Below are 115,343 nucleotides of genomic sequence, written 5' to 3'. Positions count from 1 at the left end.
ACTCCAGAAGAAATTCTGATGAATCCTGCGAATGATTACGTTGAGAAATTCGTAGAGGATGTGGACCGCTCGAAGATACTTACAGCAAGCCATATTATGAAGCGGCCGGAAACAATCAATATAGCGAAGCACGGTCCGCGCGCAGCATTAGAAAGAATGCGCAGGGAAGGTATTTCCAGCATTCTCGTAGTGGATGAAAACCGCCGTTTACAGGGCTATGTGACAGCAGATGACGCTTCTGAGGCACGTAAAAAAGAAATAACAGATATTAAAGAAATTTTACAAACAGATATTTTAAGAGTAACCCCAGACACACCAATGCAAGATATTTTCTCCATGATCTATGATACGCCGGTTCCCATTGCAGTTGTAGAAGATAACGGGCGGTTAAATGGAATTATTGTTCGCGGTGCTGTATTAGCCGCGCTTGCAAATGATGGTGAGGTGAACTTAAATGCTTGATTTTATTGATCAAATACCTTTATCCGAATGGACAGAGACTGCGACAGATTGGATTCAAGATACCTTTGCCTTTCTTTTTGAACCAATCAAAGATCATCTTGGTAATTTTATGGATTTTGTATCTTCAGATGTTCTAGCAGGTATTCCGCCAATTATATTTATCTTGATTGTTGCTGTAATTGCGTTCTTTGTTTCTGGTAAAAAACTTGGATTAGCTGTATTTTCTATCGTGGGTCTATGGTTTGTTTATAACCAGGGGTTATGGGATGCGCTGATGTCTACAGTAACATTGGTTATTTTAGCAAGTTTACTATCTGTCATTGTTGGTGTTCCTGTAGGAATATTAATGGCAAAAAGCAAAATTGCTAATACGATTTTTACACCAATTCTGGACTTTATGCAAACCATGCCGGCATTCGTATATTTGATCCCGGCAGTAGCTTTCTTCGGAATCGGGATGGTTCCTGGTGTATTCGCATCCCTAATTTTCGCGACACCGCCGACGGTCCGTTTTACAAACTTAGGGATTCGTCAGGTTTCTAAGGATTTAATTGAAGCATCTGATGCATTCGGTACGACCGGATCACAGAAACTATTTAAGGTAGAACTGCCTATGGCAAAAGGAACCATCATGGCTGGTATTAACCAAACAGTTATGCTTGCGCTGTCTATGGTTGTTATCGCGTCAATGATTGGTGCGCCGGGGCTTGGAAGTCAAGTGCTTTCTTCTCTTCAACGTGCGTCTGTCGGTACCGGATTTGTGGCTGGTATCGGAATCGTTATTTTAGCGATTATTATTGACCGTATTACACAAAATATGAATAAAGGAAAAGAATAAATTTGTGTGGCAATCTTTTTATGAGGGAGGCTATCCCCTCTCATGAAAAGTGTCTATATAGAAAACAAAATTTAAGAAAAGGGGAGTTTTAATTATGTCTAAATGGAGTCTTAAGCGTGCTGGACTTATCGGTTCATTAGCACTTGGACTAGTTGTTGCCGGCTGCGGAAGTGATGACAGCAATGGCGGAGATGATGATTCTGCAGAAGGCGGAGTAGAGGGAGACATTGATTTAGCCTATGTAGAATGGGATACGGAAGTAGCTTCCACACATGTTGTAGCTAAAGTATTAGAAGATGTAGGCTATGATGTTACAACGACACCGCTTGATAATGCGGTTATGTGGGAAGCTGTTGCAACTGGTGAAGCAGATGGGATGGTAGCTGCATGGTTACCTGGAACACATGCGGAACAATTCGAAGCTTATGGCGATCAAGTAGAACAGCTTGGACCTAACTTAGAAGGAGCAGCAATTGGTCTTGTTGTACCTGAATACATGGATGTAGATTCGATTGAAGATCTTACAGATGAAGCTGGTCAAACGATTACAGGTATTGAACCGGGTGCAGGTGTTGTAAACGCCGCAGAAAATGCTGTAGAAGAATATGATAATCTGGAAGACTGGACTGTACAGACTTCTTCCAGCGGTGCAATGGCAACAGAATTAGGTAATGCAATTGATAATGAAGATGATATTGTTGTAACTGGCTGGTCTCCGCATTGGAAATTCCAAGCCTATGATTTAAAATATCTTGATGATCCAGACGGCGTATTTGGTGAGGCAGAAACCATTGAAACAATGGTTCGTGAAGGACTGGAAGAGGACGCTCCAGAAGCATATCAAGTATTAGATAACTTCTATTGGGAAACAGATGACATGGAAGAAGTCATGCTGGCTATTAATGAAGGTGCTTCTCCAGAAGATGCAGCAGCTGACTGGGTAGAGGCTAATCAAGATAAGGTAGATGAATGGACAGAAGGTATTGAATAATTCATTTTGTCTGCTCAGAGAGGCAGCTCCAAATTGTATCGGGGCTGTCTTTTTCTGTGTTTATAGGTAAAATCCGAACTTTTCTTTGTTTTTCACTTTATCAAGTTTGTTTTTATTTAAAAAATACGATGAAAAAGGCAAATGAAGCGTATGATAACGTCAAAATGAAAAAGTAATGTTCGTGTTTTACATTGACGTGTTTTTTTTAAACTGATAAAATACTAAAAGGTAAGTAAAAAGCAAATGATGATAAGTAATTGTGCTGTTATGATGAATAAAAAATTCATGCAGGGCAAGAATCTTCATATATAAAATCAACCTTGGAGGTGCACGATGTCCTCAGTAGTAGTTGTAGGTACGCAATGGGGAGATGAAGGGAAAGGTAAAATTACTGATTTCTTATCTCAAAATGCAGAAGTAGTTGCTCGTTATCAAGGCGGAAATAACGCTGGTCATACGATAAAATTTGATGATGTAACATACAAGTTACATTTGATTCCATCTGGGATTTTCTTTAGCGAGAAGACATGTGTTCTTGGAAACGGAATGGTTATCGATCCTAAAGCATTTGTAGAAGAAGTTGCTTATTTACATGAGCGCAATGTTTCTACAGAAAATCTTCGTATCAGTAATCGTGCGCATGTGATTCTTCCCTATCACTTGAAGCTGGATATTCTTCAAGAGGAGGAAAAAGGCGAAAATAAAATCGGTACGACGAAAAAAGGAATCGGCCCTGCTTATATGGATAAAGCAGCACGTGTCGGTATCCGCATTGCTGATTTAATGGACAAAGAAGTATTCCACGGGAAATTAGTGCAGAACTTAAAAGAAAAGAATCGTTTATTCGAAAAAGTATATGAGTCTGACCCCATGCTGGTAGAAGATATTCTCGATGAATATTTTGAATATGGACAGCAAATGGCTCCTTATGTTGTAGATACATCGGTTGTGTTAAACGATGCAATTGATGAAGGAAAACGTGTCCTGTTCGAAGGCGCACAAGGGGTTATGCTTGATATTGACCAAGGTACGTATCCATTTGTAACATCTTCTAACCCGATTGCCGGCGGTGTAACTATCGGTTCTGGTGTAGGGCCTTCCAAAATCAATCATGTCGTAGGTGTGTCAAAAGCATATACAACACGCGTTGGTGATGGTCCTTTCCCAACAGAATTACATGATGAAATAGGAAACCAAATTCGTGAAATTGGCCGTGAGTATGGTACAACAACAGGCCGTCCGCGCCGTGTAGGCTGGTTTGATAGCGTTGTTGTCCGTCATGCCCGCCGTGTGAGCGGAATTACAGATTTATCTCTCAACTCAATTGATGTATTAACAGGTATTGAAACATTGAAAATCTGTGTTGCCTATCGCTACAAAGGGGAAGTCATCAAAGAATTCCCGGCAAGCTTAAAAGCATTAGCAGAATGTGAACCGGTATATGAAGAAATGCCAGGCTGGACAGAGGATATTACCGGAGTGAAGACATTGGATGAACTTCCAGCCAATGCGCGCCACTACCTAGAGCGGATTTCTCAGCTGACAGAAATTCCATTATCCATCTTCTCTGTAGGCCCAGATCGTTCGCAGACAAATGTCGTAAGAAGCGTGTACCGTCCATAATAAACTAAGAAATGTATTAAAAAAGAGCTGATGATGAAAATCAGCTCTTTTTTGCATGTGAAGAAACTGTAAAGAATTTAAGGAAAAATCATATCCAAATTCCCCCAATCTCTATCTTTCTGTTCTGCCTACAAGACATAAACGCGAATTTACGTTAAAATAGAAGGAAGCAATTTGTCTAGAAAATCAGGTTGTATAAAGAATTGCAATTATAGGTTAACTGATTTCATGTTATACTTTCGTTATTTACAATAAAGAGAAAATGAGATTTTAAAATATAAACTGGCGGGAGAAAAAGCCGGGGACATCTAAGAAAAAATATTTTTAGGGGCAGTAAGCCTACCCCTATGAAATTATGGAAGCGCCTCTCACTTATCTGTCTCCCTGTATGGATAATAAAGAATTATAACTAAAAAAAGGATGTGCAAGCAATGAGTCAAAAAATATTAGTTGTCGATGATGAACAGCCAATTGCTGATATATTACAATTTAATTTAGAAAAAGAAGGATACCAGGTAGTGGTAGCGAATGATGGCGATACTGCAATTGAACTTGCAGAAACAGAGCGTCCTAATCTTATTCTATTGGATATTATGCTTCCTGGAAAAGACGGAAATGAAGTATTGCGTGAGGTACGTAAAACACAAAGTGTCCCTGTGATTATGCTGACTGCAAAAGATGCTGAAATCGATAAGGTGCTCGGATTAGAGCTTGGTGCAGACGATTATGTGACCAAACCATTCAGTAATCGTGAATTAATTGCGCGCGTGAAAGCAAATCTGCGTCGTGAAAATGTACCTGCAGAGGAGCCGTCAAAAACAACCAAGGATATTGTGATTGGCGATTTAGTCGTCCATCCCGATGCATATGTTGTTTCCCGCAAAGGCGTAGAGATTGAATTAACTCACCGTGAATTTGAATTATTACATTATTTAGCACGCCATATTGGACAAGTTATGACACGTGAACACTTATTGGAAACCGTATGGGGCTATGATTATTTTGGTGATGTGCGTACGGTTGATGTAACGGTTCGCCGTCTGCGTGAAAAAATTGAAGAAAATCCTAGCAACCCATTATGGATTGTCACAAGAAGAGGTGTCGGCTATTATTTGCGCAGTCCTGAACAGGAGTAAGGCAATATGAATAAAGTTGGTTTTTTTAGATCAATCCAGTTAAAGTTTATTATTATTTATATCCTTCTGTTGATTTTAGCTGTACAGGTTATCGGCTCTTTTTTTACACAACGGCTAGAACAAGAATTAACGGATACGTTTAAGGCATCGATCACGGAGCGTGTGGAGATGTTGAGCTATAATCTGGAACAAGCTTTTGCGAGAGAGCGTTCGGAAGACGAGCCGAGTTTAGAGCAGGAAATTCAATCCATCATTGATGATGTGAATACCGAGAATGTAGCGACAACCATTTATGTTTATGATCGTCAGGGCAGGATTCTCGGGACAAACCAGATTGATGAGCAGGGAGAGGTCGGCAAGAAATCTACAGATATCGATGTACAGAATACGATCTTTTTTGAACAATCCCAGCGGAGTACGTATTTTGACCGGCAAACCGACAGCAGAGTGCATGTCCATGTGGAGCCGCTGATTGGAAATGGAGAGGCAGTTGGAGCGGTGCAGTTCACTGCTTCTTTGGAAGAGGTCTATGACCAAATCGAAGGAATCAATAATATCTTCCTGCAGGGTTCTGTTTTGGCGATAAGTATCTCTGCCATCCTCGGGGTACTCGTGGCGCGTACAATTACCAAGCCAATCAAGGAAATGCGTGAGCAAGCACTGATTATGTCGAATGGAGACTTCACACAAAAACTGGACGTCTATGGACGGGATGAAATTGGACAGCTTGCCGAAACCTTTAATGATTTAAATAGCAGGCTGAAGCATTCTTACGCTACGATTGAAGAAGAGCGAAGGAAGCTGAGCTCTGTTCTTTCGTATATGAGTGACGGGGTAATCGCAACCGATCAGACGGGAGCAGTCACATTGATGAATGATGCTGCGGCCAGAATGATTGGCTCCAATCCGGATGATATGATTGGAGATGATCTCATCGATGTGCTTAACCTGGAAGAGAAAATCGTCGATATTAGCAAGCTGTCCGACAGCGGTTCGATGATTATCGATTTCAGTGATGAAGAAACACCGTTTATCATACGTGCAAACTTTTCGACAGTTGTGGATGAGGAAGAAGAAGTGACAGGGTTTATTACTGTTATCAGCGATGTTACGGAGCAGGAGAAAATGGAACAAGAGCGAAGAGACTTTGTATCGAATGTATCTCATGAACTCCGCACGCCGCTGACGACCATGAAAAGCTACTTAGAAGCATTGTCTGACGGTGCTTGGGAAAATAAAGAAATTGCGCCGCGCTTTTTAGAGGTTACACAGAAGGAAACGGACCGGATGATCCGGATGGTAAATGATCTGCTGCAGCTGTCTAAAATGGATTCAGATGAATTGCCGATGCATAAGGAAAGAACAGAATTCATGGGTTATGTACATCAGGTCCTCGATCGTTATGAAATGAATTTGCCGGAAACGATTACGCTGGAGCGCCAGATACCAAAAGGAAAATCGTTTGTATGGATGGACCGGGATAAGGTAACACAGGTATTTGATAATATTATTACCAATGCTTTTAAATACTCGCCAGAAGGTGGAAAAGTGCGTGTGAATCTGGATGTAAGACGTCATATGGTCATTATCAGTATTCAGGATGAAGGAATGGGGATTCCATATGACAAGCTCGATAAAATATTTGATCGTTTCTACCGCGCCGACCGCGCTAGAACAAGAAAATTTGGCGGAACCGGTCTTGGTTTAGCAATTACAAAAGAACTTGTAGAGGCTCATCATGGAAAGATTTGGGCCCAAAGTAAAGAAGGACGCGGTACGACAATCCTATTTACCTTGCCACTCATGGGCTCGAAGCGGGGGAGAGGCAGATGAAATTAGAGACTGCAAAATCATTATTGCTGATTATTTTAATAGGAACGAGTCTGGTTCTCACGTTCGGGATGTGGAATTATCAGGCGGAATACAGGCCATTAAACGATGTCGAATCGATTGATGAAGTGGATCTGGGCGGTGAAGAACAGGAGATAAGTGATCTTGTAAAGCCGAATGATGTGGTTTTTAAAATGAACGGCGAATTCTCCAGCTATAAGGAACCAGAGGATAGTATGCAGTTTTTTGAAGATATCCGGCAATGGGAATTGACGGATATACAAAGGAATGATTTAGAAGAAGACACTGAATCTGGTGCAGAAGTAGAAATTATTTTCCCGACGGAGGTCCCGTTATCTTTGTTCGATACGATCTTAAATGTCGACAGTACATTGACGAATAACACCAATTTCTATGTGGATCGATTTTCTATCGAGCTGCAGGAAGAGGAAGAGGTTTTACACGTTCAATTTGTTTCAGCAGACAGGGAAGAAGTTGTGGAAGGTACGATCTACTCCAGAACGAGCTATGACGAGCTGCTGTCGATATTTGGGGAGCTGACGGAAGATGAGTATGAGGAAAAACAGTTATTGACCGATGCAGCCAGAGATATTTATATTCCAAAGGAAAAGAAAGCATTAACGTCTTATACGTATACCTTCGACTCCATTGAAGCGGTCGATATCAGAAATATTATGTTCAGCAACCCGAATGTAGTCAGTGTATCAGAGACAGCTCCTGGATCGATTATGTATCGGACAGATAATAGACAATTAAATATTGCCGGCTACGGGATGCGGTTTATTGATGTTGCGGAAAGAAATACGGAGCAGGTGGATAACAGCGTTTTACAACAAAGCTTAAATAATATTAACGCACATCGAGGCTTTACAGGAGATTATCGCTTAGAAGGCTTTACAGAAGATAGTATTGCTTACCGGATGTATCAATTTGAATATCCTGTTGTGAATAATTCATATATGGATTTATCTACCATCTATCAGGAATGGCAAAATGATCAATTAAGCAAATATAATCGTTCTCTGGTATCGCTCAATACCGTGGTCAATACCTCGGAAAAAGAGTTGAGGAGCGGCGAAGAGATTATGAACAGCATTCAGCAAAATGAAAATACAGCAGATATCCAAGATGTTCAGATTGCCTACCGTTTAACGATTGAAACCGATGATAATGGAGATTATGTGCTTTTAGAGCCTAATTGGTATCAGAAAGTAAATAACAGCTGGTCAGTGGTACCAGAGCCAAATACAAACACACAGCAAAACTTAGAAGGAGGAAGTTGAGAATGCAATGGTCACATATTAAAACGCTGTTTATTCTCAGTTTCCTTGTCTTAAATATTTATTTGCTATTTCAATTTATTGATAAGCAGCAGGATATGGATATTCCAGAGCTGGAGGTTAATGATTTGAATCTGGACGAGCAGCTGGATCAAGAAAATATTACTGTTTCTGCAGACACTGATTTTGAAGTTCCTGAGCTGAGCTATATTTCATCCACTCAAAAGGAATTTACCCAAACGGAAATCAGGGAATTAAATGATATAGATGATATCGATGCGGCGAAGAGTGTGGATAATAAGTTATTAACCGTGGAATTTTCTTCACCATTGGAGATTCCAGAAAATTTGGAGCGGAACGAGCTGTCTGATTTGGTCAGCCCGTATGTTTTAGATGCTTCTGAATTCAGTTTTGGCACATGGAATCATGATTTAAATATTATCGTCTTCTATCAAAATAAAGAAGGATACCCGCTTTATTTAAATCAGCATGCAATGCTCACCTTCTATTTGAATGATGACAGAGAGATTACGCATTATACGCAAACGATGGTCGGTGACGCAAGTACACAGGGGAGCACCAGCTTAAATACACCTAAGATTGCCATTGGTACGCTTCTTCATAATCGCTTTTTAAATGCCGAAGAAGAAGTGACAAATGTCACGTACGGGTATTATTCCAGAATTGATGAAGAAGGAGAAGGGACGCAGGTGTTTGCACCCACATACAAAATCACGGTAGCTGAAGAAGATGAGGAAAATGATTATTTTGTCAATGCTGCAGAGTCCTTTACGTATCCGGGAAATTATACGGAATATTTTACAACAAAGATGTTTGAGGAAAATTATTTACAAAAGCTTTATTCCATGTCGGAGGATGATGAGGAAATAGCGGATGACCTAATTTCCATTATAGAGGATAAGATTGAGCCTTATAGGAGTGAGCCAGAATGAGTTTACGTTTTAGTGTGCTTGCCTCAGGCAGCACAGGCAACGCCTTTTATATCGAAACAGAACAACAGCGTTTACTAGTAGACGCCGGATTAAGCGGAAAAAAGATGGACGGGCTGTTTAAGGGAATTGATGTCGATCCGTCACGTCTTGACGGGATTCTGGTAACACATGAGCATAGCGACCACATTAAAGGTCTGGGCATTTTTGCGCGAAAGTATCAGCTGCCCATCTATGCAAATGAAAAAACATGGCAGGCAATGGAGTCTTCTCTCGGAAAGCTGACCATCGACCAAAAATTTCAGTTTGATATGGGATCCGTTCGAAGCTTTGGAGATATCGAGGTCGAATCATTCGGTGTGTCTCATGATGCGGCAGAGCCAATGTTTTACACCTTCCGCAATAACGGACAGAAAGTAGCGCTTGTGACGGATTTAGGATACGTATCCGAACGTATTAAAAAAACGGTCGAGGACGCAGACGCTTATATTTTTGAAGCAAATCATGATGTGGAGATGCTTAGGATGGGACGCTATCCATGGAATGTAAAACGACGCATCTTAGGAGACTCCGGACATATTTCCAATGAGGATTCCGGGCTTGCTTTAACCGATGTTATTTCTAACCGTACGAAGCGGATTTACCTGGCTCACCTGAGTCTGGATAATAATATGAAAGACCTGGCGCGTATGTCTGTCAATCAAGTTCTGACCGAGCGCGGAATCGATGTAGAGCTGCATGACACTGATCCGGAAGCGCCAACGCCATTATATGATGTCGGCGCTGTAACTGAGCGTGTATAAAGAAAATAAAGTAATGATCAAAGATACAGAGGTCTGTAATGGGATAAAAATTTCATTTGTGCATAAACTGAAATTAATTCCCTCTTGCAGACCTCTGTTTTGAATTCTGGAGGCTGAGCTCGGAGCCCATGGAAAGCGTAGTGTATTTCTGTAGCGGTCGCTTACAGCAAATTTATATCTAGTATGTTACCGATAGACTTTGGTGAAGAGCAGAATTAATAAAGAGCAATTTTGTGTTAGTAATAAATGTATTTAGGGAATATGTAGGTAGATGAATCGATAAGGAGAAGGATATATGGAATATAATGACCAACCGAATCAGCCGCAGCCAGGACCGGATAAAAAGAATAAAGGAAAATGGCTTATCCCCTTACTGCTAGGTATTATTATTGGCGGAATCCTCGTGTTGCTTATAAATCCTGATTTTCTTCGTAATGAGAATACAGCGCAAATCAGCCCTGCTGGTGAAGAAGAAAACAATGAGAACGCTGACAGTAACGGGATTTTGGAAGACCAGCCGATGCAGGTAGATGTTTCTACTCAGCTGACAGAGATTATTGAACAAGTAACCCCCGCAGTAGTTGGTATAACCAATATTCAGCAGAATGTTTCTTGGGGAGCCGAAGCGGATGGGATTGAGGCCGGAACAGGATCAGGCGTCATTTATAAGGTAGAAGACGGAGAAACCTATATTGTGACGAACCACCATGTTATTGAAGATGCGGACAGCGTAGAAGTGATTTTGCATGATGAGACACATATGGAAGCAGAAATCATCGGCAGTGATTTATTTACAGATTTAGCAGTACTTAAAATGGATAATGAGAATGAAGATACGCCAATGGAAATCGGAACCTCCGAGAGTTTGAAGGTAGGCGAACCGGCCATTGCTATCGGAAACCCGCTGGGAGCATACTTATCAAGCACTGTTACGCAGGGCGTCATCAGCGGGATGGAGCGCACCATTCCAATGGATTTTAACTTTGACGGGCAGCCCGATTGGCAGGCTGAAGTTATCCAGACAGACGCAGCGATTAACCCGGGAAATAGCGGTGGAGCATTGATAAATTTATACGGGCAATTGATTGGTATTAATTCCATGAAAATTAACGAGGAAGCAGTAGAAGGAATTGGTTTTGCCATTCCAATCGACAGTGCCATTCCTGTGATTCAGGAATTAGAGGAGAATGGAGAAGTCGTCCGTCCATTCTTAGGTGTAGAAATCTATTCGATTGAGGAGCTGCCTCAATATGAATGGAGAAACACATTGCAGTTGCCGGTGGAAGTTGAGGGCGGTGTGTATGTATGGAGCGTAGAAAACTTATCCCCAGCTGATGAAGCAGGTATTCAACAATATGATGTCATCGTCGCATTGGATGGTGTGCCTGTGCATAACACGATTGACCTGCGGAAAATCCTTTACGAAGAGAAAGAGGTTGGAGAAGTCGTAACCATTGATTATTACAGGGACGGCGAGTTAATGCAGACAGAGTTGGAATTAGAAATTCAATAAAAGCTAGAAAAGAATGGATGAAAGGGTATCCATTCCTTTTTTAGTTTTTATCCACAGAAATATAGAATTATGCACAAACAGTGGATAATAAAAGAATAAGATTCTATATTTGGTGTGGAAAATATGTTCCTATACTATATAACTGCGAACATTTGTGCATATGTGGATATAATTGTGGATAAATGCAGTTTGTCCATAAGCTATAAACAGGATTTTTGAATTACACAGATGTTGTCCACAATTTGGGTGTGGGAAAGTTACGTGAAGGCTTCTTTTTCATTTCGCTGAGACCAGAGAAAGATGAGCAGTATAAGTAACGTCAGATCTAATCGCGAAGCAAAAAGAAATGCGAATATCCCGTCCCCTGTCAGAATAGGAAGCTTGGTGAAAAAGAGTGCGCCAAGCATAATAAAAATCAATGGAATAAGACTTATGTGGATAAATATTCTGCCGATTAATAACATCCCCGCCATCACTTCAAACAGAGCTACAAAGAAATAAACAAAATTGGATAAAGGCACGCCCATTTGTTCAAAACTGCTGACCATCGAAAGGTCCACAAATTTCATCAGCCCGGAAACTAGAAATACAAATCCCACTACATAGCAAATAAGCTTCATTGGTTTCATGTGAAACATCCTCCTTTTTTAAATGGTATGCAGGGGAAAGGACAAACTTTCCCAAGAATCTGGAGAAAAGCATATTGTTTTCATAAGCGATTAACTATATAATTCATTCATATGCGCTTTAGCTTTTTATAAAAAAGAAGAGGAGGAGGATAAGTATGCTGCGTCAATTTTTTTCATACTATAAACCGCATAAGCGGTTATTTATTATAGATTTTTCAGCTGCAGTGATTGTAGCGCTGATGGAATTAGCCTTTCCGGTAGCGGTTCAGTGGTTTATCGATCAATTATTACCTGGCCAAGACTGGAATGCCATTGTTGTTATATCGATTTTACTGCTGATTGTGTATATTATCAGTACGTATTTGCAATATGTGGTTTCCTATTTAGGGCATAAATTGGGAATCAATATCGAAACAGATATGCGCCGTGATTTATTTTATCAGGTTCAGAGACAATCCTTTCATTTCTTTGATAATACGAAAACAGGCCATATCATGAGCCGTATTACGAATGATTTATTTGATCTGGGAGAGCTTGCCCATCACGGCCCGGAGGATTTCTTTATTTCCATCATGACATTTTTAGGTGCTTTCTTTATTATGTTCACCATTAATCCAGTTTTAGCACTGATTGTTCTTATTACCGTACCTATCCTGATATTCCTTATTACATTTGGAAATATTCGTATGAATAAGGCGTGGAGAAAAATGTATGCAAATATTGCAGGAGTCAATGCAAGAATAGAGGATGCTGTTTCTGGTGTACGTGTCGTACAATCCTTTACAAATGAAGAATTCGAAAAGCAGCGTTTTCAGGAGAATAATGAAAAGTTTCGCCTTGTAAAGGTTGGAGCATATAAAGTAATGGGTATCGTCCATTCGAATATTTTTCTGCTGATGCGTTTAATGACACTGCTTGTACTTGTTGTAGGGGCCTGGTTCACTTATACAGATCGCCTCAGCTATGGAGAATTAGTCAGCTTTATCTTGTTCGTGAATGTATTAACGACACCAATCAATAAAATTACAGCACTCTTAGAGCTATATCCCAAAGGAATGGCCGGCTTTAAACGTTTCTCAGATATGATGGCAATCAACCCGGATGTCGAGGACAAGCCGGATGCCGAAGCAGTCAGTGAATTAAAAGGGGATATCGGTTTTGATCAAGTCAGCTTCAGCTACGATAAAACGAAAAAACCGGTATTGAACGATATCAGCTTTGATATTCATCATGGAGAGACGGTTGCTTTTGTCGGACCGTCTGGAGCTGGAAAAACAACGATTTCCGCATTGATTCCAAGATTTTATGATGTGACAGATGGAGCGATTACGATTGATGGAATGGATATTCGTGATATGACGAAGGAATCTCTCCGCAGTAAAATCGGTGTCGTACAGCAGGATGTATTTCTGTTTACAGGAACCCTGCGGGAGAATATTGCGTATGGAAACCTGGAAGCAACTGATGAAGAAATCGAACTTGCAGCTAAACGTGCACATATGGAGGATTTTATTAAGGAGCTTCCAGATGGCTATGAGACACAGGTTGGAGAAAGAGGCTTAAAGCTGTCAGGAGGACAAAAGCAGCGGATTGCAATAGCGCGGATGTTCTTAAAAAATCCGCCAATTCTTATTTTGGACGAAGCAACCTCGGCGCTGGATACAGAGACAGAAATGATTATTCAAAAAGCATTGAACGAGCTGGCCGCCAACCGGACGACAATTGTGATTGCCCATCGTCTTGCTACGATTAAAGAAGCAGACCGTATTATGGTGGTAACGAAAAATGGGATTGAAGAAGAAGGAACGCACGAAGAACTCCTGCAGAAAAAAGGTATCTTTGCTCATCTGCACGGTGTTCAAATGAAATAGCAGAACAGGCTGTGCCAACCGCAGCCTGTTTTTTTAGCGTATTGTCTTCATTTCCCGGGAAATAAATACATCTGTCTTCTGATTAGCATAAAAACATAAAAATAACACAAGCTAAGGCTAATTAGGAGGTGGCATGATGAATCGAATATATCGCGCCCTTATCTTCGCCGGCATTATTATCATTCCATTGTTGATTGGAACATGGGTGAATGCAGAAGAGCCGGAATATGCCGAATGGGGTCAGATTGCCATGAAAGAAGTGAAAGCCAAGTACCCTCAAGAAAAAATTGTAGATTATTTGCATGTAGGCAGACAAACAGAATCTGAAAATACAGTCGAAACCTTTAAGCTATGGTTAGTGGGAAAAGAAAAGGAATTTGGTGTTATTATTGATATTTATTTTAAAACCGATACAAAAGAAATTGTCGAAATAAAAATGAGGGAAACAAAGAACTAGTACAATGAGCTGTGATTCTCCGTTAATGCGTCCATTCTCGTGCTAGCAGTCCGTAAACAACTAAATCTTCATAATGATCGTATAGCCATTCTCCCTGCCTGATCATACCTTCTTTTTGAAAACGGAGCCGTTCTGGAATGGCTCTGCTTTTTTTATTGTGGGTTGCAGCACGAATTTCAACCCGGTTTAATCGCAGTGTATAAAAGGCATAATCAATCATCACCTGAACTGCTATGATCATGACGCCCTTCCCTTGATAAGCCGGATCTAACCAGTAGCCAATCGATGTGCTGCCGTTTTGCCAGTCAATAAAATTATAATTGACACAGCCAATCAGCCTATCCCGATCAAAGATACCGATATTCAGCGACTGTCTGTGCCGGGCTCCTTGCAGGCATAAATCAATAAAGGCTAAACAATCGGCCGGTTTTTGTGTCGTTTCAATCCAGGGAAGCCACTCACGCAGCTCTTCTCTGGAGCTTTCTACCGTCCTGAACAGCGCATTTGCATCATTCATCTGCAGCTGGCGCAAGGTTAGACGGTCATCTATTTGATAGTGAAACATAGGTTAACCCCCATATTCATACTTCCTTTATTATCATCTTCCTATATCATACGTTATTTGTGCGTAGATGTTTAATTAATTGGTGAAAATGTATTACAATAGGATATACAAGTTTAAAAAAAGGAATTCCGTGTTGAATAACATAATGGAAGGAAGAAGGATGGTACATGAGTGCGGAGAACATCACAAGGCTCCATTTGAATGGAAAAGAATATATACTAATCGGAACAGCCCATGTTTCTAAAAATAGTGCGGAACAGGTCAAGGAAGTCATTGAAAGGGAACAGCCTGATGCGGTATGTATTGAGCTGGATGCCCAGCGTTTTCAATCGGTGAAGGATAATAATAAATGGAAAAACACCGATATCTTTCAAGTCATCCGCGATAAAAAAGCAGTCATGCTATTAATGAACCTGGCAGTTTCTTCCTTTCAGAAGCGGATGGCTAAGCAGTTTGGTATTCGTCCGGGAGAAGAGATGATACAAGGAATTGAATCTGCGGAAGAAACAGGAGCCGAGCTTGTTTTAGCCGATCGGGATATTCAAATTACTTTTGCCCGAATTTGGGGGAATATGGGCTTTAAAGGAAAATCAATGCTGCTCATGCAAGTGTTTGGAAGTATCTTCAGCAGAGAGGAAATTTCCGAAGAAGAATTAGAAAAGATGAAGCAGCAGGATACGATTAATGCGATGCTTCAAGAGTTTACCGCTTATTTTCCAGACCTGAAGAAACCATTGATTGATGAACGGGATCAATATTTATCTCAAAAGATTAAAGATGCTCCCGGCGATAAGGTTGTCGCGATACTTGGGGCAGCACATGTGCCAGGCATAACCAAAGAAATTGAAAAAGAACAGGATTTGGAACAACTAAACACACGTCCGCCGAAATCAAAGTGGCCGAAAGTGGTTGGATGGGCGATACCTATTTTCATTATTGGCATCATTGCCTACACATTCATGACAAATCCAGCGGCAGGCTGGCAGCAAACGATAAGCTGGGCGCTCTGGAACGGCTCTCTCTCAGCTATTGGCGCCCTTGTTGCCTTCGCACATCCATTAGCTGCCCTGACTGCATTCGTCGCAGCGCCATTTACTTCGCTGAATCCATTACTTGCGGCAGGCTGGTTTGCAGGGTTTGCTCAGGCTTATATTAAGCGGCCGAATGTAGGCGATTTTGATTCACTTGCAGATGATGTGCATTCTGTAAAAGGTTTTTGGAATAATAAAGTAACACGTATCTTGTTAGTAATCGTATTTGCCAATATAGGAAGTTCTTTAGGAACATTGATTGGCGGCGCGGATGTGGTTCGTGTGTTTATCCAGAATTTATTAAATTAAAGGTTTTAAAATTATTTCAGCGTGTATATGTTCAACAAAGATAGTTTTCAAATGAAAGAGAGCTATCTTTTCTGTTCTACATAGTGATGCAGCATATCTAACGAAAATGTCATTTAGGAGGAATTTACTCGTGATCATTGCGATCATTTTTTTATTATTTGTTTCTCTATTCTTCTCAGGAAGTGAAACAGCTTTAACAGCAACAAATAAGGTGAGACTGCAGGCAAAAGCAAATGATGGTGATATAAAATCAGAAAAACTGCTTCAGCTTGTCTCTACCCCAAGTGAATTTATTACAGCAATTTTAATCGGAAATAACGTGGCGAATATTCTGTTGCCTACACTGGTTACCATGATGGCGATAGATTATGGTTTAAATGTAGGAATTGCGTCAGCTGTACTGACCATTACGATTATTGTATTTTCGGAAGTGATACCAAAATCCGTAGCAGCCAGCTTCCCGGACCGGATTGCTGCTTTGATCTTCCCGGTTATTCGGGCTGTGGTATGGATTTTAAAACCAATCACCTTTTTATTAAATGGATTAACAGGCACGATTACCCGGGCACTTTCTAAAGGAGAAGCGCAGATGGAGTCTGTTTCCAAAGAAGAGCTGCGGGCAATAGTGGATATTGCTGATTCAGAAGGAGCTTTTCAAAAGGAAGAGTCTTCACGAATACGTGGTGTATTTGATTTTTATCATTTGAATGTAAAGGATGTTCTAAAAACACCGCGCGTTGAAATTGTCGGGTTAGATCATGAAGCAAGTTACCAAGAGGTGAAAGAATTGGCGCTGTCCAGTCCATTTACAAGGTATCCTATTTATGGAGAAGATGTGGATGATATTATCGGCATTTTTCACTCTAAGTATTTAATTGCGTGGAGCGATGAAAAAGAAAAAACACTTGCAGATTATAGTGATATGGATCCGCTGCGTGTGTATGAATTTAATAATATCGAATGGGTATTCCATAAAATGCTGGAGGAAAAGAAGCATATGGCTATCGTATTGGATGAGTATGGCGGCACAGAAGGAATTGTCACACAGGAAGATATTATTGAAGTGATGATTGGACAAGAGATAGAAGATGAGATGGATGTGGAAGAGGATGCGCTGATAGAAAAGCAGACAGAAACCGAAATTATCTGTGATGGAAAAATCACGCTTCACCAGCTGAATAATACCTTTGATACAGATATTCCAGAGGAAGATGATGTGCTTGCAGCTTATATTCTCAGAAACTTTACTACCTTTCCTGTAGAAGGAGATACGCTGGAAAAGGAAAATTTAACATTTCACATATTAGAAATAGACGGCCGATATATTAAGCGGGTTCAAATTATTAAATAGAAATAATGAAAAGGCGCTATATTTTGCACATTTCTCCAGTTCCTTTTTCAAATAGTTACAGGTTAATGTGACAAATTAGTGAAATAGCGATTTCTCATACATGATTCTGTCTCTTTGCGACATAATTCGTTATAATGTAGGGAAAAGGACAGGACGGAGAGGAGCGTGGTGCTTTGAAATCTATCAGTGTAAAGCAATTAGTGCAAGAATTTAAATTGGAAGTACTGGCTGGAGGCGATGAGTTAGATCGCACCATCAAGAAAGCCAGGACCCATCGCCCTGGCTTAGAATTCATTGGTTACTTTGACTTTTTCCCAATGGAACGTGTGCAGATTTTAGGGAAAAAAGAAATTAACTTTTTGAAGCAGCAGAATATTGAAGAACGTAAGGAACGGATAGACCATGTGGTAAGCTATCATCCGCCATGCTTTATTGTTACGTCGAACCAAGAGGGACTTACGTACTTAACAAAATTCTGTCAGGAAGAAAATATTCCGCTTCTGCGTACAGCAGATACAGCCGTTGATTTTATCGCTAAGGTAGATAATTATTTAACCCGCAAGCTCGCAACAGAAATTGCAGTTCATGGGGTCTGCCTGAATGTCTCCGGAATTGGCGTCTTAATTCGCGGAGAGTCTGGCGTAGGGAAAAGTGAGCTGGCACATACCTTGATTGGGCGCGGACATCGGCTTGTTTCGGATGACATTGTTATTTTGAAAAAGGTGAGCCATAAGACGATTCTTGGTACACATAACGATATCAATCGTGAATTCCTCGCTCTCCGCAGTGTCGGACTTTTAAATGTTGTACGGATGTATGGCAGAAAGGCGTTCCAGGATGAATCACGTATTTCCTTGGATATTGAACTGACAAAGTGGGAGAAGGATGCACTCAATAATGATCTGGAGCCGAAAACCGATTATGAAGAGTATATGGGCGTCCAGGTTCCAAGAATTGAGATTCAGCTCCAGCCAGGACGGGATGTAGCTGGATTAGTAGAAGCGGCTGCGAATAATTGGTACCTGCAGCAGCAGGGATATAAGGCTTCTACGGAATTTATGGAGCGTGTCCATTGGGAAGAAGGAGACGATTGATGGTTTCCTTTTACATATAAAGAGGGGAGAATCTTGGGTTCTTCCTTCTTTTTTTGTTAAAATCAACAGTGTTTAGAATTTCTTTTTATAAAGAATGGAAGTTATGTCATGGCTGGAAATAGTGCATGGATGCTAAATAGAAGCTAAGCCATATGAAATAAAATTTTTTAATGAAGGGGTGTTATCATTGTCGAAAATATATATTTTACATGAAAACGATGATTGGACAGTACACTTAACCAATCGTCTGGAAGAATTAAATTTGCCTTATGAAACCTGGCATTTAGATAAGGGGATGGTTGATTTAACCGCAGAACCGCCTGAAGGGGTATTTTATAATCGGATGAGTGCCTCCTCACACACACGAGATCACCGCTTTGCACCCGAATTAGCTGGAGGCATTCTATCCTGGTTAGAGATGCATAATCGAACGGTCTTTAATGGTTCACAGGCGCTTCAGCTGGAAATTAGCAAGATTAACCAATATACCGCACTTGAAAAAAACGGCATAAAAACACCAAAGACAATTGGAGCAGTTGGACGTGACCAAATAATAGAAGCTGCAAAAAAAATGGGTGAATCTTCTTTCATTACAAAGCATAACAGAGCAGGGAACCCGTTGACGGTATTACATTGATTCAGCAATACATCCAGTCGCCTGAGCCTTTTATAACACGAGCAGAATTTGTCGGCGGGAAATTGATTTACGCAGTGAAGGTAGATACTTCAGAAGGCTTTGAGTTGTGCCCTGCAGATGCGTGCCGGATTGGCGATGCATTTTGTCCGGTCGGGGAGGAAGAAGAAAGTCCGCCGATGTTTGAGATTATGGAAGAAGGAATGGACACGGAGCAAATTGCACGTTATGAGAATTTCTTGAAAAATAGCGGGATTGATGTAGCTGGTATTGAATTTATTCGTGATATCAATGGAGAGATTTACACGTATGATGTAAATACGAATACAAACTACAATTCGGAAGCGGAAGAAAAAGTTAATAAATATGGGATGTTGGAATTAGCTCGATTTTTAGGGAATGCTTTAGAAAAAGAACGTTTTTCATAGGATAGTAGATGGATAAAATGAAGAACTCCTCGAAAGTTTAAGAGAAATCCATAAAAAAAGAAGGAGTGCTTCGAAAAGAAACACTCCTTCTAAACGTCAGCTTACATCCGCTTTAACCCCTTGCGAATCGGCGGAAGCTCCAGCTTTCCTTTTTCAAATAATTTTTTAATGGTCTGCTTGGTGTAGCTGGTCACCTGATCATAAGAAAGCTTGCCTGGAATTGGCGGCTCATCCTCAATACAGACATCGATAATCGCGGGCTGATTAAACGACGCTGCAGCCTGCAGAGAAGGTCCAAGGTCTTCAAACTTTTCTACACGATACCCTTTACCGCCGCAGTTATCCGCAAATTGAGCAAAGTTAAAGCTTTCTAAGCCAGTTTTATAATCCAGGTGTCCGCCAGCCTCCTGCTCGTACTTAATCATGCCGATACGTTCATTATTAAAGATAACAACAATCATTGGCAGGTTATATTTCACAGCAGTTAAAAAATCCTGCATGTTCATGGAAAAACCGCCATCGCCGGCAAGGCTGATTACCTGCCGCTCAGGGAAAGCTATTTTACTTGCAATCGCTCCAGGAAGACTGCAACCCATCGTGCCTAGCCAGCTGGAAATCAAGAAATCCTGCGTTGTTTTCATCCGGAAATGCCGCGTCGCCCATACAGTCACATTGCCGACATCAACTGACAGGATAGCATCATCCGCTGCGATTTTCTGCACTTCATGAATGACCTGCTGCGGCTTAATTGGTGTAGAGGTTTGCTCTTCATCGTTCTTCATTTCCTCCCACCAGCCGGTCATTTTCTCCTGATATTTTTCTAAGAAATCACGTTTCTCGGAGCGAAGCAGCTGTTCATTGAACCACCCGAGCACCTTTTTCGCATCCCCGGCAACGCCAATATCCACGGGATACCTTTTGCCGATTTGTAAAGGATTCCTATCAATTTGGATGCAGGTAACATCCTCTGGCAGAAACTCGGTATAAGGGTAAGAGGTTCCAAGCAGGATTAAGAGGTCTGTCTCCTCCATTGCTTCATAAGCCGGCTTGGTGCCAATCATTCCAAGGTTACCAAGGAAATTTGGATGCTCATCCTCCATCACTCCTTTAGCAGGTAAGGAAATAACAACGGGTGCAGCAATCGTATCTGAAAATGCCGCCAGCTCTTCCTTCGCTTTCTTCACACCTGTTCCTGCTAAAATAATCGGTTTTTTCGCTTTTTCAATTGCAGCTGCAGCCTCCTGCATCGCAGTTACATCTGGAGTAAGTGCTGGTGACTCATACATCACTGCATTTTTTTGTACCTTATTTTTAATTTTTTCAGTTGGAATATCATCCGGCAAGGTTAACACAGCAACCCCTTTTTCCGCATACGCTGTACGAATAGCCTGATTGACCATGGATGGAAGCTGTTCCTCTGAGGTAACCTCTTTATTATAAACCGCAACATCATCAAAAATGCGTTCCATATTGACCTCTTGAAAGCTGTCTGTCCCAATCTGATCTGTGGGAACCTGCCCGGCAAGCACAAGGACAGGAGCGCTGTCTTCCTTCGCATCATACAATCCATTTAATAAGTGAATCGCACCCGGCCCTGCAATCGATAAACAAACGCCAAGCTTTCCGGTTAATTTTGCGTAAGAAGCGGCAGCTAATGCGCCGGCCTCTTCATGACGCACTTGCACAAATTTTATTTTATCCTCTGCTTTTCGCAGTTCTTCCATTAAATTGTTGATGGAGTCCCCAGGCATTCCATAGATATGGTTTACACCCCAGTTCTCCAGTAAATCCACAAGTACTTTTCCTGCACGATCATCAAACATGTGGCATGTCTCCTTTTCGTGAGTATTTTTAACATTAGTATATAATCTATCCATCAAACAGCTGATAAACAGCTTCATGTTCCTTTTTTTTGCCTACTTTGTCTATTCCACAATGCGGAGAACATGAAACCAGGAGGCGTAGGAAAAAATGGAAATGAAAATAATTCGGAAAAAGGCATAAAGCCTAGCTTTTCATCTCATTATCTTTTAGAATAGGGATACATTAACTCCAACTGGATATGTGAGGGGGATAAAAAATGACGAAAAGACCCGTTGTATTTTTTGATTTAGACGGAACATTATTGACAAGTGATAATAAAGTAGCAAAAAGCAGTATTGAAGCACTAGAAAAGCTAATTGAAAATGATGGAATACCTGTGCTTGCAACAGGCAGACCCCCATTTGAAACAAAGAAATTACGAGCAGAGACAGGAATCGGATCAGCTGTGTTGATGAATGGACAATTCATTGTACATGAAGGAGAAGTCGTTTCCCGGAACCGAATCAACCCGGTCCAATTAAAAAAATTGGGAGACTATGCAACACAAAGAGGGGTCACCCTTTCTTTCCACACTGCCGAGCAAATTTTTACAACGAACAATCAATGTGAGCTGTTAAAAAAGGATTGTTTGGAATGTGACAGAGAGATTCCGGAAGTGGATGATGATATTTATATGAACAAGCCGGTCTATCAGGTAGAAATATACCTGGAAGATGGGGAAGAAGAATATCAGGAAAAATTCCCAGAGCTTCACTTTGTCCGCAACTCTCCCTATAACTGTGATGTCTTCCCAAAAGACGTCTCCAAAGCAACAGGCATCAAGAAATTCTTAGAAGTCACCGGACTTTCTAAGGAGAATACATATGCTTTCGGCGATGGATTAAACGACCTGGAGATGTTTGGGTTTGTGAAAACATCGGTGGCGATGGAGAACTCTGTGGAGGAGATTAAGGAAGTGGCGACGTATATTACGAAGTCAGCGGATGATGATGGAATTGCTGATGGGTTGAAGATGTGCGGGTTGATTGATCAGGAAGAGAGCGAAGAAGCTCAATAAGGATGTTTGGAAAAAACCGAGGTTTCTGTATGGCATATGCAGAGAATCTCGGTTTTTGTATGTAGATATTAGAATATTTTTAAAGTAAGAGTAACTCCAGGTAGAGAAACATGGTAAAATAAAGGAAGAATATGTACAGAATCGAAAAAATGAAATAATAAAGGAAGATTTTAATGAACATAACCCTTGTTACCGTCGGAAAATTAAAGGAAAAATACTTAAAGCAGGGTATTGATGAATATAAAAAACGCTTAGGTGCGTATGCCAAAGTGAATATTGTCGAAGTAGCGGATGAAAAAGCGCCGGAGACGATGAGTGAAGCGGAAATGGAAGAAGTGAAGCGTAAAGAAGGAGAGCGTATTCTTGCACAGGTTCATCCAGATGCGTTTGTGATTACGCTGGAGATTGATGGGAAGATGCTGAGTTCAGAGCAGCTTGCGAAAAAGCTGGATGAGCTGGCGACTTATGGGAAGAGCAAGATTGTGTTTGTGATTGGCGGTTCACTTGGGATTAGTGAGGATGTGCGGAAGCGGAGTGATTTAGGGCTTTCGTTTTCTAAGATGACGTTTCCTCATCAGTTGATGCGGCTGGTGTTGTTGGAGCAGGTTTATCGGAGTTTTCGGATTATGAGGGGGGAACCGTACCATAAGTAACGGTAAACTAATACCCTCAAATATAGATAAAGAGAGTAAGTTTTATCTATTTTATGCATATATACATTGTTCCGCAATAAAATTACTTCAATAAATATCCATTGCTTAGATATTGATGTAGGCAATAAATATTTGTCATATTAGAAGTTTAATGAATAATAATACTGTTGCCGGTTTTCATGTACTCAGAACTGAAAATGGAAATTTGAAATTAAATACAAATAAAATGTATCACTGGCATATTCATAAAAGATTAAGAGATACGCCGATTGCGCAGAGGGATATAGTATTAGTTAAAGAGGTCGTATCATAGCATTTTGCTGGAATTTAGGACAATATGTCAAAATGGTTTAAACTACTTTGACATATTGTCTTCCGTAAAAGCTAGAACCTCCCTTGCTGTTTCAATGAAAGATAATATAATTGGTGAAAGCCACTTATCTTTATGCCATGCCATATGTGTATATACATCCAAGTTTGGAAACGGCCAAGGAAGAGCAACAAGTTCGCCACGTTCAACTTCGACTTCAGTTACTATTTTAGGAAGAAAGGCAATACCGATTCCTGAAATTGCACATTGTTTAATGGCTTCTGCACTTTGGAACTCTAAAGATGAAATACTGTCAATGTCTCCTTTTTTAAATGTTTGGTCAAACATTGTTCGATAGGGGCAGCCTTTTTCATTAATAAGGAACACCTCTCCGTAAAAATCTTCAAGCTGTATTGCAGTTTGTTTAGCCAGTGGATGATCTGGAGCAACGAACAAGCGAAAATTTTCTTCTGTCAATGCTTCCACTGCAAGTCCCGTTGATTGAATGGGTTCGTCAAGTATAAAGGCGACATCTGAGGTACCCTCAAAGAGCGTTTGTTTAAGTTGTTGATTTGAAACAGAGCGAAAGATAAGGCGAACTCCCGGATACCGAAAACGGAAAAGTTTAAAGACCTCTGGAAGTCGATAGGCACAAACAACCTCGTTGGCACTAATCGTTAGAGTACCACTAAGAATTTCATTGTCATGAACGGAGCTGCGTGCTTCGTCTAATTTGTTTAGAATGTCTTGGACATGAGTTAAAAAACGCTTACCCGCAGTTGTGAGAACGAGCTGCTTTCCCAAGCGGTCAAAAAGACGAACATTAAGCTCTTCCTCCAATGCTTTTATTTGCATCGTGACGTTTGAAGGGACATAGTTTAGTGCTTCAGCAGCTCGACTGAAATTTAAAGTTGTTGCAACCGTATGGAATGTATTCAGTTGGCGTAATTCCATCATAATTCTCCCTCTAGCTTTCAATATTTTTGAATGCTGATATTAATTTTGTTCACTTTTATTGAATGTAACACAGCTTTATACTTAATAACAAGAAATACATTTTTAATGTTGTGTTTCATTTAGAAAGGAGTGACAATTCATGGAGGATTTTGAGATTTATAATTTAGGTGATGTAACATTGCAGTCTGGAGTGACATTACCAAATGCTTTTCTTGCTTACAAGACTTATGGAACATTAAATGAAAGGAAAGATAACGTTATCGTTTATCCAACGGCTTTTGGTGACCAGCATGTTAATAATGAATGGTTAATTGGAAACGGGATGGCACTGGATCCTGAGAAATATTTTATTATTGTTCCAAATCTATTAGGGAACGGGTTATCTTCGTCTCCAAGTAATACGCCAGCACCGTTCGATAAGGCTAATTTTCCACAGGTAACAATCTATGACAATATTCAATTACAGTATCGACTAGTGACCGAAAAATTTGGCATTCAGAAGATTGCTCTTGTAGTTGGGTGGTCAATGGGAGGTCTTCAGTCATTTCAATGGGGGGCAATTTATCCTGGTATGGTAGAACGAATTGCCTCATTCTGTGGAAATGCAAAGACTTGGCCGCAAACGTATGTGGTCCTCGATGGACTTAAGGCTGCGCTTATGGCCTCAATTGGTTCAAATTCTACTAAGTTAAATCAATTGACCTCTGAAGACATGCGTGCAGTAGGACGTGTCTATGCAGGATGGGGATTATCACAGACTTTCTATAAAGAAGAACTTTTCCGGGAAATGGGATTTGACTCCTTGGAAGATTTTGCAGTAGGAGTTTGGGAAAATAGTTTTATGAGTATGGATCCACACAATGTACTAGCCATGTTATGGACAGGACAACATGCAGATATTAGTGCTAACTCCATGTATAACGGAGAGTTTGATGAAGCACTAAAAAGCATAGAAGCGATTACTTATATCATGCCGGGAAGTACAGATCTTTTCTGCACTGCAGATAATAATGAATATGAGGCTAATCTAGTATCTAATTCTGAATATCATCCTATTGAATCAGTATGGGGCCATTTTGCTGGTCGTGGAATTAACAGTACTGATAATACATTTATTGATGACAATTTAAAGCGGTTATTGGGACTTCGAAAAAACAGATAAATTGTTTTTGTTATACCATCATTAAGAGACGGTTACCCTAGTAATCGTCTCTTTCATTTCCCGCTTCTTATCAAAATGCGTATTCAAATAAGGGGCTGAGGAGAGCCGAGATTGGCTAGGTCCCCCTCATCCCAGGACTTTCAAAACAATTAAATGAAACTTTGTGAATGATAATAGTTGCCAAACACTTGGGTCAGCCGCCTGTTAACTTGCTCGGAATTCAACTTTCTTTCTCTTTGGCTTTCTGCCCAAACCTTCATTTCGTCATATCTTGGATCATTTTCATTTGCCATGACTTCCATATATTCTTTATAGCCAAATAAGCCACCCACATCTTCAGGTGGTCTTTCCCTATTTCCGTCTAAGATGGCTGCTTTAAGTTCATTAGACCGTTTTGTCTTTTCAAATGTTATAACATGGTTCCATGAATCACCAAAGTCATATTCATACATAACTTTGGTGTATTTTGAAAAAATATCCTCTAATGAAACAAACCGTTCCTGTCGAATATCAAATTCCTCATAATCTAAAAATTCCAGTGTTTCTGGATGATCGTCCATTATTATTTTAATAGGCTTATTTTCTACCGTTTCCACCGTAAATTCATGTAAATGGTAGTTTTGCCAATCAAAGGATGTTTGAATTATATTATGAAGATGTCTAAATGAAAATGTGGATGGCACGGAAACCCTCCTCCAAACGTCATAACCATCTAAATTAATTTGTATTTTAAGCTGATAGAGTTCGATATCCAATGCATGAATCTCTTTATCATCACCTAATTCACAAAGCAAACCAAAACAATTTAGCATTTTTTCTATAGGATAGCCATATTCATCTGCATTTCCGAATTTTTGAATAGTTCTGCCTGCTAAGAGACTTATATATTTTTGAATTTTAGTATCCTTATCTAAAAACTCACCCATATATCCAACTTCTCTTACAGTATTATTCATCTGTGCTACCATTGCTCTGTTAGCAGTTTTAGAAAAATACATGTCACCTGCTGTAGCAATATAAGCCTCAATGAGATTTTGATGGATACCTTCGATACGTAAAGCCTCAGCAATTACTTCGATAATTAAATCTTTTAAATTAGAAAAATCCTTTTTAATCGGTCGATAAATGACGACTGGGTACCTCGTTTCATTATTCATTAAAATAATAGATTTACTTCTGTTAATACTGACAAGATTTGCATGCCACGCCATAAAGCTGTTTGGAAAATGCTCATGGTCTTCCGATGAAACTAATTCATTTTCTTTTATATCTATCTTATCAAGTAAAGCCTTAGTACATTGGATTAACAAGGGCTTTCATCCTCTCAACCTATCTATTTTACTTCAAGAGCGAGTTCAAAAAGTGATTATAAATTAGATTATTAATTTTATAATACCATATCGCTATCGCAGCTAGTTAAAGCATCCTTATCTCATTTTCTGTTATGTATTTTATTAGCGGTGCATAAACGAAAATAACTTTAGAATCCGTTATCTACACCAGCCACTCCATAAAAAAGGACAAAGGAGCCCGCTCCTTTGTCCTATAATTTTTTATCAATTTTCCCATCAACACTTATTTCGTATAATTATCAAAATACCCCTGAATAAAAACAATCGGCGTCCCTTTATCCCCACTGCCTGAAGTTAAATCAGACAGCGACCCGATAAGGTCCGTCAATCTCCGAGGAGTAGTTCCTTGCGCTTCCATTGCTCCAACCAAGTCATCCTGCTTCTCATTAATGTGTTTAGAGATAGCCTCTTTTAGCTCTTCTCCTTTTAAGTCAGCAAACTGGTTGTCAGCCAGGTATTTTAATTTAATTTCATTTGGTGTTCCTTCTAATCCAGTTGTGTAAGCGGGGGAAACAACCGGATCTGCCAGTTCCCATATCTTTCCTACAGGATCTTTGAATGCGCCATCCCCATAAATCATGACCTCAACCGTTTTACCTGTCTTTTCTTTCAGGATTTCTTGAATGGTATCAACAACAGGCTGGCAATTGTGCGGGAATAACTTTACGCTATCCTCTGTTGCTTTATTAGAGCCCAGTAAGCCGTAAGCTTCGTTAAAGCCGCTTCCGTCAATGGATTCAGAAAGAATATTATCAAGGCTGTAAATTTTTTCGCCGCCATTTGCCTTTAAAATTCGCTTTGTTCTTTCCCGTGAATGAATATCACAGCAAAGTACACTCTTTGTGTATTCCAAAATTGTCTTTGGATCATTTGAAAAGATGACTTCGCACTCGATTCCATATTCTTCAACCAGGGATTTGTAATAATCGATATAATCTACGCCTGTGAAGGTATGTTTGTTGTAGCCAAAATGCTCCCGAAATTGCTTTTCAGTGAGAACGTCTGTCCAAGGGTTTATCCCTTTTTCATCCAGTGTATCTAAATCCACTAAATGGTTGCCTACTTCATCGGAAGGATAGCTCAGCATTAACACGATTTTCTTCGCGCCTTTTGCGATTCCGCTGAGACAAGTAGAAAAACGGTTACGGCTAAGGATTGGGAAAATCACACCGATGGTATCCTCTCCAAATTTAGTTTGAACATCGTTGGCAATATGGTCAATCGTAGCGTAGTTGCCTTGTGCACGTGCCACAACGGACTCCGTAACGGTGACAACATCTTTATTCTGAATAGTAAAGCCTTCAACCTCTGCTGCTTTTAATACACTATCCGCAACAATCTCCTCAATGTTATCTCCCGTATTGATGATGGGACAACGCAGTCCTCTGGCGATAGTTCCTACAACTCTTTCCACAATCATTCGCTCCTTCTTGGTAATGCTGCTATATTTTATAAAATATTCACTTGTTAAAAAGTATCTTACTAATATACTAACAATCTAAACAGTCTTCTCTTGTAATATACGGCTTTTCATGATATAAGTAAAGTCAATATATCTAATATGGGATATAAGGGTGGGTTATATGACAGGCAAATTGGATTTATATTATCTTTTTTATACGGTTGGTAAAAATAAAAGCTTTTCTAAAGCGGCTAAAGAGCTGTATATGTCCCAGCCGGCAATAAGCCAATCCATGGCACAATTAGAGAAGGAATTAGATACAAGGCTGTTTAATCGGCTGTCTAAAGGTGTAACGCTAACGGATGAAGGAAATTTATTGTTTGAATATGTCAGTTCAGCACTTCAATTTATACAAGCTGGGGAAGAAAAGCTTTTAGAATTTAAAAAATTAATCATTGGTGAACTTAAAATAGGGGTCAGCGATACCATTTCACGATTTTTTCTGCTTCCCTATTTAGAAACATTTCATAATCGGTATCCAAATCTCAAATTCAAAATAGTCAATGGGACCACATGGGAAATCATAGCTGCCTTAAAAGCAGGAGAAGTGAACATCGCTATCTGTAATCTACCCGTTGACGACAAGTTCTTAGAAGTAAAGCCTTTATTAGAAATTCAGGATACCTTTGTATATGGAGAAAAATATCGTGAAGTCTTATCTAAGCCAATAAAACCAGAAGAATTGGTTCATTTTCCGCTTATTTTATTGGACAATTCCAATTCCCGGAGATATGTTGAAGAATTTTTTCTTACAAAAGGAATTAAAATTCAGCCGGAATTTGAGTTAGGTTCCCATGAACTGCTGTTAGAATTTGCAAAGATTAATCTTGGTATTGCTTGCGTTACCAAAGAATTCTCTGAAGAGTTTTTGAGAAAAGGCCAGCTTCATGAAGTGACCTTAACAGAGCCTATACCTAAAAGAAGTATAGGCATATGTTATTTAAAAAATGTTCCTTTAAATCGAGCTGCGGAAAGGTTTGTGGACATTATGGAAGAAAATAAGAGGAATTTCTAATAGCAATAAGTGTACCATTCGTTTAGTTCATATGAGAAAATATATGCAGCACAAAATAAGGTGATGTTTAATATTTGAGAGCATATGAAACAACCGTAACCATAGGAGGTAAGTAAATGAGTGATCATTTTATTGTAATGGCAAAAAGGGGCAGGATGGTCATGCTGACAATTTTTTCGCTCGTGTTTGTTGCGCTGGGCATAATCATTTTATTAGTCCCGTTTAATGAACCAATGTTACCCATGGTGATAGGGATTCTTGCCATTTTAGTATTTGGCTTTTGTTTCCTGTATTATGTTAAAGCACTTGCCAAAAGGGAACCAGCCGTCATGATTACAAAAGAGGGAATCATCGATAATTCCAGTTACATTCGAGCAGGTCTCGTCAAATGGGAGGAAATTGAAGCAATTGATTTTTTAAACTTTTCAGGTCAGGTATTTCTTGGTATTTTTACATATGATCCTGAATTGATTATCAACCGGTCAAGCGGAATAAAGAAAGTATTTAACCGATTAAACAAAGGGCTGTTGCCATCTCAAGTGAACATTCCTTTTAAGAATTTGGATTGTTCTGCGGAGGAGCTGATGAATGCTATTGGCGAACGTTGGGATACAGCGTTGAAGGAAGAAAGTAAAAAAGAATGAAGCCAAAAAGCTGTCAGCAGAAATGATTGGAAAATACATGAAAAAAGAGGAATGTTACATCTAAACTCGATGTGACATTCCTCTTCTGTCTTTTAGGCTGATTCAGCCCCAGCTCTCTACATTTGTTACGATTTCCGAGCTTTTAATTTTACATTCCGTTTCTCCTCCGATTTATCAATCAGGACTGCTGCAGTGGCATCGCCGGTGATATTCATGGTCGTATAAGCCATATCGAGTAACCGATAGATGGCTGCGATAGGACCCATCAATTCGATCGGCAGGTTAAGAAGTGTCAGGAACGATGCCCCGAGTACAATTCCGCCGCCTGGAATACCGGGGGCTGCCATATTTAAAATTGTTGCAATCATAACGAGATAAATAATTTGACCGACACCGAGCGGGATATCATAAAAGTCAGATACAAAGACAGCGAGCAGGCTAAATGATACTGCTCCGCCGGCCATATTAATGGTCGTCCCCAATGGTACAACAAAGTTCGTAATGGATTCGGAAACTTTAAAATCATTTCTGGTTACCCGCATGGTTGTCGGCATCGTTACAGCAGAGCTTGTAGTGGATAGCGATACCAGCCACACTTTATAAATGCCCTTAATAAAATCAATCGGATTGAATTTAGTATATAACCAGACTGGAATTAACATCACCAGGATAAATACGACAATACATGCGAAATATGCTGTGAAAATATATAATCCAAGTGCAGAGAAAATGCCGGCACCATATTCAGCAATGGCGTAGGCCATCAGAAAAATAATTCCAATCGGTGTGAGCTCCATGATGAAATCAAGAATTTTAAAGATGACTTTGGACAGGCTGTTGATAAACGTTTTGACTGGATCCGCCTCTTTCCCAACGATAACAATGGCTACCGAGAAAATAACAGTGAATAAAATAGTCGCAAAAATATCGCCTTCAGAAATCGCCTGAAATAGATTGCTTGGTACGATATTCATAAAGAAATCTGCGACACTTGGTTCGGTAATTTCCCCGTCATACCCGACGCCGGCATCCATATTAATTCGCTGACCAGGACGAATCAAGTAGGAAATGACTAAGCTGATGGCGGCGGTGGTGATAAACATGGCAACAAAGACAACAATACTTTTAAAGCCAATTCGGCCGAGATCACTGGAACTGCCAATATTAATAATCCCAGTGGAGACGGCTACAAAAATAATGGGAATAATCATCATCTGAATTAAATTTAAGTAAATATCGCCGATAAATTTTGCTTGAATCGAGAATTCGGGTAAAAGGATACCGAATAGGATTCCGAGCCCGAACCCAATCGCAATTCGGGTGAATAAGTGTTTTTTAGCGGTTAACAAGTTTTTCATGCTGTAAGGCTCCTTTGTATGCTGGGATTTTACCTTTACGGTAATTGCCTAAAATATTTATATAGGTGCAGCAATCTTCTAACTCCTTTAATGCCATATGGAGTGCCTCGTGACCGGCACCGTTATCGATATCGATAAAGAATCCATACGCGAACGGTTCCGATTGAACGGGACGGGGCATCAAGTAGAGTACATCAATCGCATGCTTTTTAAAAATGTGTAACATATCGCTTAGTAAGCTGGTGCTGTGATTGGCTTCGACATACATTGATGTTTTATCCTGTATTTGATTCACTAGCTCCTTTTTCTTTTTAAAAAATAAGAAACGCGTCGTATTGAATGGATTGTCATTAATATTTTCCTGCATCACGGTCATGCCGTACAATGCTGCAGCATGGCTGCCTGCGATGCTGGCGATGGTATGATCCGCTGCATGCTTCACCATTTCCACCGCACCAGCTGTATCCATATAGTCAATGACCTCGATATGCGGGTACTGGCTTAAATAGGTATCGCATTGTTTAAGTGCTTCCGGATGTGAATACACTTTTGTGATTTCCGAAAGCTCTATGGGATGCTTTGTAATGAGTGCATGATCAATTTTTACATAGATTTCATCCGTAGCGGTGACATCTACATACTTCAATAAATCAATCGTTCTAGTAATCGGACCGCTTGTTGCGTTTTCTACTGGCAGCGCAATATAGTCAACCTCCTCATGGAGCAATGCATCCACTAATAATGGAAAAGTAGGATACCCCTTCGTCTGATAATTATTTCCTTCACTAAACTTTTGGCATGCAATCGTACTGTAGCTGCCTTCCACGCCTTGATAACCAATTAACAATCTATTCACTCCTCTATTGATAATAAAAAAGACCATTTATGCTTCTGCCGCTGGAATAGGAGAAACGTAAATGGTCTACAAAATATAAAAAACCAGCCACTTCGATTTCTCCTGTGACTGGTTAAACATGTTTACATGCTAATCAGCCATCTTAGATATAGGTCGTCTATATCCGTGATGGCATATAGACGCTATCTAAAATAGCTAAAAAAGAAACGATTTAATTGTTGGGATGGATGCTTTAACATAATAATCACTCGAATCTTTTAATTGTTAAATAGATTCTAACGATTTGTTGGTGTGTTGTCAATACGAACAGTCAGGAATTTTGGCTAATGGATAGGGAGTCATTGCATAGGCGTTCTGCAAAGAGCAAAAAAACCAATGATATTTCTCTGCAGCTAGGGTTATAATCTAATTATAGTAACTTAATCTAAAGGATGCATGAGAATGTAAGTAAATTGTATATCGAAAACAAGGAATGGGATATGCTGCTCCTCGATTTGATGCTGCCGGGAATGGCAGGGGAGCAGGTCCTTACAATGGAAGGTCATGCCGTTGAAAGAAGCAAGGCTTGTTTGCTCTTGTTATAAAAACTTGATAAACTATTAATGGCATGATTGCCAGTTTTTATTCAGAGGAGAGCCTTTCCATGATTATTCAATTCATTCGTTATAGATAATAAAAGGTATAGACTGCATGCAAACCCAGTTCATTTTTTTAAAAATAAAACGAGGGTTTATTTGTCTATGCCTTTTTCATTTATCTACAAAAACGAATGAATGAGGTGTCTGCTTTGTCTAAAATGACAAAAAAAGTAAAAAGCGCAACATATGTAAGCAAATTTGAATCCATTTTCAAATGTCCTATTTGTGAAGCATGGATGAAAGTATTTGAATTAAAAAGTTTCATTTGCTCCAACAATCATACGTTTGATTTCACGAAACAAGGATATATTAACTTAACGACACACCCAATGAAAACGAAGTACAGTAAAGAGCTTTTTGAGGCACGAAGGAAGCTTATTGCAGAGGATAAATTCTTTGAACCGCTTATTCAAGCAATTGCAGAAATGATAGAAAGGCAAGCTGATAAAGATAAAGAACCATTATTCATACTTGATACAGGATGCGGTGAAGGTTCTCATCTAGCTAATGTATGCGATAAAGTGAGTTCGGACTTTGGGAAAACTGTAACAGGAGTAGGGATTGATATTTCCAAAGAAGGTGTATTAGCAGCTTCTAAGAACTACACTAATCAGATTTGGACGGTAGCAGATCTTGCCAATACGCCGTTTAAGGATAGACAGTTTGATGTGCTTCTTAATATCTTATCACCCTCCAATTATGCAGAATTTAATAGACTATTGAAAGCGGATGGGATAGTGATTAAAGTTGTTCCACGAAGCGGCTATCTAAAAGAAATAAGAGAGGCCTTATTTGATAACCCCGTAAAGCAGGATTACTCTAATTCAGAGACGGTTGACCGTTTTAACGAAAACTTTCGCATCATGGATAGTTTCAGGGTGCATTATACCAGGAAACTGAATCAGCCGTCCATTCAATCGTTGATGCAAATGACTCCTTTAACGTGGTCAGCCAAGGAGGAACGAATAAAAGCCTTTGCAGAAAGAGAAATAGTTGAAATAACCGTCGATTTAGAAATATTAATTGGCAGGAAAACAAATTAAATCACATAATATATTGGCTACGTCAGCTAAATAATAGACGAGGGATTTTTGGTCTCTCGTCTAATTTTTATATTTTTAGTCTGATCATTTCTAATCTCCGTACAAGAAGCCGGGTAACAGATTCGATATACATCGCAAAAATAGGTTATTTTAAATGACGAAACGCCACTTGAATAAAAAAATGTTATATTAGATATATAAACTTTCCAGAAAAAATAATAAATCGAACCTTACATATGTGTTTAAGCTCGTTTATGAAAGAGGACTTTTTTGAAAGTAAAGGCCGCGTTTATTCGTTGATTAGATGGAAGAGGTGATGAACGTTGAAAAAACCTAAAAAGAATGTGCGTGTTACGTTACAAGAGGTGGCAGATCATGCTGGCGTATCGACGACGACCGCTTCTTTAGTCGTTAGAAATAACCCAAGAATATCAGAAGCTACCCGAAATAAAGTATTAGCATCTATGGAAGAATTGGGATACGTTTATGACAGAGTAGCTGCCAATATGCGATCTCAGAATTCCAATATCATTGGGGTCATCGTTACGGATATTGCAAATAAATTTATTTCAGAATTTTTGATAGGTGTACAAAATACACTGGAGGGCTTCGGTTATACAGTATTGCTTGGTACAACCTTTGATTCCGTGGAAAAACAACAAAAATTAATATCGACGATGGTAGAGCATCGAGTAGATGGGCTGATTCTTAACCCCGCCTCGAGAAGTGTTGGTAAAACAGCAAAACAGTTAAATGATTTGAAAATTCCTTTAGTGCTTGCTAATCGGGAATTAACCGATGTGCATGCAGATTATGTAGGGATTGATTATCCAGAAGGAACGTATAAAGCAATAAGTCATTTAATCAGCAAAGGACATGAAAAAATAGCCTTTTTAGGCGGGGTGAAAAATTCTTCCACATGGACAGAAAGAATGGAAGGCTACCGGATGGCGCATGAAAATGCTAATCTGACGCTTGATGAATCACTTGTCATTGACAGTGAACCAACCGATAAAGGTGGCGAAGAAGCAGCTTTAAAGATGCTGGATTTACCGGAGATCCCTACTGCTATTTTTTGTTTTAGTGATTTAATCGCTTTTGGCGTGATGAAGGTGTTAACTCAAAAAGGGATCGTGATTGGACGTGACATCGATATTGTAGGATTTGATAATATTCCCGAAGCAGAAATATATCATCCGCCATTAACGACGGTTTCTTCCTATCCTAAATCTATTGGCAATCAAGCGGCAAAACTTCTACATAGCAAAGTAAAACGTGAGAGTGAGGAAATGCATCGCGTGATTCTTAAGCCGCAGCTTGTTATCAGAGAAACATCTAAATAATCGATAAATAAAGAGAGGACTTTCCTGTTCGTATAGGAAGGTTCTCTCTATTTTTGAGAAGGAAAATAGAGAGTATTTGAAGTGAAGAAAGTGAAAGACGTCACAATGTTGACACAAAAAAACTGCAGGAGTATAGTGGATTTCGTTGTTTAAGTATATCGTTATACCAAAAACCACCTAAATTTATTCTTATATTAGGTTTATTTTATTTTACTTATTAGTATATCGATATACTAATAAATTTGGAAATTATCGTACCAACTATATAGGAGGGTGAGAGGAACTTTCTATAAGAGAGCACATTGCAAAGGAGAAACGTCATGAAGCATCCATACTTAAATATGGGAGTAGGGATTTATCTAAGTTATTTGCTTTTAGGAATGGTCAATATCGTATTGGCATCAAATATGAGCTTTTTATCGGAACGTTTGGATGTTTTCCGGACAGACATCAGTTTGCTGATCTCTGTTGTTGGGATTGGGCACTTGCTTAGTATCAATATTGCAGGTAAGCTGTCGGATCGCTACGGAAGAAAGCCATTACTCATATCGGCTGCCATACTTTACGCTGTATTCCTTATAGGGGTACCGACAACCACTCATTTCACATTGGCTATGTTTTTCGCTTTGTTTGCAGGTGTAAGTAACTCATTACTAGACGCTGCTTCCTATCCAGCGCTTAATGAAGGGTTTAAAGAAGCAGCGGGCACAGCAACGGTTTTGATTAAAGCATTTATGTCCATAGGAGCTGCACTTCTTCCTGTATTCATCGCATTTTTGATATCCCAAGACATGTTTTTCGGATATGCATTCTTCCTGCCGGCGATAGTATTTATTGGCCTGGGATTTTACTTCATTCCCGTCCGGTTTCCGGCTGTTAACGGAGAGAAGCGTAAGGAAGAAATGGACAAGGAGAATGTCGAAAAGCAAGCTTCCCATCCGCATAGCTGGAAGGAAGGCACGGCTATCGTATTGATTGGATTTTTTTCCGTTTCCATGACCATTGTCATTCAGACCTGGCTGCCTACATTTGGCCAAGAAATGATTCAGCTGAATGAAAATAATGCAGTAAGGCTGCTCAGCTTTTACAGTGTTGGCGGGCTTATTTCTGTTTTACTGCTTGCCTGGTTACTGAAAAGAATCATCAAACGGTCTTGGTTAAAGCAATGGTATCCATTGGCGCGACCTTATTACCAGTTATCCTGGCGTTTCTAGCTTCTCATGATCTTTCATGGGGCTGGTCATTCTACCTATTAGCAGTCTTGTTCTTAATAAGTGGTATGTATTTAATCTTTATGCCATTCCCAGCATTCAATACAAATGAAAAGAATGAGAAAACAAGCGAAGCTCAAGATAATCGTTTTAAAGAGAAACCAAAGTTTTGGGGAGAAGGACTGGCAATCATCCTTATCGGGTTTACGTCTACAGCCTTGTTTGTCGTTTGGCAGACATGGCTTCCGGAGCTGGGTACAGGATTCATGGACTTAAGTGAAAATGTCGCTGTACAGCTTTTAAGTTATTTCAGTATAGGTGCATTGGTATCTGTACTCCTGTTAGCTGTCGTATTGGACAAATTTATTAAGCCGATAACGATCATGATCATCTACCCGGCAGTTGCTTTTATATCCATGCTAATGCTTTTCTTTGTTCATTCTTATCCGGTTGTTATCGCAGCTACATTTATCCTTGGATTGTCAACTTCTGGTATTTTCCAATTGGCAATCAGTGTGATGACAGACTTCTTTGTAGAGAACAAAGGAACAACAACATCTTACGTAAATATAGCAGGAAGCGTCGCTTTCATACTCGTTCCAATCATCACAAGCTCTTTGGTTGGAGGAATTGGTATTTCTATGACATTAGTATTTGATATGGTCATCGCGTTATTAAGTATTTTACTTGCTGTATTTGTATTTTATCGAGGCAAGAAAGTACTCAATTAATAGAATTAAATTAAATTTAAAGGAGATAGAAACATGATGAATAATGATAAAAACCTTGCAAAAATTAACGGTAAAACAAAACTTGTAGGATTGCTGGCCACCCCAATCGGGCACAGCATTTCGCCTGAAATGCATAATTTGGGATACACCATTGGCGGTTTGAATTATGCATATTTAGGTTTTGAAGTAGGGACTGAAAGCCTTGAAACAGCGGTAGAAGGCATGAAAGCAATAGGAGCAGCAGGATTCAATGTATCTATGCCGAATAAAATGGAAGTCATCCAGTATCTAGATGAAGTGGATGACAGTGCAAAATATGCGCATGCCAGCAATACTGTCGTGAACAGAGACGGCAAACTGATTGGGTATAATACAGATGGTTTAGGATATGTGAAAAATCTGAAAGAACACGGTGTAGAGATCGAAGGTAAAAAAATCACCCTGGTCGGTTCCGGTGGTGTTGCAACGCCAATAGCTATTCAACTAGTACAATCTGGCATTAAAGAAATTAGTATCTTTGCCAGAGACGACAAGTTCTTCCCGCAAGCAGAAGCAAATGTATCCTATATCAACAATGAGATGGCTCATTTCGGAGTCAAAGCAAATATTTTTCCTTTAGAGGATAAAGATACTTTCCGTAAAGAAATAGCCGAAAGTGCTGTTCTGGCAAATGCTACAAGCTTAGGGATGAAACCACTGGATGAAATGAGTATTCTGGATGGTCTTACAGATGTACTGCGCGAGGATTTAGTTGTAACGGATGTGGTCTATAACCCGCAAAAAACAAAATTGTTAGCACAAGCGGAAGAGGCTGGATCTACGGCAATTAATGGCCTGGGAATGGTTTTATGGCAAGGCGCTTTGGCTTATAAACTATTTACTGGGGAAGACATGCCGATTGAAGAAGTCAAAAAAGAATTGTTTGATGAGATTTTATAGTTGTATGAGGGTTACTGGGAATAAATAAAAAGCTGTCGAGGGGATCGGCAGCTTTTTGTTTATTTTGCTGTTTTGATTTTAACCCGTATTCGAATACTTTTCTTGTTAGGAGGGTATTGTATGTTATGGTAGACAATCTTATCAATTTACTGCTTTCCGTTTTGGATTTGAGCCAGTATATATCAACGAAAGGGGAATCATACATTGAATAAAGAAGAACGTATTAAAGTATTACAAGATATCATAAAAATAAAATCAGTAAACGACAATGAATCCGAAGTAGCGGATTACTTCGCAAATCTATTCCAAAAACATGGAATAGAATATGAAAAAGTAAAATATAGTGAAGGACGTGAAAGCCTAGTAGCCACTTACAAAAAAGGTGACGGTAAAGTATTAGGAATCAGCGGGCATGAAGATGTGGTAGCAGCTGGTGATGAAAGTGAATGGAAATACCCGCCGTTCTCAGCGGAAATCGATGGGGATAAATTATACGGACGGGGTTCAACGGATATGAAATCTGGTCTGGCAGCTTTAGCAATCGCTATGATTGAAATCAAAGAAGAAAACGCAGATATCAACGGTACATTGAAATTCATGGCAACGGTTGGTGAAGAAGTCGGTGAATTAGGATCGGAACAATTAACGAAGGAAGGTTATGCAGATGATCTGGATGGATTGATTATTGGCGAACCAACCGGTCCAGCATTGATTTACACACATAAAGGTTCCATGAACTATACCATTGTTTCACGTGGAAAATCGGCGCATAGTTCCATGCCTAAAGAGGGTATTAATTCCATCGCAAATATGAATGAATTTGTGACGCGTGCTAATGCAGAAATGCAAGAAGTCACGAACAAATATAAAAATGATGTATTAGGTGAGACTGCTCATTCTATTACAATTATTAATGGCGGGGATCAGGTTAACAGTATTCCTGCTGTGACAACGTTACAAGGGAATATTCGTACGATTCCTGACTTTGATAATAGCAAAGTGAAGGCAGTGTTGCAAGGTATTGTTGATGATTTGAACAAAAGAGAAGGGTTTAATTTAGAATTAATCGTGGATTATGATATTTATCCTGTAGAGTCTAAAGCGGATTCGGAATTGATTAAAGCGATCCAGGCTGTTTCTAAGCAAGAATTGCCTGTGACTGGTATTTCGCCAACGACGGATGCGGCTGCTTTTACTAAGGCTGATAATGAATTTGATGTTGTTATTTATGGTCCTGGGGTTTCGGAATTGCCTCATCAGGTGGATGAGTATGTGTTGGTTGAGGATTATTTGGGGATGATTGATGATTATAAGGCGATTTATGAGGAGTATTTGAAGTAAGTTGTCAGGAGTTGATAAATATATCACACCTCAATGAACTATAGTTGAGGTGTTTTTTGTGCATGAATTGTTAGCTATAGAAGCAGAAAATAATTATTATGCTGAAGGTTAAAAATTTAATCACTAAGAAAACTATAAATCGTTTTTAACATCAAGTATTTCCAAATTAGGAGAACGATTCACTGCTCTTTTTCTCTGAATGGTCAGCATTTTTTACTATTCAGTAACTTAGTGTAATTCCATTATTGTGTTGCGTATTTCAAAACATCTAGTCTCGCCCTATGCCAGTTTTTTTGCATATATTCCCGTGCTCCTTCACCGTCTTTATTTTTAATGGCCTCTAAGATAAGTTTATGCTCCTTAATAGCTTGCTCTAAATTAACGCCGTGTATATAGCTTGTTTCAATTTGATAGATTTTTAAAAATAAAATTTCCGCATGTCGAATTAATAACTTATTGTCACATAATTTATAAATAGTTCTATGAAATTTTATATCATTCTGCTTCCAGGAAAAAAAATCCATTGCTTTTCTCTCCTTCTCCATTTCATCTAAGTATTGATTAAGTTGATCTATTATTTCTTCTGAAGGATTTTTCGCAGCTAAATAAGCAATCATTCCTTCGATTGCTTCAATCATTTCATAGCAATCACTTATGTCTTGTGCAGAAAGAACCTTAACAAAAGCCCCTTTCCGAGGGAAAATATCTATAAAGCCTTCTACAGATAATAGTTTGATTGCTTCTCTTACGGGGGTTCTACTCATATTTAACTGTTGGGCAAAATCTTCTTCAATAACAGGATAACCTTGAGGTATTTTGTTTTCAGTGATTTTATTTAAAATGTAATCGTATGCAATTTGTGTTTGGTTTTGCTTCATCCTAGTAATCCTCCATAATTAACTAATTTTACATATTAATTATAACATTATACGTATAAAAAAATAAATAATCTGAATATATTTAATAATTAGTTGACATTGTATTTTTATGTGTATACAATATAAAAAACAATTAAAGTGTTGGAGGTTTTAAGATGAAAGTAGATTTAAGCAATATGCGTATTATTGATAATCATTGCCATCCATTTATTTTAAGCAGGGAGGTTAAAAGTTTTGATAATTGCTTCACACTGTCATTGATTCCACCCAAAAGTCAGGATACTAGAAATACATTATTGTTTAGGATGATAAGAAAAGAATTGATTGATCACTTTAATTTAGATCCTTCTATTACGGATGATGAATTAATTCAATTTCGTAATGATTTATATCATAATAATCCTGAAAAATATGTTAATGATTTATTTAAAGACAGCCGTGTGGAAAGCTTTCTAGTAGACTATGGATTTCCTGTGTTGGGTGATCGGCTGGCCCAGGAAGAGCTGGACTGGTTTCATACAAAAGTTGAGGATGCAGGTATTAAGGTTAGACGTGTGCATAGGGTAGAGGCTACTTTTCACCCTCTTTTTGAGAAGAAGGTCAGCTTTGAGGATCTGGAGACTACTTTTATTCGTGAACTGAGAAATGAAGTGGAAAATAACCATACGATTGCATTTAAAACGGTAATCGCCTATCATACCGGTTTAAATATTCAAGAGGTAACAAGAGAAGAGGCTAATGCCGGTTATAAAGAGTTTTTACTGGATGCGAATAATGTAAAAGCAGAGAAAAAAGTGAGAGATTATTTGGTTTTACAGGCTTTGGAATTATGTATGGAGTATGATATTCCTATGCAGATGCATTCAGGGGCTGGTGATGCGCCGCTTAATAATTTGAAACTATCAAGCCCGATTTTATTACATGATATTATTAGTAACCCTGCTTACCGACCAGCCAAGATTATATTCATACACACCGCATATCCGTTTGTCGAAGAGGCTAGTTATTTAGCTAATCAATATCATAATATCTATTTAGACTTATCATCTATGATTCCATTTAGTAGTATTGGTGCTTATACAAAATTAAAACAAATCTTTGAGATGGCTCCTTTTACGAAAGTTTTATATGGATCAGATGGTTTTACGATACCTGAGGTAAGCTGGCTGGGTACGAAAATTATTAAAAATGCATTGGAGGAGGTTTTGAACGAACTGATTGATAAAGGCATTATAGATGTAGACTACGCACATAAAGCAGCTGAAATGATATTATCAGAAAATGCGAGAAATCTTCATCATAAAAACTGGGACAGCTGATATAGTTTAAAGAATAATAGGCAAGGGCAAGGAAGTGTGTTGGCCAGCTTTAAGTTAAGTCTAGATAAGTGTAAGTACCGTCTTTGTTTAATAGATATTTTTGAAGGGTTTTTATAAAAGGTATATTAAATCGTTTGGAAGTGTATTATCGATTGTTAGATTGTCTTGCCATGTTTTCTTTAAAAATGGGGATAGCGCCAACACATATGTTAGATAAGAAATGAAGCTAACACAAAATACAGAGGTGCTGTGTAAAAAGGGAGAGAACTCGATGGGAGTGCAAAAAACAGATAACGTAACCCAAAATGAAAAACCGACGAATATATTTAAGAAGATATCAAACTTATTAGGTCCTACGTTCATTGCAATATCTTTAACGATAGGCGGAGGAACTGTAACGACCGTCACATCTATGGCAGCGCAAACCGGTTATAAATTTCTTTGGAGCTTAATACCGCAAGTGTTTTGCTTGTTCATTATTCTCATGATGTGTAACAGGATTACGCTCGTAACTGGGCAGGGTGTTATTTCAGGAATTAGAACATATTTAAACAAGTATGTAGCATGGATTTTTGCTGGTGTCGTGCTTTTTGGAACAATTGTTTTCCATGCTCCACAGTATACATTAGCTTCTTCCGTCTTTTCATCAATTGTAGGAGGTAATGGGAGGGTTTGGGCAATCGGGGTCTACTTAATGGTTTTATTTATTTTAATAAACCCGTTAAAATACAAAAATCATATGAAGCTGATTGAATTTTTTTTAAGAGTATGTGTGTTCGGATTGATTCTAGCCTTTGCTATGGTACTTTTCTTTATAGATATTGAATGGGGGGAGGTCGCAGGAGGACTTGTACCATTAATACCATCTAACCAAAATGAATGGTTTCTTTTTGCAGGTATTATGGGAGCAGCGCTGACGATAAATGTACCTGTGTTGGCAGCATATGTTGTGAAACAGCTGAAATGGAACGAAAGTAATATAAAGTCAAATAACAAGGAAAGCTTATTTTCTAATTTTCTGTTTCTGATTGTTCAGTCACTTATCATCATTACTATTGGAGCTACACTTTTTACGGCAGGAGTGGTACCTTCATCAGGACTTGAAGGTGCATTGGCACTATCTTCTTTTACAGGAAGCTGGGGAGGCATTCTATTTAGTATCGGATTATTGGGTGCGGTTATATCTACCATTATTACGCAATTATTAGTCTGTGGTTATGTGATTACCGATTTATTTAATTGGGATCAGGATGTCAATTCTAAAAAATTTATAATGATTCAGATAGTTATTGCAACGCTTGGAACATCCGGCCCTTTAATTGGTTGGAATGCCGTTACAGCTATGACAGCAGCAGGGGCTATTAATTTAACATTTATGCCGATTGGGTTATTAATTTGGTGGACGATCGGAAACAAAAAAAGTGTCATGAACCAATACAGATTTAACTCGTTGGAAAATATAGGTATAACCATAGCTGTTTTACTTAGCATTATGGCTACAATAACATTTTGGATTAACTTTATAAGATAATTTTTAAAATCATTTCTTAGATAGCTGGAGGAGTCTAGATGACAAACATAAATAGTCGAGTTGAGAAAGACTTTTTAGGAGAAAAAGAAGTACCAGCTCATGCTTATTATGGGATTCAATCGTTGCGCGCAGTTGAAAACTTTCCGATTACGGGATATCGTATCCATGAAGAATTAATAAAAGCGATGGCTATTGTTAAAAAGTCAGCCGCAATTGCGAACCGGGAAGTTGATCGTCTTGCGGATCATTTAGAGAAAGCTATTGTTCAAGCAGCAGAAGAAATTATTGATGGCAAGTGGCATGATCAATTTATTGTAGATCCTATACAAGGAGGAGCAGGCACATCTATTAATATGAATACTAATGAGGTGATTGCCAATCGGGCCTTAGAAATACTCGGAAGACAGAAAGGTGATTATGCCTTTTTGAGCCCTAATACACACGTGAATATGGCTCAATCAACTAATGATGCATTTCCAACTGCTGTTCATATTGCAACACTTGCTCTATTGGAAAAATTACTAACTACAATGGAATATATGCATCAAGTATTCCAAGACAAGGCAAAGGAGTTCAACCATGTTATTAAAATGGGACGAACGCATTTACAAGATGCAGTTCCAATACGGCTGGGATTAGAATTTGAAGCATACTGTCATGTAATCAGACGGGATATAAAAAGAATTACACAATCCCGCCAACACTTATATGATGTGAATATGGGAGCAACAGCTGTGGGAACAGGCTTAAATGCAGATCTTAGATATATTTCAGCTGTTGTCAAACAGTTGGAAAGGGTCAGCGGTTTTCCGCTGATTGCAGCTGAAAACTTAGTAGATGCCACGCAAAACACAGATATCTATACAGAAGTATCTGCATCCTTAAAAGTATGTATGATGAATATGTCCAAAATGGCTTCTGATTTAAGACTAATGGCATCCGGTCCACGTGCAGGTTTAAATGAAATTGATATGCCGGCCCGGCAGCCAGGGTCTTCGATTATGCCTGGAAAAGTAAATCCTGTAATGGCTGAGGTTATAAATCAAATTGCTTTTCAAGTGATTGGGAATGATAATACCATTTGCCTGGCGTCAGAAGCTGGTCAGCTTGAGTTAAATGTTATGGAGCCGGTTCTTGTTTTTAATTTACTCCAGTCAATTGGTATTATGAATAATGGTTTCACCGTTTTTACGAATTATTGCATTTCAGGTATAAAAGCAAATGAAAATCAAATGAAGCATTATGTAGAAAAAAGTGTTGGAACACTTACGGCTATTAATCCGCATATTGGTTATGAAACTGCAACCCAAATTGCCCGTGAAGCTATCACCACAGGGAAATCTGTACGTGAGTTATGCAAACAATATGGTATTTTGTCTGAAGAGGATTTAGACCTTATTCTAGACCCTTATGAAATGACAAACCCGGGTATATCTGGAGCTCCTCTATTAAATAAGTGAATAAGCAGTTATTTGTTTAATAGGTAACAAAGCGGTTTTGATTTGTTTAAAAAATATAGGAAATAACAAGGTGTTCAGTAATAATTTAATTCGGTAAAAATAGAAAAAGAAATCTTTTGAATTTAAATGTTAAGAATACTCTATCAAAAAATATAAAATACGGAGGTTATTAATATGGGGAAAATAACATTAGATTTAGCAAAAGAAATAATTGCAGGTGCAGAGGAAGAAGCAAGAAAAATTGGAGTTGCTATGGTTATCTCAGTAGTGGATGACGGGGGCAATTTGATTGCGATTCACAGAATGGATGATGCTTGGTTAGCCAGTATAGATATTGCGCAAAATAAGGCCTGGACGTCCGTTTCCTTAAAAATGCCATCTGCAAACTTGGCTGAAGCTACTGTTCCTTCCGCTGAACTTTACGGTTTGAATACAACAAACAATGGGCGGCTAGTTGTTTTTGGCGGCGGTATCCCGTTTGTTCAGAGTGAAAAGGTGGTAGGTGCAGTAGGCGTTAGTGGAAGCACCGTTCCACATGATGTTCAAGTAGCGGAGGCTGCTGTTCAAGTATTTAATAATAAATCGTTATCATAAAATGAACAAAGTATATTCAGTGATACGCTGTTGAAAATAAAGAAGGGAGTCTCTGGCTTATAAAGCCTGGGCTCTTTTTATTTTACAATAAAGCCTTGAAAATCTCTATTACAAGTGCAATACATTGACCAATGAAGTAGATACTTCTGTTTTTGGTTCTACCATGATGGAGTTGTTTGCCGAATCCTTTTCCTTGGATGATATCGCTCAAATGGAGCTGGAAGAGCTGGCTGAGCTCCTCCAAGAGAGAGGAAAAGGTCGCTTTCGTCAGCCGGAAAAAGTAGCGAAATCTATCCAAAAGGTGATTCGTGATTCCTATCGTTTAGGCAAAGTCGTACAGGACTCGATTGATATCGTATTGGCCACCTATGCCAAACTGATTCAAACACTTCAAAAACAGGTCAAAGAATTAGATAAAGGGATTGAATCCCTATTTGACATTATTCCAGAAGGACAATGCTTGAAAAGTGTACCGGGTATTGGTCCGGTTTATGCGGCAGGTATTATCGCCGAAATCGGTCAGATTGATCGATTTGAAACACAAGCGCAGTTAGCCAAATATGCCGGTCTCTTCTGGAAAAAATCGCAATCAGGCGACCATGAATCGGAACGAACACCACGAGTCATGTCGGGAAATCAGTATCTTCGTTATTACTTAGTTGAAGCTGCCAACTCGGTCCAACGAAATGAACCCGCCTATCGTGAATTTTACTTAAAGAAGTATAAAGAAGTTCCGAAATTTCAACACAAAAGAGCCCTTGTCATGACTGCAAGAAAATTAGTGCGTTTGGTGGATGTGCTACTACGCAATCACCAACTCTACACGCCAAAAAGGAGCGTGTAACTCAAAAGCAAATAGCTGCTTTTGAATCCTTTTAACTGACCCGAACAATCATTCTTGTGGCGATGCGAGTTTAGTTCAGTGCGCCTTTTTTTCCTTTGAAAGTCCATAATCAACTTTATTTTTTATGGATTTTCTCTTGACTTATTACCACAAGTCTTATCCAATACCCCAGCAACAAACTCCCGATTCAACCATAAACACTGTTTTGTCACAACTTGACCAGTAGGGAGTGTTACGGTATCTTTACCATCTTTAGCCTTCGGTCGAACATGTGCCACGCCATTAAAATTAGCCTTAGGAAAGTTATTTTCTTGCCTTGTTGTTTTTCCATATTTTTTGACTTTTAAATCTAGACCAACTTGCATTAATCTATTAACTTCACCATAGATACCTTTAACTTCATTATCGATAATTTGCAAAGGCATATTCCATAATTGAATGCCTTTTAAATGTGGGAGTCTATCTGGATTTTCACTTTTAGTTTCATTATACTGAAATACAACAAATAAGAATTTTGTTGTCACAAATTTTTCTCGTACTGAACTGTCTTCCCATTCTTCATTAACCCATTCATCAAAGCGAATATTTTCAAATGACATATGTTCACGCGGTAAGCCATTAGGCTCTAATCGGATAGTTTTAAACTGGATATTTGCTTTAGAGAACTCTTCTATCTTATCTAAACGAGTGCCTTTAATCCCTAAGAGAGCACTGATGAGAAGAGCGATGGATGATTTAGCTTTCCTATTGTATTCAATGTCTAATGTTTCAGCGATTTGTATATCAGACATTCCGATATAATCTTTAAAACGATTTTCTAAAATCTTTTCAAAACTTAACTTATGTAGTTCTTCTTTCTTTGTAAAAGATACCAATTCTTCTTTCTTTATAATTTTTCGATATAAAGCAGTCATATAGCTTTGTTTTAATGCGTACGCGCGCTGCATAGCAGGTATTTCCGAGTATGGCTGCTTTCTTAGGGATTTTTTATTGGCTCCTTTTGGACATGCTCCTAAATAGTTGGTATCTCCTTCAGATAACTCATGTGCTTTTCCGGCCTTGATTTTATTTATAATAGTTTCCCAGTCTTGTTTTATAATTTCTAAATCAGCTTCTGGAAAGGTATAAAGAAGGCTTTTATAAATTTGATAGTCCTTTCGTTCTGCATTAGGTAGCCATTTATAGAGCATTAAAAGTATTTTTTGGTTTTTATTCCAAAAACTGGACGTAAAGAAGCTACATTGAACTTCCTCCATGTAATTGATAATATTAAGCACTAATCTTTCCTTGGAAGACACAGTACCATTTTTATTAATTTTAAATGGAGTGACTTTTAGCTCGATACCCAATTCTTCAAAATCAGGTGCTGCATTGGAATTTACTTCATAACCAAAATAGCTTTCCTCAATGATATGTCCTAATCCGCCTTTCGATTTCGCATTATTTAATCTTCCCTTTTTATCTAATTCTTCAAAACTACTTCCTTCTGCAGCGATAGCTTTTTCTAATAATTCTTCTTCTGTTTCGTAGATCATAATTTCCCCACCTCAAAAAGAACATTAGTTCGTATTATGTGATATAATTATGTTAAATCTTAATAACATGTTGATCTTCGTCTCACTTTTTATTATAATTGTTATTAGGTATAATGAATACCGAAAGGGTGTATAGCATGTTGAAAATTATGGAACTCTTTGCTGGAGTTGGTGGGTTTCGGCTTGGACTAGAACAAATTAAAGATTTTGAAGTTGTATGGGGGAACCAATGGGAACCTTCTAAAAAGAGTCAAGATGCTTATAATTGTTATGCCAAGCGGTTCGAAAATAAAGGTGACCACTCCAACGTAGATATTGCTGAAATAAATGAAAAACAATTTATTAATAATGATATAAATTTGATTGTTGGCGGCTTTCCTTGTCAAGATTACTCCGTTGCACGTAGTCTATCGGGCGAAAAAGGTTTAGAGGGGAAAAAAGGCGTCCTATTTTGGGAAATTACAAGAATGGTTAAAGAAATTCAGCCCAAATATTTACTTTTAGAGAATGTTGATCGTCTACTTAAATCTCCTTCTAAACAGAGGGGAAGAGACTTTTCTGTTATGCTGGCAAGTCTTCGAGATTTAAATTACTCGGTAGAGTGGAGAGTAATTAATGCTGCGGATTATGGACAAGCTCAAAGAAGAAGAAGAGTATTTATATTTGCTGTGCATAATAGTACAGCTTATTTTAAAAATCTTTTTAAGAAAACAAACCCTAGTATTATTCATGATGATGGTTTTTTTGCTCCTGCCTTTCCGGTAGAAGAAAACTTTGTAGAGAAACATCCACCCAGAGAATTTCAATTACCAAAGAATTTATTGGAAGTATCTGATGAAGTCTCACAAAAGTACTTGAATGCAGGGATTATGAAAGATGGAATGGTATATACAGAAGAGGTTATACCTCAAACAGAACCTTTCATTCCATTAGGTAGTATTCTACAATCGGAGGTAGAGGAAAAATATTATTTAAGTGAGACGTCTATTGAAAAGTTTCGTTATCTTAAAGGACCTAAACGAATTGAAAGAACATCAGCAACAGGACATAGTTACTTCTTTTCAGAAGGGGGGATGGCTTTCCCTGATGCTCTTGATAAGCCTGGAAGAACTATGTTGACTAGTGAAGGAACAAATAATCGTAGTACGCATGTTGTTGAAGATCCATTAACACAGAGATTAAGATTTTTGACACCTATAGAATGTGAGCGCCTTAATGGTTTTCCCGATAATTGGACAGAAGGCATGGCCGATAGAATGCGTTATTTTTGTATGGGTAATGCACTAGTTGTAGGATTAATTAAAAGAATGGGGCAACGCATTAATGAAATTGAACAAGAAGAAATTAAACAATTAAAGGTTGAACCTCAACAACTGAGCTTATTTGGCTTTTAATAGAATATATTTGTATAAAAAATCATCTTATCAGTAATCACTATAAGATGATTTTTTGATTTATTATATAAGAATTTAGTATAGTATAATTATATTATAAAAAATTAGGAGAGTAATAAAAGAATGGCAGGTTATATTTTTACATTAGACAGTATAGATTCTCTGAAAAAAATTGCGGAAACAGGAGTATATAGTACAAAATTTAAAAATATCCCAGAAAAATCTTGGAGAACGCCTCATGAAGGAACTTTTGTGGACTATCTATCGATGAAATCTGAGGATAATGTTTATTTCTTTCATAAGAGAAAAATCTATGGAATAGGGAAATTAATTAATATTCATAATCAATGTATTTTCTTGAATTTTCCTGATGCTGATAAGCCAGGAACTACAACATTCGATGTAATGAAAGATAAGATGCTCCTTAATGAATCAAAAGAAGATTTAAATAAAAGGTTTGTATGTACTTTTAAAGGCGAGCCATTTTTATTTAAAAAAGGTGTAGACATGGATGAGGTTTTATCTTCAAATCCTAATGCATTTAAAATGTTAAGAGCTTTATGGAAATTATCTTTTATAAAGATCGATGAAACTGAAAATAAAGCACTTTTTGATTGTATTCTAAAAGCGAATGAATCACGTATGGATGGAAAAGAAAATTCCTATCCATTTGATAGAAAAGTACATGAAAGAATAAAAAATAAATATACACCTGAATATTCAGTTACCTCTAAAAATATTGTTAAATGTGCTGTGAAGAATAATAATATCCAGCATGAGATGGCTATTGAAGCGGCTATTGTTGATTATATATCTAGAAATGATTCTAATAATATCTATGGGAAATGGGATTACGTTAGCCATCAAGTGATAGCTTCTCCATTTAAGCCAATTGACTATATGGATAAGATGGACGTGTTTGGTTATAGATATATTAAAGGCTATAACACTATTTCAAAATATCTAATAATAGAAATAAAAAAGGATGCTGCAAATATAGAAGTTGTTGATCAAGCTATGAAATATGTTGATTGGATAGAACAAGAATACAGTCACGATTATAGTATGATTGAAGCTTTTATAGTAGCTTCTTGTATACCAGATGAAGTTGTTAAAAAGAGAAATGAGAGTGCGCTTCGTTTTTATACAAAAGGAAGAAACCCAGTAGAAACCTTGCGATGGAAGAACTTACGTTTAGTAGAGTATCAATATAATCAAAAGGAAAATCATATTATTTTTAAAGAAATAGCGCCCATAGAGTGAACTGTAGTGAATTAAAAAAGAGGTGACCCCCATGGAACTAAAACAACTACTCTACTTCAAAGAAATAGCAAACCAAAAAAGCATCACCAAAGCCGCCGAACAAATCCATATTTCTCAGCCGGCCCTAAGCAAGTCCATCAAATCCTTAGAAGAAGAACTAGGAACCCCGCTAATCATCCGGACAAATAAAACAATGGACTTAACCGACGCAGGAAAAACGGTATTGGAATACACACAAAAAATAACGAACTTAGTGGATGAAATGAAATTAACCGTAAGTGATTTAACGAATTTATCGGTAGGAGAGCTGAATATGGGTCTTCCGCCATTTATCGGGAGCCTGTTTTTCCCGGAAGTAATGAAAAATTTTCATCGCAGTTATCCGAATATCAAATTAGATATTACGGAGTATGGCGGAGCCAGGGTTGTTAAAAGTGTGGAGGAAGGGGAGTTTGAGCTGGGGGTGGCGGTGCTTCCTTTAGATGAGCGCATTTTTAATGTTTATCCGATTGTAAAAGAGAAGATGAAGCTGATTGTTCAAAAGGATCATCCGCTGGCTTCCTATTCGAAAGTGAATGTAAAGGATTTAAGGGATGAAGAATTTATTTTTTATCATGAGGATTTTGCTTTAAATCAAATTATCCGGAATCATTTCTTTACGATAGCGGGTTTTGAACCGAAAATTTTATTTAAGAGCATGCAATGGGATTTGATGTCGGAGCTGGTTGCTGCTGATTTAGGGGTAACGATATTACCGGAGTCTATCTGTAACCGTCTGTTTACGAAGGATATACAAATCATCGACCTGGAACCGACGATTATGTGGAAGCTTGCGGTTATCACGAAGAAAGGGAAATATATTTCCAATGCCGGAAGAAAGTTTATTGATTTTATTCTAACGGATTCATTATAACTTTGATTCATGAAAATGATAATTAATATGTATTTTACGAATGGTTCGGAGGGGCGTAATATAGATAACAGATGTTTTATATTACGTATAGAAGAAGGGAAAGCCTGTGAAAGTCTTAAAGGTTATTTTACAAATTTGTTTTTTACATGTCTTTCTGCTCCTGGGAGCAGTGTTAAAATATTTTATTCCATTGCCCATTCCCGCGTCTATGTTCGGATTATTTCTTTTGTTTGCGGCATTGTGCTGTGGTGTTATCAAGCTAGAGTGGGTCGATCAAGGTGCGAAATGGTTAATGGCAGAGCTGCTATTGTTCTTTATTCCTTCTGCTGTGGGAATCATCAATTATGAAGAGATTTTCAGCATACAAGGGTTAGAGATTGTTGGCTTGATTGTCATTAGTACGATAATTGTTATGGGTCTGACTGCTTGGACGGCAGAAAAAGTATCTGCTGCGAAAAAGGGGGAATCGCATTGATTATTGTTCTGTTTACGGTGATAACGTATTTGGCTTATATCCTTTCTAAAAGAATTTATAAAAAAATGAACTTTGCTCTTTTTCATCCGCTATTGTTAGCGCCGATCCTATTAATCGCGATTATTTCTATCATGCATGTGTCTGCCAATGATTATATGCAGGGATCCAAATTCTTATCACATATGCTTGCACCGGCGACGGTGGCCTTTGCAGTGCCGATTTATAAGAACCTGCCGATTATAAAAAAATATATGAAAACCATTGTTATCAGTATTACGACGGGGACACTGATGGCCATGATTTCTACATTTTTGTTATCTAAATTAATTCATCTCAGTGATGATTTTATTGTGTCGATTCTTCCCCGGTCAATCACTACACCGATTGCCATGGAGGTATCCAAAGAAATTGGCGGCTTGCCGACATTGACAACGGTTTTTGTGATCATCACAGGGATCGTGGGAGGAATCGTAGGTCCGAATGTGCTGAAATGGCTGTCTATCAAAACACCAATCGCCAAAGGATTAGCCTTAGGGATGGGAGCGCATGGTGTCGGTACGAATAAAGCCTTGGAATATGGAAAACAGGAATCTGTCTTTTCCTCCTTAGCAATGATTTTTGCAGCTCTCTTTACACTCGTTTGGGGTTCTTTGTTAACGTCCTTTATTTAAACCTTGAAAGACGGCTCGTCATCCAAACTATTTTTACTTCCCCCTCCAAACCATGTATAATAATGACTATAAAGAGATGAGGGGGAGTTGAAATGGTCCAATCAATCAATACAAAAGTGGATTTAGTTATTAATGGAACCTCACATATAAGGATTTCAGATTATGGCAGGATTATGATTGGCGATAAAGGATTTGAATTCTATAATAAACGGGATCCCCGAAAATATATTCAAATTCCTTGGGAGGAAGTAGATTACGTGATTGCTTCCGTCATGTTCAAAGGGAAATGGATTCCGCGTTATGCTATTCAAACGAAGAAGAATGGGACATTTACATTTTCATCTAAAGAGCCCAAAAAGGTGTTTCGGGCAATTCGTGAATATGTTGACCCCAATCGCATGGTCCGGTCATTAGGCGCTTTTGAGGTTATGAAACGCAACTTCAAGCGTAAGAAATCAAAAAGTTAATCGTTGTGAGTCCAAGCTAAATAGGATACCTTCTTTTCTAAGGTAGATGGATCCTGACGAATAAACGGTTACAGAAATGGCACAAGAAAAAATCCCTCTTGAAAGGGGAAAAATAGGGTGCTATAATAAGGAAAGAAGCTCATTAAAGTAATTGGAAAGCTTTTTATTTAGATAAATGGTTAAAACGCTTTCGAACATAATATAAATTAAATAAACACTTGCAATTATATTTTACGTGTTACTGATTCGATCAGGCATGAGTGAAAGGTAGTTATTAAAGCGAAGAGGAAGGACATCTCTGTCTTTTTATCTTCATTTAACCTGCTTTTTTCTCATGTCTTTTTTTATTGGTTCTGAAAGCGCTTTACAAAGCTTGCAAACATACTGCTTTAAGAGCTTGCCATATCTATTGAATCCTTAACAAACATAAAAAGGAGGTTAAAAAGATGGTAGGAATTATCATTGCCAGCCATGGTGAATTTGCGACAGGTATCTTGCAGTCTGGAGCGATGATCTTTGGAGAGCAAGAGAATGTCAAGGCTGTTACGTTGATGCCGAGTGAAGGACCGGATGACGTAAGAGCAAAAATGGAAGAGGCGATTGCTTCTTTCGACAATCAGGATGAAGTATTATTCTTAGTCGATCTTTGGGGTGGAACCCCCTTTAATCAGGCAAGCAGCTTGATGGAGGGACATGAAGATACATGGGCTATCGTTGCTGGGTTGAATTTAGCAATGGTGATCGAATCATATGCATCGCGCTTTTCTATGAATACAGCGCATGAAATAGCGGCTCATATTATTGATACGGCGAAGGATGCAGTAAAAGTAAAGCCGGAGGAATTAGAGCCGGAAGAAGCTGCTGAATCTGCTTCTGCATCTTCTGGAGCCAGTGCAGGAGCTCCCGGGTCATTTGACTACGTGTTAGCACGGATTGACTCTCGTCTACTGCACGGACAGGTGGCAACGTCGTGGACAAGAAGTACATCGCCTACGCGTATCATCGTTGTATCGGACACGGTAGCAAAGGATGAACTGCGTAAAAAATTGATTCAGCAGGCTGCTCCGTCAGGTATCAAGGCACATACGGTTCCTATTCAGAAAATGGTGGAGCTCGCAAAGGATGATCAGCATTTTGGCGGACAGCGCGCATTGCTTCTTTTCGAGAATCCTCAGGATGTACTGAGAGCTATTGAAGGCGGTGTTCCGCTGGATACGATTAATGTTGGCTCGATGTCTCATTCCACTGGAAAAGTGCAGCCCAATAAGGTGCTTGCCTTTGACCAGGATGATATTGATACGTTCAAAAAGTTGAAGGAATTAGGCGTGGATTTTGATGTGCGTAAGGTTCCAGCTGACTCATATGGGAATATGGATGAGATTTTGAGAAGAGCGCAAGCAGAACTAGACAGACAGAAATAAACCTAAATCATTAGAGGAAAAGGAGGATTAATCATCATGGATTTAACTATTATTCAAATAATATTAATTATTATTATTGCATTTATAGCTGGTATTGAAGGAATCCTGGATGAATTCCAGTTTCATCAGCCCATTGTAGCCTGTACGTTAATCGGTCTGGTTAGCGGAGAGTTAACCGCATGTCTTATTTTAGGCGGCTCGCTGCAATTTATTGCTTTAGGCTGGGCAAATATTGGGGCTGCTGTTGCACCAGATACAGCTTTGGCCTCTGTTGCTTCAGCAATTATTCTTGTTTTAAGCGGACAGGGAACAGCGGGCGTAAACTCAGCGATGGCGATTGCTATTCCTTTAGCAGTTGCAGGTCTGTTATTGACAATCATCGTTCGGACGCTTGCTACAGGGATTGTCCATTTAATGGATGCAGCGGCCAAAGACGGGAACATACGGAAAATTGAAATGTGGCATGTGATTGCTATCTGCATGCAGGGTTTACGTATTGCTATTCCGGCTGCATTGATTGTAGCTATCGGTGCAACACCGGTTAGAGAGATGCTTCAAGCGATGCCTGGCTGGTTAACAGATGGCTTGGCAGTCGGCGGGGGAATGGTTGTAGCCGTTGGTTATGCCATGGTTATCAACATGATGGCTACCAAAGAAGTATGGCCATTTTTTGCAATTGGTTTTGTACTGGCGACAATTCCGGATATTACGCTTGTAGGTTTTGGCGGTATTGGTGTAGCACTTGCACTTATTTATATAGCACTTACGAAACAAGGCGGATCCGGTGGCGGTGGCGGAAACACTGGTGATCCTTTAGGCGATATTATTGATGACTATTAAAAAAAGGAGGACATGAAGATGGCACAAGAAGAAATCAAATTAACAAAAAGAGATCGTATTGCTATTTGGTGGCGCTCTACATTCCTTCAAGGTTCTTGGAACTACGAACGGATGCAAAATGGCGGCTGGGCATTTTCCATGATTCCTGCAATCAAAAGATTATATCAGACAAAAGAAGATCGTGCGGCTGCACTGCAGCGTCACTTAGAGTTCTTTAATACGCACCCTTATGTTGCTTCTCCGATTATTGGTGTAACGTTGGCGCTTGAAGAAGAACGTGCAAACGGTGCTCCGGTGGACAATAAGGCAATTCAAGGGGTTAAAGTCGGAATGATGGGGCCTTTAGCAGGTATTGGGGATCCAATTTTCTGGTTCACCGTCAGACCAATTCTCGGTGCACTGGCAGCTTCTCTTGCTTTAACTGGCAACATCCTTGGACCAATCATTTTCTTCGTAGCATGGAACTTGATCCGGATGGGATTCTTATGGTATTCACAGGAACTTGGCTATAAAGCTGGGGAAAAAATCACGGATGACTTATCAGGCGGATTGCTTCAGGATATTACAAAAGGCGCATCCATCCTTGGTATGTTCATTCTTGGAGCATTAGTAAACCGTTGGGTAAATGTAAGTTTTACCCCGACTGTCGCAGAAGTTGAGCTCGGCGAGGGCGCTTATATTGATTGGGAGAACCTGCCTGAGGGAGCTGAAGGAATCCAGTCTGCAATGATACAACAGGAAGAAGGCAGGTCATTGACCCAAACGGATGTCACGACCCTGCAGGACAACCTGGACAGCTTGATTCCTGGTCTGGCCGGGCTACTGCTCACACTTCTTTGTATGTGGCTGCTTAGGAAGAAAGTGTCACCAATCGTAATGATTCTCGGGTTATTCGTAGTTGGTGTGGTATTCCATGCCATCAACCTGATGTAATAAATCTTTTTCAGATGATTTTTGACGATTAGATGTATAAATAAAAAGGTGCCTCCTGGTATGATAAAACTATCAAATGAAGGAGGTGCTTTTTTATTCCATGCCAGAATCCAGAAGAAGACGTTAACGATATATAAATAAAGACAAATCTATTTTAGGAGGCCGCTATGCTTACTATTGGTTATATTGGAAATGGGAAAAGCACGAACAGGTATCATCTGCCGTTCGTAATGCAAAGAGAATATATCAAAGTGAAAACCATTTACCGGAGAACCCCTGCGAACGATAGCTGGGATAAACATGCAGGAGTGCATTACACTTCAGATTTAGAGGAATTGTTACGTGATGAGGACATTCAGCTTATTGTGATTTGTACAAAACATGACAGCCATTATGAATATGCAAAACAAGTATTAGAGCATAATAAGCACTGTTTAGTCGAAAAGCCTTTTATGGAAACCTCAGAGCAGGCAAAAGAAATCTTTGCATTGGCAAAGGAAAAAGGGTTGATTGTCCAGGCCTATCAAAACAGACGATTTGATAGTGATTTTTTAACCGTTCAAAAAGTGATAGAAGAAGGAAAGCTTGGGGACTTGCTGGAAGTGGAGATGCATTATGACTATTATCGTCCCGAGGTACCGGAGTCTGCCGATTCATTTGACCCTAATGCGTCATTTCTGTATGGACATGGCTGCCATACCCTGGATCAGGTCATCAGTTATTTTGGCAAACCGGACAATATCCATTATGATGTGAAGCAATTATTAGGACAGGGAAGAATGAACGATTATTTCGATTTAGATTTATATTATGGCGGATTAAAAGTATCGGTGAAATCCAGCTATTTCAGACTGAAAGAAAGACCCAGCTTTGTGGTGCATGGTAAAAAAGGGTGCTTTATCAAAGAAACGAAAGATCGTCAGGAAGAGCATCTCAAGTTATTCTATATGCCGGATAACGAGGACTTTGGCATCGATACGCTCCGTCATTATGGCGTACTGACGTATATCGATGAAGAAGGCACCGTGCATGAGGAAACAGTGAAATCGGTAGATGGCGATTATGGGCGTGTATATGACGATGTATATGAAGCGGTTATCAATGGGCAAGATAAAACGATTACGGATGAGCAGACGCTGCTGCAGATGGAAATGTTGGAAACGGGGATTCAACATTTACGATAGCTGATGCTTTTGCATAAATGCATAGAACTTGGATGAACAAGTTGTCTTGTTTATCCAAGTTTTTTTGGTGTGGAGAGTGTAGTTGTTTTTGTGAAGCAGAAAACAGCGATGCTAAAAAAGCCGCCTATAAAAATAGACGGCTAAATAACAAAAATCAAAAGTAAAAACACCACATGCTCCTGTATACATATTTTTAGTTTTAAGAAACACGGGTAACCCCTCTTCGAAACCAAGCAATAATTGCTGCAATAATCAAAGCAAATCCTAAATACCCCATCGTAGAATATACTTTGCCGACAAGCGTTGTAAAACCGACTAAGCTAGCTGCAAAACCAAGTAACCCAATAATCACAACGGCAGGCTTATAGGCTCTGCTATCAGGTGCGATAAATCGTATCGTAAAGGAGTAGAACATACCAACTGCTGTATTATACATCATGCCAAGCAGTGCAATAGCCATCAGAATACCAATAAATGGATGGATTTGTTCTGCTAAGGCAAGTGTTGGCATGTCCATTCCTGCCACAACATCTACTTTCATGAACATCCCGATATGAATAAGAATAATCAATCCGCCAAGCATGATTCCTCCAAAAATACCTCCCCAGCCTGCAACTTTTCGGTCTTTCACGCCTCCGCTCATGACAATCAGTAATGCTGCTCCTGCTGCCAGATTATAAGATACATAGAGGAAGGCGCTTAACAACCAGTTAGGTGCGGCAGAAGCTTGTTCCTTGGCGATTGCATCTGCTTCAGCCAGAGATAAATCCGTGGTGAAAATGGAATAGACCAAGATGATAAAGATAATCGCAATCAAGTAAGGTGTAATTGCTGCAATGATTCCGATAATCTTTTGTGTATTTAATAGCAATGTCAGGATAGTTAAAGTTACCATAATAATGCTGCCTGCAATAGTATTGATGCCAAACATCTGCTCAAAAGTAGAGCCGGAGCCTGCAAACATAACGACGGCTACTCCGAAAAGGAAGAAGGTAATTAAAATATCCAATATCGCCCCGATATAACGTCCGCCGATATGGTAGATTACCCCTTTATGGGAAGCTGCCTGCAAGTCTGTTCCCAGCTGGGCAAAGGTGAATCCTAGAAAGATAAAGAGGAGGGTGGCGACAATCCCGCCAACTGTACCCCATATACCAAAGCTGGTGAAGTATTGCATGACTTCTTGTCCTGAAGCGAACCCGGCTCCAACAATAAGACCAACAAAAGCACTTCCTATTTGAAAACTCTTTTTCATCTGATTATCTCCCTTATTTATAATCTTTCTTAACCACGGTATAGGCTTCTACAGCTTTCCGATCCACTTCATAACCGATTCCAGCTTTTGTCGGGACGGTGATATATCCATTTTCTGCAACAACCTCCGGAGCAATGATATCTTTTTCCCAGTAGCGGCTGGAACCAGCGGTATCCCCCGGTAAAATAAAGTTTGGCAGTGTTGTTAGAGCGATATTGTGAGAACGGCCAATTCCTGATTCCAGCATACCGCCGCACCAGACTGGAATATCATTTGCTGCGCAATAGTCATGGATTTTCTTCGCTTCGGTTAAGCCGCCGACACGGCCGATTTTGATATTAATAATTTTTGTACTTCCCAGTTCAACTGCTTTTCGTGCATCTTCCAGTGAGTGGATGCTTTCGTCTAAGCAAATCGGTGTTTGGAGTTCCTTTTGTAATTTTGCATGATCGATAATATCGTCAGATGCCAAGGGCTGTTCAATCATGGTCAGGTCAAAGGAATCTAACTGTTTTAATAGTTCGGTATCCTCTAAACGGTAGGCGGAGTTAGCATCTGCCATAATTGCTGTGTCCGGGAATTTCTCGCGTAATGTACGAATCACATCGATGTCCCAGCCAGGCTTGATTTTTACTTTCATGCGTTTATAGCCTTCTTTGATATAGCCGTCTACTAAAGCGATAAGATCCTCAATGGATTTTTGGATGCCGATACTGATGCCGACTTCAATCTTTTCTTTTCTGCCACCCAGCGCTTCAGCAAGGGATTGGTTGGTTTGTTGTGAGTAAATATCCCAGATAGCTCCTTCGAGGGTAGACTTTGCCATGTTGTTTTTTCGGATAGCAGCAAAGATTTCATTAACTTCATCCGGGTGCTTTAATTCTTTATTTAGGATAAGCGGGATTAAAAAATCCTCCAGCATATGCCAGTTGGTCTGCAGGGTTTCTTCGTTATACCATGGGGCATGGAATGCGACGGATTCTCCCCAGCCGACGGTTCCATCCGCATCCTTTGCTTCCAGTAATAAAAAATCTCGATTTGTAAATGTGCCAAAGCTGGTGGTGAAAGGAGCTTTTAGTTTCATTTGTAAATGACGAACAGTGACTTCTGTGATTTTCATCGTTATTTTCCTCCAAGATCTAAAATATCTTTTTTTACAAAAATGTATTCCCCATAATTTTCATAGGGTGCTAACCGTATAGCTGCGTAACCTGCTTCAAAGAGATTTTGGAACAGCTCTCGTGTCTTTAGTCTCCAGTCCATGGCGAGCTCTTGACTTGCTGCTTTCAGTCCTTGAAAATCCTTTGGCACACGAACGGAATAGGAATATTCCGTCAATTCAAACGGTTCCTTCTCTTTCGTGAAAACGGGCAAACCTTCCTGATTAAAGGGTAACGTGTTCAGAGTCGTTGCATTTTCTGTATTTACGGATTGCTGCTCCCCCACGTATGGACTTTTCAGGTGCCAATGGATTTCAAAGCGGTCTGAAGGGAGTCCTTTATTAAAACCATCCTGCATATTGCTGTAACAATTCTCAATATAGGTGTTACACATGCCGTTTAGTTTTGTTAGATTAAGATAGGCATTACGTGTCTCCAAAGGATCATATGTCCATTTCATCATGTCATAACCTTTACGGATAGCAATCTCCCGCTGTTTTTGTTTCAGCATTTTTCCAATGCCTTGAGAACGGTATGCTTGATCCATACCAAGCATATGAGAGCATAGATAGCTTTTGCCGTTATCGAAGCCTGCAAACCCATAGCTGAAGCCGACTAATTGATCGTCAGCATAAGCACCGACCATGATGCCGCCATTTTTGACTGCTGTAAGCGTCTGATGGGTGGGAATGGTAGCCATTCCCCAAATCCTTCCCTCCAGCTCCTGCATTTGTTCCATCTCGGCCATTGTTTTTAGTTCTTTACATTGAATCATTTTGTATCGCTTCTTTCTGTTTGTTGTAGTGCTAGGACAAGCGCCTGTGTGATAATTTCTGCTCCGGTTGGCAGGTGCTTTTGATTGAATGTCATTTCTGGATGGTGGAGCCCCGGTGTGACGCCGCATCCGAGACCAAGCATCGTTGTCTGCAGCTCAGGCTTGGAATACGTATAAAAATGAAAATCCTCTCCGCCTGGTGTCACCACGTCCGGCGCACAATTTTCTTCTCCAGCTACATTGATAATAGCTTGCTCCAAAATGGATTTTGCTGTATCACTTACTTGAGCTGCGACGATATGGGCATCTACATTGTAATCAATGGAAACATCGTATAGTGTACTTACCGCGCCTGCTGCTTTTTCAAATCCGGCAGTCAGAGCCTCCATGGTTTCGTTGGTTTGAGCACGGGCATCGATGCTAAAGGAAGCATTTCCTGGAATAATATTTGTTGAAGCACCGCCTCCCTGTATTTGAGTCATTTTAATGGAGGCTGATTCAGCAGGGCTAATCCAAATACGCTTGAGTCCATCAATCAGCGCAGCTGCTGCTTCAATCGCATTCGCTCCCTGTTCTGGTCTTGCACCGTGCGCTTCAACGCCATGAATTTCTCCTGTGAAAAGCTTCGCTGCTCCATGATATAGTGCTGGTGCGTAGGTGCCGTCCTCTAATTCGATTAGTGGCCGGACATGTGCTCCAAATAGAAATTGGAGCGGATCCACAACACCTTGATCAACAAAAGCTTTTGCACCCTGTGCTTTTTCTTCTGCCGGCTGAAAAAGGATACGAACAGCTCCGGATAATGTCGGCTCCAGCTCTTTTAATAAAAGAACGACACCGAGCGCTACAGTCATATGTCCATCATGGCCGCAGGAATGGTTCGCCTGGAATAATCCATTAACCTTTTGCCATAGTGCATCTATATCCGTTCTGAATCCAACTGTGGGAGTTCCTTTTCCAATGTCTACATATAACCCGGTCATATCAGGAAACGTTTGCGGAGCCAACCCCTCGCTGCGCAGAAAATCCACAAGATATGCTGTGGTTTCTACTTCATTCCAGCTTATTTCAGGGTGCTTATGCAAATGTTCAAAAATTGCCTGTAAACGTTCGGCTAATTGTTGTTTTATCAATTTTCTCAACTCCATTTATCAGAAATAAAAGTATGATTAAAGTCATCATAATTGACGCGCTGCTTCTCATAATAATCCGGGTCAAATGTCATCATTCCAGTTACTACTAAGTTAAGGAAGGAAATAAGTGATGGCATCAGATCAATGGTTGATTTCTCTGTTTGCTCCAATACAAAAGCATAGGAGCAATGTTTTTGAATCGGCGCCAGCTTAGAATCGGTTATGGCAAGCACTGTTATTCCACGTTTATGAAGCGTCTCCGCAATATGAATGGGTTCTTTAAAGTAACGGTGTAAGGAGATTGTGATGACGACACCATCTTCATCTATTTCCTGCATCGTCCGGATAAGCTCTGGCGTTTCTGTATGAATAATGGATACATTTGGCCGTAAAATATTTAAGGTGAAATGGAGCCACTGAGCGGGGAATTGTGATGCGCCAGCCCCGATAATATAGATATTTTTTGCTTCATGTAATTGATGTGTTGCTTTATAAAATAATTCCTTATCTATTTGTTCAGCAATTCTGTCAATTTGAGTGATATCTTTTTGCATCGCCTTCTCAATGAGATGCTGATCATTAAACAGCTTCTTTTTTGCTGAAAAATAATTCCCAAGTGTGCTGACTGTATTTTGATTAAAAACAAATAAGGTAATCTTTTTCTGCAGTTCGGCATAGCCTTCGAGTCCAAGTGCATAGCAGAAGCGAATAACAGTTGTTTCACTTGTTTCAGCTTTCTTTCCAACTTCAGCTGCAGAATGTGTCCCGACAAAGGTTGGATTATTTAACACGAAATTGGCTACCTTCTGTTGTTTCTTTGATAGAGCATTAAAATGAGCCTCGATTAACTCTTTAATTGGCTGGATACCTTCCAAAAAGAAGTCCCTCCTTCATTTTGAATAAAAAAGAAGTTTAAACTTTTTAAAACCATATCATAAATAAGAAAGGATAACAAGTAATTTTCAGAAAAAATAATATAGAGACATTATTATGACAGTATAGTTGCTTGGCAATGAAGCTGGAGAAAAAAGTGCAATACTTATCTGATAGAAAGAGAAACTGTTTTTTCGTGATTTTTAATACGTCGTTCATACTTTTAAAAAGTTGCATTTACTAAGAAATAATTCATACGTATTAACATTGTAGATAAAATCATAGAAGCATCCTAATCATCTTGTTTGATAAGTGGAGGGTTTAAACATTTCATTTTTCGGCTAAAAGTACTATAGATATGCAAAAACAACAAAAAATAAATCGAGGTGAATCCAACTTGAGTGAAACAACAAGATATATCGGTCTAATAACTGCACCAGGTTATCCAAATGAAATAGGGGCAAGACTGCGAGAGGAATTACCGTCTTTATTGGAGTATTATGTAAAAGAAGAAATCGATTGGAAAATTGATTATATAGAAGATCCCTTGATTGGCGGTGGCGCCGAATCAAAGGAAATACTGGAAGCTACCAAGAAGAAGAAAGAAGAAAAGGAATGGGATTATGCTATTTGTTTAACTGACATTCCTTTGTTTATAGAAAAGCGCATGATTGTTGCAGAAGCAAATGAAGATGAAAATATTGCATTGATCAGCATGCCCAGCTTCGGTTCTACTTTAATGATTAGACGTTTGCGGGAATCCATCATGCAGCTGGTCAACGAAATGTATTATGGGAGCTCAGATGAGGCAAGAGAGCGTTCTGCAGAGCGGATTGAATCAAAGCGCAGCAAGCACAAGGATGTGGATGTAGATGATTCCAAAAATCTGATGACGAACAGATTTCTTGGCTGGCTGACGCCGATTAAGCGTGAGGCACCAGAGGATAATGAAGAGAAATATATGGATGTTCGTTTTACAGTGGGGCGCAGAGGGAGTATTACTATCCGCTTATTGGGAGGAATGGTGCGGGCAAACCGTCCATGGAATATGTTTCCCGCATTTTTGAAAATCCTGACTATTGCTTTTGCCACGGGTTCTTATGCGCTGGTTTTTCCAACATTATGGTTGTTAAGCGAGCATTATACGATTTTCAGGATGTGTTTGCTTACCGTATTTTCTGTCATAGCGATGACGCTCTGGATTATTTTGATTCACCGATTATGGGAGAGGAAGCGGGATCAGAGCAATGATTACACACGGAGGCTTTATAACGCTATAACGTTTTTAACGTTATTTATTACCGTTTGTATTTATTACGTCATGCTTTTCTGTTTATTCCTCGTCGGCGTATTTGTTTTTATACCAATGGGAATGCTGGAGGAACAGCTTACGAGTGACCCTGGCTTAATTAATTACTTCTATATTGCTTGGATTGCTGCCAGTGTATCCACGGTAATTGGTGCGCTTGGTACAGCGTTAGAGGATGAGGATGTTGTGCTGAATGCGACGTATGGCTATCGTCAGCGGCAGCGCCATGAACAGCTGAAGAAGAAAAAAGAGAACGAAGAGGATGAGAATAAAGAGAAGGAATCCCTGTCGAAATGATATAAAAAAGAGACCGTTTTTTTCAAGCCGGTCTTTTATTTGATAAGCCCTATTCATAACAGGAAAGAATTATTATTTTTCTCCTGTGTATGGATAGGTCTTTTATTTTATCATCAAGCATTTTATGTGCATGCCTGTCTTTAAGAAAAACAGGCAGCTGTTGTAATTGCTTTCATATTTTGAAATAATAGTTTCGAACTGAGCTGGTTCATTACACTAGCTGGAAGAGAAAATCTTTAGAAGCTTATTATTAAAACCTGTATGTTCCACATTAAAAAATGCGATGAGAATTAGAATCAAAAGGAGCGTGTATGTATGAAAGCTTTATTGTTGAAAGAAAAAGAGGATATGGCTATTCAAGAAATTGAAAAACCAGTGCTTCAGCCTGAAGAAGTATTGATTGAAGTGAAATATTGCGGAATCTGCGGGACAGATGTACATATTTTTCATGGGGAACCAGGTTCCGCTGAAATCACACCTCCGATTGTTTTAGGGCATGAATTTTCCGGAGAAGTTGTTGAGATAGGTGCATCTATCTCCGGCTTAAAAGTGGGAGACCGTATTGCTGTGGATCCAAATATTTATTGTGGTAAATGTACGTATTGCCGCCAAGGGAGGGTACAGCTATGCGAAGACCTCTCTGCTGTTGGGGTAACGCGAAATGGCGGGATGGAACAATTTTGTGCTGTTCCAGAGACTGCTTGTCATCTTTTAGATAAAGAGCTGCCTTTGGAAGTTGGCGCTTTGGCAGAACCATTAAGCTGTGTACTTCATGGATTTCATCAAATCAGCGAGATTCAGGCGCGTACGAAGGTATTGATTATTGGCGGAGGGTTTATTGGATCTTTATTTTTACAGACTGTCCAGCTAAAGAATCCAGCTAAAGTCGACGTCTGTGAAATTGATGTAAATAAACATGCGCAGCTGAGTGAGTTGGGTGCGGACCATCTATTTCAATCGACAGATGATGTAGCGGCAGAGTATGACCTCGTGATTGAATGTATCGGCAAAAAACAGACCATAGAGGCAGGTATCCATAAAACTGGAAAAGGCGGTGAGGTACTTCTTTTTGGAGTGCCGTCACCAGAAACGCTTGTTGAGTTCCCTGCTTTTGATGTGTTCAGCAAAGAGTTAAAAATGGCCGGTTCCTTTATCAATCCTTTTACAGTAGAAGAAGCTGTTTCCTTGTTAAATCAACAAAAAGTGCAGGTTACACCGCTGATTTCACATACGCTGCGTTTAGAGGAAGTACCAGCTGTTTTAGGGAATTATGGGGATTACGGGATTACGAAGGCTATTGTAAAGCTGTAATCCATTTATTACTTTAAAAACTAATTTCTATTTATGACAAAGCCTTTCATTTTCCCCTGAATTATTGAGGCAGCTGAGAGGCTTTTCTTTGCGTTTTTTAATAACTGATTATTCCTCTTGCTGCTCCATCTTCCACTCACTAAATTTCCGGACAATAATATCAAAAACAATATGAAAGGGCAAAAAGCTGGAGTTGTCTACCTTGTTATATAAATAAAACGGTGTACTGTTTACATAGATATTAAACATGGCATTTTGTGCCAGGAAATTATTTCGCAATGTCGTCACGCTGATATATTTAATATTTCTTGTTTTGAACATATGGATGATTTCGTCCAGATTTTTCGATTCTCCAGATAGAGAAATAATAAATATAAGGTCCTCTTCCCCAAATTCATCAATGCCATCTGTTAAGTCTCGTTCACTTCGCAATATGAGAGACTTCTTATGGAGAGACCATAACTGTCTTTGTACGTTATTGGCTATATCCTGCTGAGCCGTCCCCGTACCATAAATATAAATAAAACTTGCTTCGTCGATCAACTCATTTAATTTGTGGAAATTTAACTGTTCCATATATTTCATGGTCTGTTGTATATCCTGGTTCAGCAATTCCATTAAATCCTTGGAAGTATCTTCAGTGTAAATATTTAATTTAATATACGCTTTCAAATCGCTGTAGCCGTCTAGACCAATTTTTCTAGCCAGCCGATGAATGGAAGAGATAGAGGTATGGGCATAATCTGCCAAGTCCTGAATTTTCATTGCTTTCATTTCATCAATATGGTTGTGAATGGTATTAATGATATGCAAATCATTCTCATTCAAGTCCTCATAGTATTCATTCACCAATTTATCCAGAATCATTTGATTCATCTCCTTGTAATGAAAATGTTTTCATTCTATGAAAATATAATCTAATGTTACTACGTTATTTCTGAATGCGTCAAACCTATTGGAATTTGAAAGCGCTCCCTATATATTTGAATTAGGAGATTAAAACAAAGGAGTTTTTGTTCATGAATGCAATCAAGCGATTTGGCAGTGCAATGATTGTTCCCGTTCTTTTATTTGCGTTCTTCGGTATTGTTGTCGGACTGGCAACATTATTTAAAAATCCCGCTATTATGGGAGGTATCGCTGAAGAAGGAACAATGTGGTATAACATCTGGACCATTATTGAAAGTGGCGGGTGGACGATTTTTGATCACATGGAATTGGCTTTTGTGATTGGTTTGCCGATTTCACTTGCAAAGAAAGCGCAAGCACGTGCAACACTTGCGGCATTGATGGTTTATCTTGTTTTTAATAATTATATCAATGCGATTCTGACACTTTGGCCATCAACGTTTGGTGTTGATTTATCCCAGGGCGTTGAAAATTTAACAGGTGTGAAAGAGATTGCCGGTATTCCGACATTAGATACAAATATCATTGGAGCCATTGCCATATCTGGTATCGTGATTTGGATTCATAATCGTTTTTATGATAAGAAACTACCTGACATGCTGGGTATTTTCCAGGGACTTGTATTCGTTACCATTATTGGATTTTTCGTTATGATTCCGTTTGCTTTCCTTATTGCATTTGTATGGCCGTATGTTCAGCAGGGGATTGGTTCCTTACAGGGGTTCATTACACAGGCAGGCTATATCGGTGTTTGGCTGTTTCATTTCCTGGAACGTGTTTTAATTCCAACAGGGCTGCATCATTTTATCTATACGCCGTTTGAATATGGGCCGGCAGCTGTCAATGAAGGGTTAAAACCATATTGGATTACGCATTTAAATGAGTTTGCCAATTCAACTGCAGCATTAAAGGATCTTTATCCATATGGATTCTTAATGCAAGGAAATATTAAGATGTTCGGCTGTCTGGGTATTGCGCTGGCAATGTACTATTCTACACCGAAAGCGAACCGAAAGAAGGTACTTGCGCTTGTATTGCCAGCCACATTAACAGCCGTATTTGCAGGTATTACTGAACCGCTTGAATTTACATTCCTGTTTATCGCACCATACCTATTTGTGATTCATGCGCTTCTTGGAGCGACCATGGTTACAATTATGAACATGTTTGGTGTTGTTGGAATGATGGGTTCTGGATTTATTGAGATAGCTGCGTTGAACTGGATTCCGCTCTCTTCTAATCATGGAGGGATTTATATAGTCCAAGCGATTATCGGGTTTATCTTTGTAGCACTGTACTTTGTCCTATTCAGATGGATTATTTTGAAGTTCGATATTGCCTTGCCAGGTCGGAAAACGGATGAGGAGGCTAAATTGTACACAAAACAGGATTATCAAAATGCTAAAAAAGAAGAAGAGACTGATAATCAAGAAATTGCAGCTGCAACATATGATTCTGAATATGAAGAGAAGGCGGTCTATTATTTAGAAGGACTTGGCGGTAAAGAAAATATTAAAGATGTCACCAATTGTGCAACACGTCTGCGTGTCACAGTAAAGGATCCTGACTTGGTCAAAGGAAATGATTACTTTACCAAAAATCAGATGGCTCATGGAATAGCTCAAAGCGGCCAAAGTATACAGGTCATTGTAGGCTTGAGTGTACCGCAAGTGAGAGATTCCTTTGAAACAAAACTTTAAAAATATATCAGGAGGCGTTTTAAAATGAAAAAATTTAACATTACGATTGCTGGAGGCGGAAGTACATTTACACCGGGGATTATTTTGATGCTGCTGGATTATCTGGATGAATTCCCGATTGATACAATCAAACTCTATGATAATGATGGAGACAGACAAAAAACAATTGCAGATGCATGTGAGATTTTATTAAAAGAACGTGCGGCGGAAGTGAGTTTGCTGGCTAGTACCAATCCAGAAGAGGCATTTACCAATGTTGATTTTGTAATGGCTCATATCCGGGTTGGCAAATATGCGATGCGTGAACAGGATGAGAAAATTCCATTGAAGCATGGAGTGGTAGGACAGGAAACATGTGGCCCTGGCGGAATTGCTTATGGAATGCGTTCGATTCCGGGAGTATTGGAACTGGTCGATTATATGGAAAAGTACTCTCCAGATGCCTGGATGCTGAACTACTCTAATCCGGCTGCCATTGTTGCCGAGGCGACTCGCAAATTAAGACCTAATTCTAAGATTTTAAATATTTGTGATATGCCTATCGGGATTGAAGAATTAATTGCCAAAAGCTTAGGTTTGTCCTCTCGTAAAGAGATGGAGGTAAACTATTATGGCCTGAATCACTTTGGCTGGTGGACAGATATTCGTGATAAAGAAGGAAACAGCTTGATGCCTCAGGTGACAGAGCATGTCAGCAAGTATGGATATACCATGGGCGGACAGGATATCCCTGGAGAAGAAGCGAGCTGGAACAGTACATTTAAAAAGGCGAAAGATGTACAAGCATTAGACGCAGCAACAGTACCTAACACGTATTTAAAATATTATTTATACCCTGATTATGAAGTAGCACATTCCGATAAGAACCATACACGTGCGAATGAAGTGATGGAGGGCCGTGAGAAGTTTGTATTCGGAGAATGTCAGGCAATCATTGACAAAGGAAGTGCGGAGGATACCAGGCTTGAAACGGATGATCATGCTTCCTACATCGTTGACTTGGCAAAAGCAATTGCCTTTAATACAAAAGAGCGCATGCTGATGATTGTAGAAAATAATGGAGCCATCGTTAACTTTGATCCAACTGCAATGGTAGAGGTTCCTTGTATCGTTGGCAGCAATGGTCCAGAAAAACTGGTTGTCGGCGAGATTCCGAGATTCCAAAAAAGCCTGATGGAGCAGCAGGTAGGCGTAGAAAAATTAGTAGTAGAAGCGTTTGAAGAGGGTTCTTACCAAAAATTATGGCAGGCAATCACCTTATCTAAAACCGTGCCAAGTGCCAAAGTAGCGAAGGATATTTTAGATGATTTGATTGAAGCGAATAAAGCGTTCTGGCCAGAGTTGAAATAGTTTCTGACATACAGGCAATAGGAGTGGAGACGCTCCTATTGCTTGTTTTATGTGGTATTGTCGGGCTTTTAAATTTTTTCGCCTGTACGCATTTTCATCATTGAAAAGTTACAATACACCAAAAAGTTGCTGCCCGAACGTATGTCTAGTTATGGTAAAATAAAAGGTATTATTAAATAAAGCAGAATATTCAATTCAACCACAGTCAATATATCATATGGGGAGAGAAAAAGTAATGCAGAGAAAATGTATTATTCTAGGGCTTGCTATACTTATTTTTGGGCTGATTGGATGCAGCAGCAATAATAATCATGCCAGCAAGGAGACGCAGGAAGCTGCAGCGGATGATTCACGTGAAACAGTGACGGAAAAAGAAGAAGTATCAAATGATGCAGACCAAAAAGCAGAAGAACCAGAGGGAAATAAAGCTGATGTTAAAAGCCAAGATGCAGACGAAGAATTAAAGGAAGACATGACAGATGAGAAAACGCTAGAAGCCGACATAGAGACGGGAACGGGTGAAGCTGAAACAAATGGTGAAGAACAGGAGGATGCAGCATTTCTATCACCAACTTCCACAGAATACGATATAGAAAGGGTAGAAAAACATGGGGAGTGGGCTGAGATTTCTGCAGAATATCCCGTGTTTGGCACAGAAGAAGCAGATAAAGCGATTGAGATGGAAGCCAAGAAGCATTTTGAAGAATTTGAGACGGAATTTGAAGAAAACGAGAAGCTGCTTGCAGAAATTTCGTATGAAGGAGGAGAAAGTCTTTATTTTTGGGAACCGACTGTAACGGATGATTATATCTCCTTTATGTTTGGACATGTTATGGATTTTGGCGGGCCGCATCCATATACGTATCAATATCCTTTTAATTATGATTTAAAGAACCAAAGGGAATTATCGATACAAGATTTTGTGAAAAATGAATCCCAGCTTAGTAATCTTGGTGATTTAATATATAATAAGCTGGAAAATGAGGGGCCGGAATTAGATATGCTGGAAGAGGCAACACAGCCGGAATGGGATAATTTTCAGCGCTTTATTCTAACGGAAGATTCGATTATTTTTCATTACGAGCACTATGAGCTTGGACCATATGCTTACGGAGTGTTTGATGTAGAGGTAACATTTGATGAACTGAATGAACTTTGATGAAAAACTGGCATTCTATTGGCTGGAGAATAGAATGCCAGTTAGCTTTGTTGGAGAGGTGAATTTGTTTGGTTCTCTTTTTGTATATCTTTCAAGAGAATTTATTTCTAAAGCAAGCATATCTATATACAACACAAACCATGCTGTATCTATTCCAGATTATAGCAGTCTTGACATCCTAACCCACCATGCTATGATTCTCTTTAAAGAGAGACATGAAACAGTGCATTGCAAAGGGGGATTTATTAATTGGTGAAGAGAAAGAAAGTCTACGAAACATTACCTAAGAAAAAAAGATTCAGTAAAAAGAAAATATCAATCGGTATATTAGGATTTATTGTTGTCCTGGGTCTTGCTGTTACTTTGTTTGTAAACGGATACATAAATAAATCACTGCCAACCACAGAGGGGACGGTGGAGCTTTCCATTCTTGAGAAGGAAGTAACGGTGATAACGGATGAAGACGGGGTTCCGCATATTCAAGCAGATAACGCCCGTGATTTATATATTGCACAGGGCTATATTCAGGCAGATCGGCGAATGTTTCAAATGGAGCTCTCTCGAAGGCAGGCATCGGGGACGTTGAGTGAAGTCGTTGGGGAGGATGCGGTCAATCAGGATAAGTATTTCCGAACGCTGGGATTAAGAAGAGCAGCGGAGGAATCGTATGAAGTGTATACGGATGAGTCAATAGAAGTTCTGGAAGCCTTTGCCGATGGAGTAAATGCGTATATGGAAGAAGCGAAGGAAAGTAACAGCCTGCCGATTGAGTTCACATTAATGGACTTTGAACCGGAAGAATGGACGCCGGTGGATTCGTTAACGATTGGAAAATTTATGGCGTTTGATCTTGGCGGACACTGGGAGCAGCAGGCTTTTAATTATTATTTGTTGAATAAATATGACGCGGAAAAGGCATATGAATTATTCCCTGCTTATCCGGAAAACAGGCCGACAATCATCCAAGAGGATGAACTGGATATTGCAGCGAGCTTTGAGAATGCGGTAATCCCCCATCCTTTTAATGGCAGTAATAACTGGGTGGTCAGCGGAGATAAAACAGCATCTGGCATGCCGCTATTGGCAGATGATCCACATCTTGGGCTCGCTACTCCGTCGATTTGGCTGCAAATACATTTAGAATCTCATGACGGGTTGAATGTGGGCGGTGTTATTTTTGCCGGGGTGCCGGGGATTATTCTTGGTCATAATGACCAGATAGCCTGGGGCGTGACCAATACAGGTCCAGATGTACAGCAGTTATATATTGAAAAGCGCAACCCTGATAATCCAAATGAATTTTTATACGAGGATGAATGGGAAGAAGTAGTAATGATTGAAGAGCCCATCAAAGTAAAAGACGCAGAAACCATTGCTTATGAAGTGACTGAAACACGTCATGGTCCCATTGTTTCCGAATTTGCGGAAGATACCGGTGCGGAGACCGTGCTTTCTTTAAGATGGACGGCATTGGATCCAAGTACCGAATTAGAGGCAATTATGGAGATGAACCGTGCTGCCGATTGGGAGGAATTTGAAGAAGGGCTGGAGAAGTTTCTTGTTCCCGCACAGAATTTTGTGTTTGCATCGAATGATGGCACGATTGTCTTTAAAGCAAATGGCAAAATCCCTGTTTATGAAGATGGGAAAGATGCTTTACTGCCGCTGAATGGCTGGGAAGCGGAGAATGAGTGGCAGGACTTTATTCCATTCGATGAATTGCCTTCGGTTGTTAATCCGGAGAAGGGTTTTATAGCAACGGCTAATAATAAGGTTGCTCCAGATGATTATCCTTATCATATCAGTAACGTGTGGGCACAGCCTTATCGCTATGAGCGGATTGCGGAGGTACTGGAATCAGGGGATGATTTCACCATAGAAGAAATGCAGGATTTGCAAATGGACCAGACTGACTTAAGAGCACGGGAATTTGTTCCTTTATTTCAAGACGTCCTAGTGGATGAAGCATTAACAGAGCAAGAGCAGGATGCGGTCCAATTATTGGCTGACTGGGATTTTGTTATGGATAAGGACGCACCGCAGCCGCTTATCTTTGAACGTTGGATGCGGGAAATTCAAAATCATATCTACCGTCAAGAAATACCAGGCACCATGCGGGGGTTATTCTCCACCCAATCCCAAGCAACGGAAAATCTGCTGCGCAGAGCTTTTCATGGAGAGGATTCCATATGGATAGAAGAAAACGGCGGATTGGAAGAAGTGTTGGCCAATTCGCTGAAAACAACTGTAGAAAAACTGACGGAGGAACATGGAGAAGAGATGTCTGCCTGGACATGGGGTGATTATCATCAGGTGCAATTTAACCACCCATTATCAGGCATCAGCCCATTTTTAGCGTTTTTCTTTAATCGTGAAGATGCTCTGCCCGTTGGAGGAAGCGGCGTGACGCCCATGGCTGCCAGCTATCATTCCGAAACAGGCGAGGTCGATCACGGTGCTTCCTGGCGGTTTGTAATAGATACGAACGATATGCATGCCGGGTATCATATTGTCGGTCCAGGTCAGGATGGTCATTTCAAGAGTGAATGGTATCAGAATCAAATGAGCGACTGGGTGGAAGGGAATTATCATGAGACGAGGCTGGATGAGACTTCGGGTCTGGAGCTGACGTTGACTCCAGAGGAATGAAATAGGATGAGCGATTAGGATGAAAAATAATGACTCTCTCTGCTTGCTGTTTCTGTGCGGAGGAGTCATTATTTTTTAGTTGATAAATCATCAAAAACAGATATGTTTCTAGGTTTATCCTCCTTGTTCCGTGAATTTTTTGTGGTTATAAAGGCTTTAATTATGAAAATAATGAAATAATTATCCTGTATTATAGTATAATTGTATTGGGTGAATCGATGCGAATTATAAAAGTACTCCCCTCATGCTTCTATGAGGAGAAAGGAGAGAAAAATAGATATTTGGCCGATCCTTTTGCTTACAGCAGGATTAATGGCATTCATCATCTATTTATCAGTCGTAGTCAGCAGGTTATTTTTTGTAAAAAAAGAGGCAATTACACCTGGCACAGCAAGTTTATTATTCATTAGCTTTATTTTAGTATCGAGCAGTTTTTATATGGTTTTGACAGAGAAAAACGGTATCCTTCCACTTAAGAATATGACGTCGTCTATAGCAGAGCAGTGGAATGATGAGGGGGAGAATATGCAGCCGCTGAATCAGAATAATAAAATGAAGGATTTATTAAATGCATGTCTACAGAGGGACGGTATAGATATGCTTTTTGAAGAATTTCCTTTTCAAGTTCTGGATGTTTCTCTGCTGGAGGAGGAATGGGGACAACAGGAGGAAACGCTATTTACAGAAACGAATATCGTCGCCAGATTTTCTATAGGGGATGATGATGTTATGTTAATAGAGGATGCTGTTAAGGGAAGTTCTGAAAAAACGCTGATGGAGCAATTTGATTGGGAGAGTCTGGATAGGGATGTGCTGGATTCTTGTTTAGCTGAGATTGGAGAATTAGAATAGTAGTCAGGGGAAAAGCACCTATCAAATTGCATTTGGACGTTTCATGCTGATAGGTGCTTTCAGTTATTCCTTAGAAATAATCAACTCTGTCTTAACCTCGTCAAATCCCCTTATCACCTCTTCTCTCACTTTCTGATCCGTCACAACATAATCAACCTCATCCAGTCCGCCAATATTCACCGTTACATTTCTTCCAAATTTTGAACTGTCCGAAGCAACATAGACTTCATGAGAAATATCAATAATCTTTTTACGGGCAAGCGCTTCTTCCACATTGTAATCTGAAATTCCTTTTTCCATAGTAATGCCGCTTGCACAGATGAATGCCTTCTGTATGTTCAATTGGTGAAAGTTAAATAAATAATCATAGGTGACAACAGAGCGTTCGTTCTTTCTGACCTTTCCTCCAATAACGATGAGCTCGACATTGCTGTTCATTAATTCAAGTATGACAGGGACAGAGTTTGTAATGACAGTCAGGTTTCGTTTCTCTTTAATATATCTTGCAATTTGATACGTCGACGAACCGCTGTCTAAATAAATACAATCGCCGTCCTCAATATGTTCCTCACACGTTTTTGCAATTGCTGTCTTTTCATCTAAATGCGTAATCATGCGCTCTTCCATGCCCGGGGGAGAGACAGTCACCAATTATTACGACATTTCTATTTCCAAACGATACATTTGAATTTGCAGACTTTTATCATTATGTGAAGGAAAGAGGCTTTGTACTTTATCCAGGCAAGTTGACAGAAATAAATACATTCCGGGTAGGCAATATCGGAGAAGTCTATGAAGAGGATATAAAAAGATTATGCAATGTCATCCAACAATATATGGGAGCAGTGGTAAAATGAAAAAAGTAGAAGGCATTATATTTGATTGGGCAGGGACAACGATTGATTTTGGCTGTTTTGCACCGGTACACGCATTTGTAACAGTTTTTGAAAATGCGGGCATTGAAGTTACCATAGAAGAGGCGAGAGAACCAATGGGATTAACAAAGATTGATCATATTCGGACGATGCTATCTATGCCGAGAATTACAGCATTATGGAATGAAAAGTACGGCCAGGAATTCACCGAACAAGATGTAGAGAACTTATATGTTGGTTTTGAAGCTGCTCTCTTAGAAACATTAGCAATGTACACAGATCCGAAACCAGAGGTACTGGAAACGATAGAACAGTTAAGAAGTCAAGGCCTAAAAATCGGCTCTACCTCTGGCTATACGCAAAAAATGATGGATGTTGTTGCTCCAGAAGCAGAGAAAAAGGGATATCATCCAGACTTTTATATGACAGCAGACGGGACAAGCGGAATGGGAAGACCAAATCCATATATGATTTACCGAAATATGGAAGCATTGAAATTAACAGCAGCTGGTCATGTCGTCAAAGTGGGAGATACGATTCCGGATATCGATGAGGCGTTAAATGCTGGTGTTTGGGCTGTTGCGGTTGTTGTCGGCAGCTCAGAAATGGGGCTAAGTGAAGAAGAATTTGACGCGTTATCTGAAGCGGAGCAGGAGGAATGGATTGCTCGGGTAGAGAATACCTTTATAGAGCGCGGGGCTGATTTTACGATCCGGACTATTGGTGAGCTGCCTGGGGTTATTGGGGAGATTGAACGGCGGTTTATGGAATGAATATGCTTTAGGTTTGTGATTTTTTTAAATAGAATATAAATTTTAAAATGGCTGTGTTTTACTTTTCTCAAAGTATGGAACACGGCTATTTATATATCTCTTTTCAAAGGGACAACGGACTTTTTGCCCCGCTATTGATAATTATCATTTCAAGAAATAAATATAACTTATTTCATATTCGGCAAAAATAATTAAGAAGCTTTTACAACACGCTCCCATTCTCAGCCGTGTTATAATCAGACCAGCAAGGTGGGACTGTAACATGAATTTAGAAAAGCGGATGAATGCGCGTTAACGTCGTTTATAAAAGCAAAATATTTATCAAATCTGATTAAACCGATATCAGAAGACGGAAGCAGTTAAAGATAATGGAGGGTGATGCTTTAGAATTGACGACCCGCATAAACCCAAAACAAAACACAGAAAGGACCTCTAACATGATAGAATGTATCGTTCAACATGCAGCAGATGCAAAAGAAGCTGAAAAGCTTGGTGTCACAAGATTAGAGCTGGTTTCGGCTATTGAATTAGGCGGCCTGACACCTTCTTATGGAACGGTCCACCACGTAATGAACAGCGTAGAAATACCTGTTCAAGTAATGATTAGACCGCATCCTTATGGATTTATGTATCGTGCAGAAGATAAATTGGCAATGAAAAAGGATATTTCTTTACTCTATGAGATGGGGTATAAGCGGATTGTAATTGGTGCGCTGACAGAACATAAAACAATAGATACTGTCTTTTTAGATGATTTATGCAGCCAATTCCCTGATTTGGATGTGACGTTTCATCGTGCTTTTGATGATACTCGCAATCAAATAGAAGCTTACCGGACACTGGTACCTTATCGAAAAAATATTAAGCGAATCCTAACTTCTGGCGGTGCAGCGGATTGTACTGGCGGAAAGGATATGCTGCATGAGCTGGTTCAATTACAGAACGCGTTACAGGGTCCGAATATTTTGCCGGGAAGCGGTCTGGGAGCAGAGAATATAGCCTCCCTGCATGAGGTGATTCAAGCAAAGGAATATCATTTTGGCAGTGGTGTCAGATATAATCAGTCATTTGAAGAAGGGATGGATCAAGGAAAGATAGCGAGGATCCGGAAAGCGTTAAGCAAGTAATCATCAGCAAGCTTGGTTGAAGCTGCATGCATCATGAAATAAAAACGGTTAAGGCAGTTCATATCCTGTCTTAACCGTTTTTAAAATATCCAATAGAAGGCGATTAGATATCCATCTCCAAACCTAACTCATCTCTTCTGTTTCTCACGCTTTCCAAACTCGGGATGGAGAGTTGTCCGCCAAGGGTTTCAACAGAAATCGATGCTGTCAGCGAAGCAATCCGTACCGTATCTTTTAGCGAAAAATGATTCTCTAAGCAATAAGCAAAAGCACCGTGGAATATATCCCCTGCGCCAGTAGTATCCATTGTGTCTGCATGAAAGGCAGGAATGTGATAGATTGTATCTTCCTTTTTATAAATAGACCCATCGCTTCCTAAGGTTATCACAATGGTATTTGGGTTGATTTTCTCCAGTTTTGAAAAAGTATCCCGCCAGGTCTCTTTATGACTCATATCAATCGTTATTCCAGAATATTGATAGGCGAAATCCTTCGAACAGACAAGATAATCAACAGCTTCAATAATATCTAAAAGCTCCGGCTTAAACGTTCCGGCATCCATTAACGTAATAGCTTTTGGATACTTTTGAAATGCTTGAAGAGCGCATGCTTTTTCATAGCCGTCCATAAGAATCACATCGGGCGAATGGACTGACCAATCCGGCTCATAATTTTCGAGAGGTAAGGGAGTATTTAGAATGGTTCGATGTCCATTTTCTTGGTTAACTATAATGGAGCTGATGCTGGTAGCCAGCTGATCATCTACTTTTAAAGAGGTGGTATCGACTCCGGTATTTTCTAATTGTTCTAGAATTTTCTTTCCAAATAAGTCATTTCCAATCCTGCTGATAAGAGATGTTTTACTTCCCCAGAGTGCGCACAAATAAGCCGCGTTTGCAGCCGGGCCTCCCATACATTCTATTCGTTCCGGAATGCGGTATTTTTGATTTTCAACAATCGGCTTGTCGATAGGAAAAGTTATATCATAAACAGCTTGACCGATACATAGAATACTCATTTTATCCCCTCCATTATATAAGACGATATCTGATGGCAATTCCTTTTGTATGTCATCTTACAACAAATAAAAAAGCTGATATCTATTTATCTATATATTCTATCATCGTTCAGAGAATGTGTGGTCAGAGAAACAAGGATTATCTTATCTTTATTATGTAAACGCATCCTTGGGTGGTATAATAACTATATAACTTTTTTGAGAAGTGAAGGAATGAAAAACAGGTTTTTTCCTTGGAAAAAGCCAGGTCAAGATAAAATGAATAGATTAACGATAGGGTGGAGGGTTTTTAATGAAAAAATGGAAAATAGCGCTTGTTCCAGGAGATGGAATAGGACCGGAAGTTGTAGCAGAGGGTGTAAAAGTGCTGCAGGCCATCGAGAAGCTGGATAATACACTTTCTTTTGAATTTGAACGTTTTCCTTGGGGATGTGAGTACTACATAGAACATCAAAAAATGATGGCGGATGATGGGATAGAGCAATTGAAAGAATTTGATGCGATTTATCTCGGAGCTGTAGGCTATCCTGGGGTTCCTGATCACATTTCACTTTGGGATTTACTATTGAAAATTCGTAAGGGCTTTGATCAATATGTGAATCTGCGCCCCGTGCGGTTATTAAATGAAGAACTGACACCAATTAAAAATAAATCAGAGAAAGATATTGATTTCCTTGTTATCCGGGAAAATAGTGAAGGGGAATATGCTGGCGCCGGGGATTGGTTATTTAAAGGGAAAAAAGAAGAGGTTGTTTTGCAAACCGGTGTTTTTTCCCGGAAAGGGACAGAACGGATTATCCGATATGCCTTCGAGGAAGCACGTAAGCAACAAAAATTACTGACAAGTATCAGTAAAGCGAATGCCTTGAACTATTCGATGGTTTTCTGGGATGAAGTATTTGAAGAAGTAGGGAAGGAATATCCAGATGTCAAAACAGAATCCTATTTAGTCGACGCGGCAAGTATGTTTTTTGTTATGCAGCCGGAACGTTTTGAAATTGTAGTAACCTCCAATCTGTTTGGAGATATCTTGACAGATATCGGCGCTGCAATTACTGGCGGGATGGGGCTAGCGACAGGGGCGAATGTAAATCCGGAAAGAAATTATCCTTCCATGTTTGAGCCGGTTCATGGTTCAGCACCTGATATCGCCGGGCAAGGGATTGCTAATCCTATTGCAGCTATTTGGTCGGTTGCTCAAATGTTAGAGCATTTTGGTGAGGAAGAATGGGGAAGTGTCGTTGTTGAAACGATAAAAGAAATAATTGATGAAAAGAAAGTGCTCACACCAGATTTAGGAGGAAAGCATAGTACTTCAGAAGTTGGAGATTATTTTGTTGAGAAAATAGCGGGGAAGCTGCATCATAAGTAACTGGTTTAATAAGGGTAAATCGCTATCTGATTACGTATGAAGAAGTTGCTTAAGATGAGGTCTGCCTAGCTTCACATGAATGGACGATGGTGTGTTTATTTTGCAATAGAGTTAAAGAAATGGTTAAGCATAAATAAAAAGAAGCTCACGGAAAATTATTATTTCAGCTGTGAGCTTCTTTTTATTTATTTTAAACAGCACATGGAGCAGGCAGTTCGATTGGGACTATAAAGTCACAGAGAAGCTTTCTTTATCAATTAATTCATCCAGCGACCATACCCGCTGATATTCATCCTTATATTGAATATGTGATGCACGAATGTCCGTCGGAGTAGTGACGCCTGCCGCCGCGGAAATACGGAACAGGCTTTCACGAAGGGTGACCAGATAATTCAAAGCCCGATAAGCTTTTTCATCCACGACGAGAGCTTTCTGCAGCTTAGGATCGGTTGTTGCTACACCCACGGGACAACGGTTTGTATGACAAATTTGTGCCATAATGCAGCCGACTGTAATCATAAATGCACGAGCAATCTGGACAAGGTCCGCGCCCATTCCGAGGATGACAGCGATTCGATCAGCTGTAAAAAGTTTTCCTGATGCAATCAGTGTAACGCGGTCGCGAACGCCATATTTTTTTAACGTCTGATTAGCGATGGTGACTGCTGATTTTATAGGGAGTCCAACGCTATCAGCAAGCTCTTGGAAGGTTGCCCCTGTTCCGCCTTCGGAGCCATCTACAGTAATGAAATCCGGGCCGGCACCAGTTTCCTTCATATAACTGGCAACCTCTTCTAAATCATGGGGGCTACCAATGACCAATTTAATGCCGACTGGAAGACCAGTATGATTCCGAATCTGTTCGATAAAAGAGAACATGGATGGAACGTCACCGAACTCGTTAAAACGGTTTGGACTGTCAATTTCTTGGTAAGGAGCGACATTTCGTATAGAAGCGATTTCTTCTGTTACTTTCTCTGCATCGACATGCCCACCGCGAGTTTTTGCGCCTTGTGCAAGCTTTAGTTCAAAGGCTTTGACCTGTGGGATTTCGCTTTTTTCTTTCAATAAATCCCAGTTAAAAGCACCTGATTTTGTACGGACGCCAAAAAGACCGGGGCCAATTTGGGCTATGATGTCAGTATCTCCCGCTAAATGGTAATCGGAGAGCCCTCCTTCTCCCGTGTTCATCCAGGAACCGCCTGCCATGCCAATCCCCTTGGACAGAGCGGTAATTGCATTCTCTCCCAACGCTCCGTAGCTCATTGCAGACATCCCGACCAGCCCTTTTACGCAGAAGGGCTGCCTGCAGGAAGGACCAATAACGACTGCATGTTCATCATTTAAAAGCCATGGCTGAATCCTTTGGTCCTTTAATTTTTCTTTCCGGCTCAGCAAATTATCCTCTTTCACTTCATAAACTTTGGAATCAATGATTCTTGTATTATCTGCCTCCAGTTCTTCTTGCTGTTTAGGAAACATCGCATTTTTTACATAAAAGTCCGCTTTCTCAAAATCACGGCGGGAACCAAAACCAATCATATTTTTCTGATATTTTGCTGGAATTACCACATCACGATAATCATCGCGGGAAAATGGTTTCCCGGCAGTATCTGCATCAAATAAGTATTGTCTCAGCTCGGGACCAGCTTTTTCTGCGGTATATCTTATTTTACCAAGCAGCGGATAGTTACGTAGAATGGCATGTTGTGACTGCCTCCTGTCCTTCCAATATATGTAGCTGAACAGTCCCAGCGGGATAACAATAATAGCTATCACCAGAATACTCAATGCTATCAAAATAAAAGTAAGTGCAGAAAATTCCATTTTCAAATATCTCCTTTCACATCAAAGTATCAAACTGTATATGTAAAACTTGATATGTGCCTATAAGATATACATACCCGTTTTGAAAATGGTTACACTTTTAAAAAAACTTTTATTGATTTTTGGAAATTTATTTATAGAAAGCATGAAGATAACATCCAATATTTAAGATTGAATTGAAAAAATATATCTCTGTAAGCCTTTACAATAAATATTTTATAAATTATAATGTATGCATAATACATTAAAGAGGTGGTAAAAGTACTTATGAGTAAAAAACAGTTCTATTGTATTGGGTATGCAGGCAGAGATAAAAAGAAAACTTGGGAGCATGTTGAAGAGTTAAAGAAAATAGGGGTCCCGGAACCTAAATCAGTGCCGGAGTTATATCATTTAAGCGATTACTTGATTGATAACAGTGGAGCAATCAGTGTTATTGGTAATCAAACAAGCGGTGAAGTAGAAATAGTCCTTATATGTGATAAGGAAGGAAATTTATTTGTAACAGTTGGAAGTGACCATACGGATAGAGGTTTAGAAACGGTATCGATTCATAAATCTAAACAAGTATGTGCAAAACCAATTGCTGGTGAAAAGTGGGACTTTGAAGATGTTCAGGATGAATGGGACGATTTAGTTCTATATTCTGAAGTATTATCTGAAGGTAACTGGGTCAAGTACCAGCATGATAAAGTTTCTTCTATTATACCTTTTGAACAAATAATGGACTTTTTAAAAAGAAATGATATAGAAAGTCAAAACTATGTTGTTTACTGTGGCACGGTTCCACTTCTAAATGGTTTTATCTATGGAGATGGTTTTAGATGTGGTATTTACAGTGAAAAGATGGATAAGACAATTGAATTAGAATATAAAGTAGAAAAATTGAAGGTGTAATGATGAAAATAGCAGTTTTACAATTTGAAGTTGAGTTTGGAGACGTTGAAGCAAATATAGAACACGTGGAGAAGGTATTTCTAAACACAGATTTAAATGATATTGATACAGTTGTTTTACCGGAAATGTGGACGACAGGCTATGATTTAGAAAATATACAAAAGCTTGCTATGGACAACCTTGAACCGATTAAGGGGGTTATTCAAAGGCTTGCCAAAAAATATAGTGTAAATATTGTTGCTGGATCTGTAGCGAACACAAAGGGAGAAGGAGTATTAAACACCTCTTTTGTTGTTAACCGAGACGGGGAATTCATCCACGAATACTCTAAGATTCATTTAGTCCCTATGTTGAATGAACCCAAATATCTAGTAGGTGGTAAGAACAAAGCAGAGGTATTTGAGTTAGATGGAGAAAAAATGGGGGCCGTTATATGCTATGACTTGCGTTTTCCGGAGCTATTTAGAGATTTAGCTTTAGATGGAGCTAAGATTATTTTTGTTGTTGCTGAATGGCCGATAGAGAGAACGGCTCATTGGTTAACGTTATTGCAAGCAAGGGCAATTGAAAACCAGTGTTACATTGTTGCTTCGAATATTATTGGAAAACAGCCGACAGGTACTGAGTTTGCAGGAAAATCTATCATAATTAATCCATTTGGCGAAATTATGAAACAAGCAACAAGTAATGAAGAAGAAGTATTATTGGAGCAATTAGATATGGAATATATAAATAGAATAAGAAAAGAAATACCTATTTTTGAAAGTCGCAGAACAAATTACTATAAATTTAATTAGCTTGAAAAGGAGCTGTTTTTTGTGAAAAAAGTAATTTTCATTTTAGTGCTGTTGTTCATTCTTGCAGGTTGTGGGAGTGGTGATGCTGGTGGTGAAAATAGAGTTATTAAGCTAGCACACTCTGGTTCAGAAAGTCATCAGTATCATATTGCTGCTGAAAAATTTAAAGAAGAGCTTGAAGGTAATGAAAACGTTAATTTTACAGTTGAAATTCATTCGAATGCTTCGCTTGGTTCTGAAGGAGATGTAATTGAGCAAGTAAGTACAGGGTCTATTGAAATGACAACGGTTGCAGCAGATAGTAATCTTTCTAATACCATTCCGGAGATGAACGTTTTTGGGATTCCATATATTTTTGAGGATAAAGATCATGTATATAATGCATTAGATGGAGATGCAGGACAGCAGTTATTAGATTTGGCAGAAGATAAAGGGATGAAAGGGTTAGGTTACTGGGAAGTAGGTTTTCGTCATCTAACAAATAGCTCTACAGAAATTGTCAATCCAGAAGATGTCAACGGTATGAAAATTAGAGTACAGCCAGCTGCTGTATGGGAAGACCATATTGCAGCATTAGGCGGGAGTCCGACACCAGTAGATTTCAATGAATTGTATTCTGCTTTAGACCAAGGGGTAGTAGATGGTCAAGAAAACCCGTTAGCTACGATTGATTCCATGAATCTTTATGAAGTACAGCAATATGTTTCGCTGACAGGGCATACTTATACACCAGCTGTTACTTTAATGAGCAGCAGCTTTTATGATGAGTTAAGTGATGAAGAAAAAACAGCTGTCGAAGAGGCTTTTAATCAAGCGAAAGAATATCAGCGTAATGCTCTCGATGAAAAAGAAGATGAAATTTTATCTATGTTAGAGGAACAGGGAGTAACTGTAACAGAGCCGGATAGAGAAGCGTTCACCGAAGCAACGATCGATGTAAAGGATGCTGTTTCTAACGAAGTTCCTGAAGAGATAATTCAAAGTCTTATTGATTCTAAGTAAGAAGGTAGTGATGATATGTTAAAAAAAGTAGATTACCTTTTAGCTAAAGTAATGGAAGTAATTATGACAGTTAGTCTTTTAATGACTGTCATAATTACTTTTCTACAAGTCGTATCTCGGTATGTATTTCAAATCCCATTACCCTGGGCACAAGAACTTCTAATGGTCTTTTTTGTGTATAGTATCTTTGCTGGAGCAGCATTCCTGGTTTATCGGAAGGAGCATCTTGTCGTAGATTTATTTGATAATATGAGTGCAAAAAAAGATAAGATACTAAAAATTCTTGAATGTATTGTAGCAAATATTGTTCTATGTGTGTTTATTTATTTTGGAATGGAGCTGGTTAATCAGAACTTTGCTTCAGGGCAAACTTTAGGGTTAATACCAATCCAAAGAGCATATTTATATTTAGCAATTCCTGTTTCCTCTGCCTTCATGGTTTATTTTTATATAAGGAGGCTGTTTAATATATGACTTGGATAATATTGATCATTTTAATGTTTTTACTGATAGTACTAAGAGTTCCTATTGTTTTTGCGATGGGTTTTATCTCAATAATTGGTATAGGACTAAATGATATAAGCCTCCTTTCGAATGTTCCAAGAAATCTATTTAGTGGTATAAATAGTTTTACACTGGTAGCAATACCGTTGTTTATTCTAGCCGGCGAGATTATGGCTAAAGGCGGCATATCGCAGCGACTTGTGAATTTTTCAAAGGTAATAGTTGGTCCGATACCTGGTGGGCTAGCGTTGGTTGTTATTATCAGTAGCGTATTTTTTGCAGCGTTAACGGGTACTGCAATAGCTGCAGCCGCCGCCATTGGGGGAATGTTAATTCCAACAATGCTTAAGGAAGGCTATGACAAGGGATTTACAACGTCTCTTATTGCCAGTGCTTCCACGATAGGGCCTATTATACCGCCTAGTATTGTTCTAATATTATATGGGGTAATGGCAAGTACATCGATAAGTGATTTATTTATCGCTGGAGTTTTACCTGGAATATTGATGGCTGCAGGGTTAATTATATATAGTATTTATATTGGAAAGAAAAACAATTATGTTATAAAAGATAATAAAACAGATTTAAAAACTTTTCTTAAATACTTTAAAGACGCAATTCTTGCTTTACTTATGCCTATTATTATTATAGGTGGTATTATCTCTGGTATATTTACAGCGACAGAATCAGGAGTGGTTGCAGTAGTATATGCTCTTATTATTGGAATATTTGTATATAAGGAAATCAATATTAAGGATTTTCTGGACATACTTAAAAATGCTGCGGCGACGACAACCGGAATTATCTTTCTAATTGGGTCTGCATCTATTTTTATTTGGTATATCAATTTTGAAAGTATTCCAAACCAACTAATAAATATATTAGGATTTGCAGCAGATAATCCAGTGCTATTGTTATTAATAGTTAATATTATCTTGCTTATTGCAGGTACATTTATTGATACGGTTAGTGCGGTTACGATTTTTACACCGTTATTTTTGCCAATGGCATTAAATGCAGGTATAGACCCGGTTCACTTTGGAATTATTTTGGCAGTAAACTTAACAATAGGTATGGTTACACCGCCTTTAGGCGTTTGCTTATTTGTAGTTTCATCCATTGCGAAGCAGAAAGTTCCTACAATGTTCAAGCATCTATTCCCACAAGTTGCTATACTAATAGTAGTATTATTAGTTGTTACGTATTTACCATCACTGATTATGGCACCAGTAGAAATGCTAAGTAAATAGCTTGGAGGGATTGAACATGGAAGACTTTCAATTAAAAGGAATAAAAACGAAAACATTAAAAGATATCATATACAATAACTTGAAAGATATTATTTTAAATAATAATTTTCCTTCTACTGACTATATCACGGAACAAACACTGGCTAAAAAACTAGAAGTTTCTAGAACTCCTTTGAGAGAAGCGATGTTAGATTTAGTGAATGAAGACTTAATAGAATTTAAACCAAGAAAAGGTTATAAAGTGCGAACTCATACAGAAAAAGAAGTTCAGCAAATATTCCTTTTAAGAGAAGTTATCGAAACGGAGATTATATCGCCTATTTTTAATAATATAACGGATAAAAATATAATTAAATTAAAATCTATTGTTGAGCAGCAAAAAGAACTTGCTGAATCTGGAGACAGTTATGGGTTTATGAAGCTGGATAAAGAATTCCATCGGCAAATGTTTTTAATAGCTGACTACAATATTTTTCTTAAATCCTATGATGTATTTCATAATTTAACTATATTAATTGGATCGCAAGCAATTCGAAAAAAAGGACGGATGGAAGAAGTAATACAAGAACATAATCAAATTATTAAGGGGCTGGAACAAAAAGATAAAGAAATCGTAGAAAATGCTATTCGTTATCATTTATCTAGAACAAAAAATATGTATACAGATGTTCAGAACAAAGAGACTGATTTTCAGCATGAAGATAAGAACTGTTGAATGGATGACAGTCTCATTTTGCAGTGGATTTTTAAATGAAATTACAAAAAACAAGGAGACAATTCATCCATGAGTTGTTCTCCTTGTTCTTACGTAATATATTATCCTCTCACCATGTAGCTATCACACCGGTCCCCAATTAATCAAAACAGTAATCACAATAAAGATCGTACCAATAACATACCAAATTCCCACAAGCGGCAGTGCGAATTTCAGCCACTTTGTCCAAGGAATACCGGCAATGGCTAAATTGGCCATTAAGACACCGGATAGCGGCGTAATAATATTAGTAAAGCCATCTCCAAGCGTGTAGGCTTGTACAGCAACCTGACGCGGGATATCCATTAAATCGGCAAGTGGTGTCATAATTGGCATGACAATGGCAGCTTGTCCGCTCCCAGAAGTAACAACAAGGTTGAATAGCCCATTTCCGATAAACATAGCTATGGCACCCATGACACTGGAAAACGGTTCTAAAACAACAGCCATACTATGTACGACCGTATCCAGTACTTGTCCATTTTCCAAAACAACTACAATCGAACGAGCCATTCCGATAATTAAAGCGCCATATAATACTCTTTTGGCACCATTCAAAAATTCTTCTACCATTTGGTTAGCGCCCATTTTTGAAATAAGTGCGGTAATAACTGATAAAGCAACGAAAATCCCTGCCATTTCATTGATGTCCCAGTCTAATTGGAATACACCGTAAACATAAATAGCAATACCAGCTATGAGAACAAGTAATACGGTGAGCTGTGTCGATGTTAATTTCCCATCTACGTCCTCCATGGATTTTTCTTCCAGTTTAGGAAATGGATTATCACTCAGAATGCTTTTTTGAGGGTCATTTTTAACACGGTTGGCATACCAGATAATATAAGCAATGGTGGCACCAACAATAATCACATATAGAACTAACCGTAAGGAAAGCCCCGAAAATAATGGAAGCTGTGCTATCTGCTGTGCAAATCCTGTTGTTTGCGGATCCAGGAATCCAACTGCAAAGCCGGAGTAAGCTCCTAGGTAAATAATCGAGACACCGACAATGGCATCCATTCTCATTGCTCTCGCCAGGATAATTCCAATTGGGATGAAAGCAATGGAGGAGTTAGCGATAATTCCCAGCCCTCCAAACACAGAGAAGAGCGTAGCAACCATTAAAATTAAGAGCCATTCGCGGTTTTGTGTCCGTTTAATGGTTTTCATAATCATGTTATCAATTGCACCTGTTTTTTCAATCACAGCGAAAGTTCCGCCAATTGTTAATACAAGGAAAATTAGTCCGGCGCCGCCAATCAATCCTTCTTGAATCGAGCTGAATAAATCAATCAAGCTAACAGGCTGCTGGTCTATTTGACTGTAGCTGTCCGGAACAATGACATCCGTTCCCTCTTCTGTTGTTTCTCGTTCGTAACTCCCGGCTGGAATGATATATGTAAGAATTGCGGCAAGCAGTAAAATAATAAACAATATAACATATGCATCTGGAAGCTGAAATTTCTTTTTTTGCTTTGTTTTTTCTTGCTGTGACATGGAAGAAGCCTTCTTTCTTTGAAAATCTTAAACTTGAAATTGATTATATAAGAGTTTATACTTCAAAGCAATATAAAATAATATGAATACTTGAAATCATGTAAGTTATTTACTTTCCTTGTCAGCAAATCTGACATGTGTGAAAAGGTGAGCATGAAGGCTTAAAGCTAGTAATGAAAGATTTACAGCGCTGCCTATGCAAGAATAGAATCTATTTCATGAAGGATGGAGAAAACAAATGGGAAGAAATATAGAAAAAAGTGTGTTAGAAACGTTTCAATATTTACACACACATGCTGAAATCAGTTGGGAAGAAGTAGAGACAACGAAATATATCAAAGAAAAATTAGAAGAAGCTGGGTGTGAAACAATCACATTTTCAGACCATACTGGCGTGATTGGAAAGTTTGGCAACTTTGATAAAGATTTGCCGGTAATTGGTGTCCGTGCAGATATGGATGCGTTATGGCAGGAAGTGAACGGTGAATTCCAGCCAAACCATTCCTGCGGTCATGATGCGCATATGTCGATGGTATTGGGCGCCCTTTGGACATTGCAGCAGATGCCTGATATCAAAGATAAGGTAGCGATTAAATTTATTTATCAGCCTGCAGAAGAAGAAGGTGGCGGCGCACTGAAAATGGTGGAAGAAAAAGTCGTGGAAGACGTCGATTATTTATTCGGCATTCACCTCAGACCAAAACAAGAAGTTGATGCAGGGCAGGCTGCTCCAGTGATTGTACATGGTGCAACAAAAACATATGAAGCGGTCATTAAAGGAGAAGATGCCCATGGCGCACGGCCGCATCTGAACGATAATGCCATCGAAATTGGCATGCAGATTGTCAATATGTTGGGCCAAATCCATATGGATCCAAGAGTTCCGCACTCCGCGAAAATGACGAAATTCCAGGCGGGGGCGAAAAGCTCGAATATTATCCCGGGGAACGCCGCATTCAGCTTGGATTTACGTGCACAATCCAATGAAGTGATGGATCTGCTTGTGAAAAAAGTTGATGGTATTTTAGAGTCTGTACGGAATCTTTATGATATAGATATCAATGTGACTGACTATCATGGGGTGCCAGCAGCTGAAACAAGTGAAGAAGCAACGAGCTTTATGCGTACAGCGATTACAGACGTATTAGGAGAAGAAAATGTGGTAGAGCCGCTCCTGACGCCAGGCGGAGATGATTTTCATTTTTATACGGTGAAAAAGCCGGAATTAAAAGCCACGATGCTGGGCTTGGGCTGTAATTTAGGACCTGGTTTACACCACCCTAATATGACCTTTGATAAAGATGCGCTTCAAACGGGAGTGGATATTTTAACGAAGGCTATTTTGAATGTGTATCAAGGGGACCAAAATAAATAGATTATTAGTTTGTTATTGTAATGCTATTTTTCGGGAAGAGTTGACTTTTTACATTCCCAAAGAGACACTATAAATTCTTTAATAGAGCTACTGGATTTATAGTGTCTCTTATTACTTCACTTTTAATGTTACATTTATATAATATTATAACTACTTGTTGTTTTAGTGTTAATGTCCTTCAGAAAGCATATTTTTTAATTTAGCAATTATTTCTTCAATAAATATAAAAAATATAGTTCTCGTTTTTTCAAATGGATATAAATTATCATTTTGTTTAAATTTTGATAAATAGAGGATGTAATCTGCTTTAGAAAAACGAGTATCAGTATATTCCTCTAGTAATAGCATGATATTTGCATTTTTATTTTTCATTTCACGGAAAAGATTTTCAAAAGAAGCAAATTTTCCTGTAACTGATAATACAATAAGTAATGTATCTTCATCTGCTATCAGTGAGGCATGATCTTCGTGTTGGGTCACAGTAATATTATTATTAGTTACTGTAGCTAATTTATAAGCGAAATATTCTGCGCTTATATAGGAAGGACCCAATCCATAAATAATAATCTTATTGAAATTATTAAATACAGAAACAAAATCATCAACTAATTGAGTATCAAAATTATCTAAATATGTTTTCAGCCGTTCAATTTCATTTGAATTATTTTGAGGTGGTAATTCAATAGGTTTACCACTGAAGTACAGCTTATATTGTTTGAAATTATCAAAGCCTAATTTACGTGCGAGCTTAGAAATCTTTGAAGGGGATACCTCGCAAATTTCAGCAGCTTGAAGTATTTTAAGGTTTTCACCTTCAGCCATCTTTTTGGAGAGGATGGCATGTATTCTTTTTTCTAATTGGGTAAGGTGATCGGTATCTAATTTTAGCATTTTATATCTTCCTTCAACATTAGATTTACGGCGTTTATAAACAGAAGTGTTATGAAAGAGTAAGAGGTGGATAGACTATTTTGGATGAATAAACAATATACTTATATCTATTAAAAGATAACATAAACGGGGGTGAAATTCGAATGAAACTTATTTACTGGTTTTTGTTTGAAAGCCGGAAAGACAATTCACTTTAGCTTGAAAAATGAATTGCCTTAGCCGTAAAATAGATTTAGCTCGAAGCTGTATTATTTCTTCTTTTAACATCAGCGCTGAAAATGAAGGTAACTACAATTGCTATAACTCCAGCTATTGCGCTAAAGATAAAGTATGCATTATAGCCAGTTGCTTCTCCAAATGATGACATCATCCAGCTAACCAGGAGCGGTAACAGGATATCAGGTAAATAGCCAATGAAGGAGACTAATCCAATGGATAGTCCAAGCTCATCATCCTTAATATCACAATCACCAAGCAATGACCAATATAAACCCCGTATAGAGTATACAGCCAAGCCAATTAAAATAACCAGTATATTAAAATAAATGTGCGGCAGGCCTGATGGAAGCAGAGCCATGAAGACTAGTACAATCGTTCCCAGAGCCAGAGATAAAATTAAGATATAACTTTTTCCAAATTTGTCTCCTAAAAAACCGCCCAGAATGCCGCCAATTGGTCTCATCCATAGCATGATTACAGTAATTGTTCCAACAGCAGATGCTGTTACACCGATATTTGTTTGCAAAAAGCCACCAACATAGTAAATTGTCCAGGCTACTATGTAAGCCATAAAGATAATAACCCCTAATAATAGGACAGATTTATTGGTCAGCACATTTTTGATGGCTTTTAAACCAACATTTTTACTTTCTTTTTTAACTCCATTATCATCTGTTTGTTTCGTAGAAGTTTCATCTTCATTAACGAATAACATAATTAAAACAGCGACAATGATTAAGATAATGGAATACATATATACTACTGAAACTAAGGCGGCTTCCTTATCAGCCAACGCTGTGCTTGTTCCGAGTACAGCAGAGAACATGGAGATGGCGATACTCGCTAGTACGGCTTCAATAACTCCCTTACCGCCATCTAATATTCCAAAGAAGCGTCCCTCTTCTTCTTTTTTTGAAATTAGTTTTACTAATTTCATATGGGCAGACCAGAATGTCAGTACGGTAAATATGCCCCAAATAACAAAGATAGTGATAATAAATGGATAACTGGGTACTTGAGCGAACCAGATACCAGCTGCCCCCACCCCCAGCAGGGAAATGGTTAGCAATTTTTTTGCGGAGAACTTGTCAGCTATCCAACCACTTGGAAAATATCCGATAACATATGCAATTCCTAATGCAGAGAGTATAATGTTCAGTTCTGATAAACTTAATCCATAAACTTCAAGAATAGTTTCTTGATAATTAGTTCTTAAATAAAGCAAAGGAAATATGGCTCCACCAGCTAAAACAATTAAAGAAAACTGAAAATACCTTTTAAGGTTACTAGTTTGCATGATGCTCCTCCTTTACCCGAAAATAGGAAATGTTAATTTTAATATTTCATCTGTATGCTCTCTGGCTTTTTTAACTACATTGTTATTTATATTTTGATAAAAATGATAGTTATCGCTGTTAGGATGAAATGTTTTTTCCGTCTTCACAGTATGATCTATTGCATCGTAGAACCCGTTGTAAATACCTAAATATTTATAGACACTGATAGCAGCTCCTTTACTTGCACTGCTATTACCGGCTCTTCGATGAACCGGCAGCCCAAAGGTGTCCGATAATATTTGCAGCATTAAATCACTTTTGGCCCCGCCTCCAATAGCTACAATTTCATTGATATCTTCGTTCAGTTCTGCGAGCATATCATCAATATTATTTTTAATATTTAAAGAAATCGCTTCCAATATTGAACGATAGATATGAAATTTAGTATGTCTATTGTCAAAACCAATCATAACTCCTTTACGATAAGGTTTATCAGGATAAGGTAACCAGTCTAAGATAGTAATTAAACCATCACTTCCTACAGGTACTTCTTGAGCCTGAAGGTTTAAGTATTCTTCTTCAGATATTCCCATTTTCGAAGCATGAGAAGTTAATTCTTCTCCTATTAAGTTTTTAAACCAACTGACAGTCCACATTCCCCGTCTGATTGCATTGGATTCATATACATACTGAAATGGAATAGCAGCTAAAGTAGGAAAGAAATTCACTGCATTTTCATAGTCTCTATTTCTTAACATCATAGATGAAATTAGGGTGCCCAGAGAAATCATAATTGTATTTTTATCTTTTATACCAGAACCAAGTACTTCTACAGCCTTATCATTGGCTGTTGCAATAACTGGAACATCTTCTCTTAATCCAAGTTCTTGTGCAAGCTCATTGCGGATAGTTCCTAATTTTTCACCAGGTTTGACCAGGTTAAAGAGCATATTTCTGTTCAAACCATGTTCGGCGATAATGTTATCATCTTCTACCCAATCTAAAGTTTGCCGGTTTATAGGCCAGGAAACTTCACAATTACCTGCTGTATCATTGAATTCCCCTGTTAATCGAAATCCAAGATATCCAGACGTAGTTGTTACATACTTTACTTTGTCATCTTCATGGATATAAGGTTCAGAGAGACGGCGGTCCATCCAGCTTAAAACTGGATGAGCCAAAGAACCATCACCTTTTAATAGAGCTCTGCAACTTCGAATAGTACATAGCCCGATACCAACAATATTCATTCGATTCCCTTGGAAATTATTTAAACATTTTTTTAATGCATGATATACGCTATCCCATAAATCATCATTAGGATGAACTGCTTCGCCTGGTTTTTGACTTACTAATTCTGCTAACTTATGTGATCCATATGCAACATCATTACCTTCCATATCATAAATAATTACTTTCGTACTCTGTGAACCATTATCTATACCAATAACGAAATTTTCGCTCATCATCCTGCCTCCCTTAATCGCGGATGTATTTCTTAATTTCATTTTCTTTTGGGAAAATTGTTCCGTAGTTCATAATTCCATTAGGATCAAAGGCTTCCTTTAACTTTTCTAACATGAAATATGCTGAACCATGCTCATCTTTTGTCCATTCGGAACGATATTTACCTATGCCGTGATGATGACACATAGAGCCACCTAATTTTAAGGTTTCTTCAATGATGATTTCATGAATAGGATGGTGATATATAAGTATTTCATCTTCAGGTGCACAATTTATTGTGTAATTATAAACAAAATACATATTTGTCCCATTGAGATAACTATGGGAAGAATGTCCTCCCAGCATTGTTAATTCATCTGCTCTATCAAACTCATTTCTGATGCGATGAATAACGTTATTATAAATTTTAATAATATTTTCCCAATCTGCAGATACTTCCGTAGTAAATCCATCATGAGAATTATGTTCTACCATTTCTTGTATTTCTTCATCGATTCTGCTTTGTTCCCAATTCAAGTTATTGAACCAGTTTTCTATTATGCTATTATCAACTTTTTCAATCACGCCTGATCGGAACTTCTCGATGGCTTGATTGATTCCTTCATTTGTAGCTTCCACAATTCCCTTAGGTCCTTCTGTCATAAATATCAAAACACATTTTTCTTTATAGAAATGGTTAAAATGTTGTTTTGCGTCTTCTTCTGAGTAGACACGAGCTACGGAAGGCTTAAATCCATTAACCATTACTTCTCTTAAAATACTAATGCCAGTTTCCATATCCTCTAATAAATAACCATGAAAGGTATTATTTTCAGGGATATATTTGAAAATTTTTATAGTAACTTCGGTAATATAGCAGAGTGATCCTTCATTTCCAATTGCTATATGCCTTATATCTGGACCGCCAGAACGTCTCGGAACATTTTTAATTTTAGATACATGTCCTTCCGGAAAAACACATTCTAAACCTACAACCATATCTTCAATCGCTCCGTATAAAGTGGAGAACTGACCAATGCTTCGTGTGGATACTAGTCCCCCCATTTGCGCCACTGGTTTTGATTGTGGAGAGTGTCCTGTGGTGTACCCTGATTTACGCAGTTCATCTTCTAATGTTTGAAGCTTCACCCCTGATTGTACGGTGGCTTGCATGTTATAGGTATCAATGTTTATTATTTGATTCATCTGTGAACCATCAATGACAATTGTAGATTCTTTCCAATTTTCCAGGCCACCTTCTGTAGCAGTTTTCCCGCTTCGTGGAATGACATTAATTCCGTTCTTATTGCAAAAAGTTAATAGAGTTTTTACTTCTTTCGTTGTGTGAGGATAAACAATGGCAATAGGTGCTGGTACATCTAATACACGTTTTGCCTTTGCGTATTTTTTATAACGATCAGCTGATGCATCATATAATTCCTCATCATTAGTAACAATTTGATCTTCTGAAATAATTGCTTGCAAATCTTTTAATAATTGTTTATTCATAAATTATTCTCCTTTATTTTTTGTTATCTAACTAGATAACCTCCATCTACAGTTACTAGGGTACCGTTTACATAATTTGAAGCTTCAGAGGATAAAAATACCATCGTCCCCATTAAATCAAGAATGTTTCCCCATCTATTAGCTGGAATATGACTTAATACTTTTTGATTTGTTTCTGGATTTTCTCTAGTAGCTTTAGTGACATCCGTCTTAAAATAACCAGGAGCAATTCCGTTAACTTGAATATTGAATTGCGCTAACTCATCACAATATGCTTTAGTGAAGCCGGCTAAACCATGTTTTGTAGCTGCATACGCTGGTGACCATTGTCCGCCTAAAAAAGAGAAAAGAGAACAAGTATTAATTATTTTTCCGCTATTTTGTTTAATCATATGTTTTGCGACTTCGCTAGCTAATTCAAATGGAGCAGTCAAATTTACAGAAACCATTTTGTCCCACTGTAGACGGGTGAATTTTGTTACGTCTGGTTCATTGATATTGATCCCGGCATTATTTAAGAGAATATCTATTTTACCGAATGTTTCTATACATTTATCAGCAACTTTTTTACACTCGCCATCTTGAGTGATATCAGCAATCATTAAATGATACTTTACATCTTCATTTTCAATTAGCTTTTTTGTTTCATCATTGTCCTCGGCCATACTGACTGCAAATATATCTGCTCCTGCTTTGGCTAGAGCAAGGGCAAAGCCTTGTCCTAAACCGGAGTTTCCTCCGGTTACAACTGCAGTTTTCCCTTTTAAGCTAAAAAAGTTCATATCAAAGTCTGTAATTCTGCTTTTTTTATGTGTCATTATTTATTCCACCTTTTCTGTAAATTTTGTTAATGAGTACATTCTAATATAAAAATAAATGAAACGGAAGCGTTTTTAGAGAAATTTCTCTTTTTAAATAAATTATATTGATATAAAGGAAAATTTTCCTTTATATCAATCGTGAATTAAAAGTGAACTTCATTTAATAGATAAGTGATTTTGACGATAAAAATCTTAAGTAAATTTATGAATCATCATAAGTATGTGTAAGGAAATTAAGTGTGAAAGTATTTTGTATTAAAATAATTAACAAGATGAGGAATCTAATTTCAAAACCTAAACATTATAACGTTATATTGACTAAATAAAAAATTAATGTTAATCTATTTCACACAGAGTTAAACAAGCACAAATATAATGAAATGTTTATCCTGTTATAATTTAAACAACGAAGGCTGACTAAAGGGATGATGGAAATGGCAGACAATGTAGTTCTGCGGAATCTAAAAATGTTAGATGGAACTTCTGTGGATATTGTTGTAGAGAATAGAAGAATTATTGACATAGCTTCATCAGGAACAGCAACTGGTGAGCATATAATTGATTATAAAAATAAAGTGTATGTTTCTAGCGGTTGGATTGATATGCATGTGCATGCCTTTCCAGAATTCGATCCGTATGGAGACGATATTGATGAGATTGGCTATAAAACAGGAGTAACAACAATTGTTGATGCGGGAAGTACTGGAGCTGACCGGATTCATGATTTAGCTGGAAATTCCAAAAAGTCTAAGACGAATGTATTCGCTTTCCTGAATATTTCACGTATTGGTTTGAAAAGAGTAGATGAATTATCGGACTTGTCACTGCTGAATAAAGAGGAATTAAAGCGCGCTGCTAAAGAGAACAATGATTTTATTGTTGGATTAAAAGCACGGATTAGCAACAGTGTAGTGGGAGGTAATGATATAGAGCCTTTAAAAATAGCACGTGAATTTTCCAAGGAGACAAATTTACCGCTAATGGTCCACATTGGATCAGGACCTCCAGATATTAACGATGTATTGGACTTACTAGAGAAGAAGGATGTTATTACACATTTCTTAAATGGAAAATCTAATAATTTATTTGATGAGGAAGGAAAACCGCTTCCTAAATTCTTAAAAGCAATGGAACGTGGTGTTCATATAGATGTTGGTCATGGTAATGCAAGCTTTTCTTTTAAGACTGCTGAGCAAGCGAAGAAACACGGAATCCACTTTAACACGATCAGCACTGACATTTATCGGAAAAACCGATTGTATGGGCCGGTCTACAATATGGCAAGTGTGTTAAATAAGTTTCTATGTTTAGGATATTCCTTAAAAGAAGTCATTGATGCTGTCACTGTTCATGCTGCAGCATGGTTGAATAAACCAGAGCTGGGCCGTATTTCTAAAGGAGATATTGCAAATCTTACCCTATTTTCTATAGAAGAAGATGAAACAATCGATTTGGTGGATTCAGAAGGGGAGCACAGGAAAACAGACCAAAGAGTGGAAGTTAAAGGAGTGGTAATTAATGGCGAATACAATGAATGCTAAGTACGGTTTGAAGCGAGTGATTAATGCAAGTGGAAGAATGAGTATTTTGGGTGTTTCTGCTCCGACAGACTCCGTAATGGAAGCGATGAAATCCGGTGGACAGAATTATGTTGAGATTGCAGATCTAGTGGATAAAGCGGGAGCACATATTGCTGGGCTGCTTCAATCAGAAGCTGCTGTTGTTGTTAATTCTGCTTCTAGTGGGATCGCTCTTTCTGTTGCAGCGATGGTAACGGAAGGAAATCGCCGAAAGAGTGAGAAGCTACATCAGGAAGATATTCTCAAAAATGAAATTGTCATGTTAAAAGGACATAATGTCCAATATGGTGCACCGATAGAAACCATGGTTGCGCTTGGTGGCGGAAAGCTTGTAGAAACAGGCTATGCGAATGAAGGAAGAAGAGAGCATATTGCAGATGCTATCAATAATTATACAGCGGCTGTTTTATTTGTGAAATCTCATCATGCTGTCCAAAAAAATATGATCTCAGTGGAAGAAGCCTGGGAAGTTGCACAGGAAAATAGTGTACCGCTAATCGTTGATGCAGCAGCAGAGGAAGATTTGAAAAAATATGTACAGATTGCAGATTTAGCGATTTATAGTGGATCGAAAGCTATTGAAGGTCCAACATCTGGTATTGTAGCTGGAAAGAAAGACTATGTGGAGTGGGTAAAAACACAGCTGCATTATATTGGAAGAAGTATGAAGGTTGGGAAGGAAACGACATTTGGATTGTTACAGGCATTAGATGAGTATTTTGTGAAAAAAGATCATAGTGAAGCTGAAAAGAGGAGCTTAGAAGTATTGCAATCACTAAATACCATTGATGGTGTAACCGTGACAGTTGTACAGGATGAAGCAGGACGCGCTATTTTCAGAGCACGGATTCAAATTGATTCCACTGTGACAGGAACTACTGCGAAAGAGGTAAATGACAAGCTTCGTCATGGGGATATAGCGATCTATACGCGTGATTATGGAATTCGTCAAGGCTTCTTTGATATTGATCCCCGTCCATTACAAGGGGATGACATTCACGTAATTGAATCGGAATTAAAATCTATTTTAGGAGGAAATAAATAATGCATATAAACGATCGCTTTTATAAAAATAGAGTCGCATTAAACGTGTTAGCCAATAGTATTGAAAATGCAAAGGAAGTCTTTGACGCAGCAGAAGGGCATGTACTGGTGGGTGTACTTTCTAAGGATTATCCAACAGTGGACGCAGCTGTTACTGCAATGAAGGAATACGGAGAAGCAATTGAGGATGCTGTTTCTATTGGCTTAGGTGCTGGTGATAACAGACAAGCAGCGGTTGTTGCTGATATTGCCAAGGATTACGCGGGTTCTCATATTAATCAGGTCTTCCCTGCTGTAGGGGCAACCCGAGCTAATTTAGGAGAAAAGGATAGTTGGATTAACGCACTTGTATCGCCGACAGGTAAGGCGGGGTATGTAAATATATCTACTGGCCCAGTTAGCGCAGAAGCTGATGAGACTGCTATTGTACCAGTTAAATCCGCTATTGCACTTGTCCGTGATATGGGCGGAAATGCGTTGAAATACTTCCCAATGAAAGGATTGCAAACGGAAGAAGAATTTCGTGCAGTTGCTGCCGCTTGCGGCGAAGAAGGATTTGCATTAGAGCCAACAGGCGGTATTGATTTGGATAACTTCGCCCAAATTTTAGAGATTGCATTAGAAGCAAAAGTGCCTAAAGTAATTCCTCATGTTTATTCTTCTATTATTAACAAAGAAACCGGAAAAACCAATGAGGAAGATGTTAGAAAGCTTTTAGCTATCAGTAAAGAATTGGTTGATAAATATGTCTAAGAATATTGTTTCATTTGGCGAAGTAATGATGCGTTTGCAAGTACCTGGATACGAATTACTCACGCAGGCAAACAATTTACAGTATTCCTTTTCGGGCACAGGGGTAAATGTTGCTTCTGCTATGACAAAGCTTGGACACCGTGGATATCTTGTTACAAAATTGCCGGATAATCCTTTAGGAGATGCAGCAATATCTTTCTTGCAGCGCTTAGGAATAGAGCGTGATTTTATTGCAAGAAACGGCAAATATATTGGAATGTACTTTTTGGAAAATGGTTTTGGGCAGCGTTCCAGCCGTGTCACCTATACCAATCGGTTAGAGAGCACATTTAATACAGCGGATATTTCTGATTATGATCTCGATTCGATTGCAGCCGATACGGACGTTATCCATTTTTGTGGAATCAGCCTGGCGATGACAGATAAAGTTCGTGCAAGTATGAAGACCCTGGCTAAATTGGTAAAAGAAAAAGGCGGAAAAGTTTGCTTTGACTGTAACTATCGTCCTTCTTTATGGGATGGGGGTTATGAGGAAGCAAAACCGCATTATGAGGATATGCTTTCTTTAGCGGATATCGTGATGATGAATGAAAAAGATGCAATGTATATATTAGGGATGGAAACGGAAAAGACAGAAAGAGAAGAGCAGCTGCAGGAATTAATTCCGAAAGTAGCAAAAAAGTATCATATTCAAACGATTGCAGGTACACACCGGGGGATTAATACCGATAATACACATTCCTTAAAAGGCTATATGTATACAGCAGAAGAATTTGTGTTTTCTAGAAATATTACCTTTTCTGTATATGATCGTATTGGCGCTGGGGATGCGTATACAAGTGGAATCCTGCATGGGGAATTATCTGATTATACACCAGAAAAAACAGTCGAATTTGCAGCAGCTGCAGGCATGCTTGCATGTACGATTGTCGGAGATACGCCAATGTCAACAGAAGCGGAGATATTAGCTGCTATGTCTGGAACAGTAGGAGACGTAAAACGTTAAGTGAAGGAGAGGGACAGGGAATGAATGTTATGAAGAGAAACGGCCCGCTATATTTACAAATTAAAGAGATATTAAAGGACCGGATATTACATGGTGAATATGCTATTCATACCATTATTCCCTCAGAACCTCAATTAGAGAAAGAGTTTCGTGTAAGTAAGATTACGATAAGAAATGCGATCAAAGAGTTGGTTCAAGAAGGGTATCTTGAAAAAAGAAGTGGTGTCGGGACAAAAGTGATTGCAAATGTTGCAAATGCCAAACTTTCTAAAGGGAAGCGTTTTACAGAAATATTGGTGGAAGAAGGCTATCACATTACTAAAAAGATTATCAGCATAGATAGCATCAACTTGTCTCTTGAAATGCCATTATATTCCTATTTTGGAGAAAAATGCTTGAAAATAAATCGCATTTATTTACTAAATCATGAGCCGTATATTTACTTTACCCATTATATTTTATTGGATCTTGCCGTGGATACAGCGGATATTCAAATTAATTCTTTATATCGCTTTTTAGAGGAAAATAATATTCGCTTGGAATCGTTTCGTGATGAATTCACGATATCTGCTGCGCCAGAACATGTCAGTGAAATATTGAATCTGGAAAAGGACGCCATGGTATTAAAAAGAATGCGGAAATCCAGTGATGCTAAGGGGAAGGTATTGGAATACAGTGAAGGATACTATCATACTTCCAAGCATAATTATACGGTTACTTATAATGATTTCAATCAATAAATGACGCGCTTCATACACTGGTAAGAGACGGGTGAATTCGCCTTTAAAAAAGTTTTATTTTAGAGGTGTAGTTGTAAGCGATTGCTTAGGAGGAAAAAGAATGGAGTTATATTTATTAGGGATAACGGTTGTCTCTATCATTATAGTTATTTTAGGGGTGTCATGGTGGAAATGGCATGCATTTATTAGTTTAACAGTAGCCGGTCTGTTTCTGGCAATATTTTCAGGGCTGCAAATGGGAGAGATCGTCGACGCATATGAAGCAGGTGTAGGGGATGTGCTGGGACATCTCATTGGGATATTAGCTTTGGGAACGATTCTGGGAAAAATGATGTCTGACTCTGGCGCCGGGATGCAGGTAGCCGACTTTTTTACGAAAAGATTTGGTTCAAATAAGCTCCCGTGGGCTATGTTATTATCCGGTTTTATCATCGGGATTCCAGTATTTTTTGAAGTTGGTCTGGTTATTTTACTTCCATTGGCCATCTCAATACGTAAATCAACGAAACAGAGCATTTTGTTAATTGGAATTCCGATTCTTGCAGGTTTATCCATTGTGCATGGTCTTGTTCCTCCTCACCCAGGAGCGATGACGGCGATTGGAATTTATGGAGCGGACATGGGACAGGTATTGCTTTATTCCCTGCTGATCGCCTTTCCAACAGCCGTTATTGGCGGACCTGTTTTTGCAAAATGGATTCACAAACGTGTGGTTCCTGTTGGTGAGCCAGAATTAATCCGTGTAGAAACAAAAACAAACAATGAACTGCCAAGCACTGGTATTTCCTTCTTTATTATTTTATTACCAGTTATACTTATGGGTTTAACTGTATTTGCACCACACCTGCCAATGACAGGATTAATAGAGCAGTTCTTCTTATTTATCGGCAGTCCCGTAATTGCATTGTTAATTTCTGTTTTCGCAGCGTATTATTTCTTGGGATATCGCCAGGGAATGAATCGAAATCTGCTTAAAAAGTTAACAGATGAATGCCTGTTGCCGCTAGCTTCTATTATTCTTATTATCGGTGCTGGAGGCGGATTTAAGCAAATCCTTATTGATAGCGGTGTCGGCGAAGCAATTGCTTCCATGGCTGAACAGATTTCCTTATCGCCGCTTGTCCTTGCCTTTTTGGTTGCAGGGTTAATCAGAGTAGCAACAGGTTCAGCGACGGTTGCTTTAACGACATCAGCCGGAATTGTATCTCCTGTTGTTGCGAATATGACCGGAGTAAATCTGGAATTACTTGTTATTGTAACTGGCGCAGGTTCTTTAATGCTGTCACATGTAAATGATGCTGGATTCTGGCTCGTTAAAGAGTACATGGGATTAACGGTAAAAGAAACATTTAAAACATGGACAGTGATGGAAACCATCCTTGCATTCGTTGCTTTTGGATTTGCGATGGTATTAAATGTATTTATTTGATAAAGCTAAGCATTATATAGAATTTTGATTAAGTAGAAGAGAAACAGGGTCTCTGTGTCAACTCCATGATATAGCAACCCTGTTTTTTATTACACTTTAAGAAAGAATTCAAGGAATAAAGTACGACGGATACGATGTCCTAGCCATCAGACAAGTTAATGTTAGCTGAAGAAATAAAATATTAGAGACATGAGTGTTATAATAAAATTAGAAGCAAACTATTTCCATACAGAAATTTTCAAGTCATCGATTCACACTAGAGCAGTTCCTGATAAATGGAGTATTGCAGAATCGATTTACCATTGCTACTTATTGCTGAAGCTTACGCGAATGGCATCTGTCTATTACTTGCCGATAGCCCGTGTTTATATGAAGGTTCGCCGGTCCAAGGTGAAGCGGTATATGGATGATATGTCTAATATATATAGCGGAAAAACAATGAAGGCGCCCTTTATTTTGAAGCCTAAAATGAAGCGGGAATACACGCTGCTGGAGTTGCGAGATTTATTGGAAGAAGAAACGGAAAAGATGAAGAAATGTGTAGCATCACTTACCAAAGAACAATGTTACTGGATAAGGTACCCTGATCCTGTGCCTGGTTACCCGAATGTGGTGCAAGTGGTGAAGCTTTTAAGGATTCACGAGGAGCATCATTATAGGGTGGTGATGGAACGAGAGGCGAAGTTTAGGAAATAAGCATCAACTCATTGGATGAGACGTGTACGGAATACCATAAATACAACTTGCCAATATTTCCAAGGTGACAATCCGGCAACTTTATGCCATAATATATTTTGATAAATATACTGGTACCTTTAAATCAGTCCAGAGAGGCTGACAAGGACAGCGCGAATAGAATAGTTACCATGTGGAGTACCTTTAGGAAAGGTACATTCAATTGTATGCTATTTAGGAAAAGCTTCTTGTCAGGGATTGGACAGGGAGCTTTTTTCTTGTCTATAATCTCGAAAGAATCAAGTTTTTTCGGTGCCAGTTTCTTATATTGAAAATATTGGAGGAATTGGTATGTCACAAATAGATAAAGAATTTTCATTGCAGGCAGTGCCGCAGACGCATCGAAATGGATTTTGGAAGATATTAGCGGTTATGCTGTCGCTCAGCTTTTTCTCAGCGAGTATGATGTCTGGGGGAACATTAGGAACTGGCCTTTCTTTTTCTACGTTTATTTGGATTGTACTGGCTGGTAACCTGATTCTTGGGCTTTATACAGGTTCCTTAGCTTATATTGCTTCTAAAACAGGATTATCTACGCATTTATTAGCACGTTATGCCTTTGGAGAAAAAGGTTCTTATTTAACCTCCTTTTTGCTTGCTTCTACACAAGTGTGCTGGTTTGGGGTAGGACTGGCGATGTTTGCTATTCCGGCTGCCAAAGCAACAGGGGCAAATGTCTATCTGTTAATCGGGATTTTTGGCTTATTGATGACTGTTTCGGCAATCTTTGGCATGAAAACTTTAACACTGCTGGGATTTATTGCAGTTCCGGCGATCGCTATTTTTGGAAGCTACTCCATGGTTAACTCGGCAAATACAATGGGCGGAATCCATGAACTATTTGCTTATGAACCAGCACAGGTAATCAGTGTCGGATTAGCGTTAACGATTTGTGTAGGGTCATTTATCAGTGCCGGAACGCTTACGCCTGACTTTGCCCGCTTTGCAAAATCAGCGAAATCGGCAGTAACCGCAAATATTATTGCTTTCTTCCTTGGAAATTCATTGATGTTTTTATTTGGAGCAGTTGGCGCGATGGCCTTCGGTATGGCGGATATTTCGGATGTGATGTTTTTACAAGGGCTGATGATTCCTGCTATTATTGTGTTAGGCTTAAATATTTGGACAACTAATGATAGTGCATTGTATGCGTCTGGTTTAGGATTTGCAAACATTACCAAGTTTTCCAAGAAAAAAATCGTCGTGTTCAACGGAATTGTTGGGACAATTGCTGCCATGTGGTTATACAATAATTTTGTTGGATTCTTAAATGTTCTCGGATCTGCACTGCCATCGATTGGAGCAATCATATTAGCAGATTATTATCTGGTCCGCCGCAGAAAATATGAACCCTTTGAAACAATGACATTTAAATCTGTAAACTGGGTAGCAATTATTGCCTGGGCAGGCGGTGTCGCTGTTGCTAATTTTGCCCCGGGAATTCCGCCAATCAATGCATTGTTAGGAACAACAATCATTTATGTGGCCGGAATGAAAATAGTGTCACAAAAAGAAACGGTCACCGTACCATTAAAAGAGAAGGATGAGATAGTCAGTGATTATTAAAAATGCAAAGCTTAGAGGAAAAGATGGCCTTTGGCACATCGTTATAGAAAATGGTAAATTTAACGCAGTAACGCAGGAGCTTCCGCAATCTGAAGATAAAGAAGTAATGGATGTACATGGTGGGCTGGTTCTTCCGCCTTTTATTGAACCGCATATTCATTTAGATACAACGTTAACAGCAGGCGAGCCTGCATGGAATCAGAGCGGAACGTTATTTGAAGGAATCCAGCGCTGGTCGGAACGCAAAGAAACACTCACCATAGAAGATGTGAAAAAAAGATCTAAAACAGCATTGAAATGGCAGATTGCTCAAGGCATCCAGCATGTCCGTACGCATGTGGATGTGACTGATCCGGAACTGACTGCCTTAAAAGCAATGCTGGAAGTGAAGCAGGAAATGGCTCCTTATGTAGATATCCAGTTGGTTGCTTTCCCGCAGGAGGGGATTTTATCCTATCCGAATGGAAAGGAACTTTTGGAGGAAGCGCTGAAAATGGGGGCTGATGTTGTCGGCGGCATCCCGCATTTTGAATTCACAAGAGAATACGGCGTCGATTCGATGAGAGTCGCATTTGACCTTGCTGAAAAGTACGATAAATTAGTAGATATTCATTGTGATGAAATTGACGATGAGCAGTCTCGTTTTGTAGAAGTAGTCGCAAAAGAAGCTTATGAGCGCGGATGGGGCGAACGTACAACAGCGAGCCATACGACAGCAATGGGTTCTTATAACGATGCCTATACATCAAAGCTATTCCGTCTGCTGAAGATGTCTCATATCAACTTTGTGTCTAACCCGCTTGTAAATATTCATCTTCAGGGTAGATTCGATACGTATCCAAAACGCCGCGGTTTAACCCGAGTCAAAGAATTGCAGGAAGCAGGAATGAATATCTGCTTTGGCCATGATGATATTTTTGATCCATGGTATCCGCTGGGAACGGGCAACATGCTTCAGGTATTGCATATGGGGATCCATGCATCGCAGTTAATGGGCTATGAGCAAATTGTTAATTCCATTGACCTGGTTACTCAAAACAGTGCCAAAACACTTCATATTGAAGACAAATATGGTATTGAAGCAGGCAAGCCGGCGAATTTCATCGTCTTATCCGCTGATAATGAGTATGATGCTGTTCGCAAGCAGGCAACGGTAACACATTCCTTCAGAGATGGAAAAGTGATTGCTCATACAAAGCCAAGTGAGGCGTCTATTGTTTTACATGATACAGAAGAAAAAGTGACGTTTGATAGATAAAGTGAATGAAAAAGCGTACCCTTGGCTGGTGCGCTTTTTTTCTGTGGGTGGACGAAGTGTTTAAGGGGACGGAGTGTTAAAACTCTTTAAAAGGTATTGATTCCTATTTTTAATTATGATAATATCTCTAATATAAAATAAGGATTGTAACTGTCAGGCAGGCAAAACCTCAAAACGTATCGCGTCTATCGAAGGGTAGAGGGGATTTTTTGTGGTTTTGCCTGCTTTTTTTGCGTGTTCGGAGGGAGAACGTATGAAAATTGAAAAAATATTAAATAATAATGCATTCATCTCGCATGACGAGCATGGCAAGGAAGTCATTGTCATGGGAGTTGGACTGGCTTTTGGTAAAAAGAATGGGGAACAAATTGAACTGACGGGGCGTTACAAAATATTTTCGAATGATTCCATGATTAATGAACGATTGAAAGCGATTGTTTCAGAGATTCCTGAGGAGTATATGAAAATTACGGAACGGATTGTTTATATATTAGAAAAACAGTTTGATAAAACAGTTGACGATGTTATTTATATTTCCTTAACAGAACATATTCATGGTGCAGTGGAACGACTAAAGAAGGATATTCAAGTAACGAACCCCATGTTAATGGACATCAAAAGGTTATTTAAAGATGAGTTTGAAACCGGTTTAATCGCCTTGGATGATATCGAACGGCAATTTGGGATGAAGTTCGATGAAAATGAAGCTGCCTATATTGCACAGCATTTGATCAATGCCCAATTAGATAATATGGCAGATATCACGAATATTTCCAAGCTGATGAAAGAAATCATCGATATCATTAAATACTTTTTCCGAATGGATTTTAATGAGGATTCGATTTACTATTACCGCTTCATTACCCATTTGAAATTCTTTGCCCAACGTGTCATTAGCGGACAGAGCTATCAGGACGAAAACGAGGATTTATTTGAAATATTTAAAGCAAAGTATATTAAAAGCTATGAGTGTGTTGTTAGAATTGCACATCATATCCAAACAAATTATAACTACCGTTTAAACACTGACGAACAGCTTTATTTTATGATTCACATTGAAAAAATTACGAATAAATCGTATAAAAATTAGGAAGTAAGGGGTGTACAGGAAAACGATGGATGCTCAAAAAGTTGCGGAACAGATATTGAAAAAAGTAGGCGGCCCAGAAAATGTGCATAGTCTCGTACATTGTATGACTAGATTGCGATTCACATTAAATGACGAGTCTATCGTGGATGACGAAGAAGTAAAGAAAACACAGGGCGTCCTGGACGTCATGAAAAAGAACGGACAATACCAAATTATTATCGGTAATGAGGTAGGCGCTGTTTATAAAGAGTTGAACAATCTGGGGAATTTTGGATCTTCAGATGATCAGCCACCTGAGAATAAGAAAAAACAGAACATATTTTCAAGAGTTTTAGATGTTATCGCAGGGTGTATGGCACCTGTTATCCCCGCATTGATTGGTGCGGCGATGATCAAGGTACTTTTGATTGTTCTGCCGATGATTGGTTTGCTAAGTGAAACAAGTCAAACGTATCAATTATTAACGGTAATTGGTGATGGGGCATTCTACTTTATGCCTGTATTGATAGGGATGTCTGCTGCGAAAAAATTTGGAACAAATCAGTACTACGCAGCAAGTATCGCTCTAATTTTGCTGCATCCGGATTTTATATCCTTTATGGGTGACGCTAGCAAAGCGGGAGAAACTGTTCGATTTTTTAACCTAATACCGGTAACGGATGCTACCTATGCTTACTCTGTTATTCCAATTATTCTATCCGTTTGGCTATTATCTTACATTGAACCATTAGTAGATAAAATTACACCGGCAATTACGAAGAATTTCTTGAAACCAATGCTGGTTCTTTTAATTACCGTGCCTATTGTGATGGTAATCGTGGGACCAATTGGCGCTATCATAGGTGAAGGGCTATCTGATGTTGTCTTTATGATTCATGATTATTTAGGATTTATTGCGGTCGGATTGATTGCAGGTGTTTTCCCGTTTATTGTTATCACCGGGATGCACCATGCATTTACTCCTGTAAAATTAAGTGCCATTGCACAAACTGGCTACGAGGCGTTTATCAGTATCGCTGAGTTATGCTCGAATATGGCTCAAGGTGCTGCTTCCTTAGCAGTTTCGATTAAATCTAAAAACAAAGACTTGAAACAGACTGCAGGCTCTTCCGCGTTTTCAGCATTATTAGCCGGTATTACAGAACCGGCACTATACGGGGTTACCCTGCGCTTGAAAAAACCAATGCTAGGAGCCTGTATTGGTGCTGCAGCGGGCGGTTTAGTCGGAGGATTATTCCAATTGAAATCTTTCGGGGTTGCAACCCCTGCCATTGTAACGATACCTCAATATATTGAAGACGATCGTGCGATAACTCTGCTTTATGTCATCATTACAATGTTGGTTACCATCGTTATATCTTTTATAGCCACGTACATCATTGGCTTTGAAGATATTCCGAGTAACGATGGAGAAGAGGAAGAAAACGACGAGAATAAAGAACAACATACGAAATATGCTTTAAATACAGGCATCAAAATTGGCAGTCCAGCAGAAGGCTGTGTGATTTCTTTAAAAGAAGTAAACGATCAAACTTTTTCAAATGAACTTTTAGGAAAAGGGATAGCTGTCGTACCTGATAAAGGAGAAATTGTCGCTCCTTTTGATGGAAGGATAGATGTATTTTTTGAAACGGGGCATGCAATCGGTTTGAAATCAGAGTCGGGAGTAGAGTTGCTTATCCATGTAGGATTAGATACAGTAAACTTAGAAGGAAAATATTTCACCCCTAAAAAAGAAGCAGGAGAAATGGTTAAAAAAGGCGAAACATTACTAGCGTTCGATATCGATAAAATCAAGGCTGCTGGATACGACGTAACTACACCTATTATCGTTACCAATAGCAACGAGTTTATGGATATTGTCGGACAGGAAAAAGAAAAAGTAGAAAAACTAGAAAGTATCCTAACGATTGTTTAAAGGAGAGGAAGAAGATGACAGAATTAAGAATGCCGAAAGATTTCCTCTGGGGAAGCGCATCTGCTGCTTACCAAATTGAAGGAGCTCATAAGGAAGATGGGAAAGGAACATCCAATTGGGACGAATTTGTGCAGATTCCTGGAAAAACGTTTAAAGAAACGACTGGGGAAGTTGCAGTAGACCATTATCATCGCTATAAAGAAGACATAGCTTTGATGGCGGAAATGGGATTGAAAACATATCGATTCTCCATTGCCTGGACAAGAATTTTTCCAAATGGCCGAGGGGAAGTAAACGAATCTGGTCTAGAGTTCTACCAAAATATCATTGATGAATGTCTAAAACATGGAATAGAACCAATGGTTACGCTATACCATTGGGACTTGCCTCAAGCGCTTGTAGAAGAATACGGCGGCTGGGAGAGTGAGCAGGTTATTGATGATTATGTGAACTATGCGGTTGTTCTATTTGATGCGTTTAAAGATAAAGTGAAATATTGGATCACGATGAATGAACAAAATATCTTCACAACGCTGGGCTGGATGACTGCGCAGCATCCACCAGGTAAATTTGATAATGAAAAAATGTACTATGTAGTAAACCACCACGCCTTTTTAGCACATGCTAAAACCGTTTTGAAGTTTAAAGAAATCATCCCTGACGGCAAAATCGGTGCAAGCTTTGCGTATAGCCCAAGCTATGCGATAAACGCTGATCCAATCCATGCCATGTCTAAGATAGATTTTGATAACTTGAAAAACTTCTGGTGGATGGATGTCTATGCTTATGGACGCTATCCAAAGAATACGTATCGCTACTTAGAGAAAAAAGGAGTAGCTCCAACTGTTACTGCAGAAGATGCAGCTCTTTTAGAAGCCGCAGCAAAACAGATTGATTTTATGGGAGTCAATTATTATCAAACCAGTGTAGCGGAATATAATCCATTAGACGGTGTCGGTCCTTATGGGGAAATGAACACTTCCGGCAAAAAAGGAACAGGGGAAATCACTGGAATTCCTGGCCTGTTCAAGAATCCATCGAATCCGCATCTGGAGACAACAGATTGGGATTGGACAATTGACCCAATGGGACTGCGGTATGCTTGTAAAGAAATCACAAGCCGCTATAATCTGCCAATCATTATCTCAGAAAATGGATTGGGCGCATTTGATGATAAGACAGAAGATAATCAGATTCATGATGACTATCGTATTGCTTATTTAAATGCCCATGTGTATGAGCTGATGAAGGCGGTAGATGAAGGATGTGACGTTTGGGCTTATTGTACATGGTCCTTTACAGACTTGTTAAGCTGGCTGAATGGTTATCAAAAACGTTACGGCTTTATATACGTAGACCGGGATGAAGAAGGCGGATCATTGGATCGTTATAAGAAGGATAGTTTTTATTGGTATAAGGATGTTATCAAATCCGATGGTGCGACGATTACAGAGGAATGATAGAGGAAGAGGCTGGCTTTTGGGTCAGTCTCTTTGGTTTTTTTAATATAATTTTTAATTGGACACGCACTAGAAGAAAAATAAAGACTTCTACATAAAGATTTGATTAAGAAACTGAGATTTCTATTTTAGTGATGTTTAAAAACATCAATGATGCTTTTGGACATCAATGATGCTAATATAAACAAGTGAATCATGTACTTATTTGATAAAAGAACTTGGCATGATTTTTGCATTAGAACTATGAATAGAAATAATGATGTTAAAGGGAGGGAATTAATGATGGGGAGAATTACTGGCTTTATTCATAGTGGTATTACAGTTAGGAGTTTAAGTGAATCACTAAATTTCTATGTGGATTTGTTAGGGTTAGAATTACTATCTACGCAAACAGTTACAGCAGATTATGTTTTTAAAATTGTTGAGATACCAGGGTTGGAAAAAGTTGAAATAGCTTTTGTGAAAATACCTGGTGGAAATGAAATTGAAATTTTAGAATATGGTGGCCCCAAAACATATCCTGGAAATGCGAGATCGTGTGATTATGGGACAGGACATATTTGCTTAAAAGTAGATGACTTAGAAAGCATATATAAAGATTTTAAAGAAAAGGGAGTTCAATTCCAATCTAAAGGTGTAGTAGATATTACTTCTGGTGCAAATAAAGGAGCAAAAGCACTGTATATGCTTGATCCAGATGGTTATATTATTGAGTTAATGGAAAATCTTTAAAATGTAAGCGTCTACAAGGAGGGTGTCAATGGAAGATTTAAAAGGAAAAAAAGCTATAGTGACGGGAGCAGTACAAGGGTTAGGAAAAGCCATGGCAAAAGGATTATTAGAATGTGGGGTAAAGGTTTGTATTTTGGATATTTCTTCTAATTTAAAAAATACAGTGAGTGAGCTGAAAGCAAAAGGGTATGAGGCGGAAGGGTTGCAGGTAGATTTATCAGATAGAGATACACTCGTAGATAGCTTTTCCGAAGCTTTAAATTTGTTAGATGAGGAGCTTGATATATTAGTAAATAATGCTGGTATTCATAAACCGCAGCCAGCTTTGACATTAGCTGTTGAAGATTTTCAAAGCATTTTAGATATAAATGTAACTTCGGTGTTTCGGCTTAGTCAATTGGCGGCTGAAGAGATGAGAAAAAAGAAAAGAGGAAGAATCATTAACATTGCCTCTGTACTTGCTCTACAAGGGGGATATAATGCCTCTGCATACTCAAGCAGCAAAGGGGCAGTTACCCAATTGACAAAATCTTTGTCTAATGAGTGGGCTAAAGAAGGGATAAATGTCAATGCAATTGCACCTGGATACTTTCATACAGAGTTAAACCGTTTCATCTTGGAAGATGAAGCAAGATATAATTCACTCGTCAGCAGGATACCTGCCAATAGGTTTGGAAATCCTGAAGAGTTATCAGGAATTGTGCAATTCCTGTCTTCAGAAAAATCAAATTATATTAATGGAGCTGTTATACCAGTAGACGGTGGGTTTATAGGAAGATAAATCCTTAGAAAAGGATGTGGTAACATGCCATACATTAAATTGAAGTTAGTTGAAGGAAGAGATCTAGAAACAAAGCGGCTACTTGTTAGTAATATAACAAAAGCCGTAATAGAAACACTCCAGACTACGCCGGACAATGTAAGGGTTGAACTAATCGAAATTAATGAAGATTTGTTTAGTATAGGTGGAGAATTAATGATAGATAAGAACAATTAAATAAAGATAAAAACTATATAAAGTTAATTTAATAATCAGGAGGAATGAAATATGTTGAAAAGAAACATTTGGGTAAAAGTTCTTTTTTTAATTACTATTTTAGGGTTTTTGGCTGCGTGTAATGATTCAACGGGTGGATCTGAATCCGGGGATGACGATAAAGTGGTTATCAGAATGGCAAACCAAGTAGAAGAAAGTAATTTCCTAAACCAAGGCTATGTGAAATTCAAAGAATATATTGAAGAAAACAGTGATGGACAAGTATCTGTGGAAATTCATAATGGCGGAACAGTAGCTAGTTCTGACGAGCAAATTGTAGAGCTTTTAAATAACAATACAATCGATCTTTCTACTTCATCGGCATATGGAACTGCTAGTACCACAGGGGTAAAAGGTTTTAACCTATTTGACATGCCTTTTTTATTTCAAGATAGGGAAGAATTTTATGAATTTATCGATGGGCCTTATGGAGATAAGTTAGCGGAGGAAGTAGGAGAGAGCCAAAATGTAGAAGTTCTAGGTTATACAGATTTAGGGTTTTACTCCATTATGAATGGAAATACAGCAATTGAAACCCCAGAAGATTTAAATGGTTTAAGGATTAGAAGTTCTGCTGCAACCTTACATGTAGAGACTCTCTCTAAGTTAGGTGCTAATCCAACTCCAATGGACTATAGTGAGGTATTTACCGGTTTACAGCAAGGTACGATAGATGGTGTTTCTACAACAACTCCGTTAATTTATGGGGACAGATTTTATGAAGTGAATAAAAATATCACTTTAACTAATCATATATTACTCCCACATGTTCTAATGGTTAATAAAGATTTTTATAATAGTCTTTCTGATGATATCAAGCAGGTATTTGATGAAGCTGTTGATGTCTACATTGAAGAATCTAGAAAACTGGCAGTTGAAGCAGAACAAGAAGCTGTTGATGGATTGATTGAAGCAGGTGTTGACGTTGTTGAATTAACTCCTGAACAATTAGATTTATTCAAGGAAGCTACAGAAACTGTAAGAGAAGAGAATGTTGGCGAAGTAGGAGAAGAAAACTATGAAGAAGCACTGGAATTCTTAGAATAGCAATCTTAATGAGAATTTGGACGTAACTAACAAATGAGTTTGTTAGTTACGTCCAGCTAAAAAATTATATAAAAATAATGGTATTAAATCCAAAATTAAAAGGAAAACATAGTATAATTTTACCTTTTTCAGTGATTTCAACCGAAATGCTTAGAATAAAGGAGGAGAGCAGTTTGAATAAAAGAACCCCGATAGAAGGTTATGTATGTGTGCTTCTATTTGCTATCATGACTATTACTATGTTTATAGAAGTAATAGCTAGATATATATTTAATGCTTCACAACCTTGGACAGGAGAATTGTCTAGATATCTTTTTGTCTGGTTTATATTTATTAGTGCAAGTTATGCTGCTGCAGAAAAAGCACATATAAAAGTTGAAACAATCCATGAATTACTGCCGGAAAAAGTAAAGGGTATTGCTAATACCGTTGGAAATTGTATTTGGTTGGGGCTAACTATTTTGGTTACTTACTTAGGCATTGATTATGCTATGTCTATGTTCGGTTCAACATCAATAGCTTTGAAAATACCTCTAGGAATTATTTATTTTGGAATACCTATAGGATATGGATTGATGTCAATAAGGATCATCATTCAAATTATTAAAAGTTTCCAATCGAAAGAAAAGAATGCTACATAAGAAAGAGGTGAAACAGCATGACTGGTATTTTAATTATGATTGTAGGAATTTTAATAGGTGCATTGTTATTAAATATTCCAATCGCATTTGCATTAGCCTTAATCGGGTTTGTTATTGTATTTATTGAAGGCTCAGTTCCTTTATCATTTTTCATACAATCGACATTTGGAGCTAGTGACTCATTTTCGCTGTTAGCAATTCCTTTTTTTATACTAGCTGGTGAAATCATGAGTACAGGCGGGATTGCTAAACGTTTAGTTGATTTCATACAAAGTATGGTAAAGAGTCTAACGGGTGGCTTAGGCTTGGTAACAATTCTTACTAGCCTTATTTTTGCTGCTATATCAGGATCTGGTGCTGCGACAGTAGCAAGTGTAGGTGGAATAATGATTCCATATATGATCAGTAAAGGTTACAGTAAACCTTATGCAGCTGCTCTAGCTGCTAGTTCGGGCTCTTTGGGTCCAATTATTCCACCAAGTATTATATTTATTTTATATGGTGTGATGGCTAGCGTGTCGATTGGAGATATGTTTATTGCTGGAATTATCCCTGGGCTTTTGATGGCTATGAGCCTGCTTTTAGTTAACTATTTTGTATCTAAGAAGGAAAAATTCGAAGTTCAGAATAATGAAGTTGAAAGCAAGAAAAGCTTTTGGTCTGCATTAAATGAAGCAAAGTATGGTCTTTTAGCACCGGTAATTATTCTTGGGGGGATCTATGGTGGCATTGTGACCCCAACAGAAGCCGCAGTTATTGCAGTAGTTTATAGTTTTTTAGTCAGCGTAATTATTTATAAAGAACTTACAATATCTCAATTAGGTGAAGTGTTTAAAAAAGCATCTCTAACTTCAGGAACAATTATGATTTTTGTTAGCGCTGCTTCATTTTTTGGACAGGTACTTTCCATGGAACAGATTCCACAGCAAATTGCAACTGCTATTTCTAATATAACGACAAATGAGATAATTATTTTATTGTTGATTAATGTATTTCTCCTTTTAGTAGGAATGTTTATTGAAACCGTGGCAGCAGTTATTCTTTTTGTTCCATTATTATTACCAATCGTTTTGCCTTTAGGAGTGGATCCTGTTCATTTTGGGATTGTTGTGTGTATGAACCTCTCACTTGGACTAATTACACCTCCGCTGGGTATAAATTTATTTATAGCATCAAAAGTAGCTAATATACGTTTTGAGAGCACTTTCAAATATGTTGGGATAATATTTATTGCTATCCTGTCTGTTCTGCTTATAGTCACATTTGTTCCAGAAATCAGTACTTTCTTACCTGAGTTATTATCTGATTAGTAAATAATTTTAAAAGGATGATATTATGATTATTAGTCATTGGCATACAGCTTTTACAGTGAGCGATATAGAAAGGTCGATTAAATTTTATACAGATTTTCTAAATTTTGAAGTAGTGCATAGACAAAGACAGTCTAATACTTATACACGTGAGTTTGTAGGTTATCCTGATGCGGACTTAGAAGCAGTTATGCTGAAAATAAAAGGAGACAATAATGTTGGAATTTCGGGGCATTTATTGGAGCTTAATCAATATTATTCACCAAAAGGGGAGAAAATAGATGTTCAGACATGTAATATTGGAAGTGCTCATTTAGCATTAGTAGTAGATGATATACATCAAACTTATGAAAGTTTGATTGAAAATAATGTAATATTCAAATCATCTCCTGTAGAAATAGAGCATGGAAGAAATAAAGGAGGTTATACATGTTATTTTCTTGACCCGGATGGTATTACGCTCGAATTATTTCAACCTTCTCAATAAAATGGCCCCTCTTTGCGGGGGCCATTTTTCAATCTTTCCAATCACTTAATGTTTCTCAATCCCATATTTTTTCATTTTACGTACAAGCGTTGACTGATCAACACTTAAAGC

105 protein-coding genes and 3 pseudogenes (2 of these 108 only partly in view) are annotated in these 115,343 nt (G+C 38.7%); 82 read left to right on the top strand and 26 right to left on the bottom strand.

The genetic code is table 11. From position 1 onward, the window contains the following. The 10 genes from MKY45_RS22765 to MKY45_RS22720 form a co-directional block, all read left to right on the top strand. Window positions 1-462: the end of a quaternary amine ABC transporter ATP-binding protein gene (locus MKY45_RS22765; protein WP_256705433.1), read on the top strand. 738 nt of this gene lie to the left of the window's left edge; 462 of the gene's 1,200 nt are visible here — the last part of the coding sequence; the start codon falls outside the window, past its left edge; the stop codon is at window positions 460-462. Then, window positions 455-1,300 (top strand): ABC transporter permease, encoded by an 846-nt coding sequence (locus MKY45_RS22760; RefSeq protein WP_042528727.1) that lies wholly within the window; start codon window positions 455-457, stop codon window positions 1,298-1,300. The genes MKY45_RS22765 and MKY45_RS22760 overlap by 8 nt, the downstream gene beginning before the upstream one ends. A gap of 94 nt (window positions 1,301-1,394) precedes the next feature. After that, a complete protein-coding gene (locus MKY45_RS22755) occupies window positions 1,395-2,291 on the top strand; it encodes a glycine betaine ABC transporter substrate-binding protein (protein ID WP_341173451.1) in 897 nt (298 codons plus the stop codon). 333 nt (window positions 2,292-2,624) lie between these two features. Then, window positions 2,625-3,914 carry an adenylosuccinate synthase gene (locus MKY45_RS22750; protein WP_256705432.1) on the top strand — a complete coding sequence of 430 codons (1,290 nt, stop codon included), beginning with the start codon at window positions 2,625-2,627 and terminating at the stop codon, window positions 3,912-3,914. 431 nt (window positions 3,915-4,345) lie between these two features. Continuing rightward, window positions 4,346-5,050: a response regulator YycF gene (gene yycF / locus MKY45_RS22745; RefSeq protein WP_042528733.1), complete on the top strand. Its 705-nt coding sequence runs from the start codon at window positions 4,346-4,348 to the stop codon at window positions 5,048-5,050. Between the two features lie 6 nt (window positions 5,051-5,056). Then, window positions 5,057-6,883: a cell wall metabolism sensor histidine kinase WalK gene (gene walK, locus MKY45_RS22740; RefSeq protein ID WP_042528735.1), complete on the top strand. Its 1,827-nt coding sequence runs from the start codon at window positions 5,057-5,059 to the stop codon at window positions 6,881-6,883. Beyond that, entirely contained in the window at window positions 6,880-8,184 is a 1,305-nt protein-coding gene (locus MKY45_RS22735) for a YycH family regulatory protein (protein WP_042528737.1), read from the top strand. The genes walK and MKY45_RS22735 overlap by 4 nt, the downstream gene beginning before the upstream one ends. Before the next feature lie 2 nt (window positions 8,185-8,186). Continuing rightward, window positions 8,187-9,134 (top strand): two-component system regulatory protein YycI, encoded by a 948-nt coding sequence (locus MKY45_RS22730; RefSeq protein ID WP_256705429.1) that lies wholly within the window; start codon window positions 8,187-8,189, stop codon window positions 9,132-9,134. After that, window positions 9,131-9,934, top strand: coding sequence for an MBL fold metallo-hydrolase (locus MKY45_RS22725; protein ID WP_042528741.1), 804 nt, complete (start codon window positions 9,131-9,133; stop codon window positions 9,932-9,934). Before MKY45_RS22730 ends, MKY45_RS22725 begins: the two co-directional genes overlap by 4 nt. A 295-nt stretch (window positions 9,935-10,229) precedes the next feature. Then, window positions 10,230-11,447 carry a S1C family serine protease gene (locus MKY45_RS22720; protein WP_042528743.1) on the top strand — a complete coding sequence of 406 codons (1,218 nt, stop codon included), beginning with the start codon at window positions 10,230-10,232 and terminating at the stop codon, window positions 11,445-11,447. Between the two features lie 257 nt (window positions 11,448-11,704). Here the strand turns inward: MKY45_RS22720 and MKY45_RS22715 are convergent, their stop codons facing one another. After that, window positions 11,705-12,076 (bottom strand): DoxX family protein, encoded by a 372-nt coding sequence (locus MKY45_RS22715; protein WP_042528745.1) that lies wholly within the window; start codon window positions 12,074-12,076, stop codon window positions 11,705-11,707. Window positions 12,077-12,231: 155 nt separating this feature from the next. Here MKY45_RS22715 and MKY45_RS22710 point away from each other — a divergent pair, with 155 nt between their 5' ends. Beyond that, window positions 12,232-13,947 carry an ABC transporter ATP-binding protein gene (locus tag MKY45_RS22710; protein ID WP_341173450.1) on the top strand — a complete coding sequence of 572 codons (1,716 nt, stop codon included), beginning with the start codon at window positions 12,232-12,234 and terminating at the stop codon, window positions 13,945-13,947. Window positions 13,948-14,080: 133 nt separating this feature from the next. Next, window positions 14,081-14,404, top strand: coding sequence for a DUF3889 domain-containing protein (locus MKY45_RS22705; protein WP_193063744.1), 324 nt, complete (start codon window positions 14,081-14,083; stop codon window positions 14,402-14,404). 22 nt (window positions 14,405-14,426) lie between these two features. Here MKY45_RS22705 and MKY45_RS22700 read toward each other — a convergent pair whose 3' ends face one another. After that, the gene (locus MKY45_RS22700; protein WP_341173449.1) at window positions 14,427-14,969 is read right to left on the bottom strand and encodes a GNAT family N-acetyltransferase; all 543 of its coding nucleotides are present in this window, start codon (window positions 14,967-14,969) and stop codon (window positions 14,427-14,429) included. 167 nt (window positions 14,970-15,136) lie between these two features. Between MKY45_RS22700 and MKY45_RS22695 the strand changes: the two genes are divergently transcribed. The 4 genes and pseudogenes from MKY45_RS22695 to MKY45_RS22680 all read left to right on the top strand — a co-directional run bounded on the left by MKY45_RS22695 (window position 15,137) and on the right by MKY45_RS22680 (window position 19,816). Next, window positions 15,137-16,309 carry a TraB/GumN family protein gene (locus tag MKY45_RS22695; RefSeq protein WP_332093985.1) on the top strand — a complete coding sequence of 391 codons (1,173 nt, stop codon included), beginning with the start codon at window positions 15,137-15,139 and terminating at the stop codon, window positions 16,307-16,309. A 130-nt stretch (window positions 16,310-16,439) separates the two neighbouring features. Beyond that, entirely contained in the window at window positions 16,440-17,660 is a 1,221-nt protein-coding gene (locus tag MKY45_RS22690) for a hemolysin family protein (protein ID WP_193063742.1), read from the top strand. A gap of 173 nt (window positions 17,661-17,833) precedes the next feature. Further along, the gene (gene hprK / locus MKY45_RS22685; protein WP_193063741.1) at window positions 17,834-18,754 is read left to right on the top strand and encodes an HPr(Ser) kinase/phosphatase; all 921 of its coding nucleotides are present in this window, start codon (window positions 17,834-17,836) and stop codon (window positions 18,752-18,754) included. 187 nt (window positions 18,755-18,941) lie between these two features. After that, window positions 18,942-19,816, top strand: a pseudogene (locus MKY45_RS22680) (ATP-grasp domain-containing protein). 101 nt (window positions 19,817-19,917) lie between these two features. Here the strand turns inward: MKY45_RS22680 and MKY45_RS22675 are convergent. Next, window positions 19,918-21,639 (bottom strand): pyruvate oxidase, encoded by a 1,722-nt coding sequence (locus MKY45_RS22675; protein ID WP_341173448.1) that lies wholly within the window; start codon window positions 21,637-21,639, stop codon window positions 19,918-19,920. A gap of 257 nt (window positions 21,640-21,896) precedes the next feature. Between MKY45_RS22675 and MKY45_RS22670 the strand changes: the two genes are divergently transcribed. From MKY45_RS22670 to MKY45_RS23345, 3 genes are all read left to right on the top strand, one after another. Further along, the gene (locus tag MKY45_RS22670; protein WP_341173447.1) at window positions 21,897-22,697 is read left to right on the top strand and encodes a Cof-type HAD-IIB family hydrolase; all 801 of its coding nucleotides are present in this window, start codon (window positions 21,897-21,899) and stop codon (window positions 22,695-22,697) included. A gap of 173 nt (window positions 22,698-22,870) precedes the next feature. Then, complete coding sequence (gene rlmH, locus MKY45_RS22665; protein WP_212929192.1) at window positions 22,871-23,350, top strand: 23S rRNA (pseudouridine(1915)-N(3))-methyltransferase RlmH; 480 nt, start codon at window positions 22,871-22,873, stop codon at window positions 23,348-23,350. A gap of 151 nt (window positions 23,351-23,501) precedes the next feature. After that, window positions 23,502-23,663, top strand: coding sequence for a DUF5839 family protein (locus MKY45_RS23345; RefSeq protein ID WP_368901816.1), 162 nt, complete (start codon window positions 23,502-23,504; stop codon window positions 23,661-23,663). A gap of 42 nt (window positions 23,664-23,705) precedes the next feature. On the opposite strand, the gene MKY45_RS22660 is transcribed toward MKY45_RS23345, so the two are convergent. After that, window positions 23,706-24,614 carry a LysR family transcriptional regulator gene (locus MKY45_RS22660; RefSeq protein WP_212929194.1) on the bottom strand — a complete coding sequence of 303 codons (909 nt, stop codon included), beginning with the start codon at window positions 24,612-24,614 and terminating at the stop codon, window positions 23,706-23,708. A gap of 142 nt (window positions 24,615-24,756) precedes the next feature. Between MKY45_RS22660 and MKY45_RS22655 the strand changes: the two genes are divergently transcribed. Beyond that, on the top strand, window positions 24,757-25,779 hold the full coding sequence (locus tag MKY45_RS22655; protein ID WP_212929193.1) for an alpha/beta fold hydrolase: 1,023 nt from the start codon (window positions 24,757-24,759) through the stop codon (window positions 25,777-25,779). A gap of 149 nt (window positions 25,780-25,928) precedes the next feature. On the opposite strand, the gene MKY45_RS22650 is transcribed toward MKY45_RS22655, so the two are convergent. Both MKY45_RS22650 and MKY45_RS22645 read right to left on the bottom strand, forming a co-directional pair. Further along, window positions 25,929-27,089 carry a plasmid pRiA4b ORF-3 family protein gene (locus MKY45_RS22650; protein WP_332093987.1) on the bottom strand — a complete coding sequence of 387 codons (1,161 nt, stop codon included), beginning with the start codon at window positions 27,087-27,089 and terminating at the stop codon, window positions 25,929-25,931. Between the two features lie 265 nt (window positions 27,090-27,354). After that, complete coding sequence (locus tag MKY45_RS22645) at window positions 27,355-28,545, bottom strand: coenzyme F420-0:L-glutamate ligase (RefSeq protein ID WP_042535608.1); 1,191 nt, start codon at window positions 28,543-28,545, stop codon at window positions 27,355-27,357. Between the two features lie 169 nt (window positions 28,546-28,714). Here MKY45_RS22645 and MKY45_RS22640 point away from each other — a divergent pair, with 169 nt between their 5' ends. Both MKY45_RS22640 and MKY45_RS22635 read left to right on the top strand, forming a co-directional pair. Beyond that, the gene (locus MKY45_RS22640) at window positions 28,715-29,608 is read left to right on the top strand and encodes a LysR family transcriptional regulator (protein ID WP_289585467.1); all 894 of its coding nucleotides are present in this window, start codon (window positions 28,715-28,717) and stop codon (window positions 29,606-29,608) included. Between the two features lie 116 nt (window positions 29,609-29,724). After that, window positions 29,725-30,252 (top strand): STM3941 family protein, encoded by a 528-nt coding sequence (locus MKY45_RS22635; RefSeq protein ID WP_332093988.1) that lies wholly within the window; start codon window positions 29,725-29,727, stop codon window positions 30,250-30,252. Window positions 30,253-30,377: 125 nt separating this feature from the next. On the opposite strand, the gene MKY45_RS22630 is transcribed toward MKY45_RS22635, so the two are convergent. Together MKY45_RS22630 and MKY45_RS22625 are read right to left on the bottom strand one after the other, a co-directional pair. Then, window positions 30,378-31,610, bottom strand: coding sequence for a dicarboxylate/amino acid:cation symporter (locus MKY45_RS22630; protein ID WP_256705416.1), 1,233 nt, complete (start codon window positions 31,608-31,610; stop codon window positions 30,378-30,380). Next, entirely contained in the window at window positions 31,588-32,457 is an 870-nt protein-coding gene (locus tag MKY45_RS22625) for a prephenate dehydratase (protein ID WP_332093989.1), read from the bottom strand. Before MKY45_RS22625 ends, MKY45_RS22630 begins: the two co-directional genes overlap by 23 nt. A gap of 461 nt (window positions 32,458-32,918) precedes the next feature. Between MKY45_RS22625 and MKY45_RS22620 the strand changes: the two genes are divergently transcribed. The 7 genes from MKY45_RS22620 to MKY45_RS22590 all read left to right on the top strand — a co-directional run bounded on the left by MKY45_RS22620 (window position 32,919) and on the right by MKY45_RS22590 (window position 39,712). Next, window positions 32,919-33,050, top strand: a complete 132-nt coding sequence (locus tag MKY45_RS22620; RefSeq protein ID WP_256705414.1) for a hypothetical protein — start codon at window positions 32,919-32,921, stop codon at window positions 33,048-33,050. A 212-nt stretch (window positions 33,051-33,262) separates the two neighbouring features. Then, window positions 33,263-34,147, top strand: a complete 885-nt coding sequence (locus tag MKY45_RS22615) for a putative RNA methyltransferase (RefSeq protein ID WP_341173498.1) — start codon at window positions 33,263-33,265, stop codon at window positions 34,145-34,147. A 323-nt stretch (window positions 34,148-34,470) separates the two neighbouring features. After that, on the top strand, window positions 34,471-35,490 hold the full coding sequence (locus MKY45_RS22610) for a LacI family DNA-binding transcriptional regulator (RefSeq protein ID WP_289585471.1): 1,020 nt from the start codon (window positions 34,471-34,473) through the stop codon (window positions 35,488-35,490). A 320-nt stretch (window positions 35,491-35,810) separates the two neighbouring features. Continuing rightward, window positions 35,811-36,704: an MFS transporter gene (locus MKY45_RS22605; protein ID WP_341173446.1), complete on the top strand. Its 894-nt coding sequence runs from the start codon at window positions 35,811-35,813 to the stop codon at window positions 36,702-36,704. Beyond that, the gene (locus MKY45_RS22600) at window positions 36,656-37,432 is read left to right on the top strand and encodes an MFS transporter (RefSeq protein WP_341173445.1); all 777 of its coding nucleotides are present in this window, start codon (window positions 36,656-36,658) and stop codon (window positions 37,430-37,432) included. Before MKY45_RS22605 ends, MKY45_RS22600 begins: the two co-directional genes overlap by 49 nt. A 36-nt stretch (window positions 37,433-37,468) precedes the next feature. Then, window positions 37,469-38,371 carry a quinate/shikimate dehydrogenase gene (locus tag MKY45_RS22595; RefSeq protein WP_445667646.1) on the top strand — a complete coding sequence of 301 codons (903 nt, stop codon included), beginning with the start codon at window positions 37,469-37,471 and terminating at the stop codon, window positions 38,369-38,371. A 204-nt stretch (window positions 38,372-38,575) separates the two neighbouring features. After that, a complete protein-coding gene (locus tag MKY45_RS22590) occupies window positions 38,576-39,712 on the top strand; it encodes an ArgE/DapE family deacylase (protein WP_341173443.1) in 1,137 nt (378 codons plus the stop codon). Window positions 39,713-39,954: 242 nt separating this feature from the next. On the opposite strand, the gene MKY45_RS22585 is transcribed toward MKY45_RS22590, so the two are convergent. Then, window positions 39,955-40,590 (bottom strand): GntR family transcriptional regulator, encoded by a 636-nt coding sequence (locus tag MKY45_RS22585; RefSeq protein WP_341173442.1) that lies wholly within the window; start codon window positions 40,588-40,590, stop codon window positions 39,955-39,957. A gap of 155 nt (window positions 40,591-40,745) precedes the next feature. Here MKY45_RS22585 and MKY45_RS22580 point away from each other — a divergent pair, with 155 nt between their 5' ends. The 5 genes and pseudogenes from MKY45_RS22580 to MKY45_RS22560 all read left to right on the top strand — a co-directional run. After that, entirely contained in the window at window positions 40,746-41,909 is a 1,164-nt protein-coding gene (locus MKY45_RS22580) for an amidohydrolase family protein (RefSeq protein ID WP_341173441.1), read from the top strand. Window positions 41,910-42,180: 271 nt separating this feature from the next. Further along, window positions 42,181-43,440, top strand: a complete 1,260-nt coding sequence (locus MKY45_RS22575) for an Nramp family divalent metal transporter (RefSeq protein ID WP_341173440.1) — start codon at window positions 42,181-42,183, stop codon at window positions 43,438-43,440. A gap of 38 nt (window positions 43,441-43,478) precedes the next feature. Then, window positions 43,479-44,900, top strand: a complete 1,422-nt coding sequence (gene aspA / locus MKY45_RS22570) for an aspartate ammonia-lyase (RefSeq protein ID WP_341173439.1) — start codon at window positions 43,479-43,481, stop codon at window positions 44,898-44,900. 174 nt (window positions 44,901-45,074) lie between these two features. Continuing rightward, on the top strand, window positions 45,075-45,494 hold the full coding sequence (locus MKY45_RS22565) for a GlcG/HbpS family heme-binding protein (RefSeq protein ID WP_341173438.1): 420 nt from the start codon (window positions 45,075-45,077) through the stop codon (window positions 45,492-45,494). A 94-nt stretch (window positions 45,495-45,588) separates the two neighbouring features. Next, window positions 45,589-46,338, top strand: a pseudogene (locus tag MKY45_RS22560) (IS110 family transposase); the annotation flags it as partial. Between the two features lie 122 nt (window positions 46,339-46,460). On the opposite strand, the gene MKY45_RS22555 reads toward MKY45_RS22560, so the two are convergent. Then, entirely contained in the window at window positions 46,461-47,873 is a 1,413-nt protein-coding gene (locus MKY45_RS22555; RefSeq protein ID WP_341173437.1) for a Sau3AI family type II restriction endonuclease, read from the bottom strand. A 137-nt stretch (window positions 47,874-48,010) separates the two neighbouring features. On the opposite strand from MKY45_RS22555, the gene dcm reads away from it, so the two are divergent. The 10 genes from dcm (at window position 48,011) to MKY45_RS22505 (ending at window position 57,434) form a co-directional block, all read left to right on the top strand. Beyond that, complete coding sequence (gene dcm / locus MKY45_RS22550) at window positions 48,011-49,267, top strand: DNA (cytosine-5-)-methyltransferase (RefSeq protein WP_341173436.1); 1,257 nt, start codon at window positions 48,011-48,013, stop codon at window positions 49,265-49,267. 123 nt (window positions 49,268-49,390) lie between these two features. Next, on the top strand, window positions 49,391-50,530 hold the full coding sequence (locus MKY45_RS22545) for a hypothetical protein (RefSeq protein ID WP_341173435.1): 1,140 nt from the start codon (window positions 49,391-49,393) through the stop codon (window positions 50,528-50,530). Window positions 50,531-50,561: 31 nt separating this feature from the next. Then, complete coding sequence (locus MKY45_RS22540; protein WP_341173434.1) at window positions 50,562-51,443, top strand: LysR family transcriptional regulator; 882 nt, start codon at window positions 50,562-50,564, stop codon at window positions 51,441-51,443. Between the two features lie 106 nt (window positions 51,444-51,549). Then, the gene (locus MKY45_RS22535) at window positions 51,550-51,918 is read left to right on the top strand and encodes a CidA/LrgA family protein (RefSeq protein WP_256705410.1); all 369 of its coding nucleotides are present in this window, start codon (window positions 51,550-51,552) and stop codon (window positions 51,916-51,918) included. After that, on the top strand, window positions 51,915-52,589 hold the full coding sequence (locus MKY45_RS22530; RefSeq protein ID WP_256705409.1) for an LrgB family protein: 675 nt from the start codon (window positions 51,915-51,917) through the stop codon (window positions 52,587-52,589). Before MKY45_RS22535 ends, MKY45_RS22530 begins: the two co-directional genes overlap by 4 nt. Window positions 52,590-52,681: 92 nt before the next feature. Continuing rightward, the gene (locus tag MKY45_RS22525) at window positions 52,682-53,056 is read left to right on the top strand and encodes a DUF956 family protein (RefSeq protein WP_256705408.1); all 375 of its coding nucleotides are present in this window, start codon (window positions 52,682-52,684) and stop codon (window positions 53,054-53,056) included. A gap of 446 nt (window positions 53,057-53,502) precedes the next feature. Then, window positions 53,503-54,477 (top strand): mannose/fructose/sorbose PTS transporter subunit IIA, encoded by a 975-nt coding sequence (locus tag MKY45_RS22520; protein WP_256705407.1) that lies wholly within the window; start codon window positions 53,503-53,505, stop codon window positions 54,475-54,477. Window positions 54,478-54,513: 36 nt separating this feature from the next. Beyond that, a complete protein-coding gene (locus MKY45_RS22515) occupies window positions 54,514-55,317 on the top strand; it encodes a PTS mannose/fructose/sorbose transporter subunit IIC (RefSeq protein ID WP_256705406.1) in 804 nt (267 codons plus the stop codon). Window positions 55,318-55,335: 18 nt separating this feature from the next. Further along, window positions 55,336-56,250 carry a PTS system mannose/fructose/sorbose family transporter subunit IID gene (locus tag MKY45_RS22510; protein ID WP_256705405.1) on the top strand — a complete coding sequence of 305 codons (915 nt, stop codon included), beginning with the start codon at window positions 55,336-55,338 and terminating at the stop codon, window positions 56,248-56,250. Window positions 56,251-56,417: 167 nt separating this feature from the next. After that, window positions 56,418-57,434 carry an oxidoreductase gene (locus MKY45_RS22505; RefSeq protein WP_341173433.1) on the top strand — a complete coding sequence of 339 codons (1,017 nt, stop codon included), beginning with the start codon at window positions 56,418-56,420 and terminating at the stop codon, window positions 57,432-57,434. 199 nt (window positions 57,435-57,633) lie between these two features. Here the strand turns inward: MKY45_RS22505 and MKY45_RS22500 are convergent, their stop codons facing one another. From MKY45_RS22500 to MKY45_RS22480, 5 genes are read right to left on the bottom strand one after another with little or no spacing between them, the layout of a single operon-like run. Continuing rightward, on the bottom strand, window positions 57,634-58,689 hold the full coding sequence (locus tag MKY45_RS22500) for a YkvI family membrane protein (protein ID WP_341173432.1): 1,056 nt from the start codon (window positions 58,687-58,689) through the stop codon (window positions 57,634-57,636). A 13-nt stretch (window positions 58,690-58,702) separates the two neighbouring features. Then, a complete protein-coding gene (menC, locus tag MKY45_RS22495; RefSeq protein WP_339235129.1) occupies window positions 58,703-59,809 on the bottom strand; it encodes an o-succinylbenzoate synthase in 1,107 nt (368 codons plus the stop codon). A gap of 2 nt (window positions 59,810-59,811) precedes the next feature. Beyond that, entirely contained in the window at window positions 59,812-60,624 is an 813-nt protein-coding gene (locus MKY45_RS22490; RefSeq protein ID WP_341173431.1) for a GNAT family N-acetyltransferase, read from the bottom strand. Further along, the gene (locus tag MKY45_RS22485) at window positions 60,621-61,772 is read right to left on the bottom strand and encodes an amidohydrolase (RefSeq protein WP_341173430.1); all 1,152 of its coding nucleotides are present in this window, start codon (window positions 61,770-61,772) and stop codon (window positions 60,621-60,623) included. Before MKY45_RS22485 ends, MKY45_RS22490 begins: the two co-directional genes overlap by 4 nt. Continuing rightward, window positions 61,763-62,632, bottom strand: a complete 870-nt coding sequence (locus tag MKY45_RS22480) for a MurR/RpiR family transcriptional regulator (protein WP_289584522.1) — start codon at window positions 62,630-62,632, stop codon at window positions 61,763-61,765. The genes MKY45_RS22485 and MKY45_RS22480 overlap by 10 nt, the downstream gene beginning before the upstream one ends. Before the next feature lie 395 nt (window positions 62,633-63,027). Here MKY45_RS22480 and MKY45_RS22475 point away from each other — a divergent pair, with 395 nt between their 5' ends. Together MKY45_RS22475 and MKY45_RS22470 are read left to right on the top strand one after the other, a co-directional pair. Further along, window positions 63,028-64,236, top strand: coding sequence for a hypothetical protein (locus MKY45_RS22475; RefSeq protein ID WP_256705398.1), 1,209 nt, complete (start codon window positions 63,028-63,030; stop codon window positions 64,234-64,236). 315 nt (window positions 64,237-64,551) lie between these two features. Then, complete coding sequence (locus MKY45_RS22470) at window positions 64,552-65,547, top strand: zinc-dependent alcohol dehydrogenase family protein (protein ID WP_341173429.1); 996 nt, start codon at window positions 64,552-64,554, stop codon at window positions 65,545-65,547. A 108-nt stretch (window positions 65,548-65,655) separates the two neighbouring features. Here the strand turns inward: MKY45_RS22470 and MKY45_RS22465 are convergent, their stop codons facing one another. Next, window positions 65,656-66,414: a MurR/RpiR family transcriptional regulator gene (locus tag MKY45_RS22465; RefSeq protein WP_042528886.1), complete on the bottom strand. Its 759-nt coding sequence runs from the start codon at window positions 66,412-66,414 to the stop codon at window positions 65,656-65,658. A 152-nt stretch (window positions 66,415-66,566) separates the two neighbouring features. On the opposite strand from MKY45_RS22465, the gene MKY45_RS22460 reads away from it, so the two are divergent. The 6 genes from MKY45_RS22460 (at window position 66,567) to MKY45_RS22435 (ending at window position 74,166) form a co-directional block, all read left to right on the top strand. Then, window positions 66,567-68,156, top strand: coding sequence for an alpha-glucoside-specific PTS transporter subunit IIBC (locus MKY45_RS22460; RefSeq protein ID WP_212929286.1), 1,590 nt, complete (start codon window positions 66,567-66,569; stop codon window positions 68,154-68,156). A gap of 24 nt (window positions 68,157-68,180) precedes the next feature. Continuing rightward, the gene (locus MKY45_RS22455) at window positions 68,181-69,506 is read left to right on the top strand and encodes a 6-phospho-alpha-glucosidase (RefSeq protein ID WP_341173428.1); all 1,326 of its coding nucleotides are present in this window, start codon (window positions 68,181-68,183) and stop codon (window positions 69,504-69,506) included. Between the two features lie 235 nt (window positions 69,507-69,741). After that, on the top strand, window positions 69,742-70,665 hold the full coding sequence (locus MKY45_RS22450; protein WP_341173427.1) for an RsiV family protein: 924 nt from the start codon (window positions 69,742-69,744) through the stop codon (window positions 70,663-70,665). After that, the gene (locus tag MKY45_RS22445; RefSeq protein WP_341173426.1) at window positions 70,655-70,921 is read left to right on the top strand and encodes a hypothetical protein; all 267 of its coding nucleotides are present in this window, start codon (window positions 70,655-70,657) and stop codon (window positions 70,919-70,921) included. Before MKY45_RS22450 ends, MKY45_RS22445 begins: the two co-directional genes overlap by 11 nt. After that, window positions 70,918-73,314: a penicillin acylase family protein gene (locus MKY45_RS22440; protein ID WP_445667645.1), complete on the top strand. Its 2,397-nt coding sequence runs from the start codon at window positions 70,918-70,920 to the stop codon at window positions 73,312-73,314. The genes MKY45_RS22445 and MKY45_RS22440 overlap by 4 nt, the downstream gene beginning before the upstream one ends. A 312-nt stretch (window positions 73,315-73,626) precedes the next feature. After that, window positions 73,627-74,166: a hypothetical protein gene (locus MKY45_RS22435; protein ID WP_341173424.1), complete on the top strand. Its 540-nt coding sequence runs from the start codon at window positions 73,627-73,629 to the stop codon at window positions 74,164-74,166. Window positions 74,167-74,229: 63 nt separating this feature from the next. Here MKY45_RS22435 and MKY45_RS22430 read toward each other — a convergent pair whose 3' ends face one another. Continuing rightward, window positions 74,230-74,781, bottom strand: coding sequence for a DeoR/GlpR family DNA-binding transcription regulator (locus MKY45_RS22430; RefSeq protein WP_341173423.1), 552 nt, complete (start codon window positions 74,779-74,781; stop codon window positions 74,230-74,232). A gap of 20 nt (window positions 74,782-74,801) precedes the next feature. Here MKY45_RS22430 and MKY45_RS22425 point away from each other — a divergent pair. The 3 genes and pseudogenes from MKY45_RS22425 to MKY45_RS22415 all read left to right on the top strand — a co-directional run. After that, window positions 74,802-75,023, top strand: a pseudogene (locus MKY45_RS22425) (2-aminoethylphosphonate--pyruvate transaminase); the annotation flags it as partial. Next, window positions 75,020-75,814, top strand: a complete 795-nt coding sequence (gene phnX, locus MKY45_RS22420) for a phosphonoacetaldehyde hydrolase (protein ID WP_341173422.1) — start codon at window positions 75,020-75,022, stop codon at window positions 75,812-75,814. The pseudogene MKY45_RS22425 and the gene phnX, both read left to right, overlap by 4 nt. A 437-nt stretch (window positions 75,815-76,251) precedes the next feature. Continuing rightward, the gene (locus MKY45_RS22415; protein WP_212929280.1) at window positions 76,252-76,941 is read left to right on the top strand and encodes a copper homeostasis protein CutC; all 690 of its coding nucleotides are present in this window, start codon (window positions 76,252-76,254) and stop codon (window positions 76,939-76,941) included. 103 nt (window positions 76,942-77,044) lie between these two features. Here the strand turns inward: MKY45_RS22415 and MKY45_RS22410 are convergent, their stop codons facing one another. Further along, on the bottom strand, window positions 77,045-77,959 hold the full coding sequence (locus MKY45_RS22410; RefSeq protein WP_042528912.1) for a carbohydrate kinase family protein: 915 nt from the start codon (window positions 77,957-77,959) through the stop codon (window positions 77,045-77,047). Between the two features lie 292 nt (window positions 77,960-78,251). Here MKY45_RS22410 and MKY45_RS22405 point away from each other — a divergent pair, with 292 nt between their 5' ends. Next, window positions 78,252-79,331, top strand: a complete 1,080-nt coding sequence (locus MKY45_RS22405) for a tartrate dehydrogenase (protein ID WP_341173421.1) — start codon at window positions 78,252-78,254, stop codon at window positions 79,329-79,331. 225 nt (window positions 79,332-79,556) lie between these two features. On the opposite strand, the gene MKY45_RS22400 is transcribed toward MKY45_RS22405, so the two are convergent. Next, complete coding sequence (locus MKY45_RS22400; RefSeq protein ID WP_042528916.1) at window positions 79,557-81,158, bottom strand: FMN-binding glutamate synthase family protein; 1,602 nt, start codon at window positions 81,156-81,158, stop codon at window positions 79,557-79,559. Window positions 81,159-81,425: 267 nt separating this feature from the next. Here MKY45_RS22400 and MKY45_RS22395 point away from each other — a divergent pair, with 267 nt between their 5' ends. From MKY45_RS22395 to MKY45_RS22370, 6 genes are read left to right on the top strand one after another with little or no spacing between them, the layout of a single operon-like run. Continuing rightward, on the top strand, window positions 81,426-82,055 hold the full coding sequence (locus MKY45_RS22395; protein WP_042528917.1) for a DUF2848 family protein: 630 nt from the start codon (window positions 81,426-81,428) through the stop codon (window positions 82,053-82,055). After that, window positions 82,055-82,852, top strand: a complete 798-nt coding sequence (locus MKY45_RS22390; RefSeq protein ID WP_319022543.1) for a carbon-nitrogen family hydrolase — start codon at window positions 82,055-82,057, stop codon at window positions 82,850-82,852. Before MKY45_RS22395 ends, MKY45_RS22390 begins: the two co-directional genes overlap by 1 nt. Window positions 82,853-82,873: 21 nt before the next feature. Beyond that, window positions 82,874-83,854, top strand: a complete 981-nt coding sequence (locus tag MKY45_RS22385) for a DctP family TRAP transporter solute-binding subunit (RefSeq protein ID WP_341173420.1) — start codon at window positions 82,874-82,876, stop codon at window positions 83,852-83,854. Window positions 83,855-83,869: 15 nt separating this feature from the next. Next, entirely contained in the window at window positions 83,870-84,328 is a 459-nt protein-coding gene (locus MKY45_RS22380) for a TRAP transporter small permease (RefSeq protein ID WP_341173419.1), read from the top strand. After that, window positions 84,325-85,608, top strand: a complete 1,284-nt coding sequence (locus MKY45_RS22375; RefSeq protein WP_042528923.1) for a TRAP transporter large permease — start codon at window positions 84,325-84,327, stop codon at window positions 85,606-85,608. The genes MKY45_RS22380 and MKY45_RS22375 overlap by 4 nt, the downstream gene beginning before the upstream one ends. A 16-nt stretch (window positions 85,609-85,624) precedes the next feature. After that, complete coding sequence (locus tag MKY45_RS22370; protein WP_052484852.1) at window positions 85,625-86,323, top strand: GntR family transcriptional regulator; 699 nt, start codon at window positions 85,625-85,627, stop codon at window positions 86,321-86,323. A 123-nt stretch (window positions 86,324-86,446) separates the two neighbouring features. Here MKY45_RS22370 and MKY45_RS22365 read toward each other — a convergent pair whose 3' ends face one another. Then, on the bottom strand, window positions 86,447-87,862 hold the full coding sequence (locus tag MKY45_RS22365; RefSeq protein ID WP_341173418.1) for a YfcC family protein: 1,416 nt from the start codon (window positions 87,860-87,862) through the stop codon (window positions 86,447-86,449). Between the two features lie 238 nt (window positions 87,863-88,100). Between MKY45_RS22365 and MKY45_RS22360 the strand changes: the two genes are divergently transcribed. Beyond that, on the top strand, window positions 88,101-89,237 hold the full coding sequence (locus MKY45_RS22360) for a M20 peptidase aminoacylase family protein (RefSeq protein ID WP_256705387.1): 1,137 nt from the start codon (window positions 88,101-88,103) through the stop codon (window positions 89,235-89,237). A gap of 168 nt (window positions 89,238-89,405) precedes the next feature. On the opposite strand, the gene MKY45_RS22355 is transcribed toward MKY45_RS22360, so the two are convergent. The 5 genes from MKY45_RS22355 to MKY45_RS22335 all read right to left on the bottom strand — a co-directional run bounded on the left by MKY45_RS22355 (window position 89,406) and on the right by MKY45_RS22335 (window position 95,397). Beyond that, on the bottom strand, window positions 89,406-90,128 hold the full coding sequence (locus MKY45_RS22355) for a MurR/RpiR family transcriptional regulator (protein ID WP_193063683.1): 723 nt from the start codon (window positions 90,126-90,128) through the stop codon (window positions 89,406-89,408). 232 nt (window positions 90,129-90,360) lie between these two features. Continuing rightward, on the bottom strand, window positions 90,361-91,644 hold the full coding sequence (locus tag MKY45_RS22350; RefSeq protein WP_256705386.1) for an MFS transporter: 1,284 nt from the start codon (window positions 91,642-91,644) through the stop codon (window positions 90,361-90,363). 12 nt (window positions 91,645-91,656) lie between these two features. Next, window positions 91,657-93,093 carry an FGGY-family carbohydrate kinase gene (locus MKY45_RS22345; protein ID WP_341173417.1) on the bottom strand — a complete coding sequence of 479 codons (1,437 nt, stop codon included), beginning with the start codon at window positions 93,091-93,093 and terminating at the stop codon, window positions 91,657-91,659. 10 nt (window positions 93,094-93,103) lie between these two features. Beyond that, entirely contained in the window at window positions 93,104-94,579 is a 1,476-nt protein-coding gene (locus tag MKY45_RS22340; protein WP_256705383.1) for an FAD-binding oxidoreductase, read from the bottom strand. A 23-nt stretch (window positions 94,580-94,602) separates the two neighbouring features. After that, window positions 94,603-95,397, bottom strand: coding sequence for an SDR family oxidoreductase (locus tag MKY45_RS22335; protein WP_256705382.1), 795 nt, complete (start codon window positions 95,395-95,397; stop codon window positions 94,603-94,605). A gap of 437 nt (window positions 95,398-95,834) precedes the next feature. On the opposite strand from MKY45_RS22335, the gene MKY45_RS22330 reads away from it, so the two are divergent. The 19 genes from MKY45_RS22330 (at window position 95,835) to MKY45_RS22240 (ending at window position 115,232) form a co-directional block, all read left to right on the top strand. After that, on the top strand, window positions 95,835-96,941 hold the full coding sequence (locus MKY45_RS22330) for an amidohydrolase/deacetylase family metallohydrolase (RefSeq protein WP_256705381.1): 1,107 nt from the start codon (window positions 95,835-95,837) through the stop codon (window positions 96,939-96,941). Continuing rightward, entirely contained in the window at window positions 96,919-98,025 is a 1,107-nt protein-coding gene (locus tag MKY45_RS22325; RefSeq protein ID WP_256705379.1) for a DgaE family pyridoxal phosphate-dependent ammonia lyase, read from the top strand. The genes MKY45_RS22330 and MKY45_RS22325 overlap by 23 nt, the downstream gene beginning before the upstream one ends. After that, on the top strand, window positions 98,025-98,777 hold the full coding sequence (gene dagF, locus MKY45_RS22320) for a 2-dehydro-3-deoxy-phosphogluconate aldolase (protein ID WP_425313015.1): 753 nt from the start codon (window positions 98,025-98,027) through the stop codon (window positions 98,775-98,777). Before MKY45_RS22325 ends, dagF begins: the two co-directional genes overlap by 1 nt. Then, on the top strand, window positions 98,770-99,783 hold the full coding sequence (locus MKY45_RS22315; RefSeq protein ID WP_256705378.1) for a sugar kinase: 1,014 nt from the start codon (window positions 98,770-98,772) through the stop codon (window positions 99,781-99,783). Before dagF ends, MKY45_RS22315 begins: the two co-directional genes overlap by 8 nt. A 20-nt stretch (window positions 99,784-99,803) precedes the next feature. Further along, window positions 99,804-100,523 (top strand): GntR family transcriptional regulator, encoded by a 720-nt coding sequence (locus tag MKY45_RS22310; protein ID WP_256705377.1) that lies wholly within the window; start codon window positions 99,804-99,806, stop codon window positions 100,521-100,523. A gap of 100 nt (window positions 100,524-100,623) precedes the next feature. Next, a complete protein-coding gene (locus tag MKY45_RS22305; RefSeq protein WP_256705376.1) occupies window positions 100,624-101,952 on the top strand; it encodes a GntP family permease in 1,329 nt (442 codons plus the stop codon). Between the two features lie 189 nt (window positions 101,953-102,141). After that, complete coding sequence (locus tag MKY45_RS22300) at window positions 102,142-102,648, top strand: DinB family protein (protein WP_256705375.1); 507 nt, start codon at window positions 102,142-102,144, stop codon at window positions 102,646-102,648. A gap of 330 nt (window positions 102,649-102,978) precedes the next feature. Then, window positions 102,979-104,253, top strand: a complete 1,275-nt coding sequence (gene codB, locus MKY45_RS22295) for a cytosine permease (protein WP_256705373.1) — start codon at window positions 102,979-102,981, stop codon at window positions 104,251-104,253. Continuing rightward, complete coding sequence (locus MKY45_RS22290; protein ID WP_256705372.1) at window positions 104,243-105,511, top strand: cytosine deaminase; 1,269 nt, start codon at window positions 104,243-104,245, stop codon at window positions 105,509-105,511. Before codB ends, MKY45_RS22290 begins: the two co-directional genes overlap by 11 nt. Before the next feature lie 253 nt (window positions 105,512-105,764). Beyond that, window positions 105,765-106,601, top strand: coding sequence for a BglG family transcription antiterminator LicT (gene licT / locus MKY45_RS22285; protein ID WP_256705371.1), 837 nt, complete (start codon window positions 105,765-105,767; stop codon window positions 106,599-106,601). 25 nt (window positions 106,602-106,626) lie between these two features. Beyond that, window positions 106,627-108,519, top strand: coding sequence for a beta-glucoside-specific PTS transporter subunit IIABC (locus MKY45_RS22280; RefSeq protein WP_341173416.1), 1,893 nt, complete (start codon window positions 106,627-106,629; stop codon window positions 108,517-108,519). A gap of 14 nt (window positions 108,520-108,533) precedes the next feature. Continuing rightward, complete coding sequence (locus tag MKY45_RS22275; RefSeq protein ID WP_256705369.1) at window positions 108,534-109,979, top strand: glycoside hydrolase family 1 protein; 1,446 nt, start codon at window positions 108,534-108,536, stop codon at window positions 109,977-109,979. 279 nt (window positions 109,980-110,258) lie between these two features. After that, window positions 110,259-110,711: a VOC family protein gene (locus MKY45_RS22270; RefSeq protein ID WP_256705368.1), complete on the top strand. Its 453-nt coding sequence runs from the start codon at window positions 110,259-110,261 to the stop codon at window positions 110,709-110,711. Window positions 110,712-110,739: 28 nt separating this feature from the next. After that, window positions 110,740-111,492 (top strand): SDR family NAD(P)-dependent oxidoreductase, encoded by a 753-nt coding sequence (locus MKY45_RS22265; RefSeq protein ID WP_256705367.1) that lies wholly within the window; start codon window positions 110,740-110,742, stop codon window positions 111,490-111,492. 24 nt (window positions 111,493-111,516) lie between these two features. Next, window positions 111,517-111,708 carry a tautomerase family protein gene (locus MKY45_RS22260; RefSeq protein WP_256705366.1) on the top strand — a complete coding sequence of 64 codons (192 nt, stop codon included), beginning with the start codon at window positions 111,517-111,519 and terminating at the stop codon, window positions 111,706-111,708. Window positions 111,709-111,759: 51 nt separating this feature from the next. After that, on the top strand, window positions 111,760-112,794 hold the full coding sequence (locus MKY45_RS22255; protein ID WP_256705365.1) for a TRAP transporter substrate-binding protein: 1,035 nt from the start codon (window positions 111,760-111,762) through the stop codon (window positions 112,792-112,794). A gap of 173 nt (window positions 112,795-112,967) precedes the next feature. Next, a complete protein-coding gene (locus MKY45_RS22250) occupies window positions 112,968-113,435 on the top strand; it encodes a TRAP transporter small permease (RefSeq protein ID WP_256705364.1) in 468 nt (155 codons plus the stop codon). Between the two features lie 17 nt (window positions 113,436-113,452). Then, window positions 113,453-114,745 (top strand): TRAP transporter large permease, encoded by a 1,293-nt coding sequence (locus MKY45_RS22245; RefSeq protein WP_256705363.1) that lies wholly within the window; start codon window positions 113,453-113,455, stop codon window positions 114,743-114,745. A 25-nt stretch (window positions 114,746-114,770) separates the two neighbouring features. Further along, on the top strand, window positions 114,771-115,232 hold the full coding sequence (locus MKY45_RS22240) for a VOC family protein (RefSeq protein ID WP_256705362.1): 462 nt from the start codon (window positions 114,771-114,773) through the stop codon (window positions 115,230-115,232). Window positions 115,233-115,277: 45 nt separating this feature from the next. Here the strand turns inward: MKY45_RS22240 and MKY45_RS22235 are convergent, their stop codons facing one another. Then, window positions 115,278-115,343, bottom strand: the end of a protein-coding gene (locus tag MKY45_RS22235; protein WP_341173415.1) for a sigma-54 interaction domain-containing protein. The gene runs 1,584 nt beyond the window's last position; only the last 66 of its 1,650 coding nucleotides appear in the window; its start codon lies beyond the right edge, outside the window; the stop codon is at window positions 115,278-115,280.

Source organism: Oceanobacillus sp. FSL K6-0251 (assembly GCF_038004725.1).
Taxonomy (GTDB): Bacteria; Bacillota; Bacilli; order Bacillales; family Amphibacillaceae; genus Oceanobacillus; species Oceanobacillus oncorhynchi.
Note: the sequence above shows the minus strand (reverse complement) of the source record. Positions and strands in the feature narration are given on the sequence as shown.

Bases quoted from the DNA above. Each gene is read 5' to 3' on its own strand.
- MKY45_RS22760 (WP_042528727.1), top strand. From the start codon at position 455: ATGCTTGATTTTATTGATCAAATACCTTTATCCGAATGGACAGAGACT.
- MKY45_RS22755 (WP_341173451.1), top strand. From the start codon at position 1,395: ATGTCTAAATGGAGTCTTAAGCGTGCTGGACTTATCGGTTCATTAGCA.
- MKY45_RS22750 (WP_256705432.1), top strand. From the start codon at position 2,625: ATGTCCTCAGTAGTAGTTGTAGGTACGCAATGGGGAGATGAAGGGAAA.
- yycF (WP_042528733.1), top strand. From the start codon at position 4,346: ATGAGTCAAAAAATATTAGTTGTCGATGATGAACAGCCAATTGCTGAT.
- walK (WP_042528735.1), top strand. From the start codon at position 5,057: ATGAATAAAGTTGGTTTTTTTAGATCAATCCAGTTAAAGTTTATTATT.
- MKY45_RS22735 (WP_042528737.1), top strand. From the start codon at position 6,880: ATGAAATTAGAGACTGCAAAATCATTATTGCTGATTATTTTAATAGGA.
- MKY45_RS22730 (WP_256705429.1), top strand. From the start codon at position 8,187: ATGCAATGGTCACATATTAAAACGCTGTTTATTCTCAGTTTCCTTGTC.
- MKY45_RS22725 (WP_042528741.1), top strand. From the start codon at position 9,131: ATGAGTTTACGTTTTAGTGTGCTTGCCTCAGGCAGCACAGGCAACGCC.
- MKY45_RS22720 (WP_042528743.1), top strand. From the start codon at position 10,230: ATGGAATATAATGACCAACCGAATCAGCCGCAGCCAGGACCGGATAAA.
- MKY45_RS22715 (WP_042528745.1), bottom strand. From the start codon at position 12,076: ATGAAACCAATGAAGCTTATTTGCTATGTAGTGGGATTTGTATTTCTA.
- MKY45_RS22710 (WP_341173450.1), top strand. From the start codon at position 12,232: ATGCTGCGTCAATTTTTTTCATACTATAAACCGCATAAGCGGTTATTT.
- MKY45_RS22705 (WP_193063744.1), top strand. From the start codon at position 14,081: ATGATGAATCGAATATATCGCGCCCTTATCTTCGCCGGCATTATTATC.
- MKY45_RS22700 (WP_341173449.1), bottom strand. From the start codon at position 14,969: ATGTTTCACTATCAAATAGATGACCGTCTAACCTTGCGCCAGCTGCAG.
- MKY45_RS22695 (WP_332093985.1), top strand. From the start codon at position 15,137: ATGAGTGCGGAGAACATCACAAGGCTCCATTTGAATGGAAAAGAATAT.
- MKY45_RS22675 (WP_341173448.1), bottom strand. From the start codon at position 21,639: ATGTTTGATGATCGTGCAGGAAAAGTACTTGTGGATTTACTGGAGAAC.
- MKY45_RS22670 (WP_341173447.1), top strand. From the start codon at position 21,897: ATGACGAAAAGACCCGTTGTATTTTTTGATTTAGACGGAACATTATTG.
- rlmH (WP_212929192.1), top strand. From the start codon at position 22,871: ATGAACATAACCCTTGTTACCGTCGGAAAATTAAAGGAAAAATACTTA.
- MKY45_RS23345 (WP_368901816.1), top strand. From the start codon at position 23,502: ATGAATAATAATACTGTTGCCGGTTTTCATGTACTCAGAACTGAAAAT.
- MKY45_RS22660 (WP_212929194.1), bottom strand. From the start codon at position 24,614: ATGGAATTACGCCAACTGAATACATTCCATACGGTTGCAACAACTTTA.
- MKY45_RS22655 (WP_212929193.1), top strand. From the start codon at position 24,757: ATGGAGGATTTTGAGATTTATAATTTAGGTGATGTAACATTGCAGTCT.
- MKY45_RS22640 (WP_289585467.1), top strand. From the start codon at position 28,715: ATGACAGGCAAATTGGATTTATATTATCTTTTTTATACGGTTGGTAAA.
- MKY45_RS22635 (WP_332093988.1), top strand. From the start codon at position 29,725: ATGAGTGATCATTTTATTGTAATGGCAAAAAGGGGCAGGATGGTCATG.
- MKY45_RS22630 (WP_256705416.1), bottom strand. From the start codon at position 31,610: ATGAAAAACTTGTTAACCGCTAAAAAACACTTATTCACCCGAATTGCG.
- MKY45_RS22615 (WP_341173498.1), top strand. From the start codon at position 33,263: ATGACAAAAAAAGTAAAAAGCGCAACATATGTAAGCAAATTTGAATCC.
- MKY45_RS22605 (WP_341173446.1), top strand. From the start codon at position 35,811: ATGAAGCATCCATACTTAAATATGGGAGTAGGGATTTATCTAAGTTAT.
- MKY45_RS22600 (WP_341173445.1), top strand. From the start codon at position 36,656: ATGGTATCCATTGGCGCGACCTTATTACCAGTTATCCTGGCGTTTCTA.
- MKY45_RS22595 (WP_445667646.1), top strand. From the start codon at position 37,469: ATGAATAATGATAAAAACCTTGCAAAAATTAACGGTAAAACAAAACTT.
- MKY45_RS22585 (WP_341173442.1), bottom strand. From the start codon at position 40,590: ATGAAGCAAAACCAAACACAAATTGCATACGATTACATTTTAAATAAA.
- MKY45_RS22580 (WP_341173441.1), top strand. From the start codon at position 40,746: ATGAAAGTAGATTTAAGCAATATGCGTATTATTGATAATCATTGCCAT.
- MKY45_RS22575 (WP_341173440.1), top strand. From the start codon at position 42,181: ATGGGAGTGCAAAAAACAGATAACGTAACCCAAAATGAAAAACCGACG.
- aspA (WP_341173439.1), top strand. From the start codon at position 43,479: ATGACAAACATAAATAGTCGAGTTGAGAAAGACTTTTTAGGAGAAAAA.
- MKY45_RS22565 (WP_341173438.1), top strand. From the start codon at position 45,075: ATGGGGAAAATAACATTAGATTTAGCAAAAGAAATAATTGCAGGTGCA.
- MKY45_RS22555 (WP_341173437.1), bottom strand. From the start codon at position 47,873: ATGATCTACGAAACAGAAGAAGAATTATTAGAAAAAGCTATCGCTGCA.
- dcm (WP_341173436.1), top strand. From the start codon at position 48,011: ATGTTGAAAATTATGGAACTCTTTGCTGGAGTTGGTGGGTTTCGGCTT.
- MKY45_RS22545 (WP_341173435.1), top strand. From the start codon at position 49,391: ATGGCAGGTTATATTTTTACATTAGACAGTATAGATTCTCTGAAAAAA.
- MKY45_RS22540 (WP_341173434.1), top strand. From the start codon at position 50,562: ATGGAACTAAAACAACTACTCTACTTCAAAGAAATAGCAAACCAAAAA.
- MKY45_RS22525 (WP_256705408.1), top strand. From the start codon at position 52,682: ATGGTCCAATCAATCAATACAAAAGTGGATTTAGTTATTAATGGAACC.
- MKY45_RS22520 (WP_256705407.1), top strand. From the start codon at position 53,503: ATGGTAGGAATTATCATTGCCAGCCATGGTGAATTTGCGACAGGTATC.
- MKY45_RS22515 (WP_256705406.1), top strand. From the start codon at position 54,514: ATGGATTTAACTATTATTCAAATAATATTAATTATTATTATTGCATTT.
- MKY45_RS22510 (WP_256705405.1), top strand. From the start codon at position 55,336: ATGGCACAAGAAGAAATCAAATTAACAAAAAGAGATCGTATTGCTATT.
- MKY45_RS22505 (WP_341173433.1), top strand. From the start codon at position 56,418: ATGCTTACTATTGGTTATATTGGAAATGGGAAAAGCACGAACAGGTAT.
- MKY45_RS22500 (WP_341173432.1), bottom strand. From the start codon at position 58,689: ATGAAAAAGAGTTTTCAAATAGGAAGTGCTTTTGTTGGTCTTATTGTT.
- menC (WP_339235129.1), bottom strand. From the start codon at position 59,809: ATGAAAATCACAGAAGTCACTGTTCGTCATTTACAAATGAAACTAAAA.
- MKY45_RS22490 (WP_341173431.1), bottom strand. From the start codon at position 60,624: ATGATTCAATGTAAAGAACTAAAAACAATGGCCGAGATGGAACAAATG.
- MKY45_RS22485 (WP_341173430.1), bottom strand. From the start codon at position 61,772: ATGGAGTTGAGAAAATTGATAAAACAACAATTAGCCGAACGTTTACAG.
- MKY45_RS22470 (WP_341173429.1), top strand. From the start codon at position 64,552: ATGAAAGCTTTATTGTTGAAAGAAAAAGAGGATATGGCTATTCAAGAA.
- MKY45_RS22465 (WP_042528886.1), bottom strand. From the start codon at position 66,414: ATGATTCTGGATAAATTGGTGAATGAATACTATGAGGACTTGAATGAG.
- MKY45_RS22460 (WP_212929286.1), top strand. From the start codon at position 66,567: ATGAATGCAATCAAGCGATTTGGCAGTGCAATGATTGTTCCCGTTCTT.
- MKY45_RS22455 (WP_341173428.1), top strand. From the start codon at position 68,181: ATGAAAAAATTTAACATTACGATTGCTGGAGGCGGAAGTACATTTACA.
- MKY45_RS22450 (WP_341173427.1), top strand. From the start codon at position 69,742: ATGCAGAGAAAATGTATTATTCTAGGGCTTGCTATACTTATTTTTGGG.
- MKY45_RS22445 (WP_341173426.1), top strand. From the start codon at position 70,655: ATGAACTTTGATGAAAAACTGGCATTCTATTGGCTGGAGAATAGAATG.
- MKY45_RS22435 (WP_341173424.1), top strand. From the start codon at position 73,627: ATGGCATTCATCATCTATTTATCAGTCGTAGTCAGCAGGTTATTTTTT.
- MKY45_RS22430 (WP_341173423.1), bottom strand. From the start codon at position 74,781: ATGATTACGCATTTAGATGAAAAGACAGCAATTGCAAAAACGTGTGAG.
- phnX (WP_341173422.1), top strand. From the start codon at position 75,020: ATGAAAAAAGTAGAAGGCATTATATTTGATTGGGCAGGGACAACGATT.
- MKY45_RS22415 (WP_212929280.1), top strand. From the start codon at position 76,252: ATGATAGAATGTATCGTTCAACATGCAGCAGATGCAAAAGAAGCTGAA.
- MKY45_RS22410 (WP_042528912.1), bottom strand. From the start codon at position 77,959: ATGAGTATTCTATGTATCGGTCAAGCTGTTTATGATATAACTTTTCCT.
- MKY45_RS22405 (WP_341173421.1), top strand. From the start codon at position 78,252: ATGAAAAAATGGAAAATAGCGCTTGTTCCAGGAGATGGAATAGGACCG.
- MKY45_RS22400 (WP_042528916.1), bottom strand. From the start codon at position 81,158: ATGGAATTTTCTGCACTTACTTTTATTTTGATAGCATTGAGTATTCTG.
- MKY45_RS22395 (WP_042528917.1), top strand. From the start codon at position 81,426: ATGAGTAAAAAACAGTTCTATTGTATTGGGTATGCAGGCAGAGATAAA.
- MKY45_RS22390 (WP_319022543.1), top strand. From the start codon at position 82,055: ATGATGAAAATAGCAGTTTTACAATTTGAAGTTGAGTTTGGAGACGTT.
- MKY45_RS22380 (WP_341173419.1), top strand. From the start codon at position 83,870: ATGTTAAAAAAAGTAGATTACCTTTTAGCTAAAGTAATGGAAGTAATT.
- MKY45_RS22375 (WP_042528923.1), top strand. From the start codon at position 84,325: ATGACTTGGATAATATTGATCATTTTAATGTTTTTACTGATAGTACTA.
- MKY45_RS22370 (WP_052484852.1), top strand. From the start codon at position 85,625: ATGGAAGACTTTCAATTAAAAGGAATAAAAACGAAAACATTAAAAGAT.
- MKY45_RS22365 (WP_341173418.1), bottom strand. From the start codon at position 87,862: ATGTCACAGCAAGAAAAAACAAAGCAAAAAAAGAAATTTCAGCTTCCA.
- MKY45_RS22360 (WP_256705387.1), top strand. From the start codon at position 88,101: ATGGGAAGAAATATAGAAAAAAGTGTGTTAGAAACGTTTCAATATTTA.
- MKY45_RS22355 (WP_193063683.1), bottom strand. From the start codon at position 90,128: ATGCTAAAATTAGATACCGATCACCTTACCCAATTAGAAAAAAGAATA.
- MKY45_RS22350 (WP_256705386.1), bottom strand. From the start codon at position 91,644: ATGCAAACTAGTAACCTTAAAAGGTATTTTCAGTTTTCTTTAATTGTT.
- MKY45_RS22345 (WP_341173417.1), bottom strand. From the start codon at position 93,093: ATGATGAGCGAAAATTTCGTTATTGGTATAGATAATGGTTCACAGAGT.
- MKY45_RS22340 (WP_256705383.1), bottom strand. From the start codon at position 94,579: ATGAATAAACAATTATTAAAAGATTTGCAAGCAATTATTTCAGAAGAT.
- MKY45_RS22335 (WP_256705382.1), bottom strand. From the start codon at position 95,397: ATGACACATAAAAAAAGCAGAATTACAGACTTTGATATGAACTTTTTT.
- MKY45_RS22330 (WP_256705381.1), top strand. From the start codon at position 95,835: ATGGCAGACAATGTAGTTCTGCGGAATCTAAAAATGTTAGATGGAACT.
- MKY45_RS22325 (WP_256705379.1), top strand. From the start codon at position 96,919: ATGGCGAATACAATGAATGCTAAGTACGGTTTGAAGCGAGTGATTAAT.
- dagF (WP_425313015.1), top strand. From the start codon at position 98,025: ATGCATATAAACGATCGCTTTTATAAAAATAGAGTCGCATTAAACGTG.
- MKY45_RS22315 (WP_256705378.1), top strand. From the start codon at position 98,770: ATGTCTAAGAATATTGTTTCATTTGGCGAAGTAATGATGCGTTTGCAA.
- MKY45_RS22310 (WP_256705377.1), top strand. From the start codon at position 99,804: ATGAATGTTATGAAGAGAAACGGCCCGCTATATTTACAAATTAAAGAG.
- MKY45_RS22305 (WP_256705376.1), top strand. From the start codon at position 100,624: ATGGAGTTATATTTATTAGGGATAACGGTTGTCTCTATCATTATAGTT.
- MKY45_RS22300 (WP_256705375.1), top strand. From the start codon at position 102,142: ATGAGTGTTATAATAAAATTAGAAGCAAACTATTTCCATACAGAAATT.
- codB (WP_256705373.1), top strand. From the start codon at position 102,979: ATGTCACAAATAGATAAAGAATTTTCATTGCAGGCAGTGCCGCAGACG.
- licT (WP_256705371.1), top strand. From the start codon at position 105,765: ATGAAAATTGAAAAAATATTAAATAATAATGCATTCATCTCGCATGAC.
- MKY45_RS22280 (WP_341173416.1), top strand. From the start codon at position 106,627: ATGGATGCTCAAAAAGTTGCGGAACAGATATTGAAAAAAGTAGGCGGC.
- MKY45_RS22275 (WP_256705369.1), top strand. From the start codon at position 108,534: ATGACAGAATTAAGAATGCCGAAAGATTTCCTCTGGGGAAGCGCATCT.
- MKY45_RS22270 (WP_256705368.1), top strand. From the start codon at position 110,259: ATGATGGGGAGAATTACTGGCTTTATTCATAGTGGTATTACAGTTAGG.
- MKY45_RS22265 (WP_256705367.1), top strand. From the start codon at position 110,740: ATGGAAGATTTAAAAGGAAAAAAAGCTATAGTGACGGGAGCAGTACAA.
- MKY45_RS22260 (WP_256705366.1), top strand. From the start codon at position 111,517: ATGCCATACATTAAATTGAAGTTAGTTGAAGGAAGAGATCTAGAAACA.
- MKY45_RS22255 (WP_256705365.1), top strand. From the start codon at position 111,760: ATGTTGAAAAGAAACATTTGGGTAAAAGTTCTTTTTTTAATTACTATT.
- MKY45_RS22245 (WP_256705363.1), top strand. From the start codon at position 113,453: ATGACTGGTATTTTAATTATGATTGTAGGAATTTTAATAGGTGCATTG.
- MKY45_RS22240 (WP_256705362.1), top strand. From the start codon at position 114,771: ATGATTATTAGTCATTGGCATACAGCTTTTACAGTGAGCGATATAGAA.